Raw genomic sequence first — 115,343 nt, 5'->3', positions numbered from 1 at the left:
GCCTGATGTTGAGCGATGGCTTTTCCGAAGGTGTGGCGCTGCTGCGCATAGGAGACACCCAGTTCGAACGCACGCTGGGCGACGCCGCAACCACGGGCGGCGACATTCACCCGGCCGACCTCGACGCCGTCCATCATTTGGTAAAAACCCCGGCCGGTGGTCCCGCCGAGCACCCGATCGGCCGGAACGCGCAGGCCATCCATGATCAATTCGGTGGTGTCGACGCCCTTGTAGCCCATTTTCTCGATCTTGCCGGGAATGGTCAGACCCGGCTTGACCTGCCCGAATCCGGGCTCCTTCTCAATGAGGAAGGTCGTCATGGACTTGTGCGGGGCGGTGCCCTCGGGGTGGCCTTCGTCCGTCCGGCACAACACGGCCACCAGCGTCGACGAGCCGCCGTTGGTCAGCCACATCTTCTGGCCGTTCAGGACGTACTCATCGCCCTCGCGCACGCCCTTCGACGTGATCGCCGACACATCGGAGCCCAGCCCCGGCTCCGACATCGAGAAGGCGCCGCGGACCTCGCCCGTCGCCATCCTCGGCAGGAAGTGCTCGCGCTGCTCCTGCGTGCCGTGCTGCTTGAGCATGTAGGCGACGATGAAGTGCGTGTTGATGATTCCCGACACACTCATCCAGCCGCGGGCGATCTCCTCCACGCACAGCGCGTATGTGAGAAGGGACTCACCCAGGCCCCCGTACTCCTCGGGGATCATCAGGCCGAACAGTCCGAGTTCCTTGAGGCCCTCGACTATGCGGGTCGGGTACTCGTCCCGGTGCTCCAGCTCGGTCGCGACCGGGATGATTTCCTTGTCGACGAATTCACGGACGGTCGCCAGGATTTCCCGCTGGACATCCGTCAACCCGTCGGTCTGCGCCAGGCGCCCCATCTCACTTCTCCCGGACGATCGGCTCGGGGCGGCCGGGCTGTTCCCCGCCACGCTCCTTGATGTACGTGGCGGTGGGGACCATCACCTTGCGCCGGAAGACGCAGACGACGGTGCCGTCCTGCTTGTATCCACGGGTCTCGACGTGGACGATCCCGCGGTCGCTCTTCGACTTCGAGGGCGTCTTGTCCAGCACGGTCGTCTCGCCGTAGATGGTGTCGCCGTGGAAGGTGGGCGCCACGTGCTTGAGCGACTCGACCTCCAGATTGGCGATGGCCTTGCCCGAGACGTCCGGCACCGACATGCCCAGCAGCAGTGAGTAGACGTAATTGCCGACCACCACGTTCTTGCCGAAGTCGGTCGTCTTCTCCGCGTAATGGGCGTCCATGTGCAGCGGATGGTGGTTCATCGTGAGCAGGCAGAAGAGGTGGTCGTCGTATTCCGTGACGGTCTTTCCGGGCCAGTGCTTGTACACGTCCCCGACGGTGAACTCTTCGTAAGTGCGGCCGAACTGCATCGTGCTCACGCCTCCGGAATCTCGAAGGAGGACTTGCGGGTCATCCCCGCCGCCCGCCCCTTGCCCGCGATGACCAGGGCCATCTTCCGGCTGGCCTCGTCGATCATCTCGTCGCCCAGCATCGCCGAGCCCTTCTTGCCACCCGCCTCGGAGGTGCAGTAGTCGTACGCGTCCAGGATCAGCTCGGCGTGGTCGTAGTCGTCCTGCGAGGGGGAGAAGACCTCGTTGGCCGCCTCCACCTGGCCGGGGTGCAGCACCCACTTGCCGTCGAAGCCCAGCGCCGCGGCGCGGCCGGCGACCTCGCGGTAGCCGTCCACGTTCTTGATCTGGAGGTACGGGCCGTCGATGGCCTGCAGGTCGTGGGCGCGGGCGGCCATCAGGATGCGCATGAGGATGTAGTGGTAGGCGTCGGCCGGGTAGCCGGGCGGCTGCTCGCCGACCACCAGCGACTTCATGTTGATGGAGGCCATGAAGTCGGCCGGGCCGAAGATGATCGTCTCCAGGCGCGGCGACGCGGCGGCGATCTCGTCCACGTTGACCAGGCCCTTGGCGTTCTCGATCTGCGCCTCGATGCCGATGCGGCCGACCTCGAAGCCCATCGTCTTCTCGATCTGCGTCAGCAGCAGGTCGAGGGCGACGACCTGCTGGGCGTCCTGCACCTTGGGCAGCATGATGCAGTCGAGGTTCGGGCCGGCGCCCTCGACGACCGTGATCACGTCCCGGTAGGTCCAGTGCGTCGTCCAGTCGTTGACCCGCACGACCCTGGTCTTGCCCGTCCAGTCGCCGTTGTTGAGTGCGTCGACGATGGTGTGCCGGGCGCCTTCCTTGGCCAGCGGGGCGCAGGCGTCCTCCAGGTCGAGGAAGACCTGGTCGGCCGGGAGGCCCTGGGCCTTCTCCAGGAAGCGCGGGTTGCTGCCGGGGACGGCGAGGCAGGAGCGGCGCGGGCGGAGCCGGTTGACGGGCGCGGTCATGCGGAGACCTCCAGGGGGTCGAGCTTGTTCGCTTTGCGGATCTCGTCGACGATACGGCCGATGATCTCCGTGATTCCGAAGTCCTTGGGTGTGAATACGGCCGCGACACCGGCCGCCTTGAGGGCGGTGGCATCGGCGGACGGGATGATGCCACCGACGATCACGGGCATGTCGTCCGCCCCCGTGCTCCGCAGCCTCGCCAGCACGTCGGGCACCAGCTCGGCGTGCGAGCCGGAGAGGATGGACAGGCCGACGCAGTGCACGTCCTCGGCGACGGCCGCCGAGACGATCTGCTCCGGGGTGAGCCGGATGCCCTGGTAGACCACCTCGAAGCCCGCGTCGCGGGCCCGTACGGCGATCTGCTCGGCGCCGTTGGAGTGGCCGTCCAGGCCGGGCTTGCCGACCAGCAGCCGCAGCTTGCCGGCGCCGAGGTCGGCCGCGGTCCGGGCGACCTTGGCCCGTACCGCCGCGAGCGGCGTGCCCGCCTCGGCGGTCACCGCCAGCGGGGCGCTGCTCACGCCGGTGGGGGCGCGGAATTCGCCGAAGACGTCGCGCAGGGCCCACGACCACTCGCCGGTGGTCACCCCGGCGCGCACGCACTCCAGCGTGGCGGGCATCAGGTTCGTCGAGCCCGCCGCGGCCTTCTTGAGCGCCGACAGCGCCTCCTGGGCGCGGCCCTCGTCGCGGTTGTCGCGCCAGCGGTGCAGGCCGGCCACGACCCGGGCCTCGTTCGCGGGGTCGACGGTCATGATCGCGGTGTCGAGGTCGGCGGTGAGCGGGTTGGGCTCGGTGGACTCGTAGCAGTTGACGCCGACGATCTTCTCCTCGCCCGCCTCGATCCGGGCCCGGCGCTCGGCGTGCGAGGAGACCAGCTGGGACTTGAGGTAGCCGGACTCGACGGCGGCCATCGCCCCGCCCATCTCCTGGATGCGCCCGATCTCGGCCAGGCACTCCTCGACCAGGGCCGCCACCTTGGCCTCGATGACGTGGGAGCCGGCGAAGATGTCCTCGTACTCCAGCAGGTCGCTCTCGTGCGCCAGAACCTGCTGGATGCGCAGGGACCACTGCTGGTCCCAGGGACGCGGCAGGCCCAGCGCCTCGTTCCAGGCGGGCAGCTGGACGGCGCGGGCGCGGGCGTCCTTGGAGAGGGTGACGGCCAGCATCTCCAGGACGATGCGCTGGACGTTGTTCTCCGGCTGGGCCTCGGTCAGGCCCAGGGAGTTGACCTGGACGCCGTAGCGGAAGCGGCGGTGCTTGGGGTTCTCGATGCCGTAGCGCTCACGGGTGATGTGGTCCCAGATGCGGCTGAAGGCCCGCATCTTGCACATCTCCTCGATGAAGCGCACTCCGGCGTTGACGAAGAAGGAGATCCGGGCGACGACCTCGCCCTTGCGGTCCTCGGGCACCTGCCCGGATGCGAACACCGAGTCCAGGACGGCGATCGCGGTGGACATCGCGTACGAGATCTCCTGTACCGGAGTGGCCCCCGCCTCCTGCAGGTGGTAGCTGCAGATGTTGATCGGGTTCCACTTCGGGATGTTGTTGACCGTGTACGCGATCATGTCGGTGGTCAGCCGCAGCGAGGGACCCGGCGGGAAGACGTGCGTCCCGCGCGAGAGGTACTCCTTGACGATGTCGTTCTGCGTGGTCCCCTGGAGCTGTGCGACGTCCGCACCCTGCTCCTCGGCGACCACCTGGTACATGGCCAGCAGCCACATGGCGGTGGCGTTGATGGTCATGGAGGTGTTCATCTGCTCCAGCGGGATGTCCGTGAACAGCCGCCGCATGTCGCCGAGGTGGGCGACCGGGACCCCGACCCGCCCGACCTCGCCGCGGGCGAGGACGTGGTCGGGGTCGTATCCGGTCTGCGTCGGGAGGTCGAACGCGACCGACAGTCCCGTCTGGCCCTTGGCGAGGTTGCGCCGGTAGAGCTCGTTGGACGCCTCGGCCGTGGAGTGCCCGGCGTACGTCCGCATCAGCCACGGACGATCCTTCTGACGCTCAGTCATACCTATGGCTCACACGTTCCGGAAGCGATTGATGGCGTCGATGTGCTGCGCCCGCATCTCTTCGTCGCGCACGCCCATGCCTTCCTCCGGCGCCAGGCAGAGCACGCCGACCTTGCCCTGGTGGACGTTGCGGTGGACGTCGTGGGCGGCCTGCCCGGTCTCGTGCAGCCGGTAGGTCTTGGACAGCGTGGGGTGGATCTTCCCCTTGGCCACCAGGCGGTTGGCCTCCCACGCCTCGCGGTAGTTGGCGAAGTGCGAGCCCACGATCCGCTTGAGCGACATCCACAGGTAGCGGTTGTCGTACTGGTGGTCGTAGCCCGAGGTCGAGGCGCAGGTCACGATGGTGCCGCCCTTGCGGGTGACGTAGACCGAGGCGCCGAAGGTCTCGCGGCCGGGGTGCTCGAAGACGATGTCCACGTCCTCGCCGCCGGTCAGTTCGCGGATGCGCTTGCCGAGCCGCTTCCACTCGCGCGGGTCCTGGGTGTGCTCGTCCTTCCAGAACTTGTAGCCCTCGGCGCTGCGGTCGATGATCGCCTCGGCGCCCATCTTCCGGCAGATGTCCGCCTTCTGCTCGCTGGAGACCACACAGATCGGGTTGGCCCCGCCCGCGAGCGCGAACTGGGTGGCGTACGAGCCGAGTCCGCCGCTGGCACCCCAGATCAGCACGTTGTCGCCCTGCTTCATCCCGGCGCCGTTGCGGGAGACGAGCTGCCGGTAGGCGGTGGAGTTGACCAGGCCCGGCGCCGCGGCCTCCTCCCAGCTGAGGTGGGCCGGCTTGGGCATCAGCTGGTTGGACTTCACCAGCGCGATCTCGGCGAGCCCGCCGAAGTTGGTCTCGAAGCCCCAGATGCGCTGCTCGGGGTCGAGCATGGTGTCGTTGTGCCCGTCGGCGGACTCCAGCTCCACCGAGAGGCAGTGCGCGACCACCTCGTCGCCGGGCTTCCAGGCGTTGACGCCGGGGCCGGTGCGCAGCACCACGCCCGCCAGGTCGGAGCCGATGACGTGGTAGGGCAGGTCGTGCCGCTTGGCGAGGGGCGAGAGCTTGCCGTAGCGCTCGAGGAAGGCGAAGGTCGAGACGGGCTCGAAGATCGAGGTCCAGACCGAGTTGTAGTTCACCGAGCTCGCCATGACGGCCACCAGGGCCTCACCGGGCCCCAGTTCGGGCACCGGCACCTCCTCGACGTGGAGGGATTTGCGGGGGTCCTTCTCCCGGGTGGTGAGCCCGGCGAACATCTCCGCTTCGTCCTTGTGCACGGTCACCGCGCGGTACGACTCGGGCAGGGGCAGCGCGGCAAAGTCCTCTGCGGCACTGTCGGACGCGAGGATCGCGTCGAGTATCTGGTTCACGGATTGCCTCCGGCGAAGCGCGTTGCGGAACGGCTCTGAGGGAACGTCGGGGGTGGTGCAGAGGCGGTGCCGTCGGTTCGGCGGGTAATGCTGCCGCGCGGGGTGGCGCGGGGCGTGCGATGCCTGGTGACGCAGGCGTCCGGGCGCACAGGTGGTACAGCCTTGCGGGGACAGCCGGCGCACGACGATCGTGTCTGCGCGCCGGCTGCCCGGACACCGACAACGTATGGCACCGCGTGCCACTCGACAAGACACTCGGTGCCAAGAATTTCTCTCAGATGTCATCCGGGGGGCACGCATGAGCAACAGGGGCCGCTCCATGGCGGAGCGACCCCTGTCTGATTTGGTATGAATGCTTCTAGAATCAGCCCTTCTTGAGGGCCTTCTCGATCGCTCGCATGACCTCGCCGAGCGGCGCGTCCGTACGGGCCACCGCCACCAGCACCTCGCCCTCGGTGCGCGCGCTCGCCGCCGGGGCGTCCTCGACCCCCGCGCGGCCCGCGCCGATGCCCGTGCCGAACGTCTCGCGCACGATCGCGAAGGCGTGGTCCAGCTGCGCCTCCACGTCGCCCTCGCCGCCGCTGCGCAGCCAGCGGCGCAGCACGTGGTTGTGGGCGGTGACCACCGCCGAGGCGGCGACCTCGGCGAGCAACGGGTCGTCGTCGCCCGCATGGTGGGCGCTCTCGTCGAAGTGGCCCAGGAGGTAGCGGGTGAACAGCCGCTCGTAGCGGGCCACCGAAGCGATCTCGCGCTCGCGCAGGGCGGGCACCTCGCGGGTCAGCCGGTAGCGCTCGACGGAGACCGCGGGGGAGGCCGCGTACATCCGCATGACCTCTTTGATGCCGCGGCAGACGGTGTCCAACGGGTTCTCGTGCGGCGGGGCCGCGTCGAGCACCCCCGCGGCCCGCACGAGGGTGTCGTCGTGGTCGGGGAAGATGGCCTCTTCCTTGGAGCGGAAGTGGCGGAAGAACGTCCGGCGGGCGACCCCGGCCGTGGCTGCGATCTCGTCTACGGTCGTCGCCTCGTAGCCCTTCGTCGCGAACAACTCCATGGCGGCCGCCGCGAGTTTGCGGCGCATGGTGAGCCGCTGGGCGGCGGCCCGGCGGGAGCCGGTGCTCTCGGCTGCGGCGGGCTCGGTGGCGGCCCCGCGCGCGGCGCGGGCGGACTTGGCGGGCTGGGACATGTGGGGAACGTAACACGGGCCCGCACGGGCGTGCCGGGGCGGACCTCCGGCCGGTTCGAGCAGTCCGCCCCAGCCCGGGTATGCCTCAGGCCCTTTCATGCTCGCGGAAGCCGCGGCCCGTCTTGCGCCCGAGGCAGCCCGCCGCCACCAGGTGCTCCAGCAGCGGCGCGGGCGCGAGCCCGGGGTCGCGGAACTCCTGGTACAGCGCCTGCTCGATGGCCAGCGAGACGTCGAGCCCCACCACGTCGAGGAGTTGGAAGGGGCCCATCGGATAGCCGCCGCCCAGCTTCATCGCCTCGTCTATCTCGTCCAGCGAGGCGTAGTGCTCCTGCACCATCTTCACGGCGCTGTTGAGGTACGGGAACAGCAGCGCGTTGACGATGAAGCCGGCCCGGTCCCCGCAGTCCACCGGGTGCTTGCCGATCCGCTCGCACACCGCGTGCACGGTGGCGTGCGCGTCGTCGGCGGTGAGGACCGTGCGGACCACCTCCACCAGCTTCATCGCCGGGGCCGGGTTGAAGAAGTGCATGCCCACGACGTCCTCGGGGCGCGAGGTGGCCCGGGCGCAGGCGACGACGGGCAGTGAGGAGGTCGTCGTGGCCAGCACGGCGCCCGGCTTGCAGATCTTGTCGAGCGCGGCGAACAGCTCCCGCTTGACGGCCAGGTCCTCCGCCACCGCCTCGACGGCCAGGTCCACTTCCGCGAAGGACTCCAGGGAGCCGGCCGGCGTGACCGCCGCGAGCACCGCCTCGCGCCGCTCCGCCGTCAGCCGCCCCTTGGTGACCTGCCGGGCGAGCGAGCCGGCGATCCGCTCCTTGGCGGCCTCGGCCTTCTCCATGGAGCGGGCCGCGAGGACCACCCGGTAGCCCGCCTTGGCGAACACCTCGGCGATCCCGCTGGCCATGGTGCCCGAACCCGCGACGCCCACCGTGCGCACCTCGCGCCCGGCGGTGCGGCCGGCCGCCGCGGCCGGGGTCAGCGCGTCCGCGGCGACCACCTCGGAACCGGGTGCCTCGTAGGCGTAGAAGCCGCGGCCCGCCTTGCGGCCGGTCAGCCCGGCCGCGGCCAGCTGCTTGAGGACCGGGGCGGGCGCGTGCAGCCGGTCGCCGGAGGCCGCGTACAGCTCCTCCAGCACGGTGCGGGCGGTGTCGATGCCGATCATGTCGAGCAGGGCGAGCGGGCCCATCGGCAGGCCGCAGCCCAGCCGCATCGCCGCGTCGATGTCCTCGCGCGAGGCGTAGTGCGACTCGTACATCGCCGCGGCCTGGTTGAGGTAGCCGAACAGCAGCCCGTCGGCGATGAAGCCGGGCCGGTCGGCGGCCCGCAGCGGCTCCTTGCCCAGCTCCTGGGCGAGCTCGGTGACGGCGGTGACGGCGGTCGGCGCGGTGAGCACCGAGGAGACCACCTCGACCAGCTGCATCGCGGGCACCGGGTGGAAGAAGTGCAGGCCGAGCACCCGCTCGGGGCGGGCGGAGTCGGCGGCCAGCCGCGTCACCGACAGGGCGTTGGTGCCGGTCGCCAGGATCGTGGTGGGGCGCACGATCGCGTCGAGGGCGGTGAAGACCTCGTGCTTGAGCGCGTAGTTCTCCGGCACGACCTCGATCACCAGGTCGGCGTCGGCGGCGTCGCGCAGATCGGTGGAGGTGCGGAAGCGGGCCAGCGCCTGCCGGCCCTGCTCCTCGGTGATCCGGCCGCGGGCCACCGCACGGTCGAGCGCCGCCCCGAGGACCGCGGTGGCCCGCGCCGTGGCACTGTCGGCGACGTCGATGCCGATGACGTCCCGGCCCGACCGGGCGAGCACCTCGGAGATGCCCGTGCCCATCGTGCCGAGGCCGATCACGGCGACGGTTTTGAGGGAAGAAGAAAGGGGGGAGAGGGGGGACGGCTCGGGGGAGGAGGCGGACGTACGGTCCATCACGAAGCTCCAGAGGGTGTTCCCCGTGCGGGGCATCCGGCGTGCACGGGGAGGACGGCGGCCCGCGGCCCATGAAGAGGGCGCGGCGACTGACGGTTTCCGGGGACGGGTAAGGGGCGTCCACGGGGCGGGAGTTGTGCGACCGGCGGGCCCTATCCCGGGGCCCTGCCGCTCTCGACGTGCCGAACCGACGAACCGACGTCCGGGCAGTCACGGCCGCGGCGCCTGCGTCACCAGGCCGCCGCAGCGGGAAGTACTGCTCGTGCCGGGGAGATTAACTCACCGGTAACCAAGAGCGCCAGAGGGTGGGCGCGCGACTTACGATGTGGTGATGTGGTCCAGGCCACTCGGGGAGGAGAGCGGGAAATGGAAGAGGAATTCCGTGCACTGCTGAAGCGGGTACGGGCCGAACTGGTCTCCCCGGCAGAGCTCTCGGCGTACCAGAAGCTGCTCGCCCTCGTCCGCACCGACGGCCGCGCCGCCCGCGATGAACTCGCCGAGGTCCTCGTCGCCCCCGAACGGCCGCTGTGGGCCCGGGAGATCGCCGCCTACGCGCTCGGCAGCCGGGGCGACCGGCGAGCCTTCGAAACGCTCGTTCTCCTCCTCAACTACCGCGAACCCGTCCGCTGTGCCACCGCCGCCCATGTCCTCGCCCGCCTCCGCGACCCCCGCACCGCCCGCGCCGCCGCGGCCCTGGCCACCAATCCGCTGCGCACCGCTTACGCCATCCACCCCGTCCGCCTCCTCACCGAGCTGCGTGCCCCCGAGTCCGTGCCCGCCCTGCTGTCCACCCTCGAACGGCTGCTGGCCGCCCGCGATCACTGCTGGCCCGTCGCCCGCGCCTGTGTGGAGGGGCTCGGCATCCTCGGCGACCGCCGCGCCGAGGCCACGCTCGTCGCCGCCCGCGAGCACGAACGCCTGCGCCCGGCCGCGCTGACGGCCCTGGCCCGGCTGAATGGCCGGGGCGGCGGCGCTCACGGCGCGCGGACCGGCTCCAGCACGTAGCGCACCTCCGGCACGGGCGTCCCGCCGACGTCGTACGCCTCCTCCGCACCGTCGGCCGCGAACCCGGCGCGCTCATAGAACCGCCGGGCGCGTGTGTTGCCCTTCACCACCCACAACACCATCCGCGCATACCCGCACTCCGCCGCACCCACGAGTGCCGCACAGCACAGCGCCCGGCCGATGCCGGTGCCGATCAGACTCGGACGTACGTAGAGGGCGTAGAGCTCGCCGTGGCCCGCGGGGCCCTCGCGCTCGGGGCCGTAGCAGGCCCAGCCGGCCACGCGCCCCTCGTCCTCCGCGACCAGGTTGATGCGGTGCCCCCGCGTGGCCTGCCAGATGTCGCGGCGGCGGGCCTTCTCCTCGGTGACGCTCATGGCGTCCAGGAAGGCCTGCGGCATGAGCCCGGCGTACGCCGCCTGCCAGCCCCGTACCCGGATCTCGGCGACGGTGTCGACATCGGCCTCGGTCATCGTCCGTATCCGCACCATGGCGGCACGCTAGCGCCCCCCGACGCCTGCGGGCAGAAGATATTCCGGTATGCCGAACCGTGCCGACCCCGATTTGGGCGGGTGTGGCGATGGTGGTTGGCTTGCCGCATACAGGCAGGCAAGCACGACGTCCGGGAGGACAAGCCATGGGCCAGGTCGAGGCCACCACGGAGCGGAACATCGCAGCGGGCGCGGAGGACGTGTTCGACGCGCTGGCGGACTACAGCGGCACGCGCGCCAAGCTGCTGCCCGAGCACTTCAGCGAGTACGAGGTGCGCGAGGGCGGCGACGGCGAGGGCACCCTGGTCCGCTGGAAGCTCCAGGCCACCAGCAAGCGCGTCCGGGACTGCCTGCTGGAGGTCTCCGAGCCCTCCACCGGACAGCTGGTGGAGAAGGACCGCAACTCCACCATGGTCACCACCTGGACCGTCACCCCCGCCGGCGAGGGCAGCTCCAAGGTCGTCGTGCACACCACCTGGACGGGCGCCTCGGGCATCGGCGGATTCTTCGAGCGGACCTTCGCGCCCAAGGGCCTCGGCCGGATCTACGACGCCGTCCTCGACAGGCTCGCGGCCGAGGTCGAGGGCAAGCCGGGCGCCGGCCGATAACCGGCCAAGTCACCGGTTCGAGTGGTTTTCCCGGCGGCGGGCCGGTGTCCGGAAACCGCCTCCGACCGGCAGAAAGCCCCTCGTTCGACGCTCCCAGGTGAATCGTCGCGCTTGCTGGCCGTTGTCGCGTAATGCGAGAAATGGGCGGCGACGCAGGCGCGACGACGGGAGCAGTACGTGGGCGGGTCCACCTTCGAGACCACCTTGGTGAAGAGCCACAGGACGCTTCCCCCGCCCACGCCCGAGCCGGCCCCTGCCGACCGGCAAGCACGGCCAGGCCCCGCCAGAGTGCGGCTCGTCTTCACCGGGCTGATGCTCACGCTGCTGCTCGCGGCGCTCGACCAGACCGTCGTGGCCACCGCGCTGCCGAAGATCGTGGGCGAACTCCACGGCCTGGACCGGATGTCCTGGGCCGTCACCGTCTATCTGCTCACCTCGACCGTCGTCCTGCCGCTCTACGGCAAGCTCGGCGACCTCTCCGGCCGCAAGACCGTCTTCGTCTTCGCGATCGTCGTCTTCGTCGTGGGCTCGGGGCTCGCGGGCTGGTCCCGCACCATGGACCAGCTCATCGCCTTCCGGGCCCTGCAAGGCATCGGCGCGGGCGGGCTGTTGATCGGCGTCCAGGCCATCATCGCCGACATCGTCCCCGTCCGGCAGCGCGGCCGCTACATGGGCGTCATCAGCGCCGCCTACGGACTCGCCTCCGTCGCCGGGCCGCTGATCGGCGGGTTCTTCACCGACCACGCCTCCTGGCGCTGGTGCTTCTACCTCAACGTCCCCTTCGGCCTCGTCACGCTCGCCGTCGTGGCCGCAGGCCTCAAGCTGCCCAAGCCGCCGCGCCGCGCCCGCTTCGACGTGCTCGGCGCGCTGCTGCTCACGGCCTCCTCGACCTGCCTGGTGCTGCTGACCACCTGGGGCGGCACCGAATACGCCTGGACCTCCCGCACCGTCCTCGGGCTGGGCGCGGGCGCCATCGGCACCGCCCTGCTCTTCGTCGTCGTCGAGAACTTCGCCGCAGAACCGATCATCCCACCGCACCTGTTCCGCGACTCGGTCTTCACCGTCACCGCGCTCGTCGGTGCGATCACGGGGGTCGCCCTCTTCGGTGCCGCCAGCTACCTGCCGACCTTTCTGCAGATGGTCGACGGCGTCGGCGCCACCGAATCCGGCCTTCTGATGCTGCCCATGATGGGCGGCATCGTCATGGCCTCGCTCCTTGGCGGACACCTCATCAGCCGCACCGGCCACTACAAGCTGCTGCCCATCCTCGGCGGCGCCCTCTCCGCCGAGGGCATGTACCTGCTCTCCCATCTCGACACCCAGACCGGGCGGCTGGTCTACAGCCTCTGGATGGCCATCCTCGGCATCGGCATCGGCCTGTCGCTGCCCGTGCTCGTGCTCGCCGTGCAGAACTCCGTGCACCCCGCCGACCTGGGCACGGCCACCAGCGCCAACAACTACTTCCGGCAGATCGGCGGTTCGGTCGGCGCCGCGGTCTTCGGCACGCTCTTCGCCCACCGCCTCGCCGCCCGCCTGGCCGCCGAACTGCCGCACCGCGCCGGACTCCCGGCCCCGGACTCCCTCACCCCCCAGCTGGTGCACGCCCTGCCCGCACCCCTGCGCGACGCCTACGTCCGGGCCTACGCCGACGCCATGCCGCGGATCTTCCTCTACCTCGTACCGGTGCTCATCGTGGGCTTTTTGCTCGCCTTCCTGCTGAAAGAGAAACCACTGGTGTCCCACAACGCCTCCGAAGCCGCCACGATCCCGCACGCCGCCACCGAACCCGTCACCATGGCGCACACCTCCCCGGAAGCCCCCACGGAGCAGCGCAACCCGCCGGAGCCCCCCACCGTCCCGGCCGCGCGCACCGCGGCCCCGGCCGACCCCGCGCCCTTCGTCGCGGGCATCCCCGTCACCGGTGCCGTCCAGCACCACGACGGCACCACCGTGCCCCGCGCCGCCCTCACCCTCATCGACGTCCAGGGCCGCCAGATCGGCCGCGGGGCGAGCGGCGAGGACGGGCGGTACGCGCTCAGCACGCCCGGCACCGGCTCGTACGTCCTGATCGCCGCCGCCGGAGGACACCAGCCGCAGGCCGTCACCGTCACCATCGGCGAGCGGCCCGTCGAGCTCGACGTGGTCCTGGGCGGCGCCGGACGCCTCGCCGGGACCGTGCGCACCGCCGACGGCAGCCCGGTGCGCGAGGCCCTGGTCACCCTCACCAACGTGCACGGCGAAGTCGTCGCCTCCACCCGCACCGGGCACGAAGGCGGCTATGTGATCGCCGAGTTGGTGGCCGGCGAGTACACCCTCGCATCCAGCGCCCCCGCCTTCCGGCCGACCGCGCTGCCCGTCACCGTCCAGTCCGCCCGCGAGACCTGGCAGGACATCGAGCTCGCGGGCGGCGCCGTGCTGCGCGGCACCGTACGGGCAGGCGCCGGACGGCCCGTCGAGGACGCCCGCGTGACCCTGCTGGACGCGGCCGGCAACGTCGTGGACTCCGCCGTCACCGGGGCCGACGGCACATTCCGCTTCGTGGACCTCTCGGCCGGCGAGTACACCGTCGTCGCCGCCGGCTACCCGCCGGTCGCCACCGTCCTCCAAGTCGCGGGCGGCGGACGTACCGAGCGGGATCTCCAACTCGGCCACGCGGACTAGAGCCTGCCCGCCCGCCCCGGCACACGACCGATTCGGGCAACCGTCCACATCGGGCGGGCCGGGGGCCCTACGGTGGTAGGGGTGGGCCGATCATGCGGTATGCGTGCGAAGGAGCGACCACCCATGGACAGTGGCACGTCCGAATCCATCCCCGGACGGGTTCCGCTTGCGGTGGTCGTGGTCGGCTCCGACGGGCTGGTGACGCACTGGAGCAGTGGAGCGCGCAAGCTCTTCGGGCCCGGCCGTGAAGAGGCAGTCGGCAGCCCCGCCGCCGATCTCATGCCCGTCTACGGCGCGCTGGGCGACGCCGAGGGCTGCACGGCGGCCGACAGCGCCGAATACGGGCCGGCCGACGGCCTCGGAGCCGAGCTCGACACCATCCCCCTCGCCCCCGGCTACGCCCGCGCCGGACGCGCCCGCTCCACCGGCCGCCCACCCGGCCGGCTCGACGTGATCTGGTGGGCGTATCCGCTGGCCGGGCCCGGCCCCGAGCGGCTGCTGATGCTCGCCGCCGACGCGGGCGCCCTGCCCGTCGAGGAGAGCAGGCGCATCGCCCCGGCCTTCGCCCCGCACACCGACTTCCCCGACGCCACCCTGCTCGCCGGGCGGCTCCCGGACATCCTGCCCAACATGGGCCCCGCCGCCTGCGGCCGCATCGCCGCCCAGGTCCTCGAACTGGGCTACCCCGTCCTGGAGATCAGCCGCCACGAGCGGATCCCCGTCACCCACGACTGGGGTACGCCCCGGCACGCCGGGCGCCGCTCCCGCGTCCCGGCCGCCGACGCGCCGGCCACCGAGGTGCGCGCTGCCGGCGAGCCCGATCTGGAGCACGCCGCCGTCCGCGAGCGCCTGGAGTTCCTCAACGAGGTCAGCAAGGGCATCGGTACCTCCCTCGACCTCGAACGCACCATCCGCGAGGTCACCAGTGCGGCCGTGCCCCGCTTCACCGACTTCGCGGGCACGCATCTGCGCGCCGCGGTCCTGGCCGGGGAGGGCTTCCCGGACGGCCCGCCCGACGTCACCACCGTCTGGCACCGCGTCTCGGTCGAGCACAACGACGAACCGGGCCGCTGGGACGACACCGTCCCCGTCGGCGAGGCCATCGCCTTCCCCGAACACACCCCGTTCTTCCAGTGCATGGTCACCGGCGAGCCGGTGCTCATCCCGCGCATCACCGAAGAGCTGGGCAACCGCATCTCCGAGCGGTTCGAGAAGCGCGACCTGCGGCCCCTGATCAACGGCCGGTCGATGCTCGTCGTCCCCCTCAAGGCCCGCCACGTGGTCCTGGGCTTCATGGTGCTGATGCGCCGTGAGGGACGCGAGCCGTTCGACGACATGGACCGCACGACCGGCGCCGAACTCGCGGCCCGAGCCGGGCTCGTGCTGGACAACGCCCGGATGTACACCTACCAGGAGAACGTCGCCGACACCCTCCAGGACAGCATGCTGCCGCAGCTCACCCCGCGCACGGCGGGCTGCGACACCGCCACCCGCTACCTGCCCGGCACCCGGCTCGGCCGGGTGGGCGGCGACTGGTTCGACAGCATCAAGCTGCCCGGCTCGCGCACCGCGCTCGTCGTCGGCGACGTCATGGGCCACGGCCTGCACTCGGCCGCCATGATGGGCCAGCTGCGCACCGCCGTGCAGACCATGGCCGCCCTCGACCTGCCGCCCGAGCGGCTCCTGCGCAACCTCGACGACCTGGCCCAGCGGCTCGGCGAGCACTACCTGGCCACCTGCCTCTACGCGGTGTACGACCCGATCCGCTCGGAACTGCGCATCGCCAACGCGGGCCACATCCCGCCGGTGCTCGTACGGGCCGCGGACGGCCGCAGCGAGCTGCTGCAGCTGCCCACCGGCGCGCCCATAGGCGTCGGCGGGGTGCCCTTCGAGGCGGCGGCGGTGCCGGTGGCCCCCGGCGACCGGCTGGTGCTGTGCACCGACGGACTGGTGGAGGTCCGCGGCCAGGACATCGGGGCGGGGCTGGCGGCCCTGTGCGAGTCGGCCGCCCACCCGGCCGCCTCCATGGACGACGCCTGCGACACCATCATCCGCGCCCTCAACAACGGCGACGGCCGCAAGGACGACGTGGCCCTGCTGATGGCCCGGCTCAACGGCATCCCGGCCGAACACGTGGCGGAGTGGCAGCTCGCGCCCGAGCCCCGGGAGGCCGCCCGCGCCCGCCGCCTGGCCCGGGAGCGGCTGGCCGCCTGGGGGCTGGCGGACGCGGCGCCGACCATGGAGGTGCTCGTCGGCGAACTGGTCGGCAACGCCGTGCGTCACGCCCGGACCCGGTCGGTGGGGCTGCGGCTGGTGCGCACCGACGTGCTGCTGTGCGAGGTCACGGACGACGACCACACCCTCCCGGCGCTGTCGGGCAGCGGCCTCGACGAGGAGTCGGGGCGCGGGCTGCGGGTGGTGAGCGCCATGGCACGGGAGTGGGGCGCCAGCCATACGGCGCGCGGCAAGACGGTGTGGTGCGAGCAGGCGCTGGTGCACCGCCCCTCACGAGCGGCCGGCCGCTAGCCCGGACCACGACCGCATCGCATCGAACGTCACATTGGACATGGCATCGTTCTTCGTGCAGAGGTTCGCTCGACGCCATGCTTACGCCGCACGAGGCGGGGGGAGTGGGTCCCGGTGACGCACACTTCGCGGTCCTTCCGGGCTGCGAGGACGCGCTCGTCGCGGCCCGCTCCTTCCGCCGCCCAGAAGCCCGTATCCTGGCGCACTCCTAGGGTCGGCCCTGGCTGGTCGGCCGGTGGAGCGGCCGGGAAATCGTCACCGCCCAGGCCGGACGGGCCGCCATCGCCGTGGTGGGATGCGCTCCGGTCGACGCGGACGAACTCAAGAGGTACGCACACCGGTTGCGTGACCTCACCGAACTCGACGCCCTGGCGCGCCGGCTCCCCGGCAGCTTCCACCTCGTCGCCGCGCTGGACGGACGGCTGCGGGTGCAGGGGACCGGATCCGGCCTCCGCCTGGTCTTCCACGCGGCCGTCGACGGCGTACAGGTGGCGGCCACCAGTGCCGACGTCCTCGCCGCGGCCACCGGCGAAGAGCCGGACGAGGAGCGGCTGGCCGTGCGGCTGCTGTGGCCCGTCCCCTACCCGCTCTTCGAGACCTCGCTCTGGCGCGGCGTCACGGCCGTGCCCCACGAGGAGGCGCTGATCATCGCGCCCGACGGCCGGACGACCCGGCGCTCGCGCTGGTGGACGCCTCCCGAGCCGACGCTCTCCCTGGCCGAGGGCGCCCCCCTGGCGCGTGAGGCGCTGTCACAGGCCGTCGACGCCCGTACGGACGCCGGAGGCGTGGTCAGCTGCGACCTCTCCGGTGGCCTGGACTCCACCTCGGTCTGCTTCCTGGCCGCGCGCTCACCGGCCCATGTGGTGGCCGGCACCTGGCCCGAGCCCTCCTCGTCCGCCCCTCCCTGCTCCTCCTGGACGAGCCCATCTCCTCGTCTACCGGGAACTGGCGGTGAGCCAGGCCCTGCGCACCGCGGGAACGAACGGGCAAGGGGTGATGCGGCGGCACTGACCCCGCGCCGGGCCCCGCCGCCGGGTCGTGCCCCCGAAGTTATCCACAGGCCTGGTCCGGGCGTTCGCCGACGCGTAGCGTGCCGGTCATGAAGATCCTGATCTCCGGTGGCACGGGCGTTCGGGTGGGCTGCGTGCGGCTCGCCTCGCGGGTGCCCGGGACTTCCGGCCGCCGCCGCTTACGGTCGGTGGTGCTGGAGTCCGGCCGGAGCCGTGGTGGAGGAACGTCATGACTGATCACGTCAACGGGGGCGGCGCAAGGGAGAGAGTGGACGAGCGGGCGCTGGAGGAGGTGGTGCGCTTCACCTCCGATCTGATCCGCATCGACACCACCAACCGCGGCGCGGGCGACTGCCGGGAGCGGCCCGCCGCCGAGTACGTCGCCGAGCGGCTCGCCGAGACCGGCATCGAGCCCGTCCTGCTGGAGAAGGACCGGGGGCGCACGAACGTGGTCGCCCGGATCCCCGGCGCCGATCCGGCCGCGGTGGGCATGCTGCTGCACGGCCACCTCGACGTGGTGCCCGCGGAGCCGGCCGACTGGAGCGTGCACCCCTTCTCGGGCGAGGTCCGCGACGGGGTGGTGTGGGGCCGGGGCGCCGTCGACATGAAGAACACGGTCGCGATGTTCCTCGCGACCGTGCGGGCCTGGGCCCGCGCCGGGGTGCGGCCGCCGCACGACATCGTCCTCGCCTTCACCGCCGACGAGGAGGACAACGCCCTTGCCGGAGCCGCCTTCCTCGCCCGCGAGCACGCCGGGCTGTTCCGCGGCTGCACGGTGGGCATCGGCGAATCGGGCGCGTACACCTTCCACGCGGACGCCGGGCTGCGGCTGTATCCGGTCGGCGCGGGCGAGCGCGGCACCGCGTGGGTCAAGCTGACGGCGCGGGGCAGAGCCGGGCACGGCTCGAAGGTCAACAAGCAGAACGCCGTGGGCAGGCTCGCCGCCGCCGTGACCAGGATCAACGAGCACCAGTGGCCGGTGCGCCTCGGACCGACCGTCAAGGCGGCGCTACGGGAGATCGCCGCCCTGCACGGCATCGAGGCGGACGTGGACGCCCCGGACTTCGACGCGGACGGGCTGCTGGGCAAGCTCGGCCCGGCCGCCGCCCTGGTGGCGCCGACGGTCCGCAACAGCTCCAACCCGACCATGCTGGACGCCGGTTACAAGATCAATGTGATCCCCGGCAGCGCCGTCGGATTCGTGGACGGCCGGACCGTCCCGGGCGGGGGCGAGGAGTTCCGCACCACCATGGACCGCCTGACCGGCCCGGACGTGGACTGGGAGTTCCACAACCACGGCGAGGCGCTCCAAGCGCCCGTGGACTCCCCGGTGTTCGCGCGGATGCGCGCGGCCCTGGAGCACTTCGACCCCGGGGCGCACGCCGTGCCGTTCTGCATGTCGGGCGGCACCGACGCCAAGCAGTTCTCCGAACTGGGCATCACCGGCTACGGCTTCTCCCCCCTGAAGCTGCCCCCCGGCTTCGACTACCAGGCGCTCTTCCACGGCGTCGACGAACGGGTGCCCGTCGAGGCGCTGCACTTCGGTGTCCGCGTGCTCGACCGCTTTGTGATGAACGACAAGGAGGCATAGCAGACATGGTGACCACGGCGCCCTACGGAGCCTGGCGCTCCCCCGTCGATGCCGCACTCGCCGCGCGGCGCGGCGGTCGGCCGGACTTCGTGGGTCTGGTGGGCGAGGAGGCGTGGTGGGTCGCCCCGCGCCCCGCGGAGGGGGGCCGGTGCACGCTGGTGCGGCGGGCCTCCGACGGGGTCGAGGCCCCGGCCCTGGAGGCGCCGTGGGACGTGCGCAGCCGGGTGCACGAGTACGGCGGCCGCCCGTGGGCCGCCGCTCCCCGGCCGGCGGGCGGCCCGCTGGTGGTCTTCGTCCACGACGGCGATCAGCGGCTGTACGCCTGGGAGCCCGACGCCCCGGAGGGCCGGGCGCCCAGAGCGCTGACGCCGCTGTCGGCCGTGGGCGGCGGCCTGCGCTGGGCCGACCCCGTGCTGCTGTGGGAGCGGGGCGAAGTGTGGTGCGTGCTGGAGGAGTTCACCGGCGAGCGGCCCGGTGACGTACGGCGGCTCATCGTCTCCGTGCCGCTGGACGGAAGCGCCGCCTCCGACCGCTCGGCGCTGCGCGCCCTGAGCGACGGCCGGCACCGCTTCGTCACCGGCCCACGCCTCTCCCCGGACGGCGGGCGGGTGGCCTGGCTCGCCTGGGGCCACCCGGGCATGCCGTGGGACGGCACGGAGCTGCGGGTGGCCGAAGTCGGCCCGGACGGCCGCTTCCGCGGTGCCCGGACAGTCCTGGGCGGCCCGGAGGAGTCCGTGGCCCAGGTCGAGTGGGGGCGGGACGGCGCACTGCTCGCCGTGACCGACCGCACCGGATGGTGGAATCTGCACCGTCTCGACGCCGGGGGCGAGTCGGCGGGGCAGGGCGTGGTGAGCGTCAACCTCTGTCCGCGCGAGGAGGAGTTCGCCGGTCCCCTCTGGCGGCTGGGGCAGCGCTGGTTCGCCCCGCTGGCCAACGGCCTGATCGCGGTCGTCCACGGCCGGGGCGCCCAGCGCCTGGGCATCCTCGACCCGGAGACGGGGGAGCTGGTGGATGCCGCCGGGCCGTGGACGGAATGGGCCCCCACCCTGGAGGCGACCGGCACGCGCGTCATCGGCGTCGCGGCGAGCCCCCGCACGTCGTACGAAGTGGTGGAGCTCGACACATGCACGGGCCGGGCCCGTGCCGTCGGCGCCCGGCACACCGATGCCGTGGACCCCGCCTACTACCCCGAGCCGCACGTGAGGACGTTCACCGGCCCCGGCGGCCGGGAGATCCACGCCCGGGTCCATCCGCCGCGCAACCCCGGCCACACCGCCCCCGCAGGCGAGTTGCCCCCCTTCGTGGTCTGGGCCCACGGCGGCCCCACCAGCCGCTCGGCCCTCGTGCTCGACCTGGAGATCGCCTATTTCACCTCGCGCGGCATCGGCGTCGTCGACGTCGACTACGGCGGTTCCACCGGCTACGGGCGGGAGTACCGCAACCGGCTGCGCGAGCGCTGGGGCGTCGTCGACGTCGAGGACTGCGCGGCTGTCGCCGAGGCGCTCGCCGCGGAAGGCACCGCCGACCGGGCCCGGCTCGGGATCCGCGGCGCCAGCGCGGGCGGCTGGACCGCAGCGGCTTCGCTGGCCTCCACCGACCTCTACGCCTGCGCCATGCTCGCCTGTCCGCTGATCGAGCCGATGGCCTGGGCCGAGGGCGGCACGCATGATTTCGAGGCGGCCTATCTGGAGAGCCTCATCGGCCCGTTCGCCGAGGTGCCGGAACGCTACCGCGACCGCTCGCCGCTGAGCCGGGCCGAGCGAATATCCGCCCCGTACCTGCTCCTGCAAGGGCTGGACGACCCGATCTGCCCGCCCGAGCACGGCGAGCTGCTGCTCGCGGCGACGGCCGGGCGGGGCGTGGACCACACACACCTGGCCTTCGAGGGCGAGCGCCACGGCTTCCGGCGCGCCGACTCGCTGATCCGTGCGCTTGAGGCCGAACTGGCGCTGTATGTCCGGTCCTTCGGTATCACCCCACCGGACATGCCGGGCACCCCCGCGCACCGGTAGCCTGATCATCTGCCACACCGGCTGTGCGCACGCACAGGGGCGGTGACCGGATACCTGGGGGAGACGAACTGATGGACGGCCCGTGGCTGCTGGGTGAGGACCCCCTCCCGGGACGCTGGTCGCCCGGCGGCCCGCCGCAGGTGTGGCTGCTGCGCATCGGCGACCACGCGCCCGTACCGCCCGAGGAGTACGAGCGCGTTCTCGACGCGGGCGAGCGCGAGCGTGCCGCCGCCTTCATCCGGCAGCTCCATCGCGAGCGTTATGTCGCCGCCCATCTCGGGCTGCGCAGCCTGCTCGGGGCGTATCTCGGGCTGGATCCGGCGGCGGTCGAGCTCACGCGTGAGCCGTGCCCCGGCTGCGGCGGGCCGCACGGCCGCCCTGCCGTGGCCGGTGCGACGGGGCTGCACTTCAACCTCTCGCACACCGGGGACCTGGCGCTGTTCGCCTTTGCCGACACCCCGATCGGGGCGGACGTGGAGACGGAGCAGCCCGAGTCCGTGGTGGCGGAAGTGGCGCGGATGCTGCATCCGCTGGAGACCGCCGAGCTCGACGCGCTGCCGTTGGCCGAGCGGCCGTTGGCCTTCGCCCGGTGCTGGACGCGCAAGGAGGCGTACCTCAAGGGGACGGGCACGGGGCTCTCCGAGAGCCCGGCGGTGACGTACGTGGGGTCGGGGGCCGCCCCGGCCTCGCCGCCGGGCTGGACGCTGACCGACGTCGCGGTGGGGGAGGGGCACGCGGGCGCCGTGGCGGTGGCCGTCGCCTGAGCCGGGCGGCGCCTACGGGGGGTCGCTCAGCTGCACCGGCGACAGCACCCGCGAGGCGCCGATGGGCAGGTCCCACAGGTCCTGCCGCGATCTGCCCGCCGCCTCCCACGCGGCGCGCACCCGGTGCAGCGGTTCCAGCGGCGGCTCGGCGGAGAGCAGGAAGGTCGACCAGTGCATCGGCGCCATCACCCGGGCGCCCAGATCCTGGCAGGCACGGACCGCCTCCTCCGGGTCGGTGTGGACCGGCCCCAGCATCCAGCGCGGGTCGTAGGCGCCGATGGGCAGCATGGCGATGTCGATGCCCGGGTAACGGCCGCCGATCCGCTCGAACCAGAAGCCGTAGCCGCTGTCGCCCGCGAAGTACACCCGCTGCCCCTCCGGCGCGGTCAGCACCCAGCCGCCCCACAGCGAACGGCAGGTGTCGGTGAGGGTGCGCTTGCTCCAGTGGTGCGCGGGGACGAAGTCGAAGCGGACCGGACCGGCCGGCCCCGGCAGCTCGACCGCCTCCCACCAGTCGAGTTCGGTGACGCGGGTGAAGCGGCGGCGCCGGGCCCAGGACGCGAGGCCGGCCGGGAGGAGGAGGGGCGTCTCGCGCGGGAGCCGCTTGAGGGTGGGGGCGTCGAGGTGGTCGTAGTGGTTATGGCTGATGACGACGGCGTCGATCCGCGGCAGATCCGCCCAGCGCACCCCGACCGGGGTGACGCGGGACGGGGTGCCGAGGATCCTGCGGGACCACACCGGGTCCGTCAGGATGGTGAGCCCGCCCACCCGCACCACCCAGCTGGCGTGCCCCGCCCAGGTGACGGCGACGGTCGTGGCGTCGACGGCGGGCAGCGGGCCGGGCTCCAGGGGCAGGTCGGGGATCTCCCGCAGCGCGTCCGCGCTCGGGCGCAGCCGTCCTTCGCGGGCGAGCCGGGCCAGTGCGCGTACGCCCGGCAGCGGGGCGGTGAGACGGTCGGCGAACGACCGGGGCCAGGACCGGATCTCGCCGAGGGGGCGGGGTTCCGCGAGTGGGCGCTCGGTCTGTTCGGTCATCTGGGGCTCCATTCGTGGGGAACCGGTGTGGTGCGGTGCGCGGCCCGCGCGGCGGTCCGCCCACCGACCGACGGTAGATCAGGCGCCGGCGAGTTCACTGAACGCCGATGCAAAAGTGGACAACGCCGCGACGACATCCGGCACGTGCAGCGGGTCGGGCGCGTCGAGGGCGCGCTGCCGCTGCTCGTCGGTGGTGCCCAGCAGCGGCGGGATGGACAGCCGCACCCGCAGCGCGTCCGGGTCGTCGCCGAACCGGTGGCCGCCCGGCGCCGGATGGCCCAGCGCCTTGCCGAGGTGGGCCTCCAGCTCGACGGAGTCGGTGATGCCGCGGGCGGCGAGGGCGGTGCGCAGCTCGCCCAGGTCGGCGTAGAGGTGGGGGCCGGTCTGCGGGGGGCGGCACAGCACCCCGGCGGTGGCCAGCCGCTCGCGGGCGGCGGCGGCCAGGGTGCCGTAGAGCCGGGTGGCGGCCGCGGTCCGGGCGCGCACAGGCTCCGGCTCGGCCAGCGCGTAGCGGGCGGCCGCCGAGACGGGCGGCGGCAGTTCGGCCCGCAGCGCGCTCAGCACCGTCAGGGACCGGGCGCGCAGCGCGGGACCGACGCCGCCCTCGGGGAAGCGGGCGGCGGCGACGGGCCAGGCGCTGGGGGTGAGGGCGCCGGCGAGGTCGGTCAGGACGATGACGCGGTCCGGGTACATCTCGGCCGGCCCGACGAACACCGTGCCGAGCGGGTGGTGGAGCGTGTCGCGCCAGGTCTCGTCGCTGACGACGGTCAGTTCCTCGGCGGCCGCGGCCTCCAGGACCTCGTGCAGGATCTCCGGCGGCGCGACCGTCCCGGTGGTCTCATCGGCCACCGACAGCACCAGGAAACGCGGCCGCCCGCCCTCGGCCCGGATCCGGGTCACGGTCTCCAGCAGCGCGAACGGGTCGGGCACGCCGCCGCACTCGGCCGGTACGGCCACGTGGTAGGCGAGCCTGCCGGCGAGCCGGGCCAGCGACCCGTACCAGGGGGCACACGGCCGGGTCAGCAGCACTTCGCCGCCCGCCGAGGCGAGCAGGGCCAGCAGCAGGGGCTGGGCGCCGGGGGCCGCGAGGACGTGTCCGGGCGAGGTCGGCAGCCCCCGCCGCGCCCAGTATCCGGCCGCGGCGGCGCGCAGTTCCTCGCCGCCGCCGACCGGCTCCGCCGTGGCGCGCCCGGCGGCCCGGGCCAGGTGCGCGGCGACCTCGGGAACCACGGGCAGACCGTGCTCGGGGGGCGGGAGCGCGGGTGCCGGGGAGTCCTTGAGCATCCGTACGTACCTCCGTACCTCGCATACCTCGCCCGGTCTTCCGTCCACCTTCGCAGATCAAGGAGGCGCGGGCGGGGCGACACGGGCGCGGGAGTGACGAGGCGTCCCGTATCGCAAGACACCACTCTCGTCATGCGAGACGACTGCGTACCGTTGAGGCACCGACAGCGCCGCTTTCCGAAAAGGGGACCGTCATGCCCGGCAACGCCCACGAGGCCGTCTACACCCACGGCCACCACGAGTCCGTCCTGCGCTCGCACACCTGGCGCACGGCCGCCAACTCCGCCGCCTACCTGCTGCCCGAGCTCGAACCGCACCACCGGATCCTGGACATCGGCTGCGGCCCGGGCACCATCACGGCCGACCTGGCCGCGCTCGTCCCGCAAGGCCGCGTCACCGGCCTCGACCCGGCGGAGGGAGTGCTCGGCCGGGCCCGCGCGCTCGCCCGCGAACGCGGCCTGGACAACGCCGACTTCGTCACCGGCGACGTCGCCGCGCTGCGCTTCCCGGACGCCTCCTTCGACGTCGTCCACGCCCACCAGGTGCTCCAGCACGTCGGCGACCCGGTGGGCGCGCTGCGCGAGATGCGCCGGGTGTGCAGGCCCGGCGGGATCGTCGCCGTCCGCGACGCGGACTACGCGGCCATGACCTGGTATCCGCACCTCCCCGGCCTGGACGACTGGCAGCACCTCTACCAGCGCGTCGCCCGGGCCGGCGGCGGCGAACCGGACGCCGGGCGGCGGCTGCTGTCCTGGGCCCGCCGGGCGGGCCTGACCGACGCCACCGCCACCGCGAGCGCCTGGTGCTACGCGAGCGCCGCGGAACGCGCCTGGTGGAGCGGGCTGTGGGCGGACCGCACCGTCGCCTCCGACTACGCCCGCCTCGCGGTGGACGGCGGCCACACCGACCGCGCGGGGCTGGAGCGGATCGCCGCGGCCTGGCGTGCGTGGGGGCGGCACGAGGACGCGTGGTTCGCGGTGCTCAACGGCGAACTCCTCTGTCGTGTGTGATCCTCCGCGACCCGCCCACGGCACCGGCTCCTCCAACTAGCCTGGTTTCCATGAACATTCTCGGGACTTCGCTACGGGTGTGTGTCGGTGACCTGGACGCGGCGATCGCCGTCTACGAACGGCTGACCGGGGCCCAGGCGTTGCGCTTCCAGCGCGGCGGGGTCTCGGTCGCCGCCGTCGGCTGCTTCTTCCTGATGAGCGGCCCGGAGGCGGAGCTGTCCATCCTGCGGAAGATCACGGCGACGATCGCCGTGACCGACGTGGACGAGGCGCTCGACGACCTCCGGACGGTGGGGGCGGAGATCATCGCGGGCCCCGTGCCGACCCCCATCGGACGCAACCTGGTGGCGCGTCACCCCGACGGATCGGTGTTCGAGTACGTGGACCGCAGGAGCTGACCCGGGCCGTCAGGCAGGGAAGAGCTGCTCGGCGAGGGCCTGTTCACCCTCCCTCAGGTCTTCCACTTCCAGCCCTTCGGCGACGACCGCCCGCGCCGCCGCAACCTCCCCCAGCGCCAGCAGGATCCGCGCCTGCAGCAGCCGGAAGCGGCCGCGCGCCCGCGTGGCGGCGGGCAGGCCCGCCAGGACCTCCGCCGCCTCCTGCGCACGGTCCGCCGCCAGCAACTCCTCGGCCGCCTCGTGGCCGAGCGCGGACAGCGCGGCGCGGGACGCCCCGGCGGTGCAGGCCGCGCCGACGGCGGCGGCATAGCGGTCGGCGGCCCGCGCACGGTGGCCGTCGGCCGCGTCGGCGGCGGCCAGGCAGCGCAGGGCGGGCCAGCCGAGCCCGAGCCGCAGGGCACACTCCCAGCTGCGCACGGCCTGCGAGCGGTCGCCCGCGTGCCACTGGGCGACGCCCAGGTGGTAGGCGGCGTGCGGGCCGGGCTCGGCGGCCTCCAGCAGCTCCCGCCAGTGCGGGGCGACCAGCGACGGGCCGGGCTCCGGGCCGTCCTCGCGGAGCGTGCCGGTGTGCCACAGCTGACGCCAGGGCCGCTGCTGCGCGCCGAGCGTTGCGGCCGTGAAGGGCGTGCCCGGCAGCGTGAAGCCGCTCCGCTCGGCTTCGAGCGCACCCCAGCCGGAGCCGGTGGCCAGCTGCTCCTTGGGCTCCTGGTCGGCGTACGGCCGCCACGCGGCGTACGCGGCGTCCACCTGCGTGCGCGGCAGCGCGGCCTCCAGGCGGGCCTCGGCCTCGGCTCGCGCCGCGGCCCAGTCGGTGCCGTGCACGGCCCGCGGGTCGGCGGCCAGCGGCCCGTACGCCTCCAGCCAGGCGAACTCGCCGCCCGCCTCCAGCGGCACGTGCTCCAGCTGGGTGCGGGCGAGCCCGGCCTGGATCTCCGCGTAGCCGCCCGTGCCGGGCTCGGTGAGCCACTCCTGCCAGCGCCGCCCCGTCGCGCCCGCACCCCAGGCGAACAGCTTGCGGCCGCGCAGCAGACCGGTCGAGGTCTGCACCAGGCCGCGGCCGCTCTCGTCCAGCGCGGCGATCCAGGGCCGGGCGCCGTCGGCGGTGTCGTAGAAGTGGTCGGCGGGCGGCTCGCCGCCCAGCGGGTACGTGCCGTCGGTGCCGTCCTGCCCGGGCACCGCCACTTTGCGCAGCGTGCGTTCGTAGCCGAAGTGCCAGGCGCTGTCGGCCGGGGCGAGGACGCGGGTGTGCGGGGTCTCGGGGACGGCGGTGTTGGACCACCAGTAGACGGGCACCGTGCGGTGGTGCGGATTGCGGATGCGGACGCCCGCGTAGAGGAAGTCGGAGCCGTCGGGCAACCACAGGTCGACCTGGAACGGCGTGTCGCGCAGCCGCTCCCACTCCCACAGCCGCAGCATCTCGCCCCCGTCGGGCGCGGGCACACGGGCGGCGTGCAGCGGGGCGACGGAGAGCGTGCCGTGGCCGGTGGCACCGATGTTCCACTCGATGCCACCGGAGAACCAGGCGCCGTTGAGGGCGAAGCCGGCGGGCTGGAAGACGGGGTTGCGGTAGACCAGGGAGCGGCCGGACGGCTTGTGTTCGAGGGAGTGGACGCGGCCGCCGAGGCCGGGCAGGACGGTGGCGCGCAGCCGGTCGTTCTCGATGACGACCGCGTCGAAGTCGGTGGGCACCCGGGTGCGGGTGTAGTCGTCACGGCGGCGCACGGGCAGCAGGGAGCGCAGCGGGGCGTAGCCGATGCCGCGGGCCATGCCGTCGGGGAGCGGGCCGAGCCGGGCGCGGTCGACGCGGTGCGCCTCGCCGGGGGCGGCGAGCGGGGGCAGCGGATTCTCCGGCCCCAGCGGCGCGGCGGGCAGGGACAACACGGCACGGCGGACGGTCGTGGCCACGGCTCTTCAACTCCTCACACGGGCCGCCGTACGCCCGGCGCCCCCCTGACACTCCACGGACATCGAACTGCTTCCCACCGCCGCCGACCAGGACTCCTGCCCAGGTCTGGGGAAACCCCCGGTCGCCCGCCCTCAGCGCCACCGCGGCGCGTCGGTCCCCCAGCGGCCCGGGGGCCGGGCCCAGTCGCGCGGGCCGCCGTCGAAGGCCACCGGCGGCAGCGCGTACCGCAGCCGCCCCGACGGGCCTTCGGTCTCGGCCAGATGGGCGTCCGCGTCGTAGGGGCCGGAGGGCTCACCCGTGTCGCGCGGCACCTCGCGCATCAGCCAGGCGGCGGTGCGGGCGAGGGAGAGGTCCGCCAGGTGGGTGCCGCCCGCCGTGTGCCGCAGGGTGACGGCGCGCAGCACGGCGGCGGCGAGCAGATAGCCGGTGCCGTGGTCCAGTGCCTGGGCGGGCAGGGCGCCGGGCCGGCCGTCGGGGCCCGCCTCGGTGACGGCGATGCCGCATGCCGCCTGCACCAGGCTGTCGAAGCCGCGCCGGGTGCCCCACGGCCCGTGGCCGCCCCAGGCACTGACCCGGGCGACGACCAGGCCGGGCCGCCGTTCGGCCAGCGCCCGGGGCGACAGGCCGTACCGGTCGAGCGCGCCGGGCCGGTAGCCGGTGACCACGACGTCGGCGGCGGCGAGCAGGTCCTCGAAGACGGCCCGGTCCGTGCGGCGCCCGAGGTCGAGGACGGCCGAGCGCTTGCCGAAGCCGGTGTCGGCGTGGGCGTCCGGGCTCTCGGGCAGGCCGGGGCCGTCGATGCGCAGGACGTCGGCGCCCAGCAGGGCGAGGGTGCGGGTGGCGACGGGACCGGCGATGACCCGGGTGAGGTCGAGCACCCGCAGCCCCTCGGCGGGCAGCGCGCCGGACGGCTCGCCCAGGGTGTTTATGGGCCCGTCCGCGATCCGGTCGAGGGTCAGCAGCGGGCGGCGGGCGACCTCGGCGCCCTGCGGGTGCGTGGCCCACTGCCCGGGCGTACGGACGGCGATGGCGAGCCCTCCGTGCGCGTACACCTCCTCCTCCACCGCTGCGGCCTCCCGCTCGGCGAGGGCCGCGGCGACGAGCGCGGCGAGTTCCGTGTCGTCGCCGGTGTCCGTGAGCTTCAGGGAGGCAAGGAGGCGGTCGCGGTGGTGCGGATAGTTGGCGTGGGTACGCAGCCAGCCGTCGGCGGTGGGCCAGAAGCGGGAGAGGGGAGCGAAGGCGGTCGGGGCGCGGCCGTCGATGCGCAGGTGGCGTTCGCTGACGAAGGCGGTCGCGACGGCGCCGTCGTCGACGCGGACAGGTGGGAGGGTGCCGCCTCCGCGCCGCGCGGTGAGCAGCTCGGCGGCGGCCAGGGCGCAGACGGAGACGGTGGCGCGGGCCGTCTCGCGCACGGGCAGCCGGGCGGGGAGGACGGCGCTCGGGCCGCCGGATTCGACGGCCGCGGTCAGGGCGGGATCTCCGCCGAGTGCCGCCCAGGCGTGGGCCGTTGCCTCACGTGAACGCTTGATCATCACACGAGTGTGGCACTGGGTGTCAGTTGCGGGAAGGGTCGCGGGCCACTCCTCGAACGCGATTTCCGGTGGCACGGCGGCCCGGGCCCGGGGCTAGGCTCGGCATCGATGAGTGAGCGCAAGCCCGAGCCCGGCCCGGAGCCGGAGGCCAGGACCTGCCAGTGGTGTCACGGCTCCGGCTTCGTGACCCGCGCCTTCGCCTACTGCGACGGCACGGACCCCTTCAAGGGCCCGGCCGAGACCGTGCACCGTGCGGGGGAGTGCCGGCACTGCCGGGGCACCGGCGACTACGACGCGGACCGGGACCCCACCCTGCGCTGAGGCGGCCCCGCCGGGCCGTGCGGTCCGGTGCGGCACATTCCGCTTGAGCGTGCCGCCCCGGACGGCAGGGGGTGGACGAATCGCGGTCCACGGCCGGGATCGCTGCACCTTTTACGGCCGCCGGGCGGCCCCCGCGGGACAAAAACCGCTGATTTTGCGCCGCCCCCCGGTGCCGTCACTATGTGCTGTCGCACATCCATGCGACCTGCCCGCAGGACGAGAGGCGCACCACCTCATGCACGACACCGACGGCACGCAATCCCGCCGTTTCGGCCTCCCCACGGCCACCGCCCTGGTCATGGGCAACATCATCGGCGGCGGCATCTTCCTGCTGCCCGCTTCCGTCGCCCCCTTCGGCACCGTCAGCCTGCTGGCCTTCGGCGTGCTGACGGTGGGCGCCATCGCGCTCGCTCTGGTCTTCGGACGGCTCGCCGAGCGCGACCCGCGCACGGGCGGCCCGTACGTCTACGCCCGCGAGGCCTTCGGCGACTTCGCCGGGTTCATGTCGGCCTGGTCGTACTGGACCATGACCTGGGTCAGCAATGCGGCCCTCGCCGTGGCCGGGGTGGGCTACTTCCACGTCGTGACCGGGGGCAGCCCCTCCACCGGCTCCGACCTGACCATCGCCCTGCTGATGGTGTGGCTCCCGGCGCTCGCGAACCTCGCCGGCACCCGCTGGGTGGGTGCGGTGCAGCTGGTCTCCACGGTGCTCAAGTTCGTCCCGCTGCTGTTCGTGGCGGTCGTCGGACTCTTCTTCTTCGACCCTTCCAAGCTCGGTTCCTTCACCGAGGGCGGCGGCAGCTGGACCGGCGGCCTGTCGGCCTCGGCAGCGATCCTGCTCTACAGCTACGTGGGCGTGGAGTCCGCGGCGATGAGCGCGGGCGAGGTCCGCGATCCGGAGCGCAACGTGGGACGGGCCAGCGTGCTCGGCACCATCGGCGCGGCCGTCGTCTACCTCCTGGGCACGCTGTCGGTCTTCGGCACGGTCGCCCACGACAAGCTGGTCAAGTCCACCGCGCCGTTCTCCGACGCCGTCGACGTGATGTTCGGCGGCACGTGGGGCGGCACACTGATCGCCTGCTGCGCCGTGATCTCCATCGTGGGCGCGCTCAACGGCTGGACGCTGATGAGCGCCCAGGCGCCCTACGCCGCGGCCAAGGACGGCCTCTTCCCGGCGGTGTTCGGCAAGAAGCGGCGCGGGGTGCCCACCGCCGGTGTGCTCGCCGCGACGATCTGCGCCTCGGTGCTGACGGTCATCAACTACACCTCCGGCTCGGGCGGGGTCTTCGAGATCCTGGTGCTGGTCACCACCTTCTCCGCGACCGTCCCGTATCTGCTGGCCACCGCCGCGCAGGTGTACTTCCTGCTCAAGGGGCAGCGCGAGAAGGTCCGTCCGGCCCGGCTGACGCGCGACCTGGTGCTGGCGCTCGGTGCGTTCGGCTTCTCGTTCTGGCTGGTCGCGGGCGCGGGCTACGCGGCCGTCTACCAGGGCACGCTGTTCCTGTTCGCCGGGATCATCGTCTACGTGTGGATGGCGGCCCGCCGCCCGGCGGGGGACAACGGGCGGCAGGCCGCCGGTCAGGAGGCCGCGGAGGCCGCGGCCGAGGCCGCCGAGGAGCCCGCTGCGGCCGCGGAGGCCCTCACGCGGTGACGCCGCCGTCGAGGACGAGCTCGGTGCCGACCGTGTAACCCGCCTCCTCGGAGGCGAGGTAGAGCACGGCGGCGGCGATCTCGTCCGGCGTGCCGGCCCGGCCGGCCGGGACCTCGCGGCGCATCCGCTCGGCCTTGTCCAGCGAGGACTCGCCGGGCCGGGAGGACATCGGCGTCTCGACCGGGCCGGGGCTGACGGCGTTGATCCGCACCCCGTCGGCGATGTGGTCCCGGGCGGCGCTGCGGGTCAGCGCCGAGACGGCGGCCTTGCTGGTGGCGTACGCGCCCAGCGAGGGCTTGCGCAGGTGCGCGCCGATGTTCGACGAGACGTTCACGATGGCACCGCCGCCGTGCGCGCGCATGTGCCCGATCTCCGCCTTCATCGACAGCCACACGGCGGTGACGTTGGTGTCGAGGACCGCGTGCCAGTCGTCCTCGGCGATGTCGGCGACCTTGGCGGGCGGCACGGCGATGCCGACGTTGTTCACGGCCACGTCCAGGCTGCCGTACCGTTCCACCGTCCGCTCGACCAGGGCCCGTACGTCCTCGGGGCGGGTCACGTCGGCCGTGACCGCGGTGGCCTCGCCGCCCTCGGCCTCGGCGAAGGCGACGGTCTCCTTGAGCGGCTCCGCCCGGCGCCCGGCGACCACGACCTTGGCGCCCTCGCGGGCGAAGGCGAGCGCGATGGCCTGGCCGATGCCGGTGCCGCCGCCCGTGACGAGGACGGTCTTGCCGGTGAAGCGTGCGGTCATGTCGACGACTCCTCTTGCGGTTGTGCGATCGATGCTCGTCCGGCTGCTCGTCTCCATGAAACGAGAACGGCCGTTCTTGAATTCTGGTGTGCGGGGACCCGCGCCCGGCCCGTTGAATCCGTGTCAGTCCAGCAGTGCCAGCGCCTGGGCGGCCGCGTCGCGCAGCCGCCCGGGCCCGCGGCTGACCCGGCCGACGACCCGCAGGCCCTGAAGGAGCACCAGCAGCATCCGGGCGAGCGCCACCGGGTCGCGCTCCGCGGGCAGTTCGCCCTGTGCCCTGGCCCGCATCAGCGCCGAGGTCAGCGCCGTCTCCAGGCTGTGCCAGCTCTCCTCGACCTGCCGCGCGGTGTCCGGGTCGTGCGCGGCCAGCTCCACCGCCGTGTTGGTCACGAAGCAGCCGCGCCGGAGCTCGTCGCAGGCGGCCTCCTCCGCGAAGCGGTGCACCAGCGCCCGTACGGCGGGCAGCGCCGGCCCCGGCTGGGAGAGCTCCTCCACGATGCGCGGGCCGCGCTGCTCGCCGTAGCGCTCCAGGGCCTTGAGGTACAGCTCGCGCTTGGAGCCGAACGTCGCGTAGAGGCTGGCCCGCGCGATGCCGAGGTGCTCCACGAGGTCGGCCATCGACGTCGCCTCGTAGCCGCGCCGCCAGAACAGCTCCAGAGCCGACTGCAGGGCGGCGTCCGGATCGAATTCCTTGGTCCTCGCCACGACGCCGACCCTAGCCCTATCGAGAACGATCGGTCAATAAAATGAGTTGGCGCTATCAAACGAGTTCGCGCTATCAACCGACTTGAAAAAACGTGACATTGTACGCTGGAGGCCACAACCTGCACGGAGGTCTCAACATGGGCGAACGCCGGCTCCGCGACCCCCTCGCCGCTCACGAGCGGCTGCGCGACAAGGTCGCCCACGCGCTGCGTGCCGCCCTGATATCCGGTGAACTCCGCCCCGGAAGCGTGTACTCCGCGCCCGCCCTCGCCGCCGACTTCGGCATCTCCGCCACGCCCGTCCGCGAAGCCATGCTCGACCTGGCCCGCGAAGGCCTCGTCGAACCCCTCAGGAACAAGGGGTTCAGGATCACCGAGGTCAGCGAGCGCGACCTCGACCAGTTCACCGAGATCCGCGCCCTGATCGAAATCCCCACCGTCGGCCTGGTCGCCCGCACGGCCGCCCGCGAACGGCTCGAAGCGCTGCGCCCGGTGGCCGAGGAGATCGTGGCCGCCGCCCGGGCCCACGACCTCATCGGCTACCTGGAGGCCGACCGCCGCTTCCACCTCGGACTGCTCGCTCTCGCGGGCAACGAACGCCTCGTCGAGGCGGTGGGCGACCTGCGCAAACGCTCCCGCCTCTACGGCCTCACCCGCCTCGACGAGCGCGGCGAGCTGCTGCCCTCCGCCGAAGAGCACCTCGAACTGCTGGAGCTCTGCCTGGCGGGTGACGCCCCGGGCGCCGAGGCCTGCACGGCCCGCCACCTGGGCAAGATCCGCTCCCTGTGGGCGCAGGCGCGCGACGAGCCCGTCGAGGCGGCTCCGAAGTTGTGCCTGGGCGGTTCCCCCCGTCCCCGCATCCTCTGACGCGGCCGCCCGCCGGGCCGGGCCATCGAAGTCCTTCCTCTTCGGCAAGTGATGGTAAAGCGGAGGGGCATGGGTTGTCAGTGCAATTTCACATTACTATGGTACAGGCGCACCTCCGTAACTGACGCAACATCAACTCCCACTAGGAGAACCGGTGTACGCGGTACGTCACGTGCGCAAGGGGCTGATCGCCGCCACCCTCGCGGCCTGTCTCGCCCTGCCCATGGCCGGAGCCGCCCAGGCGGCTCCCACCCCCCACAAGAGGCCACCCGCTGCCGCCACCTCCACGGGCGGCAGACCCGCGGCCGCCCGGCCCGCGGACGGCAGACCCCCCGACGAGCCCGACCGGCTCGCCGTCCCGCCCAAGGAGTCGAGCCGCACCCCCGTGCCGGGCGGCGGCAAGGTCGACCCCGGACGCCTGCCCGGCGCAGCCCCCCAGTCCCCCACCCCCAGCGGCAAGCCGGCCAAGGCTCTGGACGGCACCGTCCCCTGCACCCTCGACGGCATCACGGGCCTCGACCCCGAGCACCTCGCCGACTTCCTCACCGACCCCGCCGTCACGGCCGACGGCTGCCTGCACGGCCTGATCTGGACCTGGGACGCACGCCTCGCCCCGGTCATGTCCCGGGCCCACGTCCAGGCCGTCTCCCGCCGGATCGCCGCTCTCGCCCCCGGCCACGGCGGCACCGACGCCACCCACCTCTACGAGCTCTTCACCTACCTCCACGCCGCCGTCTACCAGGACTTCTCGCACGACGAGATCGACCTGACCGACCCGGCCACCGTCGGCGCGATGCGCAGCGCCATTGACGCCTTCGCCGCCGCCGCCCACACCTTCGACCCCACCCGGCAGAACGCCGGCACCCTGCGCGAGGCCCTGACCGCGGGCAGCGCCCCCGGCCTGCGCCAGCACCAGCTCGGCCTGGTCACCCGGGTGCTCGCCACCCTCGCCCCCGGCGCCTCCACGGCTGCCGACCCCGCCTGGGGCGGCGCCGCCCTGGCCGCGCTCACGGTCAACTACCTCGGCATCTACCCCGGCAACAAGGACACCGCCTTCCAGCAGGCCGCGGCCGCCGACCCCGGCTACCGCGCCGCCTTCCGCGCCTTCTCCGGCCACACCCACCTCAAGAACACGCCCAACGCCTGGGCCGTGCGCGATGCCCTCGGCGAATACGGCCGCTTCGGCCAGATCGACAGCCTGCGCACCGCCATCGTCGGCGACCTCGGCACCCTGCTGACCACCGCCCAGGCCAACTTCGGCGACCTCAGCGCCCCCTGGGCCTCGGTGGTCTCCTGGCTCAACTACTACGAGGCCTGCGCCCCCTTCAACGTCTGCAAGCCCCAGATCGAGACGCGGCTCTTCCCGCACACCTACACCTACGACAAGGGCGGCATCGAGGTCCACACCGCCCTCGACCAGAGCGTCGTCGACCAGCTCTACTACGCGAGCAAGCAGGTCAAGACCCAGTTCTTCCGGATGCTGGGCACGGACGCACCGCTGGCCGGCGACCCCAACACAACCCTCCACATCCACCTGTACGCCTCGCGCGCCGACTACGAGGTCTTCCACCCGCTGCTGACCGGCATGGGCACCAACAACGGCGGCATCTACGTGGAGCGGGGCGCCACCTTCTACACCTACCAGCGCCGCGTCCCGCAGGACTCCACGCTCACCCTGGAAGAGCTCTTCCGGCACGAGTACACCCACTACCTCAACGGCCGCTGGGCCGTTCCCGGCATGTTCGGCGACGCACCCTGGTACACGGGCGACCTGACCACCGCCATGGACGAGGGCACCGCCGAGTTCTTCGACGGCGCCACCCGCGACGACGGCATCAAGGTCCGCAAGTCCCTGGTCAAGGGCGTCATCACCGACACCGCCGGCGGCCGCCCGCGGATGACCGTCAACCAGTTCCTGCACGCCACCTACGACGGCGACGGCTTCCGCTTCTACGACTACGCGGGCACCTTCTTCGAGTTCCTGTGGACCGAACACCCCTCGCTGCTCCGCGAGATGTACGGCTACCAGCGCGCCAATGACCCCAAGGGCTTCGACGCCTGGCGCACCCGGATGGGCTCCGACGCCGCGATCCAGCGGGAGTACGACGCCTTCCTCGACGAGCAGATCGCCGACGTCGACGGCCTCTACGTGCCGGACACCCACTTCACGCCCAACGGCTCGCTGGACTACTCCCGGCCCGAGGAGGTCCGCTCGGCCTTCATCAAGGCCACCGGCATCACCCCGGCCTGCACGGGCAACGGCGACACCAACGGCAGGGCTCGCTTCACCTGCACCGGCCGCATCACCGCCAACCTCTCCAACTCCCAGAACGCCGACCATGTCTTCGAGGACATGTCCAAGACCGTCGACTACTTCATCCTCACCCGCACCCGCCCGGCCGCGAACAACCTGGCCGACATGAACTGCTCCTTCGGCGGGGTGGACATCTGGACCACGGGCGACGCAGGCTCCGCCGACTTCACCTGCGAGGGACCCCTGCGCAGCTGAGACGCCATTACCCCGGGAGTAATCGCCCCCACCGCCCCCGGGCGGCAAGGTGATGACCACGGCCCCCGGACCCGCGCACTCGGGTCCGGGTGGTCGTGGCCATCGCTTGTCCACCAAGGAGAGAACCATGTCGCAGAGCCGTTACGACAACGCCGTCGCCCGCTACTTCGAGGCCTGGAACGCCACCGACGCCATCGCGCGGGCCAAGGCCGTCGCGCAGGCGTGGAGCGAGGACGGTACCTACACCGACCCGCTCGCCGACGTGCGCGGCCACGCGCACGTCGCCGCCGTGATGGCCGGGGCGCACGAGCAGTTCCCGGGGTTCGAGTTCCGGCAGACCGGCGCGGCCGACGGGCACCACGACACCGTGCGGTTCTCGTGGGAGCTGGTCAGCCTGGCCGACGGGTCCGCGCCCGTCGCCGGGTCCGATGTGGTGACGCTGGCCGAGGACGGCCGGATCCGTACCGTCCTCGGCTTCCTCGACCGGGTGCCTACGGCCTGAACGGCGGCTCCATGAGGGCGGCGGCCGTCTCCGCGTCGGCGGGGAGGAAGGTCTCCAGGGCCAGCTCGGAGACGGTCACGTCCATGGGTGTGTTGAAGGTGGCGATGGTCGAGACGAAGGACAGCGTCCGGCCCCCGTGTTCGATCACCATGGGCAGCGCGAAAGGCACCGCCGCCCCCTCCGCCGCCCGCTCCTCACCCACCGGGTCCGGCAGCGGGTAGGCGCTGACCTCCTCGTACACCGCGCGCAGCGGGGCCGACCGCAGCACCGCCAGCTGCCGCTCCATCTGGTGCAGCAGATGGGCGCGCCATTCACGGAAGTTGCGGATGCGCGGGGCCATGCCCTGCGGGTGCAAGGTGATGCGCATGGCGTTCAACGGGGGTGTGAGCAGCGGCTCGGCGACGCCGTCCAGCAGCGTCGTGATGCCGCTGTTCGCCGCGAGCACGCGGTACGTGCCGTCCACGATCAGTGCCGGGAACGGCTCGTAGCTGCGCAGCAGCCGCTGCAGCCCCTCCCGCAGCCCGTCCATCGCCGGGTCGTCCAGCGGCCGCTCGGGGTAGTGCGGGGCGTAACCGGCGGCGATGAGAAGGGCGTTGCGCTCCCGGACGGGGACGTCGAGGTGGTCGGCCAGCCGCAGCACCATCTCCTGGCTCGGCCGCGACCGGCCCGTCTCGATGAAGCTGATGTGCCGGGCGGAGGAGTCGGCACGCAGCGCCAGCTCCAACTGGCTGATCCGCCGCCGGTCCCGCCATTCGCGCAGCAGCGCTCCCACGCCCGCTTCCGGGGCAGCCGCAACAATTGTCATGGCCCGACCGTAACCCGGATGCGCCCGCACATTGACGCGAAAGCGCCCCCGTCACATGGGACGCTGGCATCACGGGTACCCGCCGGTACCCCATGGACGAAGGGGATGGTGTGATGGCAGTGGAACCGCTCTCGCAGAGGGATGTCGAGGAACGCCTGCAGGAGCTGCCCGGCTGGAGCACGGACGGCGACCGGATCACGCGGACGTACACCTTCGACGGGCACTTCCAGGCGGCCGCGCTGGTGATCCATGTCGCGCAGATCCAGGAGGAGTTGGGCCACCACTCCGATCTGACCCTGGGCTACAACACGGTGACCCTCACGGTGAACACGCACAGCGTCGGCGGCAAGGTCACCGGGCTCGACGTCGAACTGGCCCGCCGCGTCGAGGCGGTCGCTCCGGGACACGGGGCGCGCTGAGCCGGGGCCCCGGGACGGCCGGGGCCCGCGCCGCCGCCCGTCAGGCGTAGTCGAACTCCTCGGGATCCGGGCCCAGCCGCCTGCCCCGGTCGAGGCCGGCGATCGCATCCAGGTCGGCGTCGTCCAGCACGAAGCCGAAGACGTCGATGTTCTCGCGGATGCGGGACGGCGTCACCGACTTGGGGATCGCCACGTGGCCCAGCTGGAGGTGCCAGCGCAGGACGACCTGGGCCGGGGTGCGGTCGTGCCGGGCGGCGATGCGGGCGAGGACGGGGTTGTCGAGGAGGCCCTTGCCCTGGCCGAGCGGCGACCAGGCCTCGGTGGTGATGCCGTGCCGTGCGTGGAAGGCGCGCAGCTCCGCCTGCGGGAACTGCGGATGGAGCTCGACCTGGTTGACGGCAGGGACGACCGGGGTCTCGGCGAGCACCCGCTCCAGGTGCGCGGCCGAGAAGTTGGAGACGCCCACCGCCCGGGCCCGCCCGCTCTCGGCGAGCTCGGCGAAGGTGCGGACGATGGTGACGTAGTCGTCGCGCATGGCTCGGGGCCAGTGCACGAGGTACAGGTCGATGTGGTCGAGCCCCAGCCTGTCGAGCGAGGCGTCGAACTCCCGCAGGACGCTCTCTCGGGTCCACTTCTCGGTGGCGCTGTTCCACAGCTTGGTCGTCACGAACAGCTCGTCGCGGGGGATGCCGGAGGCGGCGAGCGCCCGGCCCGTGCCCTTTTCGTTGTCGTAGACGGCGGCGGTGTCGATGCTCCGGTAGCCGGCTTCGAGGGCGGTGGAGACGGCGGCCGTCGCCTCCTCGTCGGGGATCTGCCAGACGCCGAAGCCGAGCTGAGGCATCGCGGCGCCGTTGTTGAGGGTGAGGGAAGGGACGTGGCTCACGGGGATCGATCCTTACGTGCGGACGGGGGGAGGCTCGCCTCGATGTCACCTTCCCCGCGCGCCGGGATCCGTCGCGGGATACCGCCGTTTGCGCTACTTGCCGTAGAGGCCCTCGACGTCCGTCGCGTACGCCTTCTCGATGGCCTTCCGCCTCAGCTTGAGGGTCGGGGTCAGCAGGCCCTGGTCCTCGGTGAAGCGCGCCGCCAGGATGCGGAAGGTCCTGATCGACTCCGCTTGCGATACGAGCGTGTTGGCCGCGACGACCGCCCGCCGGATCTCGGCCTCCAGCTCGGGATCGCGCACCAGATCGGCCGGCTCGGACACCGGCTTCCCCCGCATCGTGAGCCAGTGGGCGACCGCCTCCTGGTCGAGGGTGACGAGCGCGGCGATGTACGGGCGGTCGTTGCCGACGACGATGCACTGGGCGATCAGCGGATGGGCGCGGACCCGCTCCTCCAGGGGCAGCGGGGAGACGCTCTTGCCGCCGGAGGTCACCAGGATCTCCTTCTTCCGCCCGGTGATCGTCAGATAGCCGTCCTCGTCCAGCTCGCCCAGGTCGCCGGTGGCGAACCAGCCGTCTCGCAGCACCTCGTCGGTGGCGCGCCCGTCGCCGAGGTAGCCGGTGAAGACCTGGCCGCCGCGCAGCCACACCTCTCCGTCGTCGGCTATGTGCACGGTCGTGCCGGGCACGGGTCTGCCGACGGTGCCGTAGCGGGTGCGCTCGGGCGGGTTGGCGACGGCGGCGCCGGTCGTCTCCGTCAGCCCGTACCCCTCGAAGACGGTGATGCCCGCGCCCGCGAAGAACAGCCCCAGATTCCGCTCCATCGCCGAGCCGCCCGACATCGCGTGCCGCACCCGTCCGCCCAGCGCCTCGCGGATCCGGGAGTAGACGAGCTTGTCGAATACCTGGTGTTGCACGCGCAGCGCAGCGCCCGGCCCCGGGCCCGTGCCGAAGGCCCGCTCCTCCGCCGCCTGCGCATAGCGCAGGGCGACGTCGACGGCCCGCTCGAACGGGCCCGCCTTGCCCGCCAGCTCCGCCTCCCGCCGGGCGGAGGCGAAGATGCCCTCGAAGACGTAGGGCACCGCCAGGATGAACGTCGGCCGGAACTCCCGCAGGTCCGGCAGCAGTGCGGCGGCCGACAGCTGCGGCTGGTGGCCCAGCTTGACCCGGCCCCGGACGGCCGCGACCTGCACCATCCGCCCGAAGACATGGGCGAGCGGCAGGAACAGCAAGGTGGCCGCCTGCTCACCGGGGCGGGAGCGGAAGACGGGGTCGTAGGCGCGGACGATGTTGTCGGCCTCGGCCATGAAGTTGGCGTGGGTGAGTACACAGCCCTTGGGGCGGCCCGTGGTGCCCGAGGTGTAGATGACGGTGGCGGGGGATTCGGGGGTGAGCGCCATGCGGTGCCGGTGGACCACCGCGTCGTCGATGCGTTCCCCGGCCGCGCAGAGCTCGGCGACGGCGTCGGCGTCCAGCTGCCACAGCCGGGCCAGGCGCGGCAGCCGGTCGACGACCGAGCCGATGGTCATGGCGTGGTCCTCGTGCTCGACCACGCAGGCGGAGACCTCCGCGTCGTGCAGCATCCAGAAGACCTGCTCGGGCGAGGAGGTGGGGTACAGCGGTACGGGCTGGGCTCCGACGCACCAGAGGGCGAAGTCGAAGAGGGTCCACTCGTAGCGGGTGCGGGACATGACGGCCACGCGGTCGCCGAACCGGACGCCCTGTGCGAGCAGGCCCTTCGCCAGGGCCAGCACCTCGTCCCGGAAGGTGCCCGCGCTCACGTCCTGCCAGCGACCGTCCGCCTTGCGGCCGAACACCACCCGGCCGGGATCCTCGGCGGCATGGTCGAACACGACGTCCGCCAGTCCTCCGACGTGGGGCGCCGTCACCAGGGATGGAACGGTGAACTCGCGCAACTCTCGCTCCTCGCGACGCTCCGCACAGCGCCGTGACCGTACCCGATCCCGTCCGCGTGCGAACCCCCCGGATTCGCCTCACTCCGCCTCCCCGCCGGGTCTCGACCGAATCTGCACGGAATCCGCCACCGATGCTCACCCGGTGTCCGAGTGTCTCCGCAGGGGACCGGCTCACCCCTCGGGTTCCGCGGTGGGGGCGTGCAGCCGGTCCCCGGCGGCGAGGATCACCTCGGCGAGCGCCTCGGCGCTGCCCGCGACGGGGCTCGGCCGGGTGCCCGGTGCGGTCTGCGCGCCGTGGAGCAGCACCACGTCGATGCCCCCGAGCTCCGGCAGTCCGGCCCGGGCCGGGATCCGGACCAGGCCCGGCGGGATCATGCCGAGGGTGTGCGCCATCACGCCCAGCCCCGCACGGGCCGCGGCCACCAGGCCGTTGAGGCTGCCGCTGGTGCAGGCCACCCGCCAGGAGCGGCTGTGCCGTTCGAGCACGTCGAGGGCGCGGGAGCGGGTCACCGCCGGGGGCGGGAAGACCACCAGCGGCACGGGCCGGTGCGGGTCCAGGCGCAGCTGCTCGCTGCCGATCCATACGAGCCGGTCCCGCCAGACCAGCCGGCTGCGGCCGTGCGTCGACTGGTACGGGTGGTCCGGATGGCGCTTGGCGAGCACCAGGTCGAGCCGCCCGGCTGCCAGCTGCTCGTGCAGCGTGTCGGAGAGCTCGACGGTCAGTTCCAGCTCGACCTCCGGGTGGTCGCGGCGGAAGCGCTCCAGGATCTCCGGCAGCCGCGTCAGGACGAAGTCCTCCGACGCCCCGAACCGCAAGCGGCCGCGCAGCCGCGTCCCGGTGAACCACTGTGCCGCTCGCTCGTTGGCCTCCAGGATCGTCCGGGCGAAGCCCAGCATCGCCTCGCCGTCCTCGGTCAGCGTGACGCTGTGCGTGTCCCGGGAGAACAGCTGCCGCCCGGCGGCCTCCTCCAGCCGGCGCACCTGCTGGCTCACCGTCGACTGCCGCACCCCGAGCCGGTGAGCGGCCTGGGTGAAGCTCAGGGTCTGCGCCACGGTGAGGAAGGTGCGCAGCTGCGTGGGATCGAACACGGGGCCACCGTAGCCTGCTCATCGCCAATCGTGATAGCAGTCAGAGTGGTGAACGGGGTTCCCGATAGGCGGCCGGGCGGTCAGGCTGGGTGCCATGCGCCGCTTCCGTCCGCCCCGCATCAAGCTCCCCATAGACCCCTATATAGCCGCCCTGCTCGGCACCGTGCTGCTGGCCACGCTGCTGCCCGCCCGCGGCGCGGCCGCCACCACTATGGACGGCCTCTCCACGGCCGCGGTGGCCCTGCTCTTCTTCCTCTACGGCGCCCGGCTCTCCACCCGCGAGGTGGTGGAGGGCCTGCGCCACTGGCGACTGCACCTGACGGTCCTCGGCTGTACGTTCGTCATCTTCCCGCTGCTCGGCCTTGCCGCCCGCGGCCTTGTGCCGTACGTCCTCACGCCGGAGCTGCACACCGGTCTGCTGTTCCTGTGCGTGGCGCCCTCCACCATCCAGTCCTCCATCGCCTACACCTCGATGGCCCGCGGCAACGTGGCCGCCGCGATCTGCGCGGGCTCCTTCTCCAGCCTCGTGGGCATCGTGCTCACCCCGCTGCTGGCCGCGCTGCTCCTGGGCGGCAGCGGGGGCGGCTTCTCGCTCGACTCGCTGCTGTCCGTCCTCCTCCGGCTGCTGGCCCCCTTCCTGGCCGGGCAGCTGCTGCAGCGCTGGGTCGGCGGCTTCCTCACCCGGCACAAGCGGGTGCTGGGCCGGGTCGACCGCGGTTCGATCCTCTTCGTCGTCTACACGGCCTTCAGCGCGGGCGTCGTCCGGGGCGTCTGGCACCAGATCGGCCCGTGGCGGCTCCTCGCCCTGCTGGGGGTGGAGGCCGTGCTGCTCGGGCTGATGCTCACCCTCACCAGCCAGGGGACGCGGTGGCTGGGCTTCGACCGCGAGGACCGGGTCGCCATCACTTTCGCCGGCTCGAAGAAGAGCCTCGCCAGCGGGCTGCCGATGGCCACCGTGCTCTTCGGCGCGCAGGCGAGCCTGGCGGTGCTGCCGCTGATGCTCTTCCACCAGCTGCAGCTGATGGTCGGCGCCGTCCTCGCGAAGCGGTACGAGCGGCAGCTCGCGGCGACGGTCCGGGACGCCCCGGCCGTGGCGCCCCGCGCGGCGGCCGACGCAGCGGTGCCGTAAGGCCTCGCCGGGCGGCCGGGCGGCCGGGCGGGCCGCTCGGTCAGCCCGTCCGGTCCAGCGGCAGCCACAGCACCGCATCCCGGCGCTCCGGCGCCGCATTGGTCTCGCGCAGCCTGGCCAGCTCGGCATCGGTCAGCCCCCGTCCGTAGACCCGCACCTCATCCAGATCGCCCGTCAGATACGCCCGGCCGTCCGGCTTCTGCCCGAGGTGCACCCCGAACGTCGAGGTGCGGCTCACCGTGCCCGGGACATCCGCCACGGTGACGGCGACCCCGTCGACGGCGAGCGTCAGCCGGCCGCCCGTGCGGCGCAACGCCAGCTGGTGCCACTGCCCGTCGTCGTACGCACCGGCCGCCCGGACCGTCGCCGTGCGCGCCGGCCCGGCGCCCGCAACGGCCGTGAGCCGCCCGGCGATCCGGCCCGTCTCCGGCTCCCCGTACAGCGCCACCTGCGGTGAGCCGCCGACCCCGCCCATCCACAGCAACGGCTGCTCGCCCTTGGCGGCCCGGTGGCGGAACCACAGCACCGCCGTGAAGTCCCGGGTCCGCAGCGGCAGGGAGGGGCGGTAGGGCAGGCGGACGGCCGCTTCCTTGCCGTCGAAGGCGAGGGCCTGCCCGAACCGGCCCTCCACCTGCCGGGCGCCGCCCAGTATCGGCGCATCCCGGCCGTCCGCCGAGCGGTCGGGGGTGGTCGGGTCCGGGCCCCGCCGGGGGCCCAGCCACTCCTCCGTGAAGCGGGCGAAGCGGATCTCCTGCCGGGCGTCCGCTTTTCCCGCCTCGTAGAGCAGGCCGACCGTGCCGGTGCCGACGAGCGTCATGTCCGAGTAGCCGGACCAGTCGGCGGTGACCTGTCTGCCGCGCTCGGCGCCCTCCCAGGTGCGGCCCTCGTCGTAGGAGGAGCGGATCGTCATGGTGCGGCGCCGGTCGGGGTCGGCGGGCGCCGAGAACAGCCAGCGGCCGGAGCGCAGCGGGAGCACGGCCCCCTGCACCATGGGGGAGTAGAGGCCGGGCAGGGACCGGAAGGGCGCGGTGAAGCCCGCGCCGCCGTTGCCGCTGACCGCCTCGTCGCGATTGCCGAGGTCGGTGCCGCCCTGCTCGCGGCCGTTCACGTACACCGTGCCGTCGTCGCGCTCGGCGAGCGTCAGCTCGGAGGGTTTCTGGCGGTACGTCGAATCCGCGGCCACCCGGAAGGTGTCGGTCGCGCCGAGCCGCCAGTGCGCCCCGCCGTCGTCGCTGAGGGCGAGCGCCGCGTGGTTGGCGGAGGTCCGGGTGCCGTTGTGGCTCTCGGCGTTGACGCCGATGACGAGCCTGCCGCGGTGGCGCCCGTGGGCGAGCTGGATGCCGTGGCCGGAGCCGGTGGCGTACCAGGAGTTCCAGGAGGCCGGCCGGATCGACGCCGTCAGCTCGCGCGGGCGTGACCAGCTGACGCCGTCGTCGTCGCTGTACTGCAGGTGCGGGGTGCGGTTGCAGGGCACGTCGCAATTGCCCGCATCGGCCCGGCCTTTGTTGTAGGTGGTGGCCAGCACGATCCGGCCGGTGCGCCGGTCCACGACCGGGGCAGGGTTGCCGTGGGTGTCCCCGCGGCCGGTGTTCACGACCCGCGGCGGCTCCCAGGTCCGGCCGCCGTCGGTGGAGCGCTTGACGACGACGTCGATGTCGGTGGCGTCACCGCAGTTGCGCTTCCTGCCCTCGGCGAAGGCGAGCAGGGTGCCGCGGTTGGTGGTGACGACGGCCGGGATGCGGTAGCACGCGTAGCCGCCGTCCGGCTCCTGCGAGGGCTTGAACAGGACACGCTCGTCGAAGTCGGCGAAATCCGAGGGGCTTGCGGCACCCGTGTCCGCTCCGGCCGGGTGGGGGAAAGGGGTGGCCAGGGCGAGGGTGAGGGCGGGAACGAGCAGGGCGAGGCATCTGACGAGGCATTTGGCGAGGTGTCGCGGTGGCGTCACGGAAGTGGCCCGTCCCTTTCGCGTCGAGGCCGTCGGCCGGTCCTGTCCGGCGCATCTTTGCCCTCCCGGGCCCCCTCCCAAAACCGGGGCCCCATGGGCAATCCGGGCTCACTACGGTCGCAGCAGCACCTTGCCCAGGTTCGCGCGCGACTCGATGATCTCGTGCGCCTTCGCCGCCTCTTCCAGCGGCAGCTCGGCGTGGACGCGCGGCCGCAGCCGCCCGGCCGCGAAGAGCTCCCACAGCTCCCGCCGCCACTGCTCCAGCAGCTCGGGCCGGTGGCGGGCTATGAGCGCGATCTGGAAGCCGACGGCGGATTTCGCGCCCACCAGCAGGTCGTACGCCTGGAGGGTGCCACCGCCGGAGCTGTACGCCACCAGTCGCCCGCCCGGCGCGAGCGCGGCCATCGCGGGGGTGAGGAGCTCGCCGCCCACCGCATCCAGCACGATGTCCACCGGCTCGCCCCAGGAGTCGTCCCCGTAGGTCACGACCTCGTCCGCCCCCAGGGAGCGGACGAACTCGGCCTTGGCCGGCGAGCTCACCGCGGCCACCACCCGCCCGGCGCCCCGCGCCTTGGCGAGCTGCACGGCCAAGTGGCCCACCCCGCTCGCCGCGCCGGTCACCAGAACCGACTCTCCCTGCGTCGGGCGGGCCGCCTCGAACGCCCCCAGGGCCACCAGTCCGGACCGCACCAGGGCCACGGCGTCGGCGGCGCTCGCACCTTCCGGTACGGGCGAGACCATGGCGGCACCCAGGACGGAGAAGTCGGCGTATCCATCGGAGAAGCACAGGCCCGTCACGCGGTCGCCGACCGCGAAGCCCGTGACCTCGGGGCCGACCGCGGTGACCTTTCCGGCCACCTCGCCGCCCAGGCTCGCGGGCAGGGGCAGGCCGCCTTCGCGCACCTTGCGGACGACGGGCAGGGTGACGCCGACGGCCTCCGTGCGCACCAGGATTTCGCCCGGACCGGGGGCGGGGGTGTCGGTGTGCTCCAGACGCAGGACTTCGGGTCCGCCGTTCTCGTGATACCGGACGCGACGCATACGCACCTCCATGGGCGCTCAGGATGGGTAGACAGGCAGGGACTTCGGCGTCATTCGTTGGGAACTCCAACGTTGGTAGCCCCTACGGTACACGACTTCATTGGGAAGTCCAACGGTTTCCGTTACGCTCGACCCATGGCAGACGAAGACCGCCCGGGCGCGAGCACCGCCGCCCTCGCCCGCATCCAGACCCTCCCCAGCTGGCTGCTCAACCGGGCCTCGGCGCGCGGCCGCCGCCTCGTGGCCGAGGCGCTGGCCCGCGACGGGATGCGCATGCCGCACCACGCGGTCCTCTCCGCCGTCGCGGACCTCGGCCCGGTGGCCCAGGCGGAGCTGGGGCGCACCACCGGCTTCGACCCCAAGGACATGGTCGGCATCCTCAACGACCTCCAGGCCCAGGACCTCGTCAGCCGCGCCCCCGACCCCTCCGACCGCCGCAAGAACGCCATCACCCTCACCCCCGCGGGGCGCCGCCGCCTCGCCCGCCTCGCCAAGCTCGGCGACGAGGCGAACGAGACGCTGCTCGCCGCGCTCACCCCCGCCGAGCGCGAGCTGTTCCTGGCCCTCCTCACCCGTGTGGTCGAGGAGGACGCTTGACGGAGCGGTCGGTGGTGGAAGTTCCTCCGGATGACGGGCGGCGACCCGCCGGATCTGGTGGGATGTCACACGATGTGAGCACACGGCACAAGGAGGCGGAAACGCACGAACGGCAGCGGTTGGTGATGCCCCGTGCCCGTTTACGGGGCAACAATCAACAGACCACGGCGAGAAGCAACCGGAACAAGGTGAAACGGGGTGTCGCGTGAACCTGCAGCAGATGCACTACACCTCCACCGCCACCGTGGGCCCGGGCGGCTCCGGCTTCCGCCTCACCGCCTCGAGCCCCGAGCTGCCCATCACCCTGCTGGGTGAGGCGGAGCAGCTGATCGGATACGAGCCGCCGCTCGACGCCCCCCTGCACCCCTCCGCCGAGGAGCTCGCCCTCTTCCCGGTGGCGTTCAGCCACAACCGGCTCTCCGACGGCAGCCGCCTGCTGTACCGCATCATCCGCACCAGCCCCGGCCGCGGCGGCCGCCACGGCAACTTCCACGCCCACGCCGTACGCCTCTCCGACCACAGCGGCCTGCCCGGCGGCCTGCTGCCCATCGAGGCGTGGGAGTCGCCCTCGTGGGCCGACCGCACCCCGGACGGCGGCGCTCCGGACCCGCTGCCGTCCCTCTCACCCGCCCGGCGCATCGACAAGAAGGGCCTGTTCGAGTTCGTCCACGCCCGCGCCGACCGGCTGGAGGCCTTCCTCGCCGACGTCCGCACCCTCTTCCGCACCCCCGACGCGCCCCAGCTCCTCGTCGTCGAACGGGACAGCGTCCACACGGCCTACTGGATCGCCATCGCCAGCGCCGTCCTGCCCCGCGACCTCGCGGACCGGCTCACCTTCACCACCTACACGCGCCGCCCCATGCTCGCCCGCCAGCAGATCGTCGGCGCCTTCCCCGACGCCGACTTCGACTACGACTCCGCCGCGGCCGAGCAGCGCTACCGCGTCCACGACTGCACCGGCGGGCCCTCCAGCCCCACCCGGACCGAGCACGACCCCTGGGCGGCCGTCGCGGCCCGCATCTGGCTGGCGGGACAGCCCGCGCTGTTCGCCGAAGCCGCACGCCGCACGGGCGTCGGCACCGCCCCCGGCGCGGGCTCCGACCACGACCCGCGGGACGACGCCGACCGGCTCGCCGCCCTCGCCGCCCGTGAAGGCATCACCCTCGACTCCAACGGCCGCACCGCCGCGGCCCGCTGGGTCCGCCGGCGCACCGCCGGCGGCGGCCTCACCGAAGCCGTCCGCACCCCGCTGCTGACCACCGTCGCCGCGGGCGGCACCGACCGCACCCCCGAGGAGTGGACCGTCCTCGGGACGCTCACCGAAGAGTTCGCCTCCTCCGCGTTCCGCACGACCGCTGCTCCCCTCAGGCGCGACCTGCGCGCGGAGCTCGACCGGGTGGCGGGCGACCCCGCCACCCCGCTCGTCCGCTTCCTCACCCTCCTGCGCCTGGCCGAAGCGCTCCGGGTGGACCGCTCGGCCGTCCTGCCCGTCCTCACCGAGCGGCTCACCGCCGCCCTGCTGAACGAGGCGTCGGCCGACCGCAAGGTCGTCCGCGCCGCCCTCGACGCGCACGCCGAGCTGCGCTGCGCCGTTCTGGACGCGCTCGACCGGACCGCCGCCACGGGCGACCCACACCCCATCGTCCGCCTGCTCGCCGCCGAGCTCCCCGGCGCCGACCTCACCGGCCGCCCCCACCTGCGCATGTGCGCGGAGGTGACCGACGATCCGGCGCGCGAAGGCGGCGAGGCGCCCCCCGACGACCCCGCCGAGCGCCCCGCCCGCATGCGCAAGCTCACCCTGACGGCCGGACCCGAGCACCAGGAGAGCCCCACCGTCCTGCGCACCGCTTTCCGCCTCGTCTGGGGCGGCCGGCCGCTGCCGACCCCGGAGGCCGCCCGGCTGCTCGCCGAGCTCCCGGCGGGCTGGCACCAGGCGGACGGCCTCGTCCAGGCCTTCGTCCGCACCGCCCTCGACAGCACCGCCGACGACCCCGTGGCACCCGGCCTGGCCAAGGCCCTGCTGAAGAGCATCCTCGGCTGCGGCACGGAACTGGCCCTCAGGGAACGGGCCGCGCTGCTGCTCCTCGAACAAGCCGGCGACATCGCCGACGGCGCGGCCCTCCCCGGCTGCACCGGCCGAGTCGTCGCCCTCCGCCGCCAGGCCGCCCCGCTCGAACCGGGCGCCGAGGAACGGCTGAGCAGGGCCCTGGCCCAGCGCCTGCTCGGCGTGGACCCGCCGCCCGCCCCCGGCGAGCTGCCCGACCTCATCCACTCCGGCGACGAGTGCCTGCTGCGCGCCTACGCCCGCGAGGCGCAGGGCCGGGCCGTCCGCGAACTGCTGCGCTGCACCCCGCCCACCTACGCCGCCGTCTGCTTCGTCGCCTGGCACACCGCCCCCGAAGTGAGCGGCCTCTGGGACGAGATCCGCACCGAGCTGCTGGTCTCCGTCCTGAGGCCCGAGGTGCGCCGGATGACCACCGAGGACATCGAGGAGGTACGGCGGTGCCTGCGGCAGGTCGGCGGCCAGTGGGCGGAGATGTTCCACGAGTGGGACCGCTTCGGCGTCCTCGGCCGCCTCAGCGGCCGCTGGCGCGGCCGCCCCGGACGGCCGTGAACCGGACGGCCGTGAACCGGACGGCCGTGAACCGGACGGCCGTGAGCCAGGCGCCGGGCGGCTACGCCAGACGCACCCGCTGCTCGCCCGCATAGACGTTCATCGAGGACCCCCGGAGGAAGCCGATCAGCGTCATCCCCGTCTCCACCGCCAGATCGACGGCGAGCGACGACGGCGCCGACACCGCCGCCAGCACCGGAATCCCGGCCATGACCGCCTTCTGGGCCAGCTCGAACGAGGCCCGCCCCGAGACCAGCAGCACCGCGCCGGACAACGGCAGCAGCCCCTGCTGCAGGGCGCGCCCCACGAGCTTGTCGACCGCGTTGTGCCGGCCCACGTCCTCCCGTACGTCCAGCAGTTCGCCGTCCGGCGCAAACAGCGCGGCGCCGTGCAGGCCGCCGGTCCGGTCGAAGACGCGCTGCGCCTCGCGCAGCCGGTGGGGGAGTTCGGCGAGCAGTTCCGGTGCGAGCGAGAGCGGCCCCGGCCCGTCGGCGACGGGCCAGCGGGCCGTGGTGCGCACCGCGTCCAGGCTCGCCTTGCCGCACAGCCCGCAGGAGGACGTGGTGTAGACGTTGCGTTCGAGGGTGATGTCGGGGACGGGGACGCCGGGGGCGAGCCGTACGTCCACGACGTTGTAGGTGTTCGAGCCCTCGTCGGTGGCCCCGGCGCAGTAGACGATGTTCGCCAGCTCGTCGGCGGCGCCCAGCACGCCCTCGCTGACCAGGAAGCCGGCCGCGAGCGCGAAGTCGTCGCCGGGCGTGCGCATGGTGATGGCCAGCGGCTTGCCGTTCAGCCGGATCTCCAGCGGTTCCTCGGCGACGAGCGTGTCGGGGCGGGCCGTGACGGCCCCGTCCCGGATGCGGATGACGCGGCGGCGTTCGGTGACCCGTCCCATGGTGTTCAGTTCCCGGTGATCGGTTGTGGCTGGTGGCCCGGCGGTCCATTGTCGCGCGCCGCCGTCCGGGCACGTGACGTGGGCCTCATCCCCGGCGAGAGCCCTCCCGGACCCGCCCCCCGTGGCTACCGTTCGGTAGGCAGTTCCGATTCACGATGCGCCAATTCCCCGCCCCGACCGTGCACCGAGAGCGGAGATCACCCATGGCCACCACCCTCAGCACCCCCGCCTCCCCCCTCCTCAAGCCCGGCACCGAATGGGCCGCTGCCTGGCAGCGCTGCCTGGCCGCCGCCCCCGAGGCGTTCCGCGAGGACCGGGTCCTCAATCTCTGGCGCGGCACCTGGCAGGCCGACGGCCGCCCGCTGCCCGCCACCACCCCCGTCGACGGCACTCCGATCGCGGGCCCGCCGCGGCTCGACGCGGCCACCGCCCGGCAGGCCGTACGCGCCTCGCTCGACCAGCACCGGGCCTGGCGCGAGGTGCCGCTCGCCGAGCGCAAGGCGCGGGTGAGCGCCGGCCTCGACGCCCTGACGGAACACCGCGAACTCCTCGCCCTGCTCCTCGTATGGGAGATCGGCAAGCCCTGGCGGTTGGCGCAGGCCGACGTCGACCGAGCGATCGAGGGCGTGCGCTGGTACGTGGCGGAGATCGACCGGATGACGGCCGGACGCAGCCCCCTGCCCGGCCCGGTCAGCAACATCGCCAGCTGGAACTACCCGATGAGCGTGCTCGTCCACGCCATGCTCGTCCAGGCGCTGGCGGGCAACGCGGTCATCGCCAAGACCCCCACGGACGGCGGCCTGGCCTGTCTCACGCTGGCCGCCGCCCTCGTCGCGCGGGAGGGGGTGCCCGTCACGCTGGTCAGCGGCAGCGGAGGCGAGCTGTCGGAGGCGCTGGTGCGGGCGCCGGAGATCGGCTGCGTGTCCTTCGTCGGCGGCCGGGACACCGGCGCCCGGGTCGCCACGGCAGTCGCCGACCTGGGCAAGCGGCACATCCTCGAACAGGAGGGTCTCAACACCTGGGGCATCTGGGACTTCACCGGCTGGGACGCCCTCGCCCCGCAGATCCGCAAGACCTTCGACTACGCCAAGCAGCGCTGCACGGCCTACCCGCGGTTCGTCGTCCAGCGCTCGGCCTTCGCCGACTTCCTCGCGCACTACCTGCCCGCGGTGCGGGCGGTGACCCTGGGCCACCCGCTGGCGGTCGACTCCGCGCAGGACGACCTGCCGGACCTGGATCTCGGCCCGCTGATCAACGCGGCGAAGGCGAAGGAACTGACGGACCAGGTCGCCGAGGCCATCGACCGCGGGGCGATCCCGCTGCACCGCGGCGAGCTGTCCGCGGGCCGCTTCCTGCCGGGGCAGGACACCAGCGCGTACGTACCGCCCGTCACCCTCCTCAGCCCGCCGCCGGCCTCCCCGCTGCACCACGCCGAGCCCTTCGGCCCGGTCGACACGATCGTGCTGGTGGACACCGAGGCCGAGCTGCTCGCCGCCATGAACGCCAGCAACGGCGCCCTCGTGGCCACCCTCTCCTGCGACGACCCAGGCGTGTACGAGCGGCTGGCCCCGCAGATCCGCGCCTTCAAGACCGGCCACGGCACGCCGCGCTCGCGCGGGGACCGACAGGAGCTGTTCGGCGGCTTCGGCGCCTCGTGGCGGGGCGCCTTCGTGGGCGGGGAGCTGCTGGTGAGGGCGGTGACACAGGGATCCTCGGCGGACGAGCGGCTGCCCGGCAACTTCCCGGACTACCACCTGATGCCCTGACCCGTGGCGGGCCCGGCGCCGGCCAGGAGCGCTCACTCCTGGCCGGGCACGGAGGAGTCGCTCGCCTTGCCCATAAACGAGCCTTATGTCCCGACAAATGGCCTGGTGAAGGGCGCTCCGAAAGCTTGATACAGTTATCCATGTCGCCGCGGGGAACACCCCGCCAAGACAAAACACCTAGTCCGGGTGGCGGAATGGCAGACGCGCTAGCTTGAGGTGCTAGTGCCCTTTATCGGGCGTGGGGGTTCAAGTCCCCCCTCGGACACCAGAGAGAACCCCAGCTGAGCTGGGGTTTTTCTGTGTATGTACCCAGAGATCCACGAGGCATGAACGTTTCAAGCACCACCCGTACCACCAGCACCGACCGCACCACCGATAACCGGCTCTCCCCGGCGGGACGCCCCGTCCGGGTGGGTGTCCTGGTCACCGCGCTGCTCACCGCCTGCATCGCCTTCCAGCTGAACGCGAGCATGCTCAGCCCGGCGCTCAAGAACATCGAGGACAGCCTCGGTGCCAGCTCCGCCGAGATCGGGCTCACCCAGACCGCCTTCTTCACCTCCGCGGCCCTGTTCTCGCTCTTCCTGCCCCGGCTCGGCGATGTGATCGGGCGCCGCAAGGTGCTGGTCGGCATGCTGGCCCTGATGGTCGTCGGCTGTGTCGTCGCGGCCCTCGCGCAGAGCGTGCCGATGCTGTTCGTCGGCCGTGTCATCCAGGGCGCGTCCGGGCCGACCGTCCCGCTGTGTCTGATCATGCTGCGGGTCGAGGTGACCGAGCCCAAGCGGTACGGCACCCTGCTGGGTGTGATCACCGCCGTCAACGGCGGCATCGCCGGCGTCGACTCGCTCGCGGGCGGCTTCCTCGCCGACAAGCACGGCTTCCAGGCGGTGTTCTGGGCCATGGCGGGCGTGGCGGCCGTCGCCACCGCGCTCGTCGCCGCCCTGGCGCCGGAGTCGAAGGTCGCGGACGCGAAGCGGATGGACTGGCCCGGTGTCGGCCTCCTCGTCGTCTCGGTCGGATCGCTGCTCGTCGCGCTCAACGAGGCCGGCAAGCTCGCCGCCGCGAACTGGGGCATGGTGGCCGCGCTCACGGTCCTCTCCGCCGCCGCCTTCGCGCTGTTCTGGCGGACCGAGGACCGCTCCCGCCACCCGCTGGTCGCCACCAGGCACCTCAAGCAGCGCGGTACCTGGGCCACCCTGCTGACCACCGTGCTCACCATGACCGGTGTGTTCGCCGTCATGAACGGCCTCGTCCCGGCGTTCGCCCAGGACGCGAAGGCGGGTCTGGGCATGACCGCCGAGCAGTCCGCGTGGTGGACCCTCACCCCGTACGCCCTCGCCGGTCTGGCCATGGGCCCGATCGCCGGCCGGCTGGCCGCCACCTACGGCTACGGCCGCGTGCTGCGGCTCGGCCTCATCGGCTCGGCGGCCTCCGTCGTGCTGCTGATCGTCACGCTGCCCGGCCACTCGCGCGTCATGCTGCTGACGGCCTCCCTCCTCGTGGGCATCACCTACGCGGGCGTGGCGAACATCGTGCTCAACGGGCTCGGCGTCGTGCTGTCCCCGGGCGAGAACCCGGGCTTCCTGCCCGGCCTGAACGCGGGCGCCTTCAACCTCGGTGCCGGGCTCAGCTTCGCGCTGCTCTACGCGGTCAAGACGGCGACGCTGCCGTCCGACCCGGCCTCGTCCGGCGACTACACCGCGGGCATGATCGCGGGCGTGGTCATCCTGGCCGCCGCCCTCGCGACGTCCTTCCTGATCCCGAAGCCGGTGGCGGCGGAGGCCCAGGGCTGACGGACCCGGCTCATCGTGGAGGCGGCCGGGCGCGACCCGGCCGCCTCCACGCGTTTTGCGCCGATTCCGGGGAAAGGTATTCGGCGGCAGACCCTTCTGGTCGAAAAGGCACCATTGATCCCCCGCCGCGCCGTCCCCGACCATAGGGACCCACCAGGGCGCACACCGGGGGAGAACGCGCATGAGTGAGACCTGCCGTGATGTCGTGGTCGTCGGCGCGGGGCCCACCGGCCTCGCCCTCGCGATCGCGCTCCGCCAGTACGGTTTGGACGTCGCCGTCCTGGAGAAGGAGCCGCACACCAAGCGCGAAGTGCGCGCCAGCATCATGTGGCAGCGCGCCCTGGAAGTCCTGCGCGACCTCGGCTGCGCCGACAAGTTCGTGGGCGGGGGGCTGCCTCTGCGCCAGGCCGAGATCTACGTCCGGGGCCACCGAGTCGGCGGACACGAGATGAGCGTGTCCCACACGCTCTTCCCCGAGCCCCTGTCCATCGAACAGATCGCCACCGAGGAGCTGTTGACGGAGCGGCTGGGCGAGCTGGACACCACCGTGCGCTGGGAGAGCGAAGCCGTCGACGTCCGGCTGTACGCCGACGCCGCTGAGGTGGACGTACGAGGCCCGAACGGCCGCGCGGAAACGATCGCCTGCCGCTGGGTGGTGGGCTGCGAGGGCGCCCACAGCCTGGTGCGCAAGGCGCTCGGCGTCCCCTTCGAAGGGGAGCGCCGCACCGGCCTCCAGGCCGTGCAGATCAACGCCGAGCCCGATTGGAAGTACGCGTACAAGCCCGACACCAGCTACTTCTTCTTCGAGCGCCGGGTGTGCCTCATCGCCTCCCCGCGCCCCGGCGGCGGCTACCGCTTCTTCGCCTTCGTCAGCGATCCCGACCCCGCGCTCGTCGCGCCGCCGGACGCCGAGGAGATGCGCGAGCTCATCGCACGGGCCGCGCACGACGCCGCCCTCCGCCTGACGCCGACCCAACCGCTCTGGCTGAACCGGGCCCGCTTCCACGACCGCATAGCGGCGTCGCTGCGAGAGGGCCCGGCCATGCTCGTGGGCGACAGCGCCCATATGTGGGCCCCGATCGGCGGCCGCGGCCTCAACACCGGGCTGCGCGGGGCGCACAACCTCGCCTGGAAGCTCGCGGCCGTCCACCACGGCTGGGCGCGCGACGCGCTGCTCGACACCTACTCCACCGAACAGCGCGCCGCCGCCACCGAGATCATGCGGCAGATGCGCCACAACGTGACCGAACTGCCGCCCGCCCCGGCCACCCTTGCCGCCATGCGCCTGGCCCTCCCGGCCCTGATGGCCGGTGAACGCTTCAGCGGGCGCGGCCGCATCCTGCTCAGCGACCTCGCCCGCCACCACCGCAAGAGCGCCCTGTCCGCCGACGGCGCCGGGCGCGCGGCGCTGCGCGCCGGTGACCGGATGCCCGATCTGCCGGTCACCGAGGGCGGACGCCGGCGTCGGCTGCACGACCTGCTCTCCTACGGGCGGTGGACCGCCCTGCTGGTCCACGGCAGGTCCACCGGCGACGGCGCGGACCTGGAGGCGGCGGCCGCCGCCGTGGACCGCGCCCTCGCCCGGCACGCCCTGCCCGCCGAGGTCTTCCACGTGCGCCCGGGGCACCGCGACACCGGCCGGCTGCCGTCCGGCACCCTGCACCTGATGCGGCCCGACGGCCACATCGGCCTGCGGGCCCCCGCTGCCGACTCCCGGGCGCTGCAGGACTACCTGCACACCTGGTTCACCCTCAAGTGACCGTCCGCACCACCATCCGCTCCGGACCGTGGAAGACCAGGTCCTGCGCGTAGCGCACCGCGTCGTCCCCCTCGGCCAGGGCCAGCCCCGGCAGCCCGCGCAACAGCGCCGCCAGGCCGATCTCCGCTTCGGCACGGGCCAGCGGTGCGCCCACGCAGTAGTGGACGCCCATGCCGAAGCCGCTGTGGCGGCGCGCGTCGCGGCGCACGTCGAGGCGGTCCGGGTCGGGGAAGCGCTCGGGGTCCCGGTTGGCCGAGCCCAGCACCAGGGTCACCTTGGAGCCCGCGGATATCGCCCGGCCCCCCAGGACGTCGTCCTCCTTCGCCTGCCGGGTGATCATCTGCACCGGGGAGTCGTACCGCACCAGTTCTTCCACCGCGTTCGGCAGCAGCTCCGGCTGCCCGCGCAGCAGCGCCAGCTGGTCCGGGTGGGCGAGCAGGGCCAGCACGCCCTTCGACACCAGGTTGGTGGTCGTCTCGTGACCGGCCGTCAGAAGGTGGATGCAGGTGCCCACCAGCACGTCGTCCCCGAGCGGGCTCTCCTCCTCCGCACGCATCATCGCCGCGATCAGATCGCTGCCGTGCCGCGCCAGGTCGGCCCTGCGCCGGGCCAGCTCGGCCCGGAAGTAGGAGTCCAGCTCCCGCGCCGCCGCGTCCGCCACTGCGAAGCCGTCGGCCCGCCGGGCCACGCGCGAGCTCGTGGCCTGCTGGAGGTCCACCGCACGGGCCCGGAACCAGGGGCGGTCCTCCTTCGGCACGCCCAGCAGCTCGCTGATGACGAGGATGGGGAAGGGGGCGGCGAAGCGGTCCACCAGGTCCGCGCCGCCCTGCTTTCCGGGCGGCGCCGCGCGCAGTTCCGCCGCCAGCTCGGCCACGAGCTCTGAGGCCAGATGCCCGATGCGCGGGCGCAGCGCCTCGACGATGCGCGGGGTGAAGCTCTTCTGCACCAGCGCGCGCACCCGGGTGTGCCGCGGCGGGTCCATGAAGACCATCCAGTTGGCGGTCGTCCTCCTCAGGTGCGGGCAGTCCTGCGGCAGCCGGGCCGGGGAACCGCCGCGCACATAGGCGCGGTCCGCCAGCACCCGGGCCACGTCGTGGTGGCGGAAGAGGTACCACGTGCCGTCGGCCCGGTGGACGGGGTCGCGCTCGCGGTAGCGGCGGTAGAGCGGGTACGGGTCCGGAAGGTGGACGTCCGAGATGCGGAACGGGCCGGGTCCCCGGTCGGTCATGTGGCACTTCCCCTGATCAGATCGGCCAGGCGGCCCGGGTCCAGCGGCAGCTCGATGCCCCGCCAGGCCACGTGCCCGTCCGGGCGCACGAGTACGTACGGCTTGCCGTAGAGGCCCGCCACCGAGCGGTCGGTGCAGCGGGTGGTCTCCAGCGGTACGCGCCGCCGGGCGAAGGCGCTGTGGAACAGGCCCAGCCGGTCGGAGTCCGCGAAGCACATCAGCCGGAACGCCCGGCCGAACAGGTCGAGCGTCGAGGTGCCCGGACTCAGCCAGGCGTGCGGGGCGCGGCCGCCGGGGAGGGCGGCGGTCCGCCAGTCGCCGCCACGGCCGCTGGGGGCGATCAGCGGCGAGGTGTAGCGGTAGCCGAAGTGCACGTCCGGGGCGTCGAACTCGCGCCGCACGCCGCCCCGTTGCAGGCGGGCCGCGAGTTCTGCCCGGGCCCGTACGCCCTCGGCCGAGTCCAGCAGGATCCCCTCGGGCAGCTCGCGGCGCATCGTCCGCATGAGGTTGACGTTGGCCTCTTCCAGGCTGCGCTCGGCGACCGGCCGGCGTTCGGCGTCGTAGGAGTCGAGCAGCCCCGGACCGGCCCAGCCCGCCAGCTGCCCGGCGAGCTTCCAGCCCAGGTCGGCGGCGTCGCCGATGCCGGTGTTCATGCCGAAGCCGCCGGACGGCGAGAGGGTGTGGGCGGCGTCGCCGGCGAGCAGCACGCGGCCCTGCCGGTAGGTCCCGGCGACCCGGTGGGTGAGGTGCCAGACGTTCTCGGAGAGGATCTGCAGCGGCGTGTCGAGCGCGATGGCCGTGCGGACCAGGGCCGTTGCGTCCTGCTCGGCCTCGGGCTCCCGGCCCGCCCCCACCGTCAGCCGGTACAGCTCCCGGCCGTCCATCGACCGCAGGGGGAAGCGCAGGGCGGGCGGCCGGGTGAGGAAGTACACCTGGGCGGCGCGCTTGCCGAGTTGTTCACGCAGCTCGGGGGCGCGGAAGAGGATGTTGCGGAAGACCTGGGTCTCGTAGCGGGCGGGCGCATCGATGCCCAGCGCGTTGCGCACGGGCGAGGGCGCGCCGTCGCAGGCCACCGCGTAGCGGGCCCGGAAGGCCAGCCGGGCCCCGCCGGCCGCCAGGTCGGTCGCCTCGGCCGTCACCCCCTCCCCGTCCTGGACCAGCCGGTCGACGCGGCACCGGCGGCGCAGCGGGCCGTCCGGGTGCACCCCGACCTCGCCGGCGAGCAGCGGGGCCAGCCAGTGCTGGGGGCAGACCTGTTCCGGCTCGGGCGTGTAGGGGAGCGCGGGGCGGCTGTCAGCGGTGCCGAAGTCGAGACGGTGGATCTCGTGGCCGCCCACGGCCGTCACCCAGGCGATGTCCAGCGGATGGTCGCCGGGCCAGCCGGTGGCCCGGATCCGGTCGGCGAGGCCCCAGCGCCGGAACAGCTCCATCGAACGGGGGCCGACCGTCCCCACCTTGGGGTGGGGGACCAGGCCGTCCGAGGCGTCCAGGGCGAGGAAGCGCACGCCCCGGTAGGCCAGGTCGAGGGCGAGTGCCAGCCCGACCGGGCCGGCACCCACGATCAGGACGTCCGTCTCCGCGGCGACGGGCATCTCGTGCGTTTCGGCAGTCATGAGCATCCTTCCGTGCGGGGGGTGCGGAAGAAATCGGCGTAGAAGGACATGAGTTCCGGGACCTGCTCGGGCACCGCCGCGCACCGGCGGGCGGTCGCCGAGAGGTGCTCGAAGCGCAGGGAGAGTGCGCGGCGCGCCACGTCGGGACGGGCCGAGGCCGCCGGCGTCACGTCCAGCTCGAACGTCGGCCCGGCCGTCCTGCCGCGCCGCCCGGAGTCCATCGTGACCAGCAGCTCCGCGAGCGGGCGCATCATGCCGGTCATGACGTCGATGGAGGCGTTCATCAGCTTCGAGCGGCGCAGGCTGGCGTCGGGGCTCTGGGTGAAGTGCTGCACCATCAGCTGGAGCATCAGGTGGTACGAGCGGTTGAACAGGTGGGCCACGGCGCGGGCTTCGGGATCGGTGACGGGGTCCTTGGCCAGGCCGTGGGTGCCGTCCGTGCGCAGGGTCGGGTTGCGCAGCACGGGGTAGGCCGGGCTCCACGGCACCGGCCGTCCGTGCGGGCCGGGGACGCGCTCGTGGGTCAGCAGCTCGCCGATCCGCAGGAAGCTCTCGAAGTGCGAGGTCTCGGGCGGCGCGGCGGGGCCGAGGACGCTTCCCTCGCCCTGCTCGGTGATGACGTCCACGGCGAACAGGGCGCTGGGCAGGTCGTCGACCTCCAACTGGTAGTCGGGATGTTCGGTGTTGACGGATTCCCGCAGGAACACGTGGTGTTCGCCGCCGCCGCGCCCCTTCTCCACCAGGAACACGTCCGGGACGCGCTGCAGCCCTTCCCGGACGGCCGCGTACAGCTCGCTGATCGAGCCCCACGCCCGGCCGGACCGCGGCGCGGTGCGGCGGTCCGCCGCACCGTCCCGGCTCAGCTCCGGGGTGAGCGCCGCGGGCTGTTCGATGGCGGCATACCGCTGCACGCTGCCGATGCTCAGCGGTTCGAGGGCGAAGTCCAGCGGCACCGGCAGTTCGGCGCCCAGCGTGGCGAAGTCGATCAGCGGGACGTGGAAGGGCTCGCCCATCGCCATGATGATGTTGTTGACCAGAAGGAAGTGGATCATCTCTTCCCGGGCGACGTTGAGCAGTGTGCCCCGGATCCCGTCGTCCAGCGTCGCCCCGCCCTGCCCGCAGGCGAGTTCGAGCTGTTCGGGCGTCCACAGCCCGCGCCGCACGTACTCCCGCCCGGCTCCGTGGGTGGGCACCGAGAAGGCCGCGTACAGGTACTGGAGCATCACCGCGAGCTCCAGGGTGGCGGCCTGTTTGAGGAGGGCCCACAGCTCGCCGCGCGTGGTGATCCGGGCCGGGGCCGTCGGCGTCGCGGGCACGGGCAGGGGCGGGCGGACGCGCGCCTGCTGGTTGCGCAGGAAGGCCAGCAGCAGGCGGGCCTTGGGGTCGGAGAGGTCGCGGGTGGGCGGCATGTAGTACGTCTTCGCCTTGTTGGCCGGGTCGCACATCTGCCACATCAGCTCGGCGTACGTCTCCACCTTGCAGCGGTCGGCCAGGCTGAAGACGTCCGAGCGCATGAAGGTGGACAGCTGCTCGTAGTAGGCGAAGACCTCGCGGTGCAGCAGGGCGAAGTCCACCTTCTCGCGGGGCACTTCGTCCAGGTGCCAGTCGTCGGGCAGCACCCGCACGGCCAGCGCCCCGGCGCCCGCCCAGAAGCCGAGCGCGTCCTCGTCGTCGTAGGCCCGCCAGGCCGCGCCCGGGGCGCCGGGGCCCTCGCACGGGGACTCGGCGGGGTCGGCGGAGAGCAGGACGCGGCAGGTGCCGGCCTGCTCGCCCCGCAGGGTGAGCAGGCCGTGCCCGTGCTCGTCGGTCTCCACGACGCACGTTCCCGCGTAGCCGCCGTCGCCGCGCAGCCCCAGCACGACCGCGTCGCCGCAGCGCGCCGAGGCCGCGCCCGCCACCGGATCGGCGGGCAGGGCCCGGGGGTTGAAGTACTGCCGTACGTAGACCTTTCCGGCGCTCGCCGGGCGGCCGCGCACATAGGCGCGCAGCGGGACCTGCACGGCGTGGTCGGCGCCTGCCCCGCGGCGGTCGCGGTGGTGCAGGACCACGACCGCCTCGTCGCTCTGGACGTTGACCTCCCGCTCGGCCAGCAGCGTCACCCGCCGGCCCGCGTCGTCGGTCCCGGTCAGGCACAGCGGCTCGGCCTCGGCCGCCTCCCACCCCGGCTCGGCGGCCGCCGTCACGATGCCCGAGGTGAGTTCGCCCGGGTACGAACCGGCCGGCAGGCGGGCGACGAGCCGCCCCGAACGGCTGGTGCGCAGCTGGAGTTCACCGGCGTCGAGCGGGGGCCCGAGCCGGTGCAGCGGCCCCGGGCCCGCCTCGCGGGCCCGGGTGGTGACCGGCACCGCGGAGACCATGTTGAACACGGCCCGCCCGGCCGCGATCCGCACCGTCAGGTGGTGCAGCCGCCCGCCGCCCGCGGGCGGGGCGAGCAGGCGTCCGGCCGGGTACGAGCGCAGCTCGTCGGCGTGCCAGGGCGCGACGGTCCCGCGCACGCGCCACAGGCCCGGCTGGTCCGGGGCCTGGGGCGACGCCATGCCGTCCAGCGCGAACTGCACCACGATGCCGTCCGCGCCGCCCTCCTCCAGCGCCGTGCGCAGCGCGTGCACGGCGGGCGAGAGGCGGGCGTCCGGCAGCCAGTCGGGCCGGCCGCGGACGACGAACTGGTGCACCGCGCCGTAGCGCAGCTGCCGTTGCAGGACGTGCTCGCCGACGTCCAGGATGTGCCGGAAGCCGACCCAGCGCGGCGGCTGGAAGCCGTCGACGCCGCCGGTGAGCAGGTAGCCGTCGTCGTGCGAGCGGCCCAGGCGCCCGAGGCCGAAGCGGCCGATCATCAGCGTTGTGGTCCACCAGGAGGCCGGGTCCAGGTCGAAGACGCGGGCCCGGTTGACGGTCGTGCGCAGGTAGGCGTTGTAGTGCCCCCACACGTCCACGCTGCGGCCGACGACCGGGTCGCCGGTGTCGGGCGGGGCGCCGTCCGCGGTCTCGACGGAGACGATGCGGGCGTCCAGCAGGAAGTGGCCGTTGCCGTCGAAGTTCCAGCCCTTGGCGGCGCTGAACTCCCCTTGGGGGTCGGGGCGTCCGTCGCGGCCGAAGCGCGGGCCGCGCTGCTGGAGATAGGCGTGGTACTCGGCGGCGGGCCGCTCGTGCGGGAACGGCCCGTCGCCGGTCAGGGCGCGGTTGCGGGCCAGGTCGACCAGGCCGCTGCGCGGCCCGGTCGGCAGTTTGGTCGTCGCGGTGCCCGCGAAGTGCAGCCTGGGCAGGTCGAAGACGCTCATCACAGTGCTCCGGCGGGGTTGTGGCGGCCGCTGGCGACCGCGTGGCGGGGCCCGGGCTCGTAGCGCTCGATCTCCTCCACGGCCCGCAGCGCGGACTCGATCGCCCCCTCGATCCAGGCGGGTGCCGACGAGCAGTGCTCGCCCGCGAAGAACAGCCGGCCCACCGGCCGGGCTGCGCGCAGCAGTTCCTCCTCGCACTCGGCGGCGTTCTTCCCCCAGCGGGTGGTGCAGCCGCCGCCGCTCCAGCGGCATTCGCCCCAGGCCGCGCTCACGGCCGCGCGGACCATGCCGGGCCGCAGCAGTTCGGGGTGGACCGCGCCGAGCTCCTGGAGCACCAGGCGGTGGCGGCGCCGGGCCGAGAGGTGCCCGAGGCGGGCCGCCTCGTCGCCGATGGTGTAGCTGGCCAGCAGCGCGGCGCCCTGACCCGGGGAGCCGTCGACGGGCGGGTAGTAGGTCTGACGGATGGCGCCGCCGGTGAAGGAGGCGCCGCCGCGTATGCCGCCCTCCCACCAGAAGGGCTCCCGGCAGTGGAAGGCGACCTTGGTGGCCGGGCAGTAGTGCACCTCGCGCAGCACCGCCAGCTTGTCGGCGTCGAGCCCGGACAGGTGCATCCGGCGCAGAGCCGGGAAGGGGACCGTGCAGAGCACGAAGTCGGCGTGCTCGACGCGGGTGCGGGCACCCGCCCGGACGTGCACCAGCACCCCGTCGGGGCGCACTTCGAGCCCCACGGCCTTGCGGCCGCAGACCACCGGGGTGCGCAGCCGGCCGGCGAGCCGGCGGGGCAGCTGGTCCATGCCGCCGTTGAGCCGCAGCAGGGCGGGGCTGGTCTCGGCGAGGATGTCGTCGAGGAAGCTGTTGAGCCTGCCGCTGCACCCGGCGCGGATGCCGGGGTGGGCGGAGAAGAGCGAGTGCAGGTCGACCCGGTCGCCCGCCGCGCCGCGCAGGTGGGGTGCGAGGTCGATGCGGTCCACCAGGGCGAGGAGTTGACGGCGCAGGTCCTCGCGGAGCGCGTCCCGCAGGTCCGGGGGCGCGATGGCGTCGACGATGGCTGTGAGCCAGGCGCCGAAGACGACGGTGCCCTCGTTGTGGTCGTGGCCGGGCAGGCGCTCTTCCAGCTCGCGCCGGAAGTTCTCGCGCAGCGGTCCGGCGGCGTCCTTGATGCGGACGAAGCCGCCGTCGGTGTGGAGGAATGCGTTCTCCTCCGACAGGAGTGTGCTGAACGCCCCGAGGTTTTCCTCCAGTCCGAGGTGCCGAATGTATTCGAGCGTGAGCCGGTGGTGGGTCGGAATGCGCATGGCGCCGAGTTCGACGGAGGGCGCTCCGGCGCCCTTCCCGAAACGGTGGGTGTGGATGCGGCCGCCGATGCGGTTGTTGCCTTCCAGTACCTCCACCCGGTGGCCGAGCCGCTCCAGTTCGTACGCCGCCACGAGGCCCGCTATTCCTGCCCCGATGACGATGATCCTCCGGTTTTCGACCCCACCTCCACCGACCGCGTGAGCATGCCAAAAGCGCATGTTGTCGGACATTGAACTTTCCCCCCGTAAAAGTGCATCAATTCCCCGTATGGGACTTCATAGAGATTTCATAGACGGCTGACGGGTGCAATAAAGTTTCAGGACACCGGCAAACGGCGCGGATCTCGTATCGGAATCCCCACCCGCCTCGACGAATGCGTAGACGGCATACGGACGATGTGGATGCGTCACATACCGGATTTCCCCTTGTGGTATTTCCCGTCCCCGTGATCCGCCTGCGGCGTCCGCGTCCCCTAGGTTCCCTACTCCCTCGGGAGTAGGGGTAAGTCCGTACTCAAGTACGACGACGGGGCGGCTCGGCGCACGGCATGGTGGATTCCATGGACGAGGGGACGGGCCGCCGGGGGCGGGCGGAGAGCAGAGGCGAGCAGTGAGCGCGCTGGTGGCATCGGTGGCGCTGTGCCTGGTGTCCGCCGTCTGCTACGCGGGCGCGGCCATCGTGCAGGAGCGGGTGGCGGCCACGGGCGGAGCCGGCGGCCGCGGGCCGCTGCGAAGACCGGGGTGGTGGGGCGCGGTGGCGCTCACCGGGGTGGGGGCGGGGCTGCACGTGCTGGCGCTGGCGTTCGGGCCGCTCAGCCTGGTGCAGCCGCTGGGCGCGCTGACGATCGTCTTCGCGCTGCCGATGGCCGCGCTGTTCGTGCACAGACCCGTGGGTGCGAGGGGCTGGCGGGGCGCCGTGCTGGCCACGGCCGGGCTCGCCGGGCTGCTCGCCCTGACCGGGCCGCCGCGCACCGAGTCCCTCGACGGCGGCCAGCGGCCCGTGCTCGTCGCGGCGGTACTGGGCGCCGTGGCCCTGCTGGCCATTGCCGCGCGCCGGGTGCGACGGCCGGTCGTACGGGGCGTGGTGCTGGCGACGGCGGCGGGCGCCGCCTTCGGCATGGCCTCGGTCTTCACCAAGGCCGCCGCCGAGGACTGGGACGTGCACCGGCCGGCCGCCATGCTGCCCGGCCTCGCGGTGATAGCGCTGCTCGCCTCCGCCGGGATGCTGCTCTCCCAGGCCTCCTACCGGGGCGCGGGCCTGGCCGCACCGCTGGCCACCGTCACCGTGGTCAACCCCGTCGTGGCCTCGGCCGTCGGAATCCTCTCGCTGGGCGAGGCGTTCCGCTACGGACTGGCCGGCGCCCTGCTGGCCGTCGCCGCCGGAGCCGTTGCCGCCGTCGGCGTGATCGCCCTGACCGTCCAAGGGGCGAACGCCTCCACCGATGCCCCCCGCGAGCTCGTCGTACTGGCCGGATCTCCGCCCGACGCGGTAGTGCCGCCGGGGCCGGACGGCGTAGGGACGCCCTCGGTGCCGCACCCCCGGTCGCGTCCACGGTGTCTGGTTCCGGCCCGTTCCGACTCCGATTCCGGCTGAATCCCCGCCCATCGGACACGCCCAGGAGGCCCAGGAGGCCGCGGGGGTCGCGGCGATCCGGCCATGGAGCGCACGCCGACGCACCATGGCGCCCGCGGGGCGCGCCGCGCCACCATGGAAGCCCGGATCCGGCCACCCCGTGACAGGAGCGCCCGTGGACTTCGACGTCGTCGTGGAGATCCCGCAAGGCAGTCGGAACAAGTACGAGATGGACCATGAGCTGGGACGGATCCGGCTCGACCGGATGCTGTTCACCTCCACCCGCTACCCCGCGGACTACGGCTTCGTCGACGGCACCCTGGGCGCCGACGGGGAGCCGCTGGACGCCCTCGTCCTCGCCGGCGACCCCACCTTCCCCGGCGTGGTCATCCGGTGTCGCGCCATCGGCATGTTCCGCATGCGGGACGAACGGGGCGAGGACGACAAAGTGTTGTGCGTGCCCTCCGCGGACCCCCGCCACGAGCACGTCCGCGACCTGCGGCACCTCCCCGAGTTCGACCGGCTGGAGATCCAGCACTTCTTCGAGGTCTACAAGGAACTCGAGCCCGGCAAGTCCGTCGACACCGCCTGCTGGGCCGACCGGGCCGCCGCCGAAGCGGAGATCGCCGCCTCCCGTGCCCGGGCCCGGGGTGTGGGGCACGACTGACAGGATGATGCGGTAAAAGGGGGCATGGCCACCACCGACCGGCGGTCCGGTCCCCTCCCCGCCGCCCTTGCCCGCGTCAGCAGCGCCGCACCGCTGCGCGATCCCCGTCTGGCCGCCGTCGCGCTGGCCTTCGCGGTGGTCCAACTGTGCTACGCGGTCGTGCACATGGATCTCGGCTGGGACGAGACCGTCTACCTCTCGCAGGTCGACCCCCGCAACCCCGCCGCATTCTTCAGCGCCCCCCGCTCCCGCGGCATCAGCTTCCTCGTCGGGCCCGTCATCGCCCTCACCTCCTCCCCCCCCGTGCTGCGCGTGGCGCTGGTGCTGCTCTCCTCGGCCGCGCTCTTCGCCGCGTTCAAGGTCTGGGAGCCGCTGCTGGGCCGCGGGTGCACCGCGCTGGCCGCGCTGCTCTTCGGCGGGCTGTGGATCACCGTGCTCAGCGGCCCCGAGGTCATGCCCAACCTCTGGGTCGCGCTGACCTCCGTGGCCGTGGTGGGCTGGTTCCTGCGGGCCCGCCACGACGGACCCGGGCGGCGCCGCGCCCTGCTGGGCCTGGCTGCCACCCTCGTCGCCGTCACGCTGTTCCGCGCACCGGACGCCGTCTGGCTCGCCCTGCCCCTGCTGGCCGCCTGCGCGGCCGTACGCGACTGGCGGCGTCCCGGCACCGTGGCGGCCGTCCTGGGCGGCCTGGCGCTCGGCGGCGTGCAGTGGACCATCGAGGCGTACGTGCGGTTCGGCGGCATCGGCGGGCGGCTGGCCGTCTCCAGCGACACCGAAGGCGGCATGGGGGCGCACCTGGGCGCCGGGCTGCGGGCCGCCTACCGCTCGCTCAACGGGCCGCAGTTGTGCCGGCCCTGTCACATCGCGGGCCCGGCGGTCACGCACTCGCTGTGGTGGCTGCTGCTTCCCGTGCTCCTCGCCGCGGCCTGTGCGCTGGCCCCGACCGCGGTGACCTTCCTGCCGGTCGCCTGCGGGCTCTCACTCGCGGCGCCCTACCTGCTGCTGCTCGACTACTCGGCCCCGCGCTTCCTACTGCCCTCGTACGCGCTGTTCGCCCTGCCGGTGGCCGGCCTGGCCGCCCGGGCGGTGCGGGCCGCGCGGCCGGGGCGGCCCAGGTATGCCGTCGCGGGCCTGCTGACCGCGGTGCTGGCCGTCCACCTCGTGGTGCAGGTCGAGGAGTTGCGGGTGAACACCGCCGACGCGCGCGACACCACCGTGCGCTACCGGCGCGCGGCGGACGAACTGATGCGGCTGGGACTCCAACCCCCGTGTCTGGTCACGGGCCCCCGGGCACAGCCCATCGCCTACGAGGCGGGGTGCGCGTCGGCGGAGACGATGGGGAACAACCGGTCGACGACGAATGCCGGCATCGTGCGGGCGGCGGCGAGCATGCCGACGGCGCTGCTGTTCGATACGAACGATCCGTATCTGCCGCCCTTCGCACGCACCTGGCACCCGCACGACATCCCCGGCACGGACTGGGTGGCCTACGTCCCGTAGGGTCCGGCCCCGCTCACGCCTCGCGCAGCAGCACCGCCAGGTCGCTGTCCACATCCAGGTGCCCGCCCTCGCCACCCGCCGGGACGAGCGCGTAGGTACGGGCCAGGAACGTGCGCAGCTCCGGAGTGTCGAGCTGGACCATGGCCACGCCCTCCGCCGCGTGGAACTCCAGCACGGTCCGGTGCGGCCCGCACGGCCACACCCGGACGTCGCCGCCGCCCGCGGGGGTCAGCAGGCCGCGGGCCAGCAGCTCGCGGGCGAAGGCCCATTCGACCTCGTCGCCGTCCAGGGAGGCGGCCGGGGGGAAGGTGACGCGGACGGCGAAGGGATCGGCACGCTCGTACAGCAGCTGCGCGGGAACCGTGCGGGACGGCGGGGCCGACGCAATGATCCGAGCCTGGACAGCCTGTTCGATGACAGTGGACAACGCCAGCTCCCTTGCGATGGTGTTCCGGGTGGTGCGCTTCCGTGCCGCTACGACGCCTACAGGTGGTCAGACGGTTTATCGAATGCCGCAGTGCACATGAATCAAGCGTGAGCTGCATCACTGTCCTTGAAAAAGAAGACATATGCCTTCTAGCGCAAGGAAGTTGAAGGAAAGCCTCAAGGGTGGACGGGCGTCACGTTGACGCTTTCGCCGCTGTAGACGCCCCGTTCGGCCTCCGCTAGCTTCACCGCCCATGAGGCGGACGGTGAAGTGGATACGGGCGTTGTCGGTGGCGCTGGCCGTGACGGCGGCCGGTGCGGCTCCCGCGCAGGCGGCGCAGCGGCCGGTGCCGGGAGTGGCCTGGCAGGCCAAGGCCACCGGGAGCGACGCGCGCTTCCGCGGGCTCGCCGCGGTGAGCCGGTCCACCGCCTGGGTGGCGGGTACCAAGGGGACCGTGCTGCTCACCCGTGACGGCGGCGGCCACTGGCGCGACGTCTCGCCGCCGGGGGCGGGGGCCCTGGAGTTCCGGGACGTCGAGGCATTCGACGCCCGGCACGCCGTCGTCCTCGCCATCGGCGAGGGCGAGGCCTCGCGGATCTTCCGCACGGCCGACGGCGGAGCCCACTGGACGGAGAGCTTCCGCAACACCGACCCACGGGCCTTCTACGACTGCCTGGCCTTCTTCGACCACCGCCACGGCATCGCGCTCGGCGACCCGGTCGACGGCCGCTTCCGCGTCCTCGCGACCGCGGACGGCGGCCGCACCTGGCGGCTGCTTCCCCCGGCCGGAATGCCCGCCGCGCAGCCCGGCGAGGCGGCGTTCGCCGCGAGCGGCCAGTGCGTGGTGACCTCGGGCACCCGCGACGCATGGATCGCCACCGGCGGCGCCGCCGCCTCCCGCGTCCTGCACTCCGCCGACCGGGGCCGCACCTGGACCGCCGCCGCCACGCCCGTACCGGCGGGCGACCCCGCGCGCGGCGTGTTCGCGCTCGCCTTCCGCGGGGGCCGCGGGCTGGCCGTCGGCGGCGACTACCGCGCCGGACAGCCCTCGGAGCGCGCCGCCGCCGTCAGCGCCGACGGCGGGAGGAGCTGGCGCGCGGCCGACGAGCCGCCCGCCGCCTACCGTTCGGGCGTGGCCTGGCTGCCGCGCGGCCGCGCCACGGCCGTGGCCGTCGGCCCCACCGGCAGCGAGATCACCACGGATGGCGGCCGCACCTGGCGCGGCTTCGACACCGGCTCCTACGACACGGTCGCCTGCGCACCGGACGGCGGCTGCTGGGCGGCGGGGGAGAAGGGGCGGGCCGCCCGTCTCGGCGCGGCGCCGCGGCCGCAAGGGTCAGGACGGTAGCTCCTGGCGGTACTGCTCCAGGGGCGGGGCGGTCTTCGTCGCCACGAACTCCGTGATCGTGTACTCGCAGACGCCCGCCACGCTGAACGGGTCGCTCCTGGTGATCTCCTCGACCTTGGCGCGGTCCTCGCCCAGCGCGATGATGATCCCGCCGTCACGGGGCACCTTGCGGCCCGAGGCGATGAAGACGCCGGACGCGTAGTGGGCGTCCAGCCAGGCCACATGCTCTTCGAGGGCGGCGTCGATGCGTTCGATGGGCGCGATGTAGGTCAGCTCAAGTACGAACATGATCGCCAGGCTACGCCCGTGACGTAGCGTGGAAGCCACTATGGCCCTTGCGATGAGCGACATACCCGGCGAACTGCCGCCCGACTGGCCCACGACGGAGGCGGAGGCCCGCGCCGTCCAGGACGCGTTGCGCGAGAGCGTCGTGCGCGACGAGGCCGGCCCGCCGCCCGGCGCTCCGCTGGTCGCCGTCGGCGTGGACGTCGCCTACGACGACGAGCGGGACGTCGTCGCGGCCGCCGCCGTCGCGCTCGACGCCGACACCTGCGAGGTGCTGGAGGAGACCACGGCGGTGGGCCGGGTCGCCTTCCCCTACGTGCCCGGCCTGCTCGCCTTCCGGGAGATCCCCACCGTGCTCGCCGCCCTCGGCCGCCTGGAGCGGACCCCGGGCCTCGTGGTCTGCGACGGCTACGGGCTCGCCCACCCGCGGCGCTTCGGGCTGGCCAGCCACCTCGGCGTGCTGACCGGCCTGCCGACGATCGGCGTCGCCAAGAACCCGTTCGCCTTCCGCCATGAGCAGCCCGGCCCGCGCCGCGGTGATTCCTCGCCGCTGCTGGACGGGGACGAGGAGGTGGGCCGCGCCCTGCGCACCCGCGACGGGGTCAAGCCCGTCTTCGTCTCGGTGGGCCACCGGGTGAGCCTGGACGGCGCGTGCGCCCATGTCCTGCGCCTGACCCGCGGCTACCGGCTGCCGGAGACCACGCGCAGGGCGGACGCGCTGTGCCGGGCGGCGCTGAAGCGTTCGTGAGGCGGAGGCGTTCTTGACAGCGGCGCGGCGCCCGCGCCAGATTCGGCCCCGGAATCCCGCACGTGCCTCCTCGCCGGAAAGGCGGACCGCATGCGCCTCCCCGTGCCCCTGTCCGGCGTCGTCCCGCCCCTGTGCACTCCGCTCGATGCCGCCGGCGAGGTCGACACCCGCTCCCTGGCCCGCCTCGTGGAGCACGTCCTGGCCGCCGGTGCGTCCGCCGTCTTCACCCTCGGCACCAGCGGGGAGGCCGCCTTCCTGAGCGACGCCCAGCGGCACACGGCCCTCGCGGCCGTCGTGGAGGCCGTGCAGGGCCGGGTGCCCGTCCTCGCCGGGGCCATCGACATGACCACGGCCCGGGTGCTGGACCGGGCGCGGGCCGCGGCGGCGCTCGGCGCGGACGCCGTGGTGGCCACGGCGCCCTTCTACGCGGCCACCCATCCGGCCGAGACCGCGGACCACTTCCGGCGGCTGTGCAAAGGCGCCGGCGTACCGGTGATCGGCTACGACATCCCGTCCGCCGTCCACTCCAAGCTCGGCGCCGCGACCGTCCTCGCGCTCGCCGAGGACGGAACGCTCGCCGGGCTCAAGGACAGCAGCGGCGACCTCGGCGCCCTGCGCCGCCTGCTCGTCGCCCTCCGCCGCCGGGGCCTCGACCGGTTCGCGGTCCTGACCGGCTCCGAACTCGCCGTCGATGCCGCCCTGCTGGCGGGCGCGCACGGCGTCGTGCCGGGCCTGGGCAATGTGGACCCCGCCGGGTACGTACGGCTGTACGAGCACACGCGGGCCGGGCGCTGGACCGAGGCGGCCGCGGAACAGGACCGGCTGGCGGCGCTGTTCGACCTGGTGGACGCGGGGGATCCGGGGGAGATGAGCGGCGCTTCCTCCGCCCTGGGCGGCTTCAAGGCGGCGCTGCACGCGCTGGGGGTCATCGCGTGCCCGGCGACGGCCGCGCCGATGCGCCCGCTGCCCGACTCCGCCGTGAGGGAGGTCCGCCGGGTGCTGGCGGAGAGCGGATTGGCGTAGCGGCCCGCCGCAGCGGCCGGGGCAGAATCTCCCCCATGACGCCCACGATCCTCAAAACCCGCAGCCGTGTCCGCTCCTTCGCCCTCTCCCTCCCCGGCGCCGTCGAGGAGTTCCCCTGGGGCGACAGCGCCGTCGTCAAGGTCAACAAGAAGATCTTCGTCTTCCTCGGGGCCGAGGGGGACGCCGAGTCCGCGGGCATCTCGGTGAAGCTCAAGGACGAGGAGGCCCACGGCCACGCCCTCACCGTGCCGGGCGCCGCGCCCACCGCTTACGGGCTGGGCCGCTCCGGCTGGGTGTCCGTGCCGCTGACCGGCGGGAGCGCCCCGGCCGAGCTCCTGTGCGACTGGGTCGAGGAGAGCTACCGGACCATCGCCCCCAAACGCCTCGTCGCCCAACTCGACGCACGCTGAGGGCCGTCAGGGGCTTGTGGACGGTGCGCCACGTTCATAACATCACGAGTGTTACAGCAGTTGTGTCATAAGGCTGTGTCATAAGGCGTCGGACGTGGGGGCGGGGCGGATGGCAGACACGGGAAGCGGTCCGCTCGCCGGAGTGCGCGTGGTCGAGCTCGCAGGCATCGGGCCGGCCCCCTTCGCCGCCATGCTCCTGGCCGACCTCGGCGCCGACGTCGTCCGCGTCGACCGCCCCGGCGGCCCGGGGCTGCACATCGACCCGGACCACGACCTCGCCAACCGCAACAAGCGCTCCGTCCTCGTCGACCTCAAGTCCGCGCACGGCCCCGACACCGTGCTCGACCTCGCCGCGCGGGCCGACGTCCTGCTGGAGGGCCTGCGCCCGGGCGTCGCCGAGCGCCTCGGCGTCGGCCCCGGACCGGCCCTGGGCCGCAACCCCCGCCTGGTGTACGGGCGGATGACCGGCTGGGGCCAGGAGGGGCCGCTCGCCCACAGCGCCGGGCACGACATCGGCTACGTCGCCGTCACCGGCGCCCTGGGCATGACCGGGCCCGCCGACGGGCCGCCCCACCCCGCGGCCAACCTCCTCGGCGACTACGCCGGCGGCTCCCTCTACCTCGTCACCGGGGTCCTCGCCGCCCTCCACCACGCCCGCGCCACCGGCACCGGGCAGGTCGTCGACGCCGCCATCGTCGACGGCACCGCACACCTGACGGCGGTGATCCACGGCATGCTCGCGGCGGGCGGCTGGCAGGACCGGCGCGCCGCCAACCTCCTCGACGGGGGCGCGCCCTTCTACGGGACGTACGAGACCGCCGACGGCGGGTACATGGCGGTCGGCGCGCTGGAGCCGCGGTTCTACGCCGAGTTCGTCCGGCTGCTCGGCCTTGAGGAGGCCGGCCGCGAGGACCCCGCCCGCTGGGACGAGCTGCGCTCCGCGATCGCGGAGCGCTTCCGCAGCCGCACCCGCGCCGAGTGGACCGAGGTCTTCGAGGGCACCGATGCCTGTGTGGCGCCCGTCCTGTCGCTGCGCGAGGCCCCCCGCCATCCGCACCTGGCCGCGCGCGGCACGTTCACCGACGAGGGCGGCATCGTCCAGCCCGCCCCCGCCCCGCGCTTCTCCGCCACCCCCACCGCCGTACGCCGCCCGCCCGCACGGCCCGGCGCGGACACCGCCGAGGTGGCCTGCGACTGGGACGTCCCCCGCCTCGCCCCGTCCGCCGACCGGAAAGGCCTCCGCACCGATGAAGCGTGAGCTCTTCACCGCCGAACACGAAGCCTTCCGCGAGAGCGTGCGGGCCTTCCTCGCCAAGGAGGTGACCCCGCACCACGAACGGTGGGAGAGGGAGGGGATCGTCTCCCGCGACGCCTGGCGCGCGGCCGGGCGGCAGGGCCTGCTCGGGCTCGCCGTGCCCGAGGAGTACGGCGGCGGGGGGAACGCCGACTTCCGCCACAGCGTCGTCCTCACCGAGGAGTTCACCCGCGCCGGGGCCTCCGGCCTCGCCGTCGCCCTGCACAACGACATCGTCGGCCCCTACTTCACCACCCTGGCCACCGACGAGCAGAAGCGGCGCTGGCTGCCCGGCTTCTGCTCGGGCGAGAGCGTCACCGCCGTCGCCATGACCGAGCCCGGCGCCGGCTCCGACCTGCAGGGCATCCGCACCACCGCCGAGGACCGTGGCGACCACTGGCTGCTCAACGGCGCGAAGACCTTCATCTCCAACGGCATCCTTGCCGACCTGGTGGTTGTGGTGGCCAAGACCACGCCGGAGGGCGGGGCCAGGGGCCTGAGCCTGCTCGTGGTCGAACGCGGCATGCCCGGCTTCGAGCGCGGCCGCAACCTCGACAAGATCGGCATGAAGGCCCAGGACACCGCCGAACTCTTCTTCGACGACGTCCGGGTGCCCAAGGAGAACCTGCTGGGCGAGGCCGACGGCGCCTTCTTCCACCTGATGGCCAACCTCCCGCAGGAGCGGCTGAGCATCGCCGTCGCCGCGATCGCGGCGGCCGAGCACCTCCTGGAGATCACCACCGGCTACGTCAAGGAGCGCGAGGCGTTCGGCCGGCCGCTCGCGCGGCTGCAGCACATCCGCTTCGAGATAGCCGAAATGGCCACCGAGTGTGCCGTCACCCGCACCTTCCTCGACCGCTGCATCGTCGATCACAACCGGGGCGAGCTCGACACCGTGCACGCCTCCATGGCCAAGTGGTGGGCCACCGAACTGCAAAAACGCGTCGCCGACCGGTGTCTGCAACTGCACGGCGGATACGGCTACATGACCGAATACCCGGTCGCGAAGGCCTTCACGGACGGCCGGATCCAGACGATCTACGGTGGCACCACCGAGATCATGAAGGAAATCATCGGCCGTTCCCTGCTCTCCTGACCGACCCTCCCCGGACCCCGAAAGGCTGCCGAACGTGAGCACCGAAGCGTATGTGTACGAGGCGATCCGCACCCCCCGCGGCCGTGGCAAGGCGCGGGGGCACCTCCCAGGCCGTCAAGGCTCTGGGGGAGGCGCACTGCACGGCACCAAGCCCGTCGACCTCGTCGTCGGCCTGATCCACGAAGTGCGGCGCCGCTTCCCGGACCTGGACCCGGCGGCCGTCGACGACATCGTGCTCGGCGTCGTCAGCCCCGTGGGCGACCAGGGCTCCGACATCGCCCGGATCGCCGCGATCGCCGCCGGGCTGCCGGACACCGTGGCGGGCGTCCAGGAGAACCGCTTCTGCGCCTCGGGCCTGGAGGCCGTCAACCTCGCCGCGGCCAAGGTGCGCTCCGGCTGGGAGGACCTGGTGCTGGCGGGCGGCGTCGAATCGATGTCCCGGGTGCCCATGGCCTCCGACGGCGGCGCGTGGTTCGCGGACCCGATGACCAACTTCGACGTCAACTTCGTCCCGCAGGGCATCGGCGCCGACCTCATCGCCACGCTCGGCGGCTTCACCCGCCACGACGTCGACACCTTCGCCGCGCGTTCGCAGGAACTGGCCGCGGCCGCATGGAAGGACGGCCGCTTCGACCGGTCCGTCGTGCCCGTCCGCGACCGCAACGGCCTGGTGGTCCTCGACCGCGACGAGCACCTGCGGCCCGGCACCACCGCCGAGTCCCTCGGCGCGCTCAAGCCGTCCTTCGCCGGCATCGGCGAGCAGGGCGGCTTCGACGCGGTGGCGCTCCAGCAGTACCACTGGGTGGAGAAGATCGATCACGTGCACCACGCCGGGAACTCCTCCGGCATCGTCGACGGCGCGGCGCTGGCCCTCATCGGCAGCCGTGAGGTGGGCGAGCGGTACGGACTGCGGCCGCGGGCCCGCATCGTCTCCGCGGCCGTCTCCGGCTCCGATCCGACCATCATGCTGACCGGCCCCGCGCCCGCCACCCGCAAGGCGCTCGCCAAGGCCGGCCTGGACATCGGCGACATCGACCTGATCGAGATCAACGAGGCGTTCGCGGCGGTGGTGCTGCGCTTCGCGCAGGACATGGGGATCGGCCTGGACAGGATCAACGTCAACGGCGGAGCCATCGCCCTGGGACACCCGCTGGGTGCCACGGGGGCGATGCTGCTGGGCACGGTCGTGGACGAACTGGAGCGGCGCGGCGGGCGGTACGGCCTGATCACGCTGTGCGTGGGCGGCGGCATGGGCATCGCCACGGTCGTCGAGCGCATGACCCCCAGCGCCGGCTGAGCGAGCCCCGAGGCCACCGCGCGGCAGCGCGCTTGAACACTGGAGACTTCGAAATGACCGAAACCACCATCCGCTACGAGCGCAGCGACTGCGGCATCGTCACGCTCGTCCTCGACGACCCCGGTCAGTCGGCCAACACCATGAACGCCGCCTTCACGGCGTCCCTCGCCGCCGTCGCCGACCGGCTGGAGGCCGAGCGGGAGACCGTGCGCGGGGTCGTCTTCACCTCCGCGAAGAAGACCTTCTTCGCTGGCGGCGACCTGCGGGAGCTGATCGCGGCCACCCCGGCGCAGGCACAGCAGGTGTTCGAGACGGGGCTCGCCGTCAAGCGGGACCTGCGGCGCATCGAGACCCTCGGGGTGCCGGTCGTCGCGGCGATCAACGGCGCCGCGCTCGGCGGCGGTTACGAGATCGCCCTGGCCTGCCACCACCGCATCGCCCTCGACGCCCCCGGGTCGAAGATCGGACTGCCCGAGGTCACGCTGGGGCTGCTCCCCGGAGGCGGCGGCATCGTGCGGACCGTACGGCTCCTCGGCATCACCGACGCCCTGCTCAAGGTGCTGCTCCAGGGCACCCGGTACAGCCCCCGCCGGGCACTGGAGGCGGGGCTGGTCCACGAGGTGGCGGCCACCGCCGAGGAGCTGCTCGCCAAGGCGCGGGCCTTCATCGACGCCAACCCGCAGTCCTGCCAGCCCTGGGACGTCAAGGGCTACCGCATCCCCGGCGGCACCCCGGCCGACCCCCGCTTCGCCGCCAACCTGCCGGCCTTCCCTGCCACCCTCAAGAAGCAGACCGGCGGCGCCCCCTACCCGGCCCCGCGCAACATCCTGGCCGCGGCCGTCGAGGGCGCGCAGGTCGACTTCGAGACCGCGCAGGTCATCGAGGCCCGCTACTTCACCGAGCTGGTCACGGGCCCGATCGCCAAGAACATGATCCAGGCGTTCTTCTTCGACCTGCAGGCCGTCAACTCCGGCGCCAGCCGCCCGCAGGGCGTCCCGCCGCGCACCGTGCGCAAGGTGGCCGTCCTCGGCGCGGGCATGATGGGCGCCGGCATCGCCTACGCCTGTGCGCGGGCGGGCATCGAGGTGGTGCTCAAGGACGTCTCGGCCGAGCACGCCGCCCGCGGCAAGGCGTACTCGGAGGGCCTGCTGGCCAAGGCGGTTGCCAAGGGCCGCACGACCGAGCGCGAGCGCGACGAACTGCTCGCCAGGATCACCCCCACCGGGGACGTCGCCGACCTCGCCGGGTGCGACGCCGTCATCGAGGCCGTCTTCGAGGACCCGACGCTCAAGCACAAGGTCTTCCAGGAGATCCAGCACGTCGTCGACCAGGACGCGCTGCTGTGCTCCAACACCTCCACGCTGCCCATCACCCTGCTCGCCGAAGGCGTCGAACGGCCCGGGGACTTCGTCGGCCTGCACTTCTTCTCGCCGGTCGACAAGATGCCGCTGGTGGAGATCATCAAGGGCGGGCGCACCGGCGAGGAGGCCCTGGCCCGCGCCTTCGACCTGGTGCGGCAGATCCGCAAGACGCCCGTCGTCGTCAACGACTCGCGCGGCTTCTTCACCTCGCGCGTCATCGGCCGCTTCATCAACGAGGGCGTGGCGATGATCGGCGAGGGCATCGACGCCGCCTCCGTCGAACAGGCCGCCGCCCAGGCCGGATACCCGGCCAAGGTGCTCTCCTTGATGGACGAGCTGACCCTGACCCTGCCCCGCAGGATCCGCGAGGAGACGCGCCGCGCCGCCCTGGAGGCGGGCGGCACCTGGGAGCCGCACCCCGCGGACGCCGTCATCGACCGGATGACCGAGGAGTTCGGACGCACCGGACGCAGCGGCGGCGCCGGCTTCTACGACTACGCCGACGGCAGGCGGACGAGCCTGTGGCCGGGGCTCGGGGAGCACTTCGGGCGGGGCGTGCGGATCCCCTTCGCGGACATGATGGACCGGATGCTCTTCTCGGAGGCGCTGGATTCGATCCGCTGCCTGGAGGAGGGGGTGCTCACCTCGGTCGCCGACGCCAACATCGGTTCGATCCTCGGCATCGGCTTCCCCGGCTGGACGGGCGGCGTGCTGCAGTTCGTCAACGGCTACGAGGGCGGCCCGGCAGGCTTCGCGGCGCGGGCACGGGAGCTCCAGGCAGCGTACGGCGACCGGTTCGCGCCGCCCGCGCTGCTGGTGGAGAAGGCGGAGAAGGGCGAGACCTTCACCGACTGACGCGCGCCGGAGAGCCGCCGTACGGGGGCTGGGGCAGGGCCTCAGCCCCCGTACGTCTGCTTCAGCTCGTGCTTCAGCGACCGCTGGAACGCGGTGACCAGCGCCTGGACCACCATGGGCTGCATATGGGCCGACAGCGACTTCATCGCCTCCACCTCCTCGGGATCGCTCTCCCGCTCCCGGTAGGGGCCCCACACCTCGTCGTGGAAGAGCCGCGTCAGCTCGCGGGCCGTGGCCCGGGCGTGCTCCAGCAGCACGCCGCGGGCCGCCAGGATCGTCTCCAGGGTCATGGGGACGTCCAGCAGCGCCACGCCCAGCTGCAGCAGCGCGGGGTCGACCCGGAACGTGCCGTCGTCCTCGGCGGTCCGCTCCAGGACGTTCATGGCGGCCAGGCGGGCGATGTCGTCCTCGGCCAGCGGCCGTCCGACGCGCCGTTCGAGCTGCGCTCGCGTGGTCTCCTCCGCCTTGTCGGGCGTCCAGGAGGCGACCATGGCGCGGTGGATGGCCAGGTCGTGCGGGCTGAGGTCGTCCGGGAGCCGCTGGACGTACCGTTCGATGGCGGCCAGCGTCAGCCCCTGGTGCTGCAGTTCTTCTATGAGGGCGAGGCGGGAGAGGTGGGCGCGGCCGTAGTGGCCCACCCGGCGCGGTCCGATCACGGGCGGCGGCAGCAGGCCCCGGGTGCCGTAGAAGCGCACGGTGCGGACGGTCACTCCGGCGCGGGCCGCCAACTCGTCGACGGTGAGGGTGGCTTCTGCCGCCTCCCCGGCTTCCGGGGTCTCGTGGGGCATCGCGGTGCCTCGCTTCCTGTCGCGCCTTCGGGCTCAACAGTATTGCTGTGCCACCACTGCTGTGAAACCGCCGTGGGCACACGAAAGGGCCCGCCGCCGAAGCGACGGGCCCTTTCACCGAGTGTGCCGGTCAGTGCGGGAGCGCGGCCTGCGCTTCCTTGATCTTCTTCCAGGACTTGGGCTCGGCGGCCTTGAGGGACCGGCCCGCCTTGGCCTGGTGCGCCGTGCCGATGCCGTCCTTGGCGGCGTCCGCCGCGCTCGGCTTCGTCGTGGTGAACAGCCAGGTGTCGAAGAGCTTCTGCAGCGGCTTGCCGGAGACCCGCTCGGAGAACTTCACGAAGTCCTGCACCGAGCCGTTGCCGTACTTGTTCTCGCTCTGCCACTGCTTGAGGATCGTGAAGAAGGTCTTGTCGCCGACCTTGTTGCGCAGGGCCTGCAGGGCGATCGCGCCGCGGTTGTAGACGGCGTTGTGGAACTGGTTGTCCGCGCCCGGGTCGCCCGGCTTGACCTTCCAGAAGTCGTTGTCCGCGGGGATGCCGTTGTAGACGTAGTCGGCGAGCTCCTGCGTGGTGCCCTCGCCTTCCTTCGCCGACCACAGCCACTGGGCGTAGGTGGCGAAGCCCTCGTTGACCCAGATGTCGCGCCAGTTCTTCACCGAGACGTTGTCGCCGAACCACTGGTGGGCCAGCTCGTGCACGACCACCGAGACGTTGGCGCCGTTGGCGAAGCTCGACGGGCTGTAGTACGGCCGGGTCTGGGTCTCCAGCGCGTAGCCGGTCTTGACGTTGGGGACGTAGCCGCCGACGGCGTTGAAGGGGTACGGGCCGAAGACCGAGCTCTCCCAGTCGATGATCTCGGCGGTACGGCCGACGCTCGCCTTGGCCGGGTCGAGGTTGTCGCCCAGGTCCTTGCTGTAGGCGTTGAGGACCGGAAGGCCGTTCGAGGTCTTGTCGGTCGTGATGTCGAACTTGCCCACCGCCAGCGTCGTCAGGTACGTGGCCTGCGGCTTGGTGGCGCGCCAGTTGTAGCGGGTCCAGCCCAGCTTGGAGGTCTGCGACTTCAGCTCGCCGTTGCTGACCGTCTGCAGCCCGTCGGGCACCGCGACCGAGATGTCGTACGTGGCCTTGTCACGCGGGTGGTCGTTGCTGGGGAACCACCAAACGGCCGCCTCGGGCTCGTTGGCCACGACCGCCCCGTCCGGGGTGCGCTGCCAGGCGGAGTAGCCGTTGATCTTCACCTGGGAGGGGGTGTCGCTGTAGCGGACGACGACGTTGACCTCCTTGCCCTGTTCGAGGGAGGAGGGCGGGGTGATCTCCAGCTCGTGCTCACCGGTCTTGGTGAACGCGGCCTTCTTGCCGTTGACGAGCACCTCGTTGACGTGCAGCGCGAAGTCGAGGTTGAAGCGGGACAGCGCCTGAGTGGTGGTCGCGGTCAGCGTCGCCGTGCCGTCCAGCCGGTCCGTCTTGGGCTCGTACTTCAGCCGCAGGTCGTAGTGGGAGACGTGGTAACCGCCGTTCCCGGACGTGGGGTAGTACGAGTCTCCGACACCCGGGGCACCCGGCGTGCCGTCGGCCGCGGATGCCGGGATCGCCAGCATGAGGAAGGCGGCGGCCGCGCTCGGAACGATGAGTCTGAGACGCACGAGTCACTCCAACTCGTAGGGGGCGAAAGATCACTCGCAGCCTATGTACTCATCAGGGACACCGGTATGTCCATGGTGTATCCCGACATGAGAACGACATGTGCGTGTCATCAGACGCCTCCCGGCCACCCCTGACAGCGGTCACCCCCCTTCTGTACGGGAGTTGACTCACGCTACGGTCCCGAGGTGCCCGAACGCGCGCGGAAACCCCGCATACCCTGGACGACTTCCCTGCTGGCGGCCCTGGCCGCCCTGATGGCCGCACTGCTCGCGCCGCCCGCCGCACAGGCGGCCGCGGCCGGCAGCAAAGCGCCGCCCGAGAGCAGACCCGTCTACTCCTACGACCGTGCGGTACGGGAAACCGTATGGGTGGACATCAAGCTCGATGGCGATGGCGACGGCCGCACCGACCGGGTCGCGGCCGACATCATCCGGCCCCGCGAAGCCGCGGAACGCGGCCGGAAGGTGCCGGTCGTCATGGACGCCAGCCCGTACTACTCCTGCTGCGGACGCGGCAACGAAAGCCAGAAGAAGACCTACGACGCACAGGGCAAGCCTGTTCAATTCCCGCTTTACTATGACAATTACTTTGTGCCGCGGGGCTATGCGGTCGTCCTCGTCGACCTCGCCGGCACCAACCGCTCCGACGGCTGCATCGACATCGGCGGCCGCTCCGACATCCAGTCCGCCAAGGCCGTGATCGACTGGCTGAACGGCCGGGCCCGCGGTTACTCCTCCCGCACCGGCAAACACGCCGTCAGCGCCGGCTGGAGCACCGGCGCCGTGGGCATGATCGGCAAGAGCTACGACGGCACCGTCGCCAACGGCGTCGCCGCCACCGGAGTCAAGGGCCTGAAGACCATCGTCCCCATCGGGGCGATCAGCTCCTGGTACGACTACTACTTCGCCAAGGGCGCCGCCCTCTACGACGGCGGGCCCGACGGCCTCGCCAACGACATCGAGAGCCCCGAGGCGCACGGCCGCTGCCAGGCCGTACAGCGCAAGCTCGTCGAAGGCGCCCCGCGCAACGGCGACCGGACGGCGCTGTGGGACGAGCGCGACTACGTCAAGGACGCGCACAAGGTGCGCGCCAGCGTCTTCGCCGTCCACGGCATGCAGGACCTCAACGTCCGCACCAAGCACTTCGGCCAGTGGTGGGACGCGCTCGCCGCCAACGGCGTCGAGCGCAAGGTGTGGCTGTCACAGACCGGCCACGTCGATCCGTTCGACTACCGCCGCGACACCTGGGTGCCCACCCTGCACCGCTGGTTCGACCACTACCTCCTCGGCTACGACAACGGCATCGAGCGCGAGCCGATGGCCGACGTCGAGCGCGCCCCCGACCAGTGGTCCACCGACCGCGTCTGGCCGCCCCGCGGCACCGCCGCGACCACCGTGCGCCCCGCCGCGGGCCCGCAGCCCGGCGTCGGCACCCTGGGCACCACGCCCGCGCCGCGCGGCACCACCGCCGAGTTCACCGACGACCGCACGCTCGGCGAGAGCGACTGGTCGGCCCACATCGACCAGTCCACGCCCGCCAAGGCCGGGTTCACCACCGCCCCGCTCACCCGCGACCTGCGTCTGGCCGGTTCCTCGAAGGTCAGCCTCACCGTCACCCCCTCGACCGCCTCGGCCCACCTGTCGGCCGTCCTGGTCGACCTGGGACCGGCCACGATCCGCAACTACGCGGCCTCCGGCGAAGGCATCCTCACCCTCGCGGACCGCACCTGCTGGGGCAGCGGCACCACCGCTGACACCGGCTGCTTCAAACGGACCGCGGCGGACAAGCAGAACGTCGACTACACGGTCTTCAGCCGCGGCTGGGCCGACCTCGGCCACTACGCGAGCGCGTCCCACGGCACCCCGCTGACCCCGGGCAAGCCCTACACCGTCACGCTCGACCTCGCCGCCACCGACCACGTCGTCCCGGCGGGCCACCGCCTGGCCCTGATCGTCGCCGGCACCGACGCCGGCCTGATCGAACCGGCCGCCACCACGCCCAAGCTCACCGTGGACCTGCACCGCACCTCGGCGAGCCTCCCGCTCGTCGGCGGCAAGGCGGCCTTCGAACGGGCCGTCCGCAGCGGCGGCCATGGCGGACGACCGGCCCCCGCCACCCCGCGCGGCCTGCCCGTCCCCTCCCTCACCCACCGTCCCTGAACCGCCAGGGGGCTCCCCGCCGGGGAGCCCCCGCCCTCACAGCTCCACCAGATCCGCCGTCTGCAGCGCACAGCCCCACGAGACCGTGATCCCGGCGCCCCCGTGCCCGTAGTTGTGCACCAGCCGCGCCCCGCCCGGCAGCCGCTCGGCCTCCAGCCGCACCCGGTGGCGCGCCGGACGCAGCCCCACCCGGTGCGCCAGCACCCGCGACTGGCACAGCCGGGGATGGACGCGCGAGCAACGGGCGATGATCGCCTGCGCCGTGCAGGGCGACGGCGTACGGTCCCAGACGTGCTCACCGGCCGTGCCGCCGAGGACCACGCCGTACGGCTGCGGCAGCACGTACAGCAACTCCGGCTTGCTGTCGTCGGCCACCGTGAACCACTCGTCGATCCCCGGGTTCTCCACCACCACGACCTGGCCCCGCACCGGATACACCTTGTAGTCCGGCACCAGGTCGCGGGCGCCCAGGCCCGTGCAGTTGACCACCGCACCGGCCGCGCGCCCCGCCTGCCCCAGTGAGGCGACCGGACGCACCGTCACCGTGCCGCCCGCGGCCGCCAACCGCCGCCGCAGATAGTCCAGATGCGCCGGCATGTCCAGCAGCGGCAGACGGCAGCGCACCCCCCGGTCGTACCCGCGCGGCAGCTCCTCGGGCTCCGCCGCCCTCAGACCCCGCACCTGCTCCGCCCACGGCCCCAACTCCGCTGGAACCGCGCCCCCGTGGGTGCCCTCGACCATGCGCACCCCGGTCTCCTCCGGCCGCTCCGCCAGTCCTGCCAGGACCGCCAGCGACCGCAAAGCCCAGGCGGACGCCTGGGCTTCGGGCCGTATGCGGTAGGGCCACCACAGGCCGCCCGCCACCGCCGAGGTGGTCTCCGCGGACGGCGAGCGCGTCCACACCTCCACCCGGAGGCCACGCTCCGCCAGCACGACAGCGCTGGTCAGCCCGGTGACCCCGGCCCCGACCACGATCACATCGCTAGCCATGGGCCGACGGTACAGGCCAATTCGCCGCCGCCGGGCTGGAAGTGGCACAAACGGGGGAATACAAGGGGCATGAAAGCGGAGTACGCGACTTTCGGACTGGCGCCGACGGCGCACACCGGTGGGATCCCGGCCGACGGCGCGTACGGGGCGCGCGCGGGGGCGGCACAAGTGCCGGAGGAGAAACCGGACTTCACGCGGGACCGCCGCGTGCTGCTCGTCGGCCCCCGCACCGGCCTCTTCGCCCGCCTCGCGGCCGCCCTGCGCACCAGTGGCATCGGAGCCGACATCACCCGGGAGGCCGCCGGGGCCCACGAGGAGGAGCTGCGCGCGTACGGGGCCCTGGCCTTCGACCGCACGGTCGGCGAGGACGAGCGGTCCGCCGTGCGCGCCGCCCTCGCCGCCGCGCACGCCACCGCCGTCTGCGTCGAACCCCTCGCGCCGGTCGTCCCCCTCCTCGCCGCCCAGCTGGAACAGGCCCTCGGCCCCCGCCACCCGGGCCCGCACCTGCTCGCGGCACTGACCGCCGCGCCGGGGGAGGCCCGCCTCGTCAGCACGGCCGCCGCGCGGATCCGGCTGACCGGCTACCACCGCGACCGGCTGCGCCGCACCCATGCGCACCCCCTCTTCGACGGCAGCCCTGAGCCCGGCGAGCACCGGGTGCCCCTCGACGCGCGCATCGCCTTCGTCGTCGCCCGCACGGACGGGGAGGTGCTGGTGGCCCGGGCCGGGCGAGACGCCTTCGGCGCGCCGCCGCCCAGCGGATAGAGTCGAGGCCCTATGAGCGCCACCCTCGTCGTCAAGGACCTCGCCGCCGGACACGGCGACCGCACCCTCTTCTCCGGGCTCGACCTCGTCGTCGCCCCCGGAGACGTCATCGGGCTTGTCGGGGCCAATGGCGCCGGGAAGTCCACCCTGCTGCGCCTGCTCGCCGGGCTCGCCACCCCCGACGGGGGCACCCTGCGGCTCAGCCCGCCGGCCGCGACCGTCGGACACCTGCCCCAGGAGCCCGAGCGGCGGCCCGGCGAGACCGTCCGCGACTTCCTCGCCCGCCGCACCGGCGTCGCCGAGGCCCAGACCGCCCTCGACACCGCCACCCAGGCGCTGGTCGACGGCGCGCCCGGGGCCGACGACGCCTATGCCGTCGCCCTCGACCGCTGGCTCGGCCTCGGCGGCGCCGACCTCGACGAGCGGGCCGAAGAGGTCGTCGGCTCCCTCGGGCTCACCGTCGGCCTGGAGCGGCCCATGACCGGCCTCTCCGGCGGCCAGGCCGCCCGCGCCGGACTCGCCTCGCTGCTCCTGAGCCGCTACGACGTCTTCCTGCTGGACGAGCCCACCAACGACCTCGACCTGGACGGCCTGGCCCGGCTGGAGGACTTCGTCACCGGGCTGCGCGCGGGCACGGTCCTCGTCAGCCACGACCGCGAGTTCCTCGCCCGCACCGTCGGCAAGGTGCTCGAGCTGGACCTCGCCCAGCAGCAGATCAATCTCTACGGCGGCGGCTACGAGTCCTACCTCGAAGAGCGCGCCACCGCCCGCAGGCACGCCCGCGAGGCCTACGAGGAGTACGCGGGCACCCGCGCCGCCCTGGAGACGCGCGCCCGCACCCAGCGCAACTGGATGGAGAAGGGCGTCCGCAACGCCCGCCGCAAGGCCGGCGACAACGACAAGATGAGCCGCAAGACGCGCTCCGAGTCCACCGAGAAGCAGGCCGCGAAGGCCCGCCAGACCGAGCGGCTCATCGAGCGGCTGGACGTGGTGGAAGAGCCCCGCAAGGAGTGGGAGCTGCACATGGAGATCGCGGCCGCGCCCCGCTCCGGCGCGGTCGTGGCCACCCTGAGCGGCGCCGAGGCCCGCCGCGGCTCCTTCGCCTTCGGCCCCGTCGACCTCCAGATCGACTGGGCCGACCGGGTCGCCGTCACCGGCGCCAACGGCTCGGGCAAGTCCACCCTGCTCGCGGCGCTGCTCGGCCGGCTGCCGCTGACGGCGGGCAGCTCGGCGCTGGGCCCCGGCGTGGTCGTGGGCGAGGTCGACCAGGCGCGGGCGCTGTTCTTCGGACGCGAGACGCTGCTGGAGGCGTTCGGCGCGGCCGTGCCCGACTGCACGCCCGCCGAGGTGCGGACCCTGCTCGCCAAGTTCGGACTCAAGGCCGGCCACGTGCTCCGCCCGGCCGTCACCCTCTCCCCGGGAGAGCGGACCCGGGCCGCGCTCGCCCTGCTCCAGGTCCGCGGGGTCAACCTGCTGGTCCTCGACGAGCCCACCAACCACCTCGACCTGCCGGCGATCGAGCAGCTGGAGTCCGCGCTGGCCTCGTACGAGGGCACCCTGCTGCTCGTCACGCACGACCGCCGGATGCTCGACGCCGTCCACACCACCCGCCGCATCGAGGTCGCGGAAGGCAGGATCAGCGAACGCTGAGGCACCCCCGGCGCCGGAACCCATGGGCCGTCCGGGTGGTTCCTGTGAACTCTCTGTCCGAAAACAAACCCACCTGACGATCAAAACTTGCCCAAGCCGCGACCACGGAAACCACGGCGTACGGTCGCGTTTGGTGGTGTTTCTGTGGCCTTTCTGCCCTGTGGACAGCAGATTTAACCGTTGATGGGCTTGGTACGGCAGGCGTTCGATTTACAGAACGTTGGGTTCCGAATACGAACCGGGGAGGACCGGCCTCCGTCTGTGGAGGCGGACGTCCGCGAAAGAAGGACGTCTGCACCACCGACGTCGAATAGAGGGCGTATCCATGTCCCGGACCCTTCCCGGCCACCTGCCTGTACCGCGGGGACCGCTCGCGGGGAAGGCGCGCTACGGCAGCGCACCACCACCGTCGGCGCGCACCTTGCTCGACGTGCTCGACGCCACCGCAGCCGCCCACCCCGACGCGCCCGCCGTCGACACCGGCAGTGAGCTGCTCACCTACCGGTCGCTGTGCAACGAGGTCGCCAAGCGGGCCGAGTGGCTGAGCCGGGCCGGCGCCGGCCCCGGGGACCGGATCGGCATCCGCATCCCCTCCGGCACCGCCGAGCTCTACCTCGCGGTGCTGGCCGTGCTGCGCTGCGGCGCCGCCTACGTCCCCGTCGACGCCGACGACCCCGACGAGCGCGCCGCCACCGTCTTCCGCGAGGCAGGCGTCTGCCTGGTCCTCGGCCCCGACAACTCCCTCACCCAGGGCCCCGGCTCCGCGATGGGCAACATCCCCCGCGACCCGCTGCCCGACGACGACGCCTGGATCATCTTCACCTCCGGCTCCACGGGCGCCCCCAAGGGCGTCGCCGTCAGCCACCGCAGCGCCGCCGCCTTCGTCGACGCCGAGGCGCGCCTCTTCCTCCAGGACCGCCCGCTGGGCCCCGGCGACCGCGTCCTGGCCGGGCTCTCCGTGGCCTTCGACGCCTCCTGCGAGGAGATGTGGCTGGCCTGGCGGCACGGCGCCTGCCTGGTGCCCGCCCCCCGCTCGCTGGTGCGCGCCGGGCATGAGCTCGGCCCCTGGCTGGTCGAGCGCGGCATCACTGTCGTCTCCACCGTCCCCACCCTCGCCGCCCTGTGGCCCCCGGAGTCCCTGGACCGGGTGCGGCTGCTGATCGTCGGCGGCGAGGCCTGCCCCGCCGAGCTCGTCGACCGCTTCGCCGTCCCCGGCCGCGAGATGTGGAACACCTACGGGCCCACCGAGACCACCGTCGTCGCCTGCGCCGCGCAGATGCTGCCCGGCCGCACCGTACGCATCGGACTGCCGCTGGACGGCTGGGAGCTGGCCGTCGTCGACGAGGCCGGCGAGCTCGTGCCCTTCGGTGCCGAGGGCGAACTCGTCATCGCCGGTGCGGGCGTGGCCCGCTACCTCGACCCCGTCAAGGACGCCGACAAGTTCCGTCCCTCCGCGGCCCTGGAGAGCCCCCGCGCCTACCGCACCGGCGACCTCGTGCGCGCCGACGCCGAAGGGCTGGTCTTCGCCGGCCGCGCCGACGACCAGATCAAGCTCGGCGGACGCCGCATCGAACTCGGCGAGATCGACGCCGCCCTCAGCGCCCTGCCCGGCGTGCGCGGCGCCGCCGCCGCGGTGCGCACCACCCCCGCCGGAGAGCAGCTCCTGGTCGGCTACGTGGTGGCCGGCGCCGGCTACCGGCAGGAGCATGCCAGAGGCCTGCTCGCCGAACGGCTGCCCGCGGCCCTGGTCCCGGTGCTGGCCGAGGTCGACGACCTGCCCACCCGCACCTCCGGCAAGGTCGACCGCAACGCCCTGCCCTGGCCGCTGACCCAGACACAGACCGGCGGCGGCGAGGAACTGCACGGCACCGCCGCCCGCCTGGCCGACCTCTGGGAGCGGCTGCTCGGCATCCGCCCCGGCGCCGACTCCGACTTCGTCCTCATGGGCGGCTCCAGCCTGACCGCCGCCCGCATGGCCTCCGCACTGCGCGAACACCACCCCGGCGTCTCGGTCGCCGGCCTCTACCGGCACACCGTGCTGCGCGACATGGCCGAGCACCTCGACTCCCTCACCCCCCACGACGCGCCCCAGGACGGCCCCCGCCGCGCGGTCCGCCCCGTGCGCCGCCGCACCGGCGCCGCCCAGCTCGTGGTCCAGGGCCTGCTCTTCGGCATCACCGGGCTGCGCGGGCTGGTCGGCCTGGCCGCCGCCGACAACATCCTCGGACTGCTCGCCCCCAGGGCCTGGGCCCCCTACACCTCCTGGTGGCTGGTGCTCACCGGATGGTTCGTCCTCTTCAGCGCCCCGGCCCGCGCCACCATCGGCGCGGTCGCGGCCCGCCTGCTGACCCACGGCATCACCCCGGGCACCTACCCGCGCGGCGGCCGGGCCCACCTGCGGCTGTGGGCCGCCGAGCGGACCGTGGCCACCTTCGGCGTCCCCTCCCTGCTCGGCACCCCCTGGGCCGCCTGGTACGCGCGCACGCTCGGCTGCGCCGCGGGCAAGGGCGTGGCCCTGCACGCCATGCCGCCCGTCACCGGCCTCGCCGAACTCGGCGACGGCTGCAGCGTCGAGCCCGAGGCCGACATCGCCGGCTGGTGGCTCGACGGCGAGCACCTGCACGTCGGCGCGGTCCACATCGGCCCCGACGCCCGCGTCGGCCACCGCGCCATGCTGATGCCCGGCGCCCGGCTCGACGCCGGCGCCGAACTCGCCCCGGGCGCCTGCCTGGACGGCCACGTCCCCGCGGGTCAGTCCTGGGAAGGCGCACCGGCCCGCCCGGCCCCGCAGCCCAACGGCGTGCACCACCCCGCCGCCACGAGCGCCTTCGACGGGCACCTGCCCGGCCACCCGGACACGGGCGACCTCGGCTGGCCCGCGCCGCGCACGCACCGCTCCCGACGCTGGGCGGCCGCCTACGCGCTGTCCCTCTTCGCCATGCCCCTGCTGCCGCTGATCGCCGCGGCGCCCGCCCTCGTCGGCACGTACGTCCTGGTGAAGTCCGCCACCACGCTCTCCGCGGTCGCGCTGCTGCTGCTCGCCGCGGCGCCCGCGGTCACCCTCGTCTCCACCGTCTGCTGGATCCTGGTCGTCGCCCTCACCGTCCGGATCCTGGGCCGCGGCATCAAGCCCGGCATCCACCCGGCCTGCGGCGGCGTCGCCTGGCGCGCCTGGCTCGTCACCGGCCTCCTCAACAGCACCCGCGGCAGCCTCTTCCCCCTCTACGCCAGCCTGGCCACCCCGGTGTGGCTGCGCCTGCTGGGCGCCCGCGTCGGCAAGCGCGCCGAAATCTCCACCGTGCTGCCACTGCCCTCGCTGCTGAGCGTCGACGACGGGGCGTTCCTCGCCGACGACACCCTCGTCGCCCCCTACGAACTGCGCGGCGGCTGGCTGCGCCTGGGCAACGCCCACATCGGACGGCGCGCCTTCGTCGGCAACTCCGGCATCGTCGGCCCCGGCCGCACCGTGCCCGACAACGGGCTCATCGGGGTGCTCTCCGACGCCCCCGAGCACAGCGAGCCCGGCAGCTCCTGGCTGGGCCGTCCCGCGATGCCGCTGCCCCGCGTGGCTACCCAGGCCGACTCCGGACGCACCTTCACCCCGCCCCGCCGCCTCGTGTTGGCCCGCATGGCCGTCGAGCTGTGCCGCATCCTGCCGCTGATGTGCGGGCTGGTGCTCGCCGAAGCCGTCTTCCTCGGTGAGCAGGACGCGCTCGACACCGGGGGCCTGGGGCTCGCCGCGCTGGTGGGCGCGCCGCTGCTGCTCGCGGCCGGCCTCGCCGCCGGGCTGACCGCAACGGCCGCCAAGTGGCTGCTGATGGGCCGCTTCAAGGTCAGTGAACACCCGCTGTGGAGCTCCTTCGTCTGGCGCAACGAGCTGTACGACACCTTCGTCGAGTCCCTCGCCGTGCCGTGGCTCGCCGGCCCCTTCACCGGCACCCCCGTCCTCAACTGGTGGCTGCGCACCCTGGGTGCGCGCATCGGCCGGGGCGTGTGGTGCGACACACACTGGCTTCCGGAGACGGACCTGGTCACCCTCGGCGACGGGGCCAGCGTCAACCGCGGCTGCGTCCTCCAGACGCACCTCTTCCACGACAGGATCATGCGGATGGACTCCGTCCACCTCGGCGCGGGCGCCTCGCTCGGCCCGCACGGCATCGCGCTGCCCGGCACCACCATCGGGGAACACACCGCCATCGGCCCCTCCTCGCTGGTCATGCGGGGCGAGACGGTCCCCGCCCGGACCCGCTGGACGGGCAACCCCATCGCGGGCGAGCGCCCGGCACCCGTCGCAGCGGCGGCCGTGCCCGCCGCCCGGGCGTGCGAGCCCGTGGCGTGAGGGGCGACGCGGCATGACGTTCCGCTCACGCCTCCAGTGCAGCCGCCGCGCCCTGCTCACGGCCGCGGCGGCGCTCCCGCTCGCCGCGGCCACCGCGGACGCGGCCCGGCCGCTCGCGGACGACGCCCGGCGCTACTTCCCCCGGCACGGCTCGTACGGCCACCGCACCCTCGCCTACGACCTGCGGCTGGACTACGACCCCGAGGAGGGCACGCTGGACGGCCACGCCCGGATCCGGGCGGTCGCCAACGAGCACACCGACCGGGTCGAACTCGACCTCGCGCGGCTGAAGGTGCACACCGCGCAGATCGACGGCGAGCCCGTGGCCTTCCACCGCAAGGACGGCAAGCTGCTGCTCACCGCCGGGCGGCCGCTCGCCGCCGGCCGGCCGTTCGTCCTCGACATCGGCTACGGCGGCAGCCCCGGACCGGTGCGCACCCCCTTCGGGTCCATCGGCTGGGACCTCACCGGCGACGAGCACGACGGCACGCTCGTCGCCTCGCAACCGCTGGGCGCCCCCTCGTGGTTCCCCTGCAACGACCGCCCGGACGACAAGGCCGCCTACACCTTCGCCGTGACGGTGCCCGACGGCCGGCACGCGCTCGCCAACGGCACCCTGCAGCACCGCGAGGAGCTCGACGACGGGTCGGTGCGCTGGACGTACCACCACCCGGGGCCCATGGCCACGTATCTGGCCGCGGTCTACACCGGGCGCTTCGCGCACGCGCACGGGGACGGCTCGCCCGTTCCTGTGCGCAACGCCTATCCGGCCCGGATCGCCGAGGCCGCCCGGCACGACCTGGCGCGCCAGCCGGAGATGCTCAAGGCGTTCACCGGGCTGTTCGGGCCGTACCCGTTCGAGTCCTACGGCGCGGTCGTCGTCGACGCGGAGCTGGCGGCGCCGGTGGAGAACCAGACGCTCTCCGTCTTCGGCCGCAACCACATCGACGGGCAGCGCGGTGCGGAGACGCTGGTGGCGCACGAGATCGCCCACCAGTGGTACGGCAACAGCGTCAGCCTGGAGGACTGGCAGCACATCTGGCTCAACGAGGGCTTCGCCACCTACGCCGAGTGGCTGTGGTCCGAGCACATCGGCGAGGACGACGCCGACACGATCGCCCGGCAGTCCTGGCGGGACCTCTCCCGCCGCAAGCAGAACTTGCGCATCGCCGACCCGGGCCGCCGCCACCTCTTCGACGACCGCGTCTACGTCCGGGGCGCGTGCACGCTGCACGCGCTGCGGCTGGCCCTCGGCGACGGGGCCTTCTTCTCGCTCCTGCGCACCTGGCACGCCGCGAACAAGGGCGGCAACGTCACCACGGAGGCCTTCCTCCGCCACGCGGAGCGCACGACGGGCCGGGCGGTGGGCACCCTGCTGCACCCGTGGCTCTTCGAGAAGAGCCTGCCGGATCTCCCGGCTCGCGAGGCCGACATCTGACGCCGACAGCGCAATCATCGAGCGCCGGGCGGGCTGGATTCAGCCCGCCCGGCGCTCGATGACACCGCGCGGTTTACAGCAGGCCGGCGCGCCGCAGCGCATCCGCCATCGCGTCATTGCCCGGCGCGGCCGCCTGGCGGGGACGCGCCCCCGTACCGCCGCTGCCGCTGCCACCGCCGCCGTTTCCGCGGCGCTGGCGCGGAGCGCTCCGCTCGGCACGCTCACGGGGCGGCGCACCCTCGTCGTCCAGCCTGAGCGTCAGCGAAATCCGCTTGCGCGGAATGTCGACGTCCATCACCTTCACCCGCACGATGTCGCCGGGCTTCACCACGTCCCGCGGGTCCTTCACGAACGTCTTCGACATCGCCGAGACGTGCACGAGCCCGTCCTGGTGCACGCCCACGTCCACGAACGCCCCGAACGCCGCCACGTTCGTCACGACGCCCTCCAGCAGCATGCCCGGCGTCAGGTCGCCGATCTTCTCGACGCCCTCCTTGAAGGACGCCGTCTTGAAGGCGGGCCGCGGGTCGCGGCCGGGCTTCTCCAGCTCGCGCAGGATGTCGGTGACGGTCGGCAGGCCGAAGGAGTCGTTCACGAAGTCGGCGGGCCGCAGCGAGCGCAGCGTCGCCGTGTTGCCGATGAGCGAGGCGACCTCGCCGCCGGTCGTCTTCACCATCGCCCGCACCACCGGATACGCCTCGGGGTGCACGCTGGAGGCGTCCAGCGGGTCCTCGCCGTCGCGGATCCGCAGGAAGCCCGCGCACTGCTCGAAGGCCTTGGGGCCGAGCCGGGCCACGTCCTTGAGCGCCTTGCGGGAGCGGAAGGGGCCGTTGGCGTCGCGGTGCGCGACGATGTTCTCGGCCAGGCCCGAGCTGATCCCCGAAACCCGCGAAAGCAGCGGGGTGGAGGCGGTGTTGACGTCGACGCCGACGCCGTTCACACAGTCCTCGACGACCGCGTCCAGCGACCGGGAGAGCTTGCTCTCGGACAGGTCGTGCTGGTACTGCCCCACACCGATCGACTTGGGGTCGATCTTGACCAGTTCGGCGAGGGGGTCCTGCAGCCGCCGCGCGATCGAGACCGCGCCGCGCAGCGACACATCCAGCTCCGGCAGCTCCTGGGAGGCGAAGGCGGAGGCGGAGTACACCGAGGCACCGGCCTCGGAGACCATCACCTTGGTGAGCTTCAGCTCCGGGTGGCGGGCGATCAGATCCGCGGCGAGCTTGTCCGTCTCGCGGGACGCCGTGCCGTTGCCGATCGCGATCAGCTCCACGGAGTGCTCGCGGGCCAGCCGCGCCAGGGCGGCCAGGGAGGCGTCCCACTTCTGCTGGGGCACGTGCGGATAGATGGTCTCCGTGGCGGCCACCTTGCCCGTCGCGTCCACGACGGCGACCTTCACGCCCGTACGGAAGCCGGGGTCCAGGCCCATCGTGGCGCGGGTGCCCGCCGGTGCGGCCAGCAGCAGGTCGCGCAGGTTGGCCGCGAAGACGCGCACCGCCTCGTCCTCGGCGGCCTGCCGCAGCCGCAGCCGGAGGTCGATGCCGAGGTGGACGAGGATGCGCGTGCGCCACGCCCAGCGCACCGTGTCGGCCAGCCACTTGTCGGCCGGGCGGCCGCGGTCGGCGATCCCGAAGCGGCGGGCGACGCTCTGCTCGTACGCGGTGGGGCCGGGCGTCTGCGAAGGCTCCTCCGGCTCCAGGACGAGGTCGAGGACCTCCTCCTTCTCGCCGCGCAGCATCGCCAGCACCCGGTGCGAGGGCAGCTGGGTGAAGGGCTCGGAGAAGTCGAAGTAGTCGGCGAACTTCGCGCCCGCCTCCTCCTTGCCGCCGCGCACCTTGGCGACGACGCGGCCACGCGACCACATGCGCTCGCGCAGCTCGCCGATCAGATCCGCGTCCTCCCCGAACCGCTCGGTGAGCACGGCCCGGGCGCCCTCCAGCGCGGCGGCGGCGTCCGCGACGCCCTTCTCCGCGTCGGCGAAGGCCGCGGCGGCCGCGAGCGGCTCGACCCCGGGGTCGGCGAGCAGGCGGTCCGCCAGCGGCTCCAGGCCCGCCTCCCGGGCGATCTGCGCCTTCGTCCGCCGCTTGGGCTTGAAGGGCAGGTAGATGTCCTCCAGCCGCGCCTTGGAGTCGGCCTCGCGGATCCGGGCCTCCAGCGCCGCGTCCAGCTTGCCCTGGGTCCGTACGGACTCCAGGACCGCCGTCCGCCGCTCCTCCAGCTCGCGCAGATAGCGCAGCCGCTCTTCGAGGGTGCGCAGCTGCGCGTCGTCGAGCGCGCCCGTCGCCTCCTTGCGGTAGCGGGCGATGAACGGCACGGTCGAGCCGCCGTCGAGCAAGTCGACGGCCGCCCTGACCTGCCGCTCCTGTACGCCGAGCTCCTCGGCGATCCTGTCTTCGACCGACTTCGTCACGTTCACCCTCCGCATTGTGTCAGGTGCCCGTGACGGTGCCGGAACGCCCGAAGGCGCGTCAGCCGCGCAGATCGGCCGGGTACGCGCCCGCGTCCACCGCGGTCTGCGTGAAGGCCGTCGCCAGCTCGGTCAGGCGCTCGGTGCCGGCCGCGCCCAGGTGCTCGTAGGGGGCGGCGTCCAGCAGGTCCGTCTCGTCCTCCAGCTCCTCGCGCAGCGTGATGCCGGCCTCGGTCAGCCGCCCGTCCGCGCTCAGCAGGCCGCGCTCGCGCAGCCGGTCCCCGGCCGCGGTCAGCTGCTCCTCGCTCCAGCCGCGCGTGGTCAGCAGCCACTTCACCGACATACCGCGACCGGTGACGGAGTGGCTGACTATCGCCTCCACCGGGTCGAGCCCGGAGCGGGTGAGGGCCATCAGGTGGCCGTCGCCGCGGTGCTCGCGCAGCAGCGTGGCGGCGTGCCACAGCGCCAGGTGCGGGGCCTTTGGTACGGGCAGGTCGGCGTGGGCGGAGTAGAGCGGGCGGACCGCGCGCTCGCAGGCCTCGGCCGCCCGCAGCGCGAGCTGCGCCGCCTCGGCCATCTCCTTGGAGGCGATCGCCTCTTCGCCCAGCAGCCGCCGCAGCGTGGCATCGGCGGCCCGCAGCCGGGCGTCGAGGACCTGCTCCGGCGAGGCGGTCTCCCACACGGCCGGGATGTGCCGGGCCACCATCTCGTGGTTGAAGCTGTGGAACGTCGCCGTGACGACGCCCGCGCCGACCCGGCCCATCGCGGCCGAGCGCCCCGCCAGATAGGCGGCTCTGCGGTCCTCGATTCCCAGTGCGTTCAGCTCCCGGGCGGTGTCGGGGGAGAAGTAGATCGTCGAGTGGAGGGGGTTGACGACGGCGTGACAGCGGCGTCCCGCGCCCTCGGGCAGAGTGGTCATGTTCCGTACGCTACCTACTGGTTGGTACTGCCGGAAGGCCCCGGCGGTGTAACCGAGATCATGGCAGGATAGGTGGGGTTTTCGTCATTGCAGTCATGAGGCGGCCGCCCCCAGCATGGTCGTCATGACACCCAGTCGCACCGTGCTGATCGTCCTCTTCGAGGGCGTCCAGAGCCTCGACGTCACCGGCCCCCTCGAGGTGTTCGCCAAAGCCGCCAAGTTCCGGCGCCCGGACGCCTACCGGGTGCGCACCGCGACCGTCGACGGCGGCCCGGTCCGCACCAGCAGCGGCCTGTGCCTGATGCCCGACGCGGCGCTCGCGGACTGCCCGACGCCCGACGTCCTCCTGATGCCCGGCGGCAACTGCACCGGCGAGCCCGATCCCCGGCTCACGGCCTGGCTGCGCGAACAGGGGCCCCGCGCCGGGCGGCTGGTCTCCGTGTGCACCGGCACCTTCCCGCTCGCCGCGGCCGGCCTGCTCGACGGCTGCCGCGTCACCACCCACTGGGCGTACGGCGAGGCCCTCGCCGAGCGGTATCCCGCGCTGCGGGTGGACCCCGAACCCATCTTCGTGCGGGACGGCCGGATCGCCACCTCGGCCGGGGTCACCGCGGGCATCGACCTCGCGCTCGCCCTGGTGGAGGAGGACCTCGGCCGCGAGGCCGCGCTCGCCATCGCCCGGCGCCTGGTGGTGTTCCTGCGCCGCCCCGGCAACCAGCGGCAGTTCAGCACCCAGCTCGCCGCGCAGACCGCCGAGCGCCCCACGCTGCGCGAGGTCCAGCACTGGATCGTCGCCCACCCCGGCGCGGACCTGTCGGTCGAGGCGCTCGCCACGCGCGCCAACCTCTCGGCCCGGCACTTCGCCCGCGCCTTCCACGCCGAGGTCGGCATGCCGCCCGGCCGCTACGTCGAGCGAGTGCGGCTGGAAGCGGCCCGCCGCAGGCTGGAGGACACCACGGACGGCGTGGAGGAGGTCTCCCGCGCCTGCGGCTACGGCACGCCCGAGGCCATGCGCCGCGCCTTCGTCCGTGCCCTGGGCACGGCGCCGGCCGAATACCGCCGCCGCTTCCGGCCGGAGGCACCCGCACAGCCCGTCTACGCCTGACCCCGCATCAGACCTCCACAGGAAGAAACCCCATGCAGATCGCCATCCTCCTCTATCCCGGCTTCACCACCCTGGACGCCGTCGGCCCCTATGAAACGCTCAGCCGGATACCCGGCGCCGAGACCGTCTTCGTCGCCGAGCGGCCCGGCCCGCACTCCAACGAGCTCGGCAGCCTCACGCTCGTCGCCGAGGCCTCCTTCGACGACGTGACGCGCCCCGACGTCCTCGTCGTGCCCGGCGGCCCCACCGGAAACCTGCCGCTCGCCCACGAGCCGGTGCTGGAGTGGGTGCGGGCGGTGGACCGGACCACCACCTGGACGACGTCGGTGTGCACCGGCTCGCTGATCCTGGGCGCGGCCGGGCTGCTCAAGGGGCGCCGGGCCACCACGCACTGGCTGGCGATGAACCACCTCGCCTCCTACGGCGCCGAGGTGACGGGGGAGCGGGTCGTCACCGACGGCAAGTACGTCACGGCCGCCGGGGTGTCCTCCGGCATCGACATGGGCCTGACGCTGGTGGGCCGGGCGGCGGGCGACCGGGCGGCACAGTCGGTGCAGCTGCTCATCGAGTACGACCCGCAGCCGCCCTACGACGCGGGCTCGCCCGAGAAAGCCCCCGCCGACCTGGTCGCCGAGTGGCGGGAGAGGCGCGGCGTGGCCTAGCCGCGCCCGCCGGCCGTCCACGCGAAGCGCGGCGCCCGGCGCTCCAGGAAAGCGGCGACCCCCTCGGCGGTGTCGCCGCTGCCGCGTGCCTGCTCCGCCCAGTACGCGACGCGGTCCTCGGCCACCGGCCCGGCGGCGAACTCCTTCGCGGCGGCCTGGGTGAGCTGCGAGCGCGAGGCCAGCAGCCGGGCGAACTCCGCCACCCGCTTCTCCAGCGCGTCCGCGGGCCACACCTCGTCCACCAGGCCCGTGCGCAGCGCCCGTTCGGCGTCGATGAGCTCGGCGGAGAAGAGCAGGTACTTGGCGGTCGCCGGGCCCACCAGCTCCGTCAGCCGCCGGGTGGAGGAGGCGGCGTAGACGATGCCCAGCCGGGCCGGAGTGATGCCGAACGACGCGCCTTCGGCGGCGAACCGCAGATCGCAGGCGGCCGCCAGCTGGCAGCCGCCGCCCACGCAGTAGCCGCGCACGGCCGCGATGGTCGGCTTGGGGAAGGCGGCGAGCGCCTCCTCGGCCGCGACCGCCAGGTCCCGGGCGGCATGGGAAGCGGAGCCGTCGCCGTCGGCCAGGCCGGAGATGTCCGCGCCCGCGCAGAAGGTGTTGCCCTCGCCGGTGAGCACCAGCACCCGGACGGCCGGGTCGGCGGCGCAGCGCTCCAGCAGGCCCGGCAGCGCCCGCCACATGTCCGGGGTCATGGCGTTGCGCTTGGCGGGATGGGCGATCCGGACGGTCGCCGTGGCGCCGGAGACGTCCAGGTGCAGCGCGGGCGTTCCGGATGCGGGCAGATCACGTGCGGGCTCCATGAGCCGGATGCTATCCGTGTTCATTGAACGAGGAACTGCCAGCCAGGATCAGTCGCGGGTGTGACCGTGGCATACGCACCCGGTCAAAACGCGTCGATAGACGGCTACTTCCGATCAGCTCCCCGCGCGGACCCCGCGTTTCCCAACACTCGACCTGTGCGGTCGAGCCACGGTGAGGGGTTGGTATCGGACATGGAGATCCCCGGGGGCGTCCCGCCCGGCCCGGGACGGACGCCCCCGCCCCCCGAAACCGCCGGGCCCGGTGAGTGCGCAGCCACCTGGCGGTACACCGCCCCCGCGCTCGACCGCTCCGTCCCGGGGGCCAGGCAGGCCGTCCGCGATCTGATCCGGCGCCGCAGGGTGCCGCTCCACGACGACGCGCTCCACGGACTGCTGCTGATCGTCTCCGAGCTCGTCACCAACGCCGTGCAGCACGCGGCGCTGCTCTCGCCCGAGCTGGCCGTGGAGGTCTCCATCGGCCCGTCCTGGGTCAAGGTCGCCGTCGAGGACGACCATCCCTGTCGGCCCAGGCCGGTGCGGGTGCACGCCGGCGAGGAACCGCGCACCGGCGGCCGCGGCCTGCTGCTGGTGCAGGCCATCGTGGCCGAGGCCGGCGGCCGCTACGACGTGGAGCGCACCGCGAGCGGCGGCAAGGTGGTCTGGGCCGCCCTGCCGCTGCCGCCGTCCGTCACCAGCCCGCCCCGGCCCCGGTGACCTCGCGGATCGCGGGCCGCGCGGCGTCCAGCACTGTCATGAACCACGCGGAGAAGGTGCCCTGCTTGCGCAGCGCGTCGAGCTCGGCGGGGGTGACGAACGCCGTCTCCGCGATCTCCTCCGGGTCCGGCTCCGGCCTGGCGCGCACGGTGCCCACGAAGAGGTGGTTGTACTCCTGCTCCACCAGGCCCGAGGCCGGGTCGGGGTGGTTGTAGCGGACGGTCCCCGCCTCGCGCATCAGCGCGGGCGCCACGCCCAGCTCCTCGCCGGTGCGCCGGGCGGCCGCCACGAACGGCGGCTCGTCCGGGTAGGGGTGGCCGCAGCAGGTGTTCGACCACACGCCGGGGGAGTGGTACTTCCCCAGCGCCCGGCGCTGCAGCAGCAGCCGGCCCTCGTCGTCGAAGAGGAAGACCGAGAAGGCGCGGTGCAGCTGTCCGGGGGCGATGTGCGCGGAGAGCTTCTCGGCCGTACCGATGGTTCTGCCGTTCTCGTCGACCAGCTCCAGCATGATCGGTTCAGCGGCGTCGCCGGAGTCGGCCGCGGCGGAGTCGGCGGAGCGGCCCTTGGCTGATGTCATCGGCATTGACCATCCTCGTTGTCGGTCTTCGGCACCAAGTCTGCCGTACCGGACACCGGCCCCAGGGCCAGTTGCCTCAGTGGCAGAGCCTCGCCTCGTGCGCGGCGTGCCCGCTGGGCTCCAGCTGGAAGGTGCAGTGCTCCACCGCGAAGTGTTCGCCCAGGCAGCCCTGCAGATCGTGCAGTATCTTCTCGTGTCCCGCCGAGTCCAGTGCCGCCGGGTCCACCACCACGTGCGCCGACAGCACGGGCATGCCCGATGTGATCGTCCACACGTGGAGGTCGTGCAGGTCCTCGACGCCCGGCAGCGCCATGATGTGCGCCCGCACGTCGTCCATGTCGACGTCCTTGGGCGCCGCCTCCAGCAGCACGTCCAGCGCCTCGCGCAGCAGCTTCACCGAACGCGGCACGATCATCAGCCCGATCAGCAGCGAGGCGATGGGGTCCGCCTGCGTCCAGCCCGTGGCCATGATGACCAGGGCCGACAGCACCACGGCCAGCGACCCCAGGGCGTCCGAGAGGACCTCCAGGAACGCCCCGCGGACGTTGAGGCTCTCCTTCTGCCCGCGCATCAGCAGGCACAGGGAGATCAGGTTGGCGACGACGCCCACCATGCCGAAGACGACCGTCGTGCCGCCGGGCACCTCGGTCGGGCTGGCCAGCCGCCGGACGGCCTCGACGAGGATGAAACCGCCCACGCCCAGCAGCAGCAGACAGTTCAGCAGCGCCGCCAGGATCTCCGCACGGGCGTAGCCGTAGGTGCGCCGGCCGCTGAACGGCCGGTTGGCGAAGTGGATGGCCACCAGCGCCATCGACACCCCCACCGCGTCGGTCGCCATGTGCCCGGCGTCCGCGAGCAGCGCCAGCGAACCCGTCAGCACGCTGCCGACGATCTCCGCGAGGAGCACCGTCAGCGTGATGCCCAGCGCGATCCGCAGCCGCCCCTTGTAGGCGGCGGCCGCGGTGCCGCCCGTGGGCGGGGGTCCCCCGTGCGAGTGACCGTGATCGTGCCCCGCTCCCATGAATGCCGCCTCCCGAACGGTGTCCCGGCAACGGCCGGCGGATGCCGGCCGAGGCCCAGTGAACTACGGGTGGGGGGTATCGGGCAACGCGGCACTGAACACCGTTGTCATTGCCTCTGACCTGCGGCGATACACAGGGCGGCCGATCAGCGAAGACGTGCCTCGGGGTGGTGCAGGCACCAGCCTTCCCACGCCGAAGTGACCATGCTGCGGAGGTCGTGGTGCGCGCTCCAGCCGAGCTCCTTGGCGATCAGCTCGCCGGAGGCCACGACACGCGCCGGATCACCCGGACGGCGTGCCGCGGTCTCGGCCGCCAGATCCGGGCGCCCGGTCACCTCGGCGATCAGGTCGGCCATCTCGCGGACCGACACGCCCCGCCCGGTGCCCACGTTCAGGGTCAGGTCGTCGACGCCCGCCCGGCCCATGAGGTGGCGGGCCGCCGCCAGGTGCGCGGTGGCCAGGTCCTCGATGTGGATGTAGTCGCGGACACAGGTGCCGTCGGGGGTGTCGTAGTCGGTGCCGAAGATCAGCGGGCGCTCACCGCGGGTGATCCGGTCGAACATCATCGGAATGATGTTGAAGACCCCGGTGTCGGCCAGCTCCGGCCGGGCGGCGCCGGCCACGTTGAAGTAGCGCAGGCACGCCGTCGAGATCCCGTATGCGGCCCCGGCGGCCCGCACCAGCCACTCGCCCGCCAGCTTGGTCTCGCCGTAGGGGTTGATCGGCAGGCACGGCGTCTCCTCGGTGACGAGGTCCACATCGGGCATGCCGTAGACGGCCGCGGAGGAGGAGAAGACGAAGCTGCCGACGCCCGCGTCCACCGCGGCCTCCAGCAGCACGGTCAGCCCGTGGACGTTCTCCCGGTAGTACAGCAGCGGCTTCTCCACCGACTCCCCGACCTGCTTCTTCGCCGCCAGGTGCACCACGCCCTGCACGTTCAGGTCGGCGAAGGCCCGGTCCAGCGCCGTCCGGTCCAGCACCGAGCCCTGCACCAGCGGCACGCCCTGCGGCAGCCGGGCGGCCGCACCGGAGGACAGGTCGTCATAGACCGCCACCTGCTCCCCGGCCTCCGCCATCGCCTGCGCCACGTGCGCCCCGATGTACCCCGCTCCGCCTGTGATCAGCCACGTCATGCACGGCACCCTAATCCAGCCGACCGGCGGGAATCCTGCGGTCCGCACCGGGGAACCACCGCGCCGTCCCACGCGTCATGTCAATGACGCCGTCGATGGTGGGAAGCCCCGGTGCACGTGCGGTGAACGGGCGCTTCCGTTGATCCGATAGCCTCTGCCGACGTGCTTGCACGCCGCCCCCGGCGATAGGGACCCCGGCGCGCCACGCCCGCTGCCCGGTCGCCCCGCGGACCCGCCGCGGCCACGCCAGCATCCAAGGAGTGAGTTCGTCTGTCGACCGCCATCCTCACCGGCCCGCTGCCCGCAGGCTCCTCTCTTGAGGACGACCTGCGGTCCCTGGGCTTCGACGTGCACACGACGGCCGATGCCGCCGGGGCCGCCGCGGCACTGGCCGCCGTCCCCGCCGCCGAACGGGTCGCGCTCGTCGACGCCCGCTTCACCGGCCACCTGCACGCCCTGCGGCTGGCACTGACCGACCCCCGCTTCCCCGCCGGGGCCACCCCGGGGGCGCTCACGGCGCAGCCGGAGGCGCGTGGCGCACTGACCCGGGCGATGGAATCGGTCACACGCCCCGCGCCGGCCGAGCCCGTGCACCCCGCACCCCTGCCCGACGCGCTGGCCACCCGCCTGGAGGCCGACGGCATCGCCGTGCACCGCCCCGAGCTGGGCGTCCTGGTCGCCGCCGTGCCCGAGGACGCGGAAGGCCGCGCCAAGACGCAGGCCGAGGCCGACGCCGTCGACGAGGAGGCCGTCCGGCTGCGCTCCGCGGTGAAGTCCCGCGACGGCTTCTTCACCACCTTCTGCATCAGCCCTTACTCCCGCTACCTCGCCCGCTGGTGCGCGCGTCGGGGCCTCACCCCGAATCAGGTGACGACCGCCTCACTGTTGACGGCGCTCATCGCCGCGGGCTGTGCGGCGACCGGCACCCGGCCCGGCTTCGTGGCCGCCGGCGTGCTGCTGATCGCCTCGTTCGTGCTCGACTGCACCGACGGCCAGCTCGCCCGCTACTCCCTCCAGTACTCCACGCTCGGCGCCTGGCTGGACGCGACCTTCGACCGGGCCAAGGAGTACGCCTACTACGCGGGCCTGGCCCTCGGAGCCGCCCGCGGCGGCGGCCATGACGATGTATGGGCGCTCGCACTCGGCGCGATGGTCCTGCAGACCTGCCGGCACGTCGTCGACTTCGCCTTCAACGAGGCCAACCACGACGCCACCGCCAACACCAGCCCCACCGCAGCCCTCTCCGACAAGCTCGACAGCGTCGGCTGGACCGTCTGGGCCCGCCGCATGATCGTGCTGCCCATCGGCGAGCGCTGGGCGCTGATAGCGGTCCTCACGGCGCTCACCACGCCCCGCACCGTCTTCTACGTGCTGCTGGCCGGCTGCGCGGTCGCCGCCTGCTACACCACGGCCGGCCGCGTCCTGCGCTCCCTGACCCGCAAGGCGAAGCGGACCGACCGCGCCGCCCAGGCGCTGGCGGACCTCGCCGACTCCGGCCCCCTGGCCGAGGCCGTGGCCCGCTCCCTGGGCCGCACGGTGCCCGGCGGCACGTACAACGCCCCCTTCTGGGCGCTGCTGGCCACGGCCAGTCTGCTGGCCGGACCGCTCCTCGCGGGCAACGGCGGCACCTGGCGCGCCGTCCTGCAGGCCGGGGTGTACGCCTGCTTCGCCGGAGTCGCCGTGGCCCAGCAGCTCAAGGGCCCGCTCGACTGGCTCGTACCGCCGATCTTCCGGGCCGCCGAGTACGGCCTGGTCCTGACCCTCGCCGCACGCTCCGGAGCCCCGGGCGCGCTGCCCGCGGCTTTCGGCCTCGTGGCCGCGGTCGCCTACCATCACTACGACACGGTGTACCGAATCCGTGGCGGCACCGGTGCCCCCCCGCACTGGCTGGTGCGGGCGATCGGCGGACACGAAGGACGTGTCCTGGCGGTCACGACCGCCGCCGCCCTCTGGCACGGTCGGGGTTTCACCATTGCGCTGACGGCCCTCGCGGTCGCCCTCGCGCTCGCGGTGCTCAGCGAGAGCATCCGATTCTGGGTGTCCTCCGGGGCGCCCGCAGTACACGACGAAACAGGAGAACCCGCATGATCGGCCTCGTGCTGGCCGCCGGCGCCGGACGGCGTCTGCGCCCCTACACCGACACCCTGCCCAAGGCTCTGGTGCCGGTCGATGGCGACACGACCATCCTCGACCTGACGCTCGGCAACTTCGCCGAGATCGGCCTGACCGAGGTTGCGATCATCGTCGGCTACCGCAAGGAAGCCGTCTACGAGCGCAAGGAAGCCCTGGAGCAGAAGTACGGCCTCAAGCTCACGCTGATCGACAACGACAAGGCCGAGGAGTGGAACAACGCCTACTCCCTGTGGTGCGGTCGTGACGCGATCCAGCACGATGTGATCCTCGCCAACGGCGACACCGTGCACCCCGTCTCCGTCGAGAAGACGCTGCTCGCCGCCCGTGGCAACGGCCAGAAGATCATCCTCGCCCTCGACACGGTCAAGAAGCTGGCCGACGAGGAGATGAAGGTCGTCGTGGACCCCGACAAGGGCGTCCAGAAGATCACCAAGCTGATGGACCCGGCCGAGGCCACCGGTGAGTACATCGGCGTCACCCTCATCGAGGGCGAGGCCGCCGCCGACCTGGCCGACGCGCTCAAGGTCACCTTCGAGCGCGACCCCGACCTCTACTACGAGGACGGCTACCAGGAGCTGGTCAACCGCGGCTTCAAGGTCGACGTGGCCCCCATCGGCGATGTGAAGTGGGTCGAGATCGACAACCACGACGACCTCGCCAAGGGCCGGGAGATCGCGTGCCAGTACTGACGAGGCTCATCCCCTCGCCGGTCGTCGTCGACATCCGTGCCGGGGCGCTGGACGATCTCGCGAGCGTCCTGGCCGACCAGCGGATCTCCAGCTCCGGCAAGCTGGCCGTCGCCATCAGCGGCGGCTCCGGGGCGGTGCTGCGCGAGCGGCTCGCCCCGGCGCTGCCCGGCGCCTCCTGGTACGAGGTGGGCGGCGGCACGCTGGACGACGCGATCCGGCTGGCGGACGACATGAAGTCCGGGCGCTACGACGCGGTCGTGGGCCTGGGCGGCGGCAAGATCATCGACTGTGCGAAGTTCGCCGCCGCGCGCATCGGCCTGCCGCTGGTCGCCGTCGCGACGAACCTGTCGCACGACGGCCTGTGCTCGCCGGTCGCCACCCTGGACAACGACGCGGGCCGCGGCTCGTACGGCGTGCCCAACCCGATCGCCGTCGTCATCGATCTCGACGTGATCCGCCAGGCCCCGGTCCGCTTCGTCCGCTCCGGCATCGGCGACGCGATCTCCAACATCTCCTCCGTCGCCGACTGGGAGCTGTCCCACCGGGTGACGGGCGAGGCCATCGACGGACTGGCCGCGGCCATGGCCCGCCAGGCCGGCGAGGCCGTGCTGCGCCACCCCGGCGACGTCAACGACGACGGCTTCCTCCAGGTGCTCGCCGAGGGCCTCGTCCTCACCGGCATCTCGATGTCCGTCGCCGGCGACAGCCGCCCGGCCTCCGGCGCCTGCCACGAGATCAACCACGCCTTCGACCTGCTCTACCCCAAGCGCGCCGCGCCGCACGGCGAGCAGTGCGGCCTGGGCGCCGCCTTCGCGATGCACCTGCGCGGTGCCGCCGCGGAGTCCGCGCTGATGGTCGAGGTGCTGCGCCGGCACGACCTGCCCGTACTGGCCGAGGACATCGGCTTCACCGACGAGGAGTTCGTCAAGGCCGTGGAGTTCGCTCCGCAGACCCGCCCCGGGCGCTACACGATCCTGGAGCACCTCGACCTCTCCACCGACCAGATCAGGGACGCATACGCCGACTATGCACAAACCGTCAGTCGCTGAACTCCGCCCGGTCGTGCACCCCGAGGGTGTCAAGGACCGGCGCAGCGGTGAGCACTGGGCGGGCCGCCTGTACATGCGGGAGATCTCGCTGCGGGTGGACCGTCACCTGGTGAACACCAGGGTCACGCCCAACCAGCTCACCTACCTGATGACCGTCGCGGGCGTCCTCGCGGCCCCGGCCCTGCTGGTGCCGGGGATCACGGGCGCCGTGCTCGGCGTGGTCATGGTCCAGCTCTACCTGCTGCTGGACTGTGTCGACGGCGAGCTCGCCCGCTGGAAGAAGCAGTACTCGAATTCCGGGGTGTACCTGGACCGGGTCGGCGCCTACCTGTGCGACGCCGCGGTCCTGGTCGGCCTGGGCCTGCGCGCCGCCGACCTGTGGGGCGGCGGCCGGATCGACTGGCTGTGGGCCTTCCTCGGCACCCTCGCCGCGCTCGGCGCCGTCCTGATCAAGGCCGAGACCGACCTCGTCGGCGTCGCCCGCCACCAGGCCGGCCTGCCGCCGGTCAAGGAGGCTGCCTCCGAGCCGCGCTCCTCCGGCATGGCGCTGGCCCGGAAGGCCGCCGCGGCGCTGAAGTTCCACCGGCTGATCCTCGGGATCGAGGCGTCGCTGCTGATCCTGCTCCTCGCGGTCGTGGACTCGGCCAGGGGCGATCTGTTCTTCACCCGGCTCGGCACTGCGGTCCTCGCCGCCATCGCCGTTCTGCAGACCCTTCTGCACCTGGTGTCCATCCTCGCGTCGAGCAGGCTGCGATGACGGGCCCGGGCATGAAGGTCGGCGCGGTCGTCCTCACCATGGGCAACCGCCCCGAGGAGCTGCGCGCCCTGCTGGAGTCGGTGGCCAAGCAGACCGGCGAGGCGATCGAGGTGGCGGTGGTCGGCAACGGCTCGCCGCTGCCGGAGATCAGCGTCCCGGGCCTGGCCGTACGGACCGTCGAGCTGCCGGAGAACGTCGGCATCCCGGCCGGGCGCAACGTCGGCATCGAGGCGTTCGGCCCCGCCGGACGGGACGTCGACATCCTGCTCTTCCTCGACGACGACGGCCTCCTGCCGCGGCAGGACACCGCCGAGCTGTGCCGTGAGGCGTTCACGGCCGATGCGAAGCTGGGCATCGTCAGCTTCCGCATCGCCGACCCCGAAACGGGCGTCACCCAGCGCCGTCACGTCCCCCGGCTGCGCGCCTCGGACCCGATGCGCTCCTCCCGGGTGACCACCTTCCTCGGCGGCGCCAACGCGGTCCGCACCCAGGTCTTCGCCGAGGTCGGCGGGTTGCCGGACGAGTTCTTCTACGCCCATGAGGAGACCGACCTCGCCTGGCGTGCGCTGGACGCCGGCTGGATGATCGACTACCGGTCGGACATGGTGCTCCACCACCCGACCATGCCGCCCACCCGGCACGCGGTCTACCACCGCATGGTGGCCCGCAACCGGGTCTGGCTGGCCCGCCGCAACCTTCCGGCGCCGCTGGTCCCCGTCTACGTCGGGGTGTGGCTGCTGCTGACCCTGGCCCGACGGCCGTCGCTGCCCGCGCTGCGCGCATGGCTCGGCGGTTTCAAGGAAGGGTGGACGACGCCCTGCGGTCCGCGGCGGCCCATGAAGTGGCGTACCGTTTGGCGCCTGACCCGACTGGGTCGCCCGCCCGTGATCTGACAAGCTCGTGTCTGAGAGCATCGGGCGCAGCCCGGGGCCCCGCCCCGGCAGCGCACCTTGAGGACGAAAGTGTCAACTGTGAGCGAGACAACGCACGACAGTGCGGTCGCCATGAGTGCCCCGCCATCAGCCGACGACGGAATGCCCGCCGCCGATCTGGCCAGGAAGTACGGCCTCGCGGTGAGCGGTGCCCGGCCGTCACTGCCGGAGTACGCGCGGCAGCTGTGGGCGCGGCGGCACTTCATCGTGGCGTTCTCCCGGGCCAAGCTGACGGCCCAGTACAGCCAGGCCAAGCTGGGCCAGGTGTGGCAGGTGGCGACGCCGCTGCTGAACGCATCGGTGTACTACCTCATCTTCGGCGTGCTCATGCAGCAGAGCAAGGGAATGGGGATCGGCACCTACATCCCCTTCCTGGTGACGGGCGTCTTCGTCTTCACCTTCACCCAGAGCTCGGCGATGGCCGGCGTGCGCTCGATCTCGGGCAATCTGGGGCTGGTGCGGGCGCTGCACTTCCCCCGGGCCGCGCTGCCCGTCTCCTTCGCGCTGCAGCAGCTCCAGCAGTTGTTGTACTCGATGCTGGTGCTCTTCATCTTCCTGCTCGGGTTCGGGCACACTCCGCAGCCCTCGTGGCTGCTGATCGTGCCGGTGCTGACGCTGCAGTTCGTCTTCAACACCGGTCTGGCGATGATCCTCGCCCGCCTGGGCAGCAAGACCCCGGACCTCGCCCAGCTGCTGCCGTTCATCATGCGCACCTGGATGTACTCCTCCGGCGTGATGTACAACCTGGTCGAGGCGCTGAAGAAGGCCCACTCCCCGCACTGGCTGACCACCATGCTCAGCGCCAACCCGGCCGCCGTCTACATCGACCTGATGCGGTCCGCGCTGATCACCAGCCACAAGGCGACCAAGCACATCATCCTTCCGCCGCATGTGTGGGCGCTGGCGGTCGGCTGGGCGCTGCTGCTGGGCATCGGCGGCTTCGTGTACTTCTGGAAGGCTGAGGAGCAGTACGGCCGTGGCTGAACAGAACATCATCGACACGACGTCCGAGCGCATCCCCACCGTGATCGCGGACGACGTCCACATCGTCTACCGGGTCTACGGCGGCAACACCGGCCGGGGCAGCGCCACCGCCGCCCTGAACCGGATCGTGCGCCGCAAGCCGGGTGCGGGCGTGCGCGAAGTGCACGCCGTCAAGGGCGTGAGCTTCACCGCCTACCGGGGCCAGGCCATCGGCCTCATCGGCTCCAACGGCTCGGGCAAGTCGACCCTGCTCAAGGCGATCGCCGGGCTGCTGCCCGCCGAGCGCGGCAAGGTCTACACCGACGGCCAGCCCTCGCTGCTGGGCGTCAACGCGGCCTTGATGAACGACCTCACGGGCGAGAAGAACGTGATGCTCGGCGGTCTGGCGATGGGCATGTCCCGGGAGCAGATCCGCGAGCGTTATCAGTCGATCGTCGACTTCTCCGGCATCAACGAGAAGGGCGACTTCATCACGCTGCCGATGCGCACGTACTCCTCCGGCATGGCGGCCCGGCTGCGCTTCTCCATCGCGGCGGCCAAGGACCACGACGTGCTGATGATCGACGAGGCGCTGGCCACCGGCGACCGGGCGTTCCAGAAGCGGTCCGAGGCCCGCATCCGGGAGCTGCGCAAGGAGGCCGGCACGGTCTTCCTGGTCAGCCACAACAACAAGTCCATCCGTGACACCTGCGACCGCGTGCTGTGGCTGGAGCGCGGCGAGCTGCTGATGGACGGCCCGACCGACGAGGTGGTCCGGGCTTACGAGAAGGAGACGGCCCGGTAACGGTACGCCCCGTGCCAAGGCCCCCGCCGGCAGCCGTCAGCGGGGGCCTTGACCGTTCCGTAACGATCAACTGGCTTATTGGCAGGGCCTATTCGTGCCCCGCGTGGCATTGTATGGATCAAGCACGTACCCCGGCGGTCGTCGGATATTTGTACGGCGTACGCTGTACCGTGCTGTTTTGCGCCTGATTTGCGGTGGGGCACGGTGAGTACCCGTGTGTCCCCCGCCGACGGGGCGGCACCGGGGCCGCCTCCGGGGGAGCCCAAGGGGAGGGCGGCCCTGCGGCGTGTCCGAAATAGGATGTTCTGGGTCGGCAGTGTAGAACGGGAGATGTGACGGCAATGGCTGTATTGGCTGCGGGGCCTCTCCAGAGCAGAGACGCGTACGCCGTCCCCGGTCCGGGCAGCCCGCGATGACCGCGGGGACGGACGCGCACTCGCGCGCCGTGCTCGACAAGGCCGCGCACGAGAACTTCCCCGTGGCGCCCTTCTTCGTGCCGCGCGCCTGGCGTGAGGACCTGATGGCCGTCTACGGCTACGCCCGCCTCGTCGACGACATCGGCGACGGCGACCTGGCCCCCGGCGGCCGGGACGCCGAGCTCCTCGGCCTCGACCGCGAGCAGGCGGACGACCGCACGGCCATGCTCGACGCCTTCGAGGCCGACCTCCGCCGTGTTTTCAACGTATCCGACACCCCCGGCACGGGCCCGCGCCACCCGCTGCTGCTCCGCCTGCGTCCGACCGTCCGCCGGTGCGGTCTGACCCCCGAGCCCTTCCTGGGCCTGATCGAGGCCAACCGCCAGGACCAGCGCGTCCGCCGCTACGGGACGTACGACGACCTGCTCGCCTACTGCGAGCTGTCCGCGAACCCCGTCGGCCGCCTCGTCCTCGGCATCACCGGCACAGCGAGCCCCGAGCGGATCCGCCGCTCGGACGCGGTCTGCACAGCTCTGCAGATCGTCGAACACCTACAGGACGTCGCCGAAGACCTCCGTAGAGACCGTGTCTACCTCCCCGCCGAGGACATGAAGCGCTTCCGCGTCACGGAGTCCGACCTCGCGCTCCCCACCAGCAGCGCATCGGTGCGCGCGCTGGTCGCGTACGAGGCGGAACGCGCCGGGCACCTGCTGAATGAAGGGACCCCCCTCGTGGGTAGCGTCCACGGCAGGCTGAAGCTGTTGCTCGCGGGGTTCGTGGGCGGGGGGAGGGCCGCGCTCAGAGCGGTCGCCGCCGCGGGACACGACGTTCTCCCTGGACCTCCCAAACCCACCAAGCTCAGCCTGCTGCGCGAGGTGGGGGCGACACTGCGAAGAGAGGGGTGAGCGGGACCGTGAACGGAACGCCACACGCGTCGCCGCCGGTACTCGCCGCGTACAGCTACTGCGAGGCCGTCACCGGACAGCAGGCAGGCAACTTCAGCTACGGCATCCGGCTGCTGCCGACCGCCAAGCGGCGGGCCATGTCGGCCCTGTACGCCTTCTCGCGGCGCGTCGACGACATCGGGGACGGGCCCCTGGACGCCGAGTCCAAGCGGCTCCGGCTGGAAGAGGCCCGCACCACGCTCGACCGGATCCGCCAGGGCGACATCGATGAGGACGACACCGACCCGGTGGCCGTCGCGCTCGCGCATGCCGTGCGACGCTTCCCGATTCCCCTCGGCGGGCTCGACGAACTGATCGACGGCGTCCAAATGGATGTGCGGGGCGAGACCTACGAGACGTGGGACGAGCTGCGCGCCTACTGCCGCTGTGTGGCGGGCGCCATCGGCCGGCTCTCGCTCGGCGTGTTCGGCACCGTGCCCGGCGCCCGGGACGCCGCGCGCGCGGCCGAGTACGCCGACACGCTGGGGCTCGCGCTGCAGCTCACCAACATCCTGCGTGACGTCCGCGAGGACGCCGCCAACGGGCGCACCTACCTGCCCGCCGAGGACCTCGCCAAGTTCGGCTGCTCCGCCGGGTTCCACTCTGCCAGGCCCCCGGCCGGGGCGGACTTCACCGGGCTGGTCCACTTCGAGGTGCGGCGCGCCCGCGCCCTCTTCGCCGAGGGCACCCGGCTGCTGCCCATGCTCGACCGCCGCAGTGGCGCCTGCGTGGCCGCCATGTCCGGCATCTACCGCAGGCTGCTGGACCGCATCGCCGAGGAGCCGCAGGCCGTGCTGCGCGGCAGGGTCTCGCTGCCCGGCCGGGAAAAGGCCTTCGTCGCCGTCCGTGGACTGTCGGGGTACGACGCGCGCAGCGTCCACCGGCAGACCGCCAGGGGGCGCGCTTGATGGCCCGTTCCCACACCGGCAAGCGGTGCGCAACCCTCCACCCGGTCGGCACGTCCCTGACAGCAGCCGAGGAGGTGAGCGCATGACACCACGCACGACCCGGCCCGACCGGCTCCGCGCTCACGAGGCAGGCCGCCCCGACGGGGCGGCCGCGGTGGTGATCGGGGGTGGCCTCGCCGGCATCACGGCCGGCCTCGAGCTCGCCGACGCCGGCCTGCGGGTCACCCTGCTCGAAGGCCGCCCGCGCCTGGGCGGCCTCGCCTTCTCCTTCCGCCGCGGCGAGCTGACCGTCGACAACGGCCAGCACGTCTACCTGCGCTGCTGCACCGCCTACCAGTGGTTTCTGGAGCGGATCGGCTCGCAGCACCTGGCCCCCCTCCAGGACCGGCTGAACGTGCCCGTCCTCGACGTCGGCCACCGCTCCGGACGGCCCCGGCTCGGCCGGCTGCGCCGCACTGCGCTGCCCGTACCGCTGCACCTGGCGGCCAGTCTCGCCACCTACCCGCACCTCTCGCTCGCCGAGCGGGCCAAGGTCGGCCGCGCCGCGATCGCGCTGCGCGGGCTCGACCCCGCCGACCCGGCGCTGGACGGCACGGACTTCGCCACCTGGCTGCACCGCCGCGGCCAGTCGCCGCGCACCATCGAGGCCCTGTGGGATCTCGTCGGAGTGGCCACCCTCAACGCCACCGCGGACCAGTCCTCGCTGGGCCTGGCCGCCATGGTCTTCAAGACCGGGCTGCTCTCCGAGCCCGGCGCCGCCGACATCGGCTGGGCCCACGTCCCGCTGGGCGAGCTGCACGACACCAGAGCCCGCGCCGCCCTCGACGCCGCGGGCGTGCACACCGCCCTGCGCACCCGCGCCACCGCGATCTCCCGGGCCGCCGACGGCCGCTGGCACGTGGACACCGAGGCCGGGCCGGGCAGCGCCGGCCGGCTGGAGGCCGATGCCGTGGTGCTCGCCCTGCCCCAGCGCGAGACCCACGCTCTGCTGCCCGACGGCGCCCTCGACGAGCCGGACCGGCTGCTGGGCATCGGCACCGCCCCCATCCTCAACCTGCACGTCGTCTACGACCGCAAGGTCCTGCGGCAGCCCTTCTTCGCCGCCCTCGGCAGCCCCGTGCAGTGGGTCTTCGACCGCACCGAATCCTCCGGGCTGGCCGCGCGCGACGGCAGCGCGCAGTATCTGGCCGTCTCCCAGTCGGCCGCGCAGGACGACATCGACCGGCCGGTCGCCGAGCTGCGCGAGCGCTACCTGCCCGAGCTCCAGCGGCTGCTGCCCGCCGCCCGCCGGGCGGACGTGAAGGACTTCTTCGTCACCCGGGAGCGCACGGCGACGTTCGCCCCGGCCCCCGGCGTCGGCCGGCTCCGGCCGGACGCCCCCACGAACGCGCCCGGCCTCTACCTGGCCGGTGCGTGGACCGCCACCGGCTGGCCCGCGACCATGGAGAGCGCGGTGCGGAGCGGTCTGAACGCCGTCGGCGCGGCACTCTCCGAGCTCGGCCGACCGCATCGGGACCCCCTGCGGGAGGCGGCGGTATGAACCAGCGAGCCATCACAAGGCGCGTTCCCTCAGACAGGGCGCGTACGAGCACGACCACCAGAGGAGAGACCGTGACATCGGCGATCCCAACTGTCGACACCGCGGGCGTGACCGCCCTGCTGGAGCGCGGACGGACGCTTGCCACGCCGGTGCTGCGTGCCGCCGTGAACCGGCTCGCGCCGCCCATGGACACCGTCGCCGCCTATCACTTCGGCTGGATCGACGCCGAGGGCCGGCCCGCCCACGGTGACCAGGGCAAGGCCGTCCGGCCCGCCCTGGCCCTGCTCTCGGCCGAAGCCGCCGGCGCGGCGGCCGAGATCGGCATCCCCGGCGCGGTCGCCGTCGAGCTCGTGCACAACTTCTCGCTGCTGCACGACGACCTGATGGACGGCGACGAACAGCGCCGCCACCGCGACACGGTGTGGAAGCTGTACGGCCCTGCCCAGGCCATCCTCGTCGGCGACGCGCTCTTCGCCCTCGCCAACGAGGTCCTGCTGGAGCTGGGCACCGTCGAGGCGGGCCGGGCCACCCGGCGGCTGACCACCGCCACCCGCAAGCTCATCGACGGCCAGGCCCAGGACATCTCCTACGAACACCGCGAGCGCGTCACCGTCGCGGAGTGCCTGGAGATGGAGGGGAACAAGACCGGCGCCCTGCTGGCGTGCGCCGTCTCCATCGGCGCCGTCCTCGGCGGCGCCGACGACCGTACGGCCGACATCCTCGAGGCCTACGGCTACCACCTCGGCCTCGCCTTCCAGGCCGTCGACGACCTGCTCGGCATCTGGGGCGACCCCGAGGCCACCGGCAAGCAGACCTGGAGCGACCTGCGCCAGCGCAAGAAGTCCCTCCCGGTGGTCGCCGCCCTCGCGGCGGGCGGCCCCGCCTCCGAGCGACTCGCCGAGCTGCTCGCCGCCGACGCGGGGCTCACCGACGCCCAGCTGGCCGACTTCGACGAGGAGGAGTTCGCCAGCCGCGCGGCGCTGATCGAGGAGGCGGGCGGCCGGGAGTGGACCTCCCAGGAGGCCCTCCGCCAGCACGCCACCGCGGTGGAGGCGCTCGGCCGGGTCGACATGCCCGAAGAAGTCCGGGCGCAGCTCGTCGCGCTCGCCGACTTCGTCGTCGTACGAAAGAGATGATTGCCATTCACTTACCCAGCGATCGCGGTCGCCGGCCGGTGCCCCCTGTGCGGCACCGGCCGACGGAACCCCCCAGTACGGCAGTCACAAGCAGTACGGCAGAGAAGAAACTCACTGCATTAGGGGAAGCCATGACAGCGACGACCGACGGCACCGGGGCCGCAGAGCCCCGCGCAGCCGAGGCCGGCCACAGCACAACCGTTTTGCCCCGCACCGAGGCGGCCGGTGAGCCGCCCAAGGCGCGGGAAGCCGCCGAGCGGGCCGCCGCCCGGGCCGTGGACCACCTGCTCGCCCACCAGGACGAGCGCGGCTGGTGGAAGGGCGACCTGGAGACCAACGTCACCATGGACGCCGAAGACCTGCTGCTCCGTCAGTTCCTCGGCGTGGGGGACGAGAAGACCACCGAGGCCGCCGCCCGCTTCATCCGCTCCCGGCAGCGCCCGGACGGCACCTGGGCCACCTTCCACGGCGGGCCCGCCGAGCTCTCCGCCACCATCGAGGCCTATGTCGCGCTGCGGCTCGCCGGGGACGCCCCCGACGCCGCCCACATGGCCGCCGCCTCCGCCTGGATCCGCGAGCAGGGCGGCATCGCCGCCGCCCGGGTCTTCACCCGCATCTGGCTCGCCCTCTTCGGCTGGTGGAAGTGGGAAGACCTCCCCGAACTGCCGCCCGAGATCATGTACTTGCCGAAGCGGGCGCCCCTCAACCTCTACGACTTCGGCCAGTGGGCCCGGCAGACCATCGTGCCGCTCACCATCGTCTCGGCCCTGCGGCCCGTACGGCCCGCCCCCTTCGCCCTCGACGAGCTGCACACCGACCCGCGCCGCCCCAACCCGCCGCGCCCGCTCGCCCCGGCCACCACCTGGGACGGCCTCTTCCAGCGCCTGGACAAGGCGCTGCACCTCTACCACCGCTTCCCGGTCGGCCCGCTGCGCCGCGCGGCCCTGAACTCCGCGGCCCGCTGGATCATCGAGCGCCAGGAGAACGACGGCTGCTGGGGCGGCATCCAGCCGCCCGCCGTCTACTCGGTCATCGCCCTCCACCTGCTCGGCTACGACCTGGACCACCCGGTGCTGCGCGAGGGCCTGGCATCGCTGGACCGTTTCGCCATCTGGTACGAGGACGCCGAGGGCCGCCCCGTACGGATGATCGAGGCCTGCCAGTCCCCGGTCTGGGACACCTGCCTGGCCGCCGTGGCCCTCGTGGACGCGGGGCTGCGCCCCGACCACCCCGCCCTGGTCAAGGCCGCCGACTGGATGCTGGACGAACAGGTCGTCCGCTCCGGCGACTGGGCGGTGCAGCGCCCCGGACTGACCCCGGGCGGCTGGTCGTTCGAGTTCCACAACGACAACTACCCCGACATCGACGACACGGCCGAGGTCGTCCTCGCGCTCAGGCGCGTCGACCACCCCCAGCCGCGCCGGGTGGAGGCGGCCGTCGAGCGGGCCGCCCGCTGGACGCTGGGGATGCAGTCGAAGAACGGCGCGTGGGGCGCCTTCGACGCCGACAACACCAGCAAGCTCCCCAACAAGCTGCCCTTCTGCGACTTCGGCGAGGTCATCGACCCGCCCTCGGCCGACGTCACCGCCCACGTGGTGGAGATGCTGGCCGTCCTCGGCATGGAGCACCACCCGCGCACCCGCCGCGGCATCGAGTGGCTGCTGGCCGAACAGGAAGAGTGCGGCGCCTGGTTCGGGCGCTGGGGCGTCAACTACGTCTACGGCACCGGATCCGTGCTCCCCGCCCTGGTGGCGGCCGGGCTCCCGGCCTCGCATCCGGCCGTCCGGCGGGCCGTGGCCTGGCTGGAGGCCGTGCAGAACGCCGACGGCGGCTGGGGCGAGGACCTGCGCTCGTACCGGGACCCCGAGTGGATCGGGCGGGGCGCCTCGACCGCCTCGCAGACCGCCTGGGCGCTGCTGGCCCTGCTGGCCGCCGGAGAGCGGGAGGGCGCGGCCGTCGAGCGGGGCGTCGCCTTCCTCGCACGGACCCAGGCCGAGGACGGCTCCTGGGACGAGCCGCACTTCACCGGCACGGGCTTCCCCTGGGACTTCTCCATCAACTACCACCTCTACCGCCAGGTCTTCCCGCTCACCGCCCTCGGCCGGTACCTGCACGGCGAGCCCTTCACCGCCGAGCGGCGGGCGGGCTGATGACCCCGGCCACGGGCACGCCCGCCCCCGCACCGCTGCTGATCGCCTGTGCGCTCGGCATCGAGCGCCTCGCCCTGCGCGGCGGCCTCGGCGGTGCGGCCGGGCCCGTGACTGTACTGCGCACCGGCATGGGCCCGCAGGCCGCGGACCGTGCCGTCGCGCAGGCCCTGGCCGGGGATCCGGCCATGCGTGAGGCGGCTGTGATCGCCACCGGCTTCTGCGCCGGCCTGGCCCCCGGGATGCACCCCGGTGACCTGGTCGTCGCCGACGAGACGCGCGACCGTGCGGGGCGGACGGAGTGCGTCGGCGTGGAGTTCCTCGCCAAGGAGCTCGCGCGCGCCGTGACCGGCAGCGTCATCCACACCGGGCCGCTCGTCGGCTCCGACCACGTCGTGCGCGGCGCGGAACGCGCCGACCTGCACGCCGCGGGCGCACTCGCCGTGGACATGGAGTCCGCGGCCACGCTCCGAAGCGCCGTGCGGGCCGGTTCACGACCTGTTGCGGCCGTCCGGGTGGTCGTGGACGCTCCAGAACATGAACTCGTACGAATCGGGACCTTGCGGGGTGGAATATCAGCCTTCCGCGTACTCCGCACCGTCCTTCCGGCTTTTTTCGAATGGCACCGTTCTTTGCTGCTCCCCAGGAGGTGAGCCAGATGGCCATGCCGCTTCGCCAGACCATCCGGGTCGGGACCTATCTCTTTGAACAGAAGCTGCGGAAGCGGGAGAAGTTCCCGCTCATCGTCGAGCTCGAGCCGCTCTTCGCCTGCAACCTCAAGTGCGAGGGATGCGGGAAGATCCAGCATCCGGCCGGGGTGCTGAAACAACGCATGCCGGTTGCCCAGGCCGTCGGCGCCGTGCTGGAGTCCGGCGCGCCGATGGTCTCCATTGCCGGTGGCGAACCGCTGATGCACCCGCAGATCGACGAGATCGTGCGGCAGTTGGTGGCGCGGAAGAAATACGTCTTCCTCTGCACCAACGCACTGCTGATGCGGAAGAAGATGGAGAAGTTCACTCCTTCCCCGTATTTCGCGTTCGCCGTGCACATCGACGGGCTGCGGGAGCGGCACGACGAGTCCGTTGCGAAGGAAGGCGTCTTCGACGAGGCGGTGGAGGCGATCAAGGAGGCCAAACGGCGTGGCTTCCGGGTCACCACCAATTCCACCTTCTTCAACACCGACACCCCGCAGACCATCATCGAGGTCCTCAACTTCCTCAATGACGAGCTGCAGGTGGACGAGATGATGATCTCGCCCGCCTATGCCTACGAGAAGGCCCCCGACCAGGAGCACTTCCTGGGCGTCGAGCAGACCCGGGAGCTCTTCAAGAAGGCGTTCGCCGGGGGCAACCGGCGCCGGTGGCGACTCAACCACAGCCCGCTCTTCCTGGACTTCCTGGAGGGCAAGGCCGACTTCCCGTGCACCGCGTGGGCCATCCCCAACTACTCGCTCTTCGGCTGGCAGCGCCCCTGCTACCTGATGAGCGACGGCTATGTGCCGACGTACCGGCAGCTGATCGAGGAGACCGACTGGGAGAAGTACGGGCGGGGCAAGGACCCGCGGTGCGCCAACTGCATGGCGCACTGCGGCTACGAGCCGACGGCCGTGCTCGCCACCATGGGCTCCCTCAAGGAGTCGCTGCGCGCGGCCCGCGAGACCGTCTCCGGCAACCGGGGCTGACGCCATGGCCACGACGGAGCCGCTCCCGCTGGGGCTGCCCGACGTGCCGGCCCGGCCGCTGGCGATGCGCCGCCCCTCGCGGCGCATCCAGGTCGGGTCGGTCCCGGTCGGCGGCGACGCCCCGGTGTCGGTCCAGTCGATGACGACGACCCGCACGTCGGACATCGGTGCGACGCTGCAGCAGATCGCCGAGCTGACGGCCTCCGGCTGCCAGATCGTCCGGGT

General features: G+C 72.9%; 92 protein-coding genes and 1 tRNA gene (1 of these 93 running past the window's edge). 57 read left to right on the top strand and 36 right to left on the bottom strand.

Features of this window, described 5'->3' with window-relative positions:
* The 7 genes from FHS39_RS22200 to FHS39_RS22170 form a co-directional block, all read right to left on the bottom strand.
* Positions 1-887: the 5' portion of an acyl-CoA dehydrogenase family protein gene (locus FHS39_RS22200; protein ID WP_184351198.1), read on the bottom strand. Its footprint begins 319 nt before the window's first position; the window shows 887 of its 1,206 coding nt (coding positions 1-887); the start codon lies at positions 885-887; the stop codon falls past the left edge of the window.
* Between the two features lies 1 nt (position 888).
* The gene (locus FHS39_RS22195) at positions 889-1,401 is read right to left on the bottom strand and encodes a MaoC family dehydratase (protein WP_184351287.1); all 513 of its coding nucleotides are present in this window, start codon (positions 1,399-1,401) and stop codon (positions 889-891) included.
* A 5-nt stretch (positions 1,402-1,406) separates the two neighbouring features.
* Positions 1,407-2,372 (bottom strand): HpcH/HpaI aldolase/citrate lyase family protein, encoded by a 966-nt coding sequence (locus tag FHS39_RS22190; protein ID WP_184351197.1) that lies wholly within the window; start codon positions 2,370-2,372, stop codon positions 1,407-1,409.
* Positions 2,369-4,381, bottom strand: a complete 2,013-nt coding sequence (locus FHS39_RS22185) for a protein meaA (RefSeq protein WP_184351196.1) — start codon at positions 4,379-4,381, stop codon at positions 2,369-2,371. Before FHS39_RS22185 ends, FHS39_RS22190 begins: the two co-directional genes overlap by 4 nt.
* Before the next feature lie 9 nt (positions 4,382-4,390).
* Positions 4,391-5,728, bottom strand: a complete 1,338-nt coding sequence (ccrA, locus tag FHS39_RS22180) for a crotonyl-CoA carboxylase/reductase (RefSeq protein ID WP_184351195.1) — start codon at positions 5,726-5,728, stop codon at positions 4,391-4,393.
* A gap of 364 nt (positions 5,729-6,092) precedes the next feature.
* Positions 6,093-6,911, bottom strand: a complete 819-nt coding sequence (locus FHS39_RS22175; RefSeq protein WP_184351194.1) for a TetR family transcriptional regulator — start codon at positions 6,909-6,911, stop codon at positions 6,093-6,095.
* Positions 6,912-6,996: 85 nt separating this feature from the next.
* Positions 6,997-8,826 carry a 3-hydroxyacyl-CoA dehydrogenase family protein gene (locus FHS39_RS22170; RefSeq protein WP_184351193.1) on the bottom strand — a complete coding sequence of 610 codons (1,830 nt, stop codon included), beginning with the start codon at positions 8,824-8,826 and terminating at the stop codon, positions 6,997-6,999.
* 366 nt (positions 8,827-9,192) lie between these two features.
* Here FHS39_RS22170 and FHS39_RS22165 point away from each other — a divergent pair, with 366 nt between their 5' ends.
* Entirely contained in the window at positions 9,193-9,831 is a 639-nt protein-coding gene (locus FHS39_RS22165; RefSeq protein ID WP_184351192.1) for a HEAT repeat domain-containing protein, read from the top strand.
* On the opposite strand, the gene FHS39_RS22160 is transcribed toward FHS39_RS22165, so the two are convergent.
* Entirely contained in the window at positions 9,801-10,319 is a 519-nt protein-coding gene (locus FHS39_RS22160) for a GNAT family N-acetyltransferase (protein WP_246470403.1), read from the bottom strand. The genes FHS39_RS22165 and FHS39_RS22160 overlap by 31 nt on opposite strands.
* Before the next feature lie 146 nt (positions 10,320-10,465).
* Between FHS39_RS22160 and FHS39_RS22155 the strand changes: the two genes are divergently transcribed.
* The 7 genes from FHS39_RS22155 (at position 10,466) to FHS39_RS22125 (ending at position 21,491) form a co-directional block, all read left to right on the top strand.
* Entirely contained in the window at positions 10,466-10,927 is a 462-nt protein-coding gene (locus FHS39_RS22155; RefSeq protein WP_184351191.1) for an SRPBCC family protein, read from the top strand.
* Positions 10,928-11,104: 177 nt separating this feature from the next.
* Entirely contained in the window at positions 11,105-13,588 is a 2,484-nt protein-coding gene (locus tag FHS39_RS22150) for a DHA2 family efflux MFS transporter permease subunit (protein ID WP_184351190.1), read from the top strand.
* A 123-nt stretch (positions 13,589-13,711) separates the two neighbouring features.
* A complete protein-coding gene (locus tag FHS39_RS22145; protein ID WP_246470402.1) occupies positions 13,712-16,114 on the top strand; it encodes a SpoIIE family protein phosphatase in 2,403 nt (800 codons plus the stop codon).
* Positions 16,115-16,455: 341 nt separating this feature from the next.
* Positions 16,456-17,217, top strand: coding sequence for an asparagine synthase-related protein (locus tag FHS39_RS22140; RefSeq protein WP_281396895.1), 762 nt, complete (start codon positions 16,456-16,458; stop codon positions 17,215-17,217).
* Positions 17,218-17,353: 136 nt separating this feature from the next.
* On the top strand, positions 17,354-18,715 hold the full coding sequence (locus tag FHS39_RS22135; RefSeq protein ID WP_184351188.1) for a M20/M25/M40 family metallo-hydrolase: 1,362 nt from the start codon (positions 17,354-17,356) through the stop codon (positions 18,713-18,715).
* 5 nt (positions 18,716-18,720) lie between these two features.
* Entirely contained in the window at positions 18,721-20,727 is a 2,007-nt protein-coding gene (locus FHS39_RS22130; RefSeq protein WP_184351187.1) for a prolyl oligopeptidase family serine peptidase, read from the top strand.
* Positions 20,728-20,798: 71 nt separating this feature from the next.
* Positions 20,799-21,491 (top strand): 4'-phosphopantetheinyl transferase family protein, encoded by a 693-nt coding sequence (locus FHS39_RS22125; RefSeq protein ID WP_184351186.1) that lies wholly within the window; start codon positions 20,799-20,801, stop codon positions 21,489-21,491.
* 12 nt (positions 21,492-21,503) lie between these two features.
* Here FHS39_RS22125 and FHS39_RS22120 read toward each other — a convergent pair whose 3' ends face one another.
* Positions 21,504-22,526 carry an MBL fold metallo-hydrolase gene (locus FHS39_RS22120; protein WP_184351185.1) on the bottom strand — a complete coding sequence of 341 codons (1,023 nt, stop codon included), beginning with the start codon at positions 22,524-22,526 and terminating at the stop codon, positions 21,504-21,506.
* A 78-nt stretch (positions 22,527-22,604) separates the two neighbouring features.
* Positions 22,605-23,810, bottom strand: coding sequence for an aminotransferase class I/II-fold pyridoxal phosphate-dependent enzyme (locus FHS39_RS22115; protein WP_184351184.1), 1,206 nt, complete (start codon positions 23,808-23,810; stop codon positions 22,605-22,607).
* Between the two features lie 194 nt (positions 23,811-24,004).
* Between FHS39_RS22115 and FHS39_RS22110 the strand changes: the two genes are divergently transcribed.
* Both FHS39_RS22110 and FHS39_RS22105 read left to right on the top strand, forming a co-directional pair.
* The gene (locus FHS39_RS22110; RefSeq protein ID WP_184351183.1) at positions 24,005-24,820 is read left to right on the top strand and encodes a class I SAM-dependent methyltransferase; all 816 of its coding nucleotides are present in this window, start codon (positions 24,005-24,007) and stop codon (positions 24,818-24,820) included.
* 50 nt (positions 24,821-24,870) lie between these two features.
* On the top strand, positions 24,871-25,218 hold the full coding sequence (locus FHS39_RS22105; protein WP_184351182.1) for a VOC family protein: 348 nt from the start codon (positions 24,871-24,873) through the stop codon (positions 25,216-25,218).
* A 9-nt stretch (positions 25,219-25,227) separates the two neighbouring features.
* On the opposite strand, the gene FHS39_RS22100 is transcribed toward FHS39_RS22105, so the two are convergent.
* Together FHS39_RS22100 and FHS39_RS22095 are read right to left on the bottom strand one after the other, a co-directional pair.
* On the bottom strand, positions 25,228-27,123 hold the full coding sequence (locus tag FHS39_RS22100; protein WP_184351181.1) for a DUF5107 domain-containing protein: 1,896 nt from the start codon (positions 27,121-27,123) through the stop codon (positions 25,228-25,230).
* A 132-nt stretch (positions 27,124-27,255) separates the two neighbouring features.
* Positions 27,256-28,656 (bottom strand): CoA transferase, encoded by a 1,401-nt coding sequence (locus tag FHS39_RS22095; protein WP_184351180.1) that lies wholly within the window; start codon positions 28,654-28,656, stop codon positions 27,256-27,258.
* A gap of 108 nt (positions 28,657-28,764) precedes the next feature.
* Here FHS39_RS22095 and FHS39_RS22090 point away from each other — a divergent pair, with 108 nt between their 5' ends.
* Positions 28,765-28,977 carry a hypothetical protein gene (locus FHS39_RS22090; protein ID WP_184351179.1) on the top strand — a complete coding sequence of 71 codons (213 nt, stop codon included), beginning with the start codon at positions 28,765-28,767 and terminating at the stop codon, positions 28,975-28,977.
* Between the two features lie 235 nt (positions 28,978-29,212).
* Positions 29,213-30,628 (top strand): amino acid permease, encoded by a 1,416-nt coding sequence (locus FHS39_RS22085; protein ID WP_184351178.1) that lies wholly within the window; start codon positions 29,213-29,215, stop codon positions 30,626-30,628.
* On the opposite strand, the gene FHS39_RS22080 is transcribed toward FHS39_RS22085, so the two are convergent.
* Both FHS39_RS22080 and FHS39_RS22075 read right to left on the bottom strand, forming a co-directional pair.
* The gene (locus FHS39_RS22080) at positions 30,618-31,379 is read right to left on the bottom strand and encodes an SDR family NAD(P)-dependent oxidoreductase (RefSeq protein WP_184351177.1); all 762 of its coding nucleotides are present in this window, start codon (positions 31,377-31,379) and stop codon (positions 30,618-30,620) included. The two genes, FHS39_RS22085 and FHS39_RS22080, sit on opposite strands and share 11 nt — an antisense overlap.
* 123 nt (positions 31,380-31,502) lie before the next feature.
* Complete coding sequence (locus FHS39_RS22075; RefSeq protein ID WP_184351176.1) at positions 31,503-32,084, bottom strand: TetR family transcriptional regulator C-terminal domain-containing protein; 582 nt, start codon at positions 32,082-32,084, stop codon at positions 31,503-31,505.
* A gap of 137 nt (positions 32,085-32,221) precedes the next feature.
* On the opposite strand from FHS39_RS22075, the gene FHS39_RS22070 reads away from it, so the two are divergent.
* The 3 genes from FHS39_RS22070 (at position 32,222) to FHS39_RS22060 (ending at position 35,961) form a co-directional block, all read left to right on the top strand.
* Positions 32,222-32,950 carry a GntR family transcriptional regulator gene (locus tag FHS39_RS22070; protein ID WP_184351175.1) on the top strand — a complete coding sequence of 243 codons (729 nt, stop codon included), beginning with the start codon at positions 32,222-32,224 and terminating at the stop codon, positions 32,948-32,950.
* Between the two features lie 154 nt (positions 32,951-33,104).
* Positions 33,105-35,459, top strand: a complete 2,355-nt coding sequence (locus tag FHS39_RS22065) for a collagenase (RefSeq protein WP_425507806.1) — start codon at positions 33,105-33,107, stop codon at positions 35,457-35,459.
* Positions 35,460-35,586: 127 nt separating this feature from the next.
* Positions 35,587-35,961, top strand: coding sequence for a nuclear transport factor 2 family protein (locus tag FHS39_RS22060; protein WP_184351174.1), 375 nt, complete (start codon positions 35,587-35,589; stop codon positions 35,959-35,961).
* Here FHS39_RS22060 and FHS39_RS22055 read toward each other — a convergent pair.
* On the bottom strand, positions 35,951-36,766 hold the full coding sequence (locus FHS39_RS22055) for a helix-turn-helix domain-containing protein (RefSeq protein ID WP_184351173.1): 816 nt from the start codon (positions 36,764-36,766) through the stop codon (positions 35,951-35,953). The genes FHS39_RS22060 and FHS39_RS22055 overlap by 11 nt on opposite strands.
* A 113-nt stretch (positions 36,767-36,879) precedes the next feature.
* Between FHS39_RS22055 and FHS39_RS22050 the strand changes: the two genes are divergently transcribed.
* Positions 36,880-37,185 carry a 4a-hydroxytetrahydrobiopterin dehydratase gene (locus FHS39_RS22050; protein ID WP_184351172.1) on the top strand — a complete coding sequence of 102 codons (306 nt, stop codon included), beginning with the start codon at positions 36,880-36,882 and terminating at the stop codon, positions 37,183-37,185.
* 40 nt (positions 37,186-37,225) lie between these two features.
* Here FHS39_RS22050 and FHS39_RS22045 read toward each other — a convergent pair whose 3' ends face one another.
* From FHS39_RS22045 to FHS39_RS22035, 3 genes are all read right to left on the bottom strand, one after another.
* On the bottom strand, positions 37,226-38,068 hold the full coding sequence (locus FHS39_RS22045) for an aldo/keto reductase (protein ID WP_184351171.1): 843 nt from the start codon (positions 38,066-38,068) through the stop codon (positions 37,226-37,228).
* A 93-nt stretch (positions 38,069-38,161) separates the two neighbouring features.
* On the bottom strand, positions 38,162-39,985 hold the full coding sequence (locus FHS39_RS22040; protein ID WP_246470401.1) for an AMP-dependent synthetase/ligase: 1,824 nt from the start codon (positions 39,983-39,985) through the stop codon (positions 38,162-38,164).
* A gap of 171 nt (positions 39,986-40,156) precedes the next feature.
* The gene (locus FHS39_RS22035) at positions 40,157-41,074 is read right to left on the bottom strand and encodes a LysR substrate-binding domain-containing protein (protein WP_184351170.1); all 918 of its coding nucleotides are present in this window, start codon (positions 41,072-41,074) and stop codon (positions 40,157-40,159) included.
* 94 nt (positions 41,075-41,168) lie between these two features.
* On the opposite strand from FHS39_RS22035, the gene FHS39_RS22030 reads away from it, so the two are divergent.
* Entirely contained in the window at positions 41,169-42,203 is a 1,035-nt protein-coding gene (locus FHS39_RS22030) for a bile acid:sodium symporter family protein (RefSeq protein WP_184351169.1), read from the top strand.
* Between the two features lie 40 nt (positions 42,204-42,243).
* On the opposite strand, the gene FHS39_RS22025 is transcribed toward FHS39_RS22030, so the two are convergent.
* Together FHS39_RS22025 and FHS39_RS22020 are read right to left on the bottom strand one after the other, a co-directional pair.
* Entirely contained in the window at positions 42,244-44,148 is a 1,905-nt protein-coding gene (locus tag FHS39_RS22025) for an exo-alpha-sialidase (protein WP_343069683.1), read from the bottom strand.
* Positions 44,149-44,259: 111 nt separating this feature from the next.
* Positions 44,260-45,189, bottom strand: coding sequence for a quinone oxidoreductase family protein (locus FHS39_RS22020; RefSeq protein ID WP_184351168.1), 930 nt, complete (start codon positions 45,187-45,189; stop codon positions 44,260-44,262).
* Between the two features lie 135 nt (positions 45,190-45,324).
* On the opposite strand from FHS39_RS22020, the gene FHS39_RS22015 reads away from it, so the two are divergent.
* Together FHS39_RS22015 and FHS39_RS22010 are read left to right on the top strand one after the other, a co-directional pair.
* Positions 45,325-45,786, top strand: a complete 462-nt coding sequence (locus FHS39_RS22015) for a MarR family winged helix-turn-helix transcriptional regulator (protein ID WP_184351167.1) — start codon at positions 45,325-45,327, stop codon at positions 45,784-45,786.
* A 205-nt stretch (positions 45,787-45,991) separates the two neighbouring features.
* Positions 45,992-48,400: a GTPase-associated protein 1-related protein gene (locus FHS39_RS22010; protein WP_184351166.1), complete on the top strand. Its 2,409-nt coding sequence runs from the start codon at positions 45,992-45,994 to the stop codon at positions 48,398-48,400.
* Between the two features lie 61 nt (positions 48,401-48,461).
* Here the strand turns inward: FHS39_RS22010 and fdhD are convergent, their stop codons facing one another.
* Positions 48,462-49,295: a formate dehydrogenase accessory sulfurtransferase FdhD gene (gene fdhD / locus FHS39_RS22005; RefSeq protein ID WP_184351165.1), complete on the bottom strand. Its 834-nt coding sequence runs from the start codon at positions 49,293-49,295 to the stop codon at positions 48,462-48,464.
* A 203-nt stretch (positions 49,296-49,498) separates the two neighbouring features.
* Between fdhD and FHS39_RS22000 the strand changes: the two genes are divergently transcribed.
* The 4 genes from FHS39_RS22000 to FHS39_RS21985 all read left to right on the top strand — a co-directional run bounded on the left by FHS39_RS22000 (position 49,499) and on the right by FHS39_RS21985 (position 54,610).
* Positions 49,499-51,061 (top strand): aldehyde dehydrogenase family protein, encoded by a 1,563-nt coding sequence (locus tag FHS39_RS22000; RefSeq protein WP_184351164.1) that lies wholly within the window; start codon positions 49,499-49,501, stop codon positions 51,059-51,061.
* Between the two features lie 180 nt (positions 51,062-51,241).
* Positions 51,242-51,329: transfer RNA gene (locus FHS39_RS21995), tRNA-Leu, on the top strand.
* 58 nt (positions 51,330-51,387) lie between these two features.
* The gene (gene uriT / locus FHS39_RS21990; protein WP_184351163.1) at positions 51,388-52,851 is read left to right on the top strand and encodes a uridine transporter UriT; all 1,464 of its coding nucleotides are present in this window, start codon (positions 51,388-51,390) and stop codon (positions 52,849-52,851) included.
* Positions 52,852-53,032: 181 nt separating this feature from the next.
* Entirely contained in the window at positions 53,033-54,610 is a 1,578-nt protein-coding gene (locus FHS39_RS21985) for an FAD-dependent oxidoreductase (RefSeq protein ID WP_184351162.1), read from the top strand.
* On the opposite strand, the gene FHS39_RS21980 is transcribed toward FHS39_RS21985, so the two are convergent.
* From FHS39_RS21980 to FHS39_RS21965, 4 genes are read right to left on the bottom strand one after another with little or no spacing between them, the layout of a single operon-like run.
* Entirely contained in the window at positions 54,603-55,838 is a 1,236-nt protein-coding gene (locus tag FHS39_RS21980) for a cytochrome P450 (RefSeq protein ID WP_184351161.1), read from the bottom strand. The two genes, FHS39_RS21985 and FHS39_RS21980, sit on opposite strands and share 8 nt — an antisense overlap.
* Positions 55,835-57,451 (bottom strand): FAD-dependent monooxygenase, encoded by a 1,617-nt coding sequence (locus FHS39_RS21975; RefSeq protein ID WP_281396893.1) that lies wholly within the window; start codon positions 57,449-57,451, stop codon positions 55,835-55,837. Before FHS39_RS21975 ends, FHS39_RS21980 begins: the two co-directional genes overlap by 4 nt.
* Positions 57,448-60,729, bottom strand: coding sequence for a ferritin-like domain-containing protein (locus tag FHS39_RS21970; protein WP_184351160.1), 3,282 nt, complete (start codon positions 60,727-60,729; stop codon positions 57,448-57,450). The genes FHS39_RS21975 and FHS39_RS21970 overlap by 4 nt, the downstream gene beginning before the upstream one ends.
* A complete protein-coding gene (locus FHS39_RS21965; RefSeq protein ID WP_184351281.1) occupies positions 60,729-62,243 on the bottom strand; it encodes a flavin monoamine oxidase family protein in 1,515 nt (504 codons plus the stop codon). The genes FHS39_RS21970 and FHS39_RS21965 overlap by 1 nt, the downstream gene beginning before the upstream one ends.
* A gap of 391 nt (positions 62,244-62,634) precedes the next feature.
* Here FHS39_RS21965 and FHS39_RS21960 point away from each other — a divergent pair, with 391 nt between their 5' ends.
* The 3 genes from FHS39_RS21960 to FHS39_RS21950 all read left to right on the top strand — a co-directional run bounded on the left by FHS39_RS21960 (position 62,635) and on the right by FHS39_RS21950 (position 65,764).
* Positions 62,635-63,618, top strand: a complete 984-nt coding sequence (locus FHS39_RS21960) for a DMT family transporter (protein WP_184351159.1) — start codon at positions 62,635-62,637, stop codon at positions 63,616-63,618.
* 154 nt (positions 63,619-63,772) lie between these two features.
* Complete coding sequence (locus FHS39_RS21955; protein WP_184351158.1) at positions 63,773-64,264, top strand: inorganic diphosphatase; 492 nt, start codon at positions 63,773-63,775, stop codon at positions 64,262-64,264.
* Between the two features lie 24 nt (positions 64,265-64,288).
* Positions 64,289-65,764, top strand: coding sequence for a hypothetical protein (locus tag FHS39_RS21950; protein ID WP_246470400.1), 1,476 nt, complete (start codon positions 64,289-64,291; stop codon positions 65,762-65,764).
* A 13-nt stretch (positions 65,765-65,777) separates the two neighbouring features.
* Here FHS39_RS21950 and ssgD read toward each other — a convergent pair whose 3' ends face one another.
* On the bottom strand, positions 65,778-66,191 hold the full coding sequence (gene ssgD / locus FHS39_RS21945; protein WP_184351157.1) for a spore wall synthesis regulator SsgD: 414 nt from the start codon (positions 66,189-66,191) through the stop codon (positions 65,778-65,780).
* Positions 66,192-66,444: 253 nt separating this feature from the next.
* On the opposite strand from ssgD, the gene FHS39_RS21940 reads away from it, so the two are divergent.
* Entirely contained in the window at positions 66,445-67,539 is a 1,095-nt protein-coding gene (locus FHS39_RS21940; RefSeq protein WP_246470399.1) for a WD40/YVTN/BNR-like repeat-containing protein, read from the top strand.
* On the opposite strand, the gene FHS39_RS21935 is transcribed toward FHS39_RS21940, so the two are convergent.
* On the bottom strand, positions 67,528-67,827 hold the full coding sequence (locus FHS39_RS21935) for a YciI family protein (protein WP_045932886.1): 300 nt from the start codon (positions 67,825-67,827) through the stop codon (positions 67,528-67,530). The genes FHS39_RS21940 and FHS39_RS21935 overlap by 12 nt on opposite strands.
* 52 nt (positions 67,828-67,879) lie before the next feature.
* Between FHS39_RS21935 and FHS39_RS21930 the strand changes: the two genes are divergently transcribed.
* The 7 genes from FHS39_RS21930 (at position 67,880) to FHS39_RS21900 (ending at position 75,908) form a co-directional block, all read left to right on the top strand.
* Entirely contained in the window at positions 67,880-68,572 is a 693-nt protein-coding gene (locus FHS39_RS21930) for an endonuclease V (RefSeq protein ID WP_184351156.1), read from the top strand.
* A 90-nt stretch (positions 68,573-68,662) separates the two neighbouring features.
* Positions 68,663-69,595 carry a dihydrodipicolinate synthase family protein gene (locus tag FHS39_RS21925; RefSeq protein WP_184351155.1) on the top strand — a complete coding sequence of 311 codons (933 nt, stop codon included), beginning with the start codon at positions 68,663-68,665 and terminating at the stop codon, positions 69,593-69,595.
* A 35-nt stretch (positions 69,596-69,630) separates the two neighbouring features.
* The gene (locus tag FHS39_RS21920; RefSeq protein WP_184351154.1) at positions 69,631-70,005 is read left to right on the top strand and encodes an MmcQ/YjbR family DNA-binding protein; all 375 of its coding nucleotides are present in this window, start codon (positions 69,631-69,633) and stop codon (positions 70,003-70,005) included.
* A 109-nt stretch (positions 70,006-70,114) separates the two neighbouring features.
* Entirely contained in the window at positions 70,115-71,263 is a 1,149-nt protein-coding gene (locus FHS39_RS21915) for a CaiB/BaiF CoA transferase family protein (protein ID WP_184351153.1), read from the top strand.
* Complete coding sequence (locus tag FHS39_RS21910; protein WP_184351152.1) at positions 71,253-72,395, top strand: acyl-CoA dehydrogenase family protein; 1,143 nt, start codon at positions 71,253-71,255, stop codon at positions 72,393-72,395. Before FHS39_RS21915 ends, FHS39_RS21910 begins: the two co-directional genes overlap by 11 nt.
* Before the next feature lie 34 nt (positions 72,396-72,429).
* A complete protein-coding gene (locus FHS39_RS21905; RefSeq protein ID WP_184351151.1) occupies positions 72,430-73,692 on the top strand; it encodes an acetyl-CoA C-acetyltransferase in 1,263 nt (420 codons plus the stop codon).
* A gap of 53 nt (positions 73,693-73,745) precedes the next feature.
* Positions 73,746-75,908, top strand: coding sequence for a 3-hydroxyacyl-CoA dehydrogenase NAD-binding domain-containing protein (locus FHS39_RS21900; protein WP_184351150.1), 2,163 nt, complete (start codon positions 73,746-73,748; stop codon positions 75,906-75,908).
* Positions 75,909-75,949: 41 nt separating this feature from the next.
* Here FHS39_RS21900 and FHS39_RS21895 read toward each other — a convergent pair whose 3' ends face one another.
* Together FHS39_RS21895 and FHS39_RS21890 are read right to left on the bottom strand one after the other, a co-directional pair.
* The gene (locus FHS39_RS21895; protein ID WP_184351149.1) at positions 75,950-76,696 is read right to left on the bottom strand and encodes a MerR family transcriptional regulator; all 747 of its coding nucleotides are present in this window, start codon (positions 76,694-76,696) and stop codon (positions 75,950-75,952) included.
* 130 nt (positions 76,697-76,826) lie between these two features.
* Entirely contained in the window at positions 76,827-78,338 is a 1,512-nt protein-coding gene (locus FHS39_RS21890) for a M1 family aminopeptidase (protein WP_184351148.1), read from the bottom strand.
* 255 nt (positions 78,339-78,593) lie between these two features.
* On the opposite strand from FHS39_RS21890, the gene FHS39_RS21885 reads away from it, so the two are divergent.
* Positions 78,594-80,498, top strand: coding sequence for a Xaa-Pro dipeptidyl-peptidase (locus FHS39_RS21885; protein ID WP_221463101.1), 1,905 nt, complete (start codon positions 78,594-78,596; stop codon positions 80,496-80,498).
* Between the two features lie 36 nt (positions 80,499-80,534).
* Here the strand turns inward: FHS39_RS21885 and FHS39_RS21880 are convergent, their stop codons facing one another.
* A complete protein-coding gene (locus FHS39_RS21880) occupies positions 80,535-81,488 on the bottom strand; it encodes an FAD-dependent oxidoreductase (protein WP_184351146.1) in 954 nt (317 codons plus the stop codon).
* A 69-nt stretch (positions 81,489-81,557) separates the two neighbouring features.
* On the opposite strand from FHS39_RS21880, the gene FHS39_RS21875 reads away from it, so the two are divergent.
* From FHS39_RS21875 to FHS39_RS21860, 4 genes are all read left to right on the top strand, one after another.
* Positions 81,558-82,253: a hypothetical protein gene (locus tag FHS39_RS21875; RefSeq protein ID WP_184351145.1), complete on the top strand. Its 696-nt coding sequence runs from the start codon at positions 81,558-81,560 to the stop codon at positions 82,251-82,253.
* 12 nt (positions 82,254-82,265) lie between these two features.
* On the top strand, positions 82,266-83,903 hold the full coding sequence (locus FHS39_RS21870) for an ABC-F family ATP-binding cassette domain-containing protein (RefSeq protein WP_184351144.1): 1,638 nt from the start codon (positions 82,266-82,268) through the stop codon (positions 83,901-83,903).
* A gap of 325 nt (positions 83,904-84,228) precedes the next feature.
* On the top strand, positions 84,229-88,242 hold the full coding sequence (locus FHS39_RS21865) for a Pls/PosA family non-ribosomal peptide synthetase (RefSeq protein WP_184351143.1): 4,014 nt from the start codon (positions 84,229-84,231) through the stop codon (positions 88,240-88,242).
* Positions 88,243-88,255: 13 nt separating this feature from the next.
* Entirely contained in the window at positions 88,256-89,680 is a 1,425-nt protein-coding gene (locus tag FHS39_RS21860; RefSeq protein WP_184351142.1) for a M1 family metallopeptidase, read from the top strand.
* 73 nt (positions 89,681-89,753) lie between these two features.
* Here FHS39_RS21860 and FHS39_RS21855 read toward each other — a convergent pair whose 3' ends face one another.
* Both FHS39_RS21855 and FHS39_RS21850 read right to left on the bottom strand, forming a co-directional pair.
* Positions 89,754-92,090, bottom strand: a complete 2,337-nt coding sequence (locus FHS39_RS21855) for a Tex family protein (RefSeq protein WP_343069693.1) — start codon at positions 92,088-92,090, stop codon at positions 89,754-89,756.
* Positions 92,091-92,148: 58 nt separating this feature from the next.
* The gene (locus FHS39_RS21850) at positions 92,149-93,006 is read right to left on the bottom strand and encodes an SCO6745 family protein (protein WP_184351140.1); all 858 of its coding nucleotides are present in this window, start codon (positions 93,004-93,006) and stop codon (positions 92,149-92,151) included.
* A gap of 124 nt (positions 93,007-93,130) precedes the next feature.
* Here FHS39_RS21850 and FHS39_RS21845 point away from each other — a divergent pair, with 124 nt between their 5' ends.
* On the top strand, positions 93,131-94,111 hold the full coding sequence (locus FHS39_RS21845) for a GlxA family transcriptional regulator (protein WP_184351139.1): 981 nt from the start codon (positions 93,131-93,133) through the stop codon (positions 94,109-94,111).
* Positions 94,112-94,143: 32 nt separating this feature from the next.
* Entirely contained in the window at positions 94,144-94,773 is a 630-nt protein-coding gene (locus FHS39_RS21840; RefSeq protein ID WP_184351138.1) for a DJ-1/PfpI family protein, read from the top strand.
* On the opposite strand, the gene FHS39_RS21835 is transcribed toward FHS39_RS21840, so the two are convergent.
* Positions 94,770-95,573 carry an enoyl-CoA hydratase/isomerase family protein gene (locus tag FHS39_RS21835; RefSeq protein ID WP_184351137.1) on the bottom strand — a complete coding sequence of 268 codons (804 nt, stop codon included), beginning with the start codon at positions 95,571-95,573 and terminating at the stop codon, positions 94,770-94,772. The two genes, FHS39_RS21840 and FHS39_RS21835, sit on opposite strands and share 4 nt — an antisense overlap.
* A gap of 192 nt (positions 95,574-95,765) precedes the next feature.
* Between FHS39_RS21835 and FHS39_RS21830 the strand changes: the two genes are divergently transcribed.
* Positions 95,766-96,287 carry an ATP-binding protein gene (locus FHS39_RS21830; protein ID WP_184351136.1) on the top strand — a complete coding sequence of 174 codons (522 nt, stop codon included), beginning with the start codon at positions 95,766-95,768 and terminating at the stop codon, positions 96,285-96,287.
* Here FHS39_RS21830 and idi read toward each other — a convergent pair.
* From idi to galE, 3 genes are all read right to left on the bottom strand, one after another.
* Complete coding sequence (gene idi / locus FHS39_RS21825; protein ID WP_184351135.1) at positions 96,262-96,870, bottom strand: isopentenyl-diphosphate Delta-isomerase; 609 nt, start codon at positions 96,868-96,870, stop codon at positions 96,262-96,264. The two genes, FHS39_RS21830 and idi, sit on opposite strands and share 26 nt — an antisense overlap.
* 70 nt (positions 96,871-96,940) lie before the next feature.
* Complete coding sequence (locus FHS39_RS21820; RefSeq protein ID WP_184351134.1) at positions 96,941-97,885, bottom strand: cation diffusion facilitator family transporter; 945 nt, start codon at positions 97,883-97,885, stop codon at positions 96,941-96,943.
* Positions 97,886-98,031: 146 nt separating this feature from the next.
* The gene (gene galE / locus FHS39_RS21815) at positions 98,032-99,018 is read right to left on the bottom strand and encodes a UDP-glucose 4-epimerase GalE (RefSeq protein ID WP_184351133.1); all 987 of its coding nucleotides are present in this window, start codon (positions 99,016-99,018) and stop codon (positions 98,032-98,034) included.
* Between the two features lie 270 nt (positions 99,019-99,288).
* Here galE and FHS39_RS21810 point away from each other — a divergent pair, with 270 nt between their 5' ends.
* The 15 genes from FHS39_RS21810 to FHS39_RS21740 all read left to right on the top strand — a co-directional run.
* Positions 99,289-101,106: a DUF5941 domain-containing protein gene (locus FHS39_RS21810; protein WP_184351278.1), complete on the top strand. Its 1,818-nt coding sequence runs from the start codon at positions 99,289-99,291 to the stop codon at positions 101,104-101,106.
* Positions 101,103-101,840 (top strand): phosphocholine cytidylyltransferase family protein, encoded by a 738-nt coding sequence (locus tag FHS39_RS21805; protein WP_184351132.1) that lies wholly within the window; start codon positions 101,103-101,105, stop codon positions 101,838-101,840. The genes FHS39_RS21810 and FHS39_RS21805 overlap by 4 nt, the downstream gene beginning before the upstream one ends.
* Positions 101,828-102,889, top strand: coding sequence for an iron-containing alcohol dehydrogenase (locus FHS39_RS21800; protein ID WP_184351131.1), 1,062 nt, complete (start codon positions 101,828-101,830; stop codon positions 102,887-102,889). Before FHS39_RS21805 ends, FHS39_RS21800 begins: the two co-directional genes overlap by 13 nt.
* The gene (locus FHS39_RS21795; RefSeq protein WP_184351130.1) at positions 102,867-103,646 is read left to right on the top strand and encodes a CDP-alcohol phosphatidyltransferase family protein; all 780 of its coding nucleotides are present in this window, start codon (positions 102,867-102,869) and stop codon (positions 103,644-103,646) included. The genes FHS39_RS21800 and FHS39_RS21795 overlap by 23 nt, the downstream gene beginning before the upstream one ends.
* Positions 103,643-104,539, top strand: coding sequence for a glycosyltransferase family 2 protein (locus tag FHS39_RS21790; protein WP_184351129.1), 897 nt, complete (start codon positions 103,643-103,645; stop codon positions 104,537-104,539). Before FHS39_RS21795 ends, FHS39_RS21790 begins: the two co-directional genes overlap by 4 nt.
* A 78-nt stretch (positions 104,540-104,617) precedes the next feature.
* A complete protein-coding gene (locus FHS39_RS21785) occupies positions 104,618-105,562 on the top strand; it encodes an ABC transporter permease (RefSeq protein WP_184351128.1) in 945 nt (314 codons plus the stop codon).
* Positions 105,537-106,346: an ABC transporter ATP-binding protein gene (locus FHS39_RS21780; RefSeq protein ID WP_221463099.1), complete on the top strand. Its 810-nt coding sequence runs from the start codon at positions 105,537-105,539 to the stop codon at positions 106,344-106,346. The genes FHS39_RS21785 and FHS39_RS21780 overlap by 26 nt, the downstream gene beginning before the upstream one ends.
* Positions 106,347-106,758: 412 nt before the next feature.
* A complete protein-coding gene (gene hpnC / locus FHS39_RS21775) occupies positions 106,759-107,667 on the top strand; it encodes a squalene synthase HpnC (RefSeq protein WP_184351126.1) in 909 nt (302 codons plus the stop codon).
* Entirely contained in the window at positions 107,664-108,614 is a 951-nt protein-coding gene (gene hpnD, locus FHS39_RS21770; RefSeq protein ID WP_184351125.1) for a presqualene diphosphate synthase HpnD, read from the top strand. Before hpnC ends, hpnD begins: the two co-directional genes overlap by 4 nt.
* An 82-nt stretch (positions 108,615-108,696) precedes the next feature.
* Positions 108,697-110,154 carry a hydroxysqualene dehydroxylase HpnE gene (hpnE, locus tag FHS39_RS21765; protein WP_184351124.1) on the top strand — a complete coding sequence of 486 codons (1,458 nt, stop codon included), beginning with the start codon at positions 108,697-108,699 and terminating at the stop codon, positions 110,152-110,154.
* Positions 110,151-111,290 carry a polyprenyl synthetase family protein gene (locus FHS39_RS21760; RefSeq protein ID WP_246470398.1) on the top strand — a complete coding sequence of 380 codons (1,140 nt, stop codon included), beginning with the start codon at positions 110,151-110,153 and terminating at the stop codon, positions 111,288-111,290. The genes hpnE and FHS39_RS21760 overlap by 4 nt, the downstream gene beginning before the upstream one ends.
* 131 nt (positions 111,291-111,421) lie before the next feature.
* Positions 111,422-113,440: a squalene--hopene cyclase gene (shc, locus tag FHS39_RS21755; protein ID WP_184351122.1), complete on the top strand. Its 2,019-nt coding sequence runs from the start codon at positions 111,422-111,424 to the stop codon at positions 113,438-113,440.
* A complete protein-coding gene (locus FHS39_RS21750) occupies positions 113,440-114,090 on the top strand; it encodes a phosphorylase family protein (protein WP_184351121.1) in 651 nt (216 codons plus the stop codon). The genes shc and FHS39_RS21750 overlap by 1 nt, the downstream gene beginning before the upstream one ends.
* A gap of 5 nt (positions 114,091-114,095) precedes the next feature.
* Positions 114,096-115,118 (top strand): adenosyl-hopene transferase HpnH, encoded by a 1,023-nt coding sequence (gene hpnH / locus FHS39_RS21745; protein ID WP_184351120.1) that lies wholly within the window; start codon positions 114,096-114,098, stop codon positions 115,116-115,118.
* A gap of 4 nt (positions 115,119-115,122) precedes the next feature.
* Positions 115,123-115,343: flavodoxin-dependent (E)-4-hydroxy-3-methylbut-2-enyl-diphosphate synthase (locus tag FHS39_RS21740; RefSeq protein WP_184351119.1), on the top strand; the 221-nt coding region annotated here is incomplete at its 3' end.

Origin of the sequence: Streptomyces olivoverticillatus, assembly GCF_014203555.1 — a bacterium.
Classification (GTDB): domain Bacteria; phylum Actinomycetota; class Actinomycetes; order Streptomycetales; family Streptomycetaceae; genus Streptomyces; species Streptomyces olivoverticillatus.
Note: the sequence above shows the minus strand (reverse complement) of the source record. Positions and strands in the feature narration are given on the sequence as shown.

Excerpts from the sequence above, each read along its gene's own strand:
- FHS39_RS22195 (WP_184351287.1), bottom strand. The coding sequence starts at position 1,401 with ATGCAGTTCGGCCGCACTTACGAAGAGTTCACCGTCGGGGACGTGTAC.
- FHS39_RS22190 (WP_184351197.1), bottom strand. The coding sequence starts at position 2,372 with ATGACCGCGCCCGTCAACCGGCTCCGCCCGCGCCGCTCCTGCCTCGCC.
- FHS39_RS22185 (WP_184351196.1), bottom strand. The coding sequence starts at position 4,381 with ATGACTGAGCGTCAGAAGGATCGTCCGTGGCTGATGCGGACGTACGCC.
- FHS39_RS22175 (WP_184351194.1), bottom strand. The coding sequence starts at position 6,911 with ATGTCCCAGCCCGCCAAGTCCGCCCGCGCCGCGCGCGGGGCCGCCACC.
- FHS39_RS22170 (WP_184351193.1), bottom strand. The coding sequence starts at position 8,826 with ATGGACCGTACGTCCGCCTCCTCCCCCGAGCCGTCCCCCCTCTCCCCC.
- FHS39_RS22165 (WP_184351192.1), top strand. The coding sequence starts at position 9,193 with ATGGAAGAGGAATTCCGTGCACTGCTGAAGCGGGTACGGGCCGAACTG.
- FHS39_RS22160 (WP_246470403.1), bottom strand. The coding sequence starts at position 10,319 with ATGGTGCGGATACGGACGATGACCGAGGCCGATGTCGACACCGTCGCC.
- FHS39_RS22155 (WP_184351191.1), top strand. The coding sequence starts at position 10,466 with ATGGGCCAGGTCGAGGCCACCACGGAGCGGAACATCGCAGCGGGCGCG.
- FHS39_RS22145 (WP_246470402.1), top strand. The coding sequence starts at position 13,712 with ATGGACAGTGGCACGTCCGAATCCATCCCCGGACGGGTTCCGCTTGCG.
- FHS39_RS22135 (WP_184351188.1), top strand. The coding sequence starts at position 17,354 with ATGACTGATCACGTCAACGGGGGCGGCGCAAGGGAGAGAGTGGACGAG.
- FHS39_RS22130 (WP_184351187.1), top strand. The coding sequence starts at position 18,721 with ATGGTGACCACGGCGCCCTACGGAGCCTGGCGCTCCCCCGTCGATGCC.
- FHS39_RS22125 (WP_184351186.1), top strand. The coding sequence starts at position 20,799 with ATGGACGGCCCGTGGCTGCTGGGTGAGGACCCCCTCCCGGGACGCTGG.
- FHS39_RS22120 (WP_184351185.1), bottom strand. The coding sequence starts at position 22,526 with ATGACCGAACAGACCGAGCGCCCACTCGCGGAACCCCGCCCCCTCGGC.
- FHS39_RS22115 (WP_184351184.1), bottom strand. The coding sequence starts at position 23,810 with ATGCTCAAGGACTCCCCGGCACCCGCGCTCCCGCCCCCCGAGCACGGT.
- FHS39_RS22110 (WP_184351183.1), top strand. The coding sequence starts at position 24,005 with ATGCCCGGCAACGCCCACGAGGCCGTCTACACCCACGGCCACCACGAG.
- FHS39_RS22105 (WP_184351182.1), top strand. The coding sequence starts at position 24,871 with ATGAACATTCTCGGGACTTCGCTACGGGTGTGTGTCGGTGACCTGGAC.
- FHS39_RS22095 (WP_184351180.1), bottom strand. The coding sequence starts at position 28,656 with ATGATCAAGCGTTCACGTGAGGCAACGGCCCACGCCTGGGCGGCACTC.
- FHS39_RS22090 (WP_184351179.1), top strand. The coding sequence starts at position 28,765 with ATGAGTGAGCGCAAGCCCGAGCCCGGCCCGGAGCCGGAGGCCAGGACC.
- FHS39_RS22085 (WP_184351178.1), top strand. The coding sequence starts at position 29,213 with ATGCACGACACCGACGGCACGCAATCCCGCCGTTTCGGCCTCCCCACG.
- FHS39_RS22080 (WP_184351177.1), bottom strand. The coding sequence starts at position 31,379 with ATGACCGCACGCTTCACCGGCAAGACCGTCCTCGTCACGGGCGGCGGC.
- FHS39_RS22070 (WP_184351175.1), top strand. The coding sequence starts at position 32,222 with ATGGGCGAACGCCGGCTCCGCGACCCCCTCGCCGCTCACGAGCGGCTG.
- FHS39_RS22060 (WP_184351174.1), top strand. The coding sequence starts at position 35,587 with ATGTCGCAGAGCCGTTACGACAACGCCGTCGCCCGCTACTTCGAGGCC.
- FHS39_RS22055 (WP_184351173.1), bottom strand. The coding sequence starts at position 36,766 with ATGACAATTGTTGCGGCTGCCCCGGAAGCGGGCGTGGGAGCGCTGCTG.
- FHS39_RS22050 (WP_184351172.1), top strand. The coding sequence starts at position 36,880 with ATGGCAGTGGAACCGCTCTCGCAGAGGGATGTCGAGGAACGCCTGCAG.
- FHS39_RS22030 (WP_184351169.1), top strand. The coding sequence starts at position 41,169 with ATGCGCCGCTTCCGTCCGCCCCGCATCAAGCTCCCCATAGACCCCTAT.
- FHS39_RS22020 (WP_184351168.1), bottom strand. The coding sequence starts at position 45,189 with ATGCGTCGCGTCCGGTATCACGAGAACGGCGGACCCGAAGTCCTGCGT.
- FHS39_RS22015 (WP_184351167.1), top strand. The coding sequence starts at position 45,325 with ATGGCAGACGAAGACCGCCCGGGCGCGAGCACCGCCGCCCTCGCCCGC.
- fdhD (WP_184351165.1), bottom strand. The coding sequence starts at position 49,295 with ATGGGACGGGTCACCGAACGCCGCCGCGTCATCCGCATCCGGGACGGG.
- FHS39_RS22000 (WP_184351164.1), top strand. The coding sequence starts at position 49,499 with ATGGCCACCACCCTCAGCACCCCCGCCTCCCCCCTCCTCAAGCCCGGC.
- uriT (WP_184351163.1), top strand. The coding sequence starts at position 51,388 with ATGAACGTTTCAAGCACCACCCGTACCACCAGCACCGACCGCACCACC.
- FHS39_RS21985 (WP_184351162.1), top strand. The coding sequence starts at position 53,033 with ATGAGTGAGACCTGCCGTGATGTCGTGGTCGTCGGCGCGGGGCCCACC.
- FHS39_RS21980 (WP_184351161.1), bottom strand. The coding sequence starts at position 55,838 with ATGACCGACCGGGGACCCGGCCCGTTCCGCATCTCGGACGTCCACCTT.
- FHS39_RS21975 (WP_281396893.1), bottom strand. The coding sequence starts at position 57,451 with ATGACTGCCGAAACGCACGAGATGCCCGTCGCCGCGGAGACGGACGTC.
- FHS39_RS21970 (WP_184351160.1), bottom strand. The coding sequence starts at position 60,729 with ATGAGCGTCTTCGACCTGCCCAGGCTGCACTTCGCGGGCACCGCGACG.
- FHS39_RS21965 (WP_184351281.1), bottom strand. The coding sequence starts at position 62,243 with ATGCGCTTTTGGCATGCTCACGCGGTCGGTGGAGGTGGGGTCGAAAAC.
- FHS39_RS21950 (WP_246470400.1), top strand. The coding sequence starts at position 64,289 with ATGGCCACCACCGACCGGCGGTCCGGTCCCCTCCCCGCCGCCCTTGCC.
- FHS39_RS21940 (WP_246470399.1), top strand. The coding sequence starts at position 66,445 with ATGAGGCGGACGGTGAAGTGGATACGGGCGTTGTCGGTGGCGCTGGCC.
- FHS39_RS21935 (WP_045932886.1), bottom strand. The coding sequence starts at position 67,827 with ATGTTCGTACTTGAGCTGACCTACATCGCGCCCATCGAACGCATCGAC.
- FHS39_RS21930 (WP_184351156.1), top strand. The coding sequence starts at position 67,880 with ATGAGCGACATACCCGGCGAACTGCCGCCCGACTGGCCCACGACGGAG.
- FHS39_RS21925 (WP_184351155.1), top strand. The coding sequence starts at position 68,663 with ATGCGCCTCCCCGTGCCCCTGTCCGGCGTCGTCCCGCCCCTGTGCACT.
- FHS39_RS21920 (WP_184351154.1), top strand. The coding sequence starts at position 69,631 with ATGACGCCCACGATCCTCAAAACCCGCAGCCGTGTCCGCTCCTTCGCC.
- FHS39_RS21915 (WP_184351153.1), top strand. The coding sequence starts at position 70,115 with ATGGCAGACACGGGAAGCGGTCCGCTCGCCGGAGTGCGCGTGGTCGAG.
- FHS39_RS21910 (WP_184351152.1), top strand. The coding sequence starts at position 71,253 with ATGAAGCGTGAGCTCTTCACCGCCGAACACGAAGCCTTCCGCGAGAGC.
- FHS39_RS21900 (WP_184351150.1), top strand. The coding sequence starts at position 73,746 with ATGACCGAAACCACCATCCGCTACGAGCGCAGCGACTGCGGCATCGTC.
- FHS39_RS21895 (WP_184351149.1), bottom strand. The coding sequence starts at position 76,696 with ATGCCCCACGAGACCCCGGAAGCCGGGGAGGCGGCAGAAGCCACCCTC.
- FHS39_RS21885 (WP_221463101.1), top strand. The coding sequence starts at position 78,594 with ATGGCCGCACTGCTCGCGCCGCCCGCCGCACAGGCGGCCGCGGCCGGC.
- FHS39_RS21880 (WP_184351146.1), bottom strand. The coding sequence starts at position 81,488 with ATGGCTAGCGATGTGATCGTGGTCGGGGCCGGGGTCACCGGGCTGACC.
- FHS39_RS21875 (WP_184351145.1), top strand. The coding sequence starts at position 81,558 with ATGAAAGCGGAGTACGCGACTTTCGGACTGGCGCCGACGGCGCACACC.
- FHS39_RS21870 (WP_184351144.1), top strand. The coding sequence starts at position 82,266 with ATGAGCGCCACCCTCGTCGTCAAGGACCTCGCCGCCGGACACGGCGAC.
- FHS39_RS21865 (WP_184351143.1), top strand. The coding sequence starts at position 84,229 with ATGTCCCGGACCCTTCCCGGCCACCTGCCTGTACCGCGGGGACCGCTC.
- FHS39_RS21860 (WP_184351142.1), top strand. The coding sequence starts at position 88,256 with ATGACGTTCCGCTCACGCCTCCAGTGCAGCCGCCGCGCCCTGCTCACG.
- FHS39_RS21850 (WP_184351140.1), bottom strand. The coding sequence starts at position 93,006 with ATGACCACTCTGCCCGAGGGCGCGGGACGCCGCTGTCACGCCGTCGTC.
- FHS39_RS21845 (WP_184351139.1), top strand. The coding sequence starts at position 93,131 with ATGACACCCAGTCGCACCGTGCTGATCGTCCTCTTCGAGGGCGTCCAG.
- FHS39_RS21840 (WP_184351138.1), top strand. The coding sequence starts at position 94,144 with ATGCAGATCGCCATCCTCCTCTATCCCGGCTTCACCACCCTGGACGCC.
- FHS39_RS21835 (WP_184351137.1), bottom strand. The coding sequence starts at position 95,573 with ATGGAGCCCGCACGTGATCTGCCCGCATCCGGAACGCCCGCGCTGCAC.
- FHS39_RS21830 (WP_184351136.1), top strand. The coding sequence starts at position 95,766 with ATGGAGATCCCCGGGGGCGTCCCGCCCGGCCCGGGACGGACGCCCCCG.
- idi (WP_184351135.1), bottom strand. The coding sequence starts at position 96,870 with ATGCCGATGACATCAGCCAAGGGCCGCTCCGCCGACTCCGCCGCGGCC.
- FHS39_RS21820 (WP_184351134.1), bottom strand. The coding sequence starts at position 97,885 with ATGGGAGCGGGGCACGATCACGGTCACTCGCACGGGGGACCCCCGCCC.
- galE (WP_184351133.1), bottom strand. The coding sequence starts at position 99,018 with ATGACGTGGCTGATCACAGGCGGAGCGGGGTACATCGGGGCGCACGTG.
- FHS39_RS21805 (WP_184351132.1), top strand. The coding sequence starts at position 101,103 with ATGATCGGCCTCGTGCTGGCCGCCGGCGCCGGACGGCGTCTGCGCCCC.
- FHS39_RS21795 (WP_184351130.1), top strand. The coding sequence starts at position 102,867 with ATGCACAAACCGTCAGTCGCTGAACTCCGCCCGGTCGTGCACCCCGAG.
- FHS39_RS21790 (WP_184351129.1), top strand. The coding sequence starts at position 103,643 with ATGACGGGCCCGGGCATGAAGGTCGGCGCGGTCGTCCTCACCATGGGC.
- hpnC (WP_184351126.1), top strand. The coding sequence starts at position 106,759 with ATGACCGCGGGGACGGACGCGCACTCGCGCGCCGTGCTCGACAAGGCC.
- hpnE (WP_184351124.1), top strand. The coding sequence starts at position 108,697 with ATGACACCACGCACGACCCGGCCCGACCGGCTCCGCGCTCACGAGGCA.
- FHS39_RS21760 (WP_246470398.1), top strand. The coding sequence starts at position 110,151 with ATGAACCAGCGAGCCATCACAAGGCGCGTTCCCTCAGACAGGGCGCGT.
- shc (WP_184351122.1), top strand. The coding sequence starts at position 111,422 with ATGACAGCGACGACCGACGGCACCGGGGCCGCAGAGCCCCGCGCAGCC.
- FHS39_RS21750 (WP_184351121.1), top strand. The coding sequence starts at position 113,440 with ATGACCCCGGCCACGGGCACGCCCGCCCCCGCACCGCTGCTGATCGCC.
- hpnH (WP_184351120.1), top strand. The coding sequence starts at position 114,096 with ATGGCCATGCCGCTTCGCCAGACCATCCGGGTCGGGACCTATCTCTTT.